Consider the following 113,771-nt stretch of genomic DNA (forward strand, 5'->3'; position numbering starts at 1 on the left):
TCGAGCAGCTGCCGCCGTGGCCGGCCGGCTGGGGTCCCGGTGGACCCGTGCCCGAAGCCGGGGGAGCGGCGGCCGCACCGGCCGATGCCCCGGCGGTACGGGCGTCCCGGCGGTGGCCGTGGCCGGCAGCGGTGCTCGCCGTCGCCGGCGTGGGGTTGCTGGTGGCGGCCGTCGTCACTGCGCTGACGTAGCGCGGTTCCGGCGCACCAGCCAGGCCGCCCCGGCCAGCGCCAGCACTCCGGCGACGGCCAGGCCGATCGACGTCCAGGGGAGGTCCGCTCCGCTGCCGCCGTCGCCGGTGAGCGCCTGCTCCTCGGTCGGCTCGTCGCCCGGCGCCGGGTCGGTACCGGGCGTGGCGCCGTCCTCCTCGTCGCCGCCGCCCGACCCGCCGACCAGGGCCGAGTCGGCCGCCGGGGGAGTGAGGCCGTCGACGTCCGCGTAGTCCGGCGCCGTCTCGCCGGCGGTGCCGTTGGTCTTCAGCGTCAGCGTGTACGGCATCGGGTCGCCCGACGTGTCGAAGGAGACCTGGACGTAGCGCAGGCCCGGGACGCTCGCGCCGCCGCCACCGTCGCGGTTGAGGTAGCCGACGGTCTGGGACTGGGCGCCGATGGCGTAGGACGTGGTGCCTTCGGGGAACGCGCCCCACACCCCGTCGGTCCAGTTCTCGGGCTCTCTGGCGAGGAAGTCCACCATGGCGAGGTCCCGGACCGGGCCGGAGATCTGAACGGTCGGACCGTGGGTGGCCAAGCCCTCGCCCGTCGGCAGCGCGCTGTCGAACTGCGCCTGCAGGTTCTGGCCCCAGTCGAGCGGAATCGCGACCACCTGCGTCTCGCCCAGGTTGATGTCGAAGGCGTAGGTGCCATCCGACACGACGGGGGCGTTGGACATCGACGTGCCGGGCACCACGTCGGTCACCGGACTGCCCGGTTCCAGGGTGGTCCACTCCGGTTCCGCCGGCGCGGGGAAGAGGTCACGGCCGGCCGGGTCGGCCAGCGGCGGCTCCTCGTACACCACGATCTCGACCGGCTCGCCGCTCAGGTCGCCCTTGTCCGCTGCGACCTCGACGTAGACGACGTCGGCGGTGTTGCACTCGTCGTCGGTGACGTCGCTCCAGGTGTTCGCCGACGTGTAGCCGAGGGTGCCCATCGGGAACGACGAGCTCTCGGAGCAGAGGTACGTCTCCTCGGCGTTCGCGTAGATCGTGACCCCCATCCAGTCACCCATCGCCCCGAAGGCGCTGCTGCGGTGGGTGACGCCGACGTGGATGGTGCTGTTCGGCGCCGTGCGTTCGCCGCGGTACCAGAGCCCGCCCTCCACCGGGACGGTGTCGAGGTATTGGCCGGTCTCGATGATCGGGGCGTCGACGGGGGCGGCGGTGCCTTGGATGGGGGTGCCGGTGAAGTCGAACGGGCGTGACGCGCGGGTGGTGGAGGTGTCGAGGGATCTGACGAGGTCGTCGGCGTCTTGCGCGTCGTAGTAGGTGCCGTGGCCGTTGTCGGCGATGCAGCGCAGTTTGTCGCGGGCTGCCTGGTCGACGTCGAGGCCGACGACGTCGATGCGCACGTCGACACCGTCGCCGGCGAGCTGGGTGGCGACCTCGCACGGGTCCGGCGCACACGTCGGTTCGCCGTCGGAGACCAGGACGATGGTGCGTGGCCCCTCGGTGCCGAGATCCTTCCCGGCCTCCTGCAACGCGTACCCGATGGGGGTTTCGCCGTAGGGCTCGTAGCCGTCCAGCGCTGCGGTGAGGGCGTCGCGGTTGCCGGTGTCGGGTTTCGCGATCAGTTGCGAGTCGGTGCACGCGCCGGGGTCGTTCTGGGAGAAGACCTCGGCGCCGTAGACACGCAGGCCGACCTCCTGGTCGTCCGGCAGCCCGCCGATGACCTGGCGCAACGCGTCCTTCGCGGCGTCGATGCGGGTGCCGCCGGACGGGGTGGCCTCGGCCATCGACCCGGACGAATCCAGCACCAGCATCATCCGGCTACCCGGATCGACCGGTTCCTCCGCCGCCGACGGCAGTGTGGTGGCGACGACGACGGTGGCGGCCACGAGGGCGGCGGCGAGACGGATCATCAGTTGCTCCCAGCCTGCTTCGCGGTCGCTCGGTTCCGGCGGACCAGCCAGCCCGCTCCGGCCAGCGCCAGTACCCCGGCGGCGCCGAGGCCGATCGACGTCCAGGGGAGGTCCGCCCCGCCGCCGCCGTCGCTGGTGAGCGCCTGCTCCTCGGTCGGGTCGCCACCGGGCGTGGCGTCGTCCGTCGCGCCGTCGTCTTCCGCATCGCCGTCGCCCGACCCGCCGACCAGGGCCGAGTCGGCCGCTGGGGGAGTGAGGCCGTCGACGTCCGCGTACTCGGGGGCGCCGTCGCCGGCCGTGCCGTTGGTCTTCAGCGTCAGCGTGTACCGCATCGGATCGCTGCCGTTGGGGTAGGACACCTGGACGTACCGCAAACCGGGGATGCTCGCGTCATTGCTGATCTCGGTCCGGTTCAGGTAGCCGATGGTGAGCGACTGGGCGCCGACGCGGAAGGGCGATCCGCCGGCGATCGTTCCCCACAACAGGTCGGTCCAGTCATCGGGTGCGCTGCCGTAGAAGTCCACCGAGCCCTGCTCCCGCACCGGCCCGGAGATCTGGACGGTAGGCCCGACACCCAGGGACGTCTCCTCGGGCACGATGCCGTCGAGCTGCGCCTGGACGTTCTGGCCCCAGTCGAGGGGGACGGCGACGACCTGTGTCTCACCGGCGTGGATGTCGAAGGCGTACGTGCCGTCGGACACGACCGGCGCATTGGAGATGGACGTGCCGGGCACGACGTCGGTCACCGGGTCGCTCACCTCCAGCGGCGTCCAGGCGGGCACCTCGGGTGCGGCCACCAGATCGCGGCCGGACGGGTCGGCCAGTGGCGGCTCCTCGTACACCGCGATCTCGACCGGCTCCCCGGTGAACGGCTGGGGGCCCGAATCGTCGACATGGACGTAGATGACGTCGGCGGTGTTGCACTCGCCCTCCGGGTCCGGACTCCAGGTGTTCGCCGCGGTGTAGCCGAGGTTGCCGAGCGGGAACGAGCTGGCGCTCGCGCACTCGAGTTCATCGGGATCGGCGTAGAGCCTGACCCAAGCCCAGGAGCCGGAGTTCCCGATGTCGTCGGAGTGGTGGGCGACGCCGACGTGGATGGTGCTGTTCGGCGCGGTGCGTTCGATGCGGTACCAGAGGCCGTCGTTGAGGGGGACGGTGTCGAGGTACTGCCCGGTCTCGATGATCGGGGCGTCGGCGGGGGTGGCGGTGCCTTGGATGGGGGTGCCGGTGAGGTCGAAGGGGCGGGAGGCGCGGGTGGTGGAGGTGTCGAGGGATCTGACGAGGTCGTCGGCGTCTTGCGCGTCGTAGTAGGTGCCGTGGCCGTTGTCGGCGATGCAGCGCAGCTTGTCCCGCGCCTCGGTGTCGACGTCGAGGCCGACGACGTCGATGCGCACGTCGACGCCGTCGCCGGCGAGTTGGGTGGCGACCTCGCACGGGTCCGGTGCACACGTCGGTTCGCCGTCGGAGACGAGCACGATGGTGCGTGGCCCTTCGGTGCCCAGGTCCTTCCCGGCCTCCTGCAGCGCGTAGCCGATCGGGGTTTCGCCGTAGGGTTCGTAGCCGTCCAGCGCGGCCGTCAACGCGTCGCGGTTGCCGGTGTCGGGTTTCGCGATCAGTTGCGAGTCGGTGCACGCGCCGGGGTCGTTCTGGGAGAAGACTTCGGCGCCGTAGACGCGCAGGCCGACCTCTTGGTCGTCCGGCAGCCCGCCGATGACCTGACGCAAGGCGTCCTTCGCGGCGTCGATGCGGGTGCCGCCGGACGGGGTGGCCTCGGCCATCGACCCGGACGAGTCCAGCACCAGCATCATCCGGCTACCCGGATCGACCGGCTCCTCCGCCGCGGCCACAGCCGACACCGACATCGTGGCGACGACCGCGGCCGCAGCCGTGAGAGCGGCGGCGAGACGGATCATGGCGACTCCCGGAAGCTGATTTGCACTTGCAAACGTTGTCCGAGTCTGGACCGTGAACGCTGCGCGTGTCAACATGGTTGCAGCTTTACGAGTGCAAATAGTGGGAGGGCACGTGGCCGACGTCGACGCCAGTCGCACGGCGCAGCGCGAGATTTACGGCGAGCCGCTGGGCACCATCGTGGACCGGTGCCGCGGCACGCTGGGGCTGACGCAGGGGAGGGTCGCGGCACTGCTCGGCATCTCGGCGCCGATGCTGTCGCAACTGGTCAGTGGGCAGCGGATCAAGATCGGCAACCCGTCGGCGGTCGAGCGGCTGCGGGCCATGGTCGAGGCCACCGACGCCGTCGCTGCCGGCCGGCTGCCGGTCGCCGACGCGATCACCCGCATCGAGGCGGCCGGCGGCCCGGGGGAGTTGCTCACCGGCGCCACCACCCGGCGCGCGTCGGCACGGGAGACCGCCGAGCAGATCCAGAGCCTGTTCCGCCGGGTCGCATCGGCGCCCGACTATCTCGCCGCCGCGGACCGCGTCGCGCCCGACCATCCGGAGATCGCCGAGTTGCTGCGCGTGTACGGCGCCGGCCGCACCGACGACGCCGTCGCGCACCTGCTCGGCTGAGTCACGGCGTCCCGAGCACCTCGGTCAGCGCGGCGATGCTGTCGTCGCCGTGACCGGCGGCCGCCGCCTTGCGCACCAGGTCGTGCAGCGGCCGCAGCCACGCGTCGTCGACCTTCCCGTCGCGCGCGAACTCGACGTCCCACTCCAGGCCGGCGAGGAACAGGTTCACCGACGACGCCCCGGCGCTGTAGTCGTGCGCGTCGATCTCGGCCGCGAACCCGGGCAGGATCGCGGCGATCATCTCCATCCAGCGGACGGCGTAGGGGACCAGGTCGGCGGCGGCGATGCCACGTGTGCGGCCGGCCGCCGCGCCGGCGAAGAAGCCGACCAGCGCTGGCAGCAGGGTGGCGCCGACGGCGGGCTCGTAGAACTTCGCGAGGTCGGGCTCGCCGCCCAGCCGGACGGTGTCGCCGCCGAGCGCCCGCAGCGTGGCCGCGTGCTGCGCGAAGACCTCCGCGTCGCCGTCACCGGCTCGAGGATGCACCGGGTGTCGTCGTAGCCGGTCAAGCACGCGACGACGAGCGGGCTCGCGGCCACCGCTTCGTCGACGGTGCCGGCGTGCCGGGCGCCGGCGGCCACGAGCGGGGCGGCTTTGGCGGGACTGCGGTTCCAGACCGTGACGTGATGCCCGGCGGCGAGGAACGCGCTGGCCAGAGCGCTGCCCATCGAGCCGAGGCCGAGGACGGTGACCGCGGAGAGTTCGTGCTGTGTCATGCCTCGATGCTGCGGGTTGCACCAACCGATACGCAAGTACCTACAATGTTGTTCGGTACCTACAGTTCTGTATGCGAGGAGGTCAGATGGGTGAGCGAACCTTCACCTGCGGTCTCGACGCCGCGATCGCCGTCATGGGTGGCAAGTGGAAGGGCCTCATCCTGTTCGCCCTCCAGGACGGCCCGCTGCGCTTCGGTGAGCTGCGCCGGGCGGTCGGCACCATCAGCGAACGCATGCTCATCCTGCAACTGCGCGAGATGCAGACCGCCGGGCTGCTGCATCGCGAGGTCTACCAGCAGGTCCCGCCGAAGGTCGAGTACTCGCTCACCGAGTTCGGCCGGTCACTCAACGACGCCATGGCGCCGCTGGGCGCATGGGGCGAAGACCACCTGGAGCGCATCGAGGCGATCCCGTTCGAGTAGGTCCGGCCGCCGGCCGAGGGGAGCGGTCCGCCGCGGCCCCTCTCGGGCGCTCCTCACTACTACTTGACATAATGTGCATTATCGGCGTTACGTCAGAACCCGCATACCAGCGACCTTCGCCGCCCGCCGAACGATGGCGGGATTCTCGACGACGAACTCGTCAGCGCTCACCACGTCGGACAAGACCTGCGTTGGCGTCGAGTCCGATCATCCGAGCGACTCGACGGCGCCTTGGGCGATTCCGGCGTCCATCTCGTCCAGAGTCTTGGGCGCGCCGCCGTAGCGCAGCCGCCCCTCGAGCTCCTGGACGCTCCGAGCGTTCCGGCTCAGCACGTAGTCACCATCCTTATGGTCGAAGACGTCATGCGCCAACACCTCCTTACTACAGGGCAAGGAGGTGTTGGCGCCTCGGCACGTGCACTCAGGAGTTCGTCGCGACCTTCCAGAGGAAGCCGTCCGGGTCGCTGAACGTGCCGGAGTAGCCGCCCCATTCGGCGGCCGTCGCCGGCTTGAGGATCGTCGCGCCGGCGGCCTCGGCGGCCTGCAGGACGGTGTCGACCTCGTCGCGAGTGTCGGCGGTGTAGTGCAGCGAGAAGCCGCGGAATCCGGAGCCGTCGGCGGATACGCCGACGTCCTTGGCGACGGCGGCCCATTGGTACAGCGCCAGGCCGGCGCCGTCGCCGAGGACCATCCGGACGAATCCGGGATGGTCCTGGTCGGTCTTCGCGCCCATGCCCTCGACGTAGAACCTCTTCGCGCGGTCGAGGTCCTGAACCCCGAGCATGACCACGCTCACCTGCAGCGACATGATGTTCTCCTTGCCTCTTGTGGGTACATCATCACGCTATGGCGGGCGCCGGCCGGCTGCTTCTCGATTCCTGACGTGATCAGCCGGCGACGTAGTCGGCGAGGTGCTGGCCGGTCAGCGTGGACCGGTCCGCGACGAGATCGGCGGGCGTTCCCTCGAAGACGACCTGCCCGCCGTCGTGGCCGGCGCCGGGCCCGAGGTCGATGATCCAGTCGCCGTGCGCCATGACCGCCTGGTGGTGCTCGATGACGATGACCGACTTGCCGGAGTCGACCAGCCGGTCCAGCAGCCCGAGCAGCTGCTCGACGTCGGCGAGGTGCAGGCCGCTGGTGGGCTCGTCGAGGACGTAGACGTCGCCCTTCTTCTCGGCCATCTGGGTGGCCAGCTTGAGCCGCTGCCGCTCCCCTCCGGACAACGTGGTCAGCGGCTGGCCCAGCTTGACATAACCAAGGCCGACGTCGTCGAGACGGCCCAGGATGGCGGCGGCCGCCGGCGTCTTGGCGGCGCCGTCGGAGAAGAACGCCCGCGCCTCGGCGACCGGGAGGTCCAGCACCTCGGCGATGTTCAGCTCGCCCAGCCGGTAGTCGAGCACCGCGGCCTGGAACCGCTTGCCGCCGCAGTCGTCGCACGGCGTGGCGACGGTCTCCATGAAGCCCAGCTCGGTGTAGATGACGCCGGCGCCGTTGCAGGCCGGGCAGGCGCCTTCGGAGTTGGCGCTGAACAGCGCCGGTTTCACGCCGTTGGCCTTGGCGAACGCCTTGCGGATGGGGTCGAGCAGCCCGGTGTACGTGGCCGGGTTGCTGCGCCGTGACCCCTTGATGGCGCCCTGGTCGACGGCTACGACGTCGTCGCGGGTGGACACCGAGCCGTGGATCAGCGAGCTCTTGCCCGATCCCGCGACGCCGGTGACGACGACCAGCACCCCGAGCGGGATGTCGACGTCGACGTCCTGCAGGTTGTGCGCCGACGCGCCACGGATCTCCAGCGTGCCGGACGGCGTGCGGACGGACGGCTTCAGCGTGGCGCGGTCGTCGAGGTGCCGGCCGGTGACGGTGTCGCTGCCGCGCAGCGCCTCGACCGTGCCCTCGAAGACCACGTGGCCGCCGCCGGAGCCGGCGCCCGGACCGAGGTCGACGACGTGGTCGGCGATGGCGATGGTCTCGGGCTTGTGCTCGACGACGAGCACCGTGTTGCCCTTGTCGCGCAGCCGCAGCAGGAGGTTGTTCATCCGCTGGATGTCGTGCGGGTGCAGGCCGACGGTGGGCTCGTCGAACACGTACGTGACGTCGGTCAGCGACGACCCGAGGTGCCGCAGCATCTTGATGCGCTGCGCCTCGCCGCCGGACAGCGTGCCGGACGGCCGTTCGAGGCTCAGGTAGCCGAGCCCCAGCTCGACGAACGAGTCGAGGTTCTGGCCCAGCGCCGTCAGCAGCGGCGCGACGGACGGCTCGTCGAGCCCGCGGATCCACTCGGCGAGGTCGGTGATCTGCATCGAGCAGGCCTCGGCGATGTTGATGCCCTTCACCCGCGACGACAGCGCCGGCTGGTTGAGGCGGGTGCCGCCGCAGTCGGGGCACGCGGTGAACGTGGCGACCCGCTCGACGAACGCGCGGATGTGCGGCTGCAGGCTGTCGACGTCCTTGGACAGGAACGACTTCTGGATGCGCGGGATCAGCCCTTCGTAGGTCAGGTTCATGTTCTCGAACTTGATCTTCGTGGGCTTGCGGTAGAGGAGGTCGTCGAGCTCCTCCGCGGTGTACTTCGCGATCGGCTTGTCCGGGTCGAAGAAGCCGGACGCGGCGAAGATGCGGACGTTCCAGCCGTCGGCGTTGTAGCCGGGGATGGTGAACGGGCCGTCGCTGAGCGACTTGCTGTCGTCGTAGAGCTGCGTGAGGTCGATGTCGGAGATGCTCCCCCGGCCCTCGCAGCGCGCGCACATGCCGCCGTGGTAGACGGCGTCGCGGACGATGGTCTTCTCCCCCGTGGCCTTCGTCATGACGCCGCTGGCCTTGCGGGCGGGCACGTTGAACGAGAACGCCGGCGGCGGCCCGATCTGCGGCTCGCCCAGCCGGCTGAACAGGATGCGCAGCATGGCGTTGGCGTCGGTGACCGTGCCGACGGTCGAGCGCGGGTTCGCGCCCAGCCGCTCCTGGTCGACGATGATCGCCGTCGTCAGGCCCTCCAGGAGGTCGACGTCGGGTCGCGACAGCGACGGCATGAAGCCCTGCAGGAACGCGCTGTACGTCTCGTTGATCATCCGCTGCGACTCGGCCGCGATGGTCTCGAACACCAGCGAGCTCTTGCCCGAGCCGGACACGCCGGTGAACACCGAGAGGCGGCGCTTCGGGATCTCGATGCTGACGTCGCGCAGGTTGTTCTCCCGCGCGCCCTGCACGCGGATGAGGTCGTGGCTGTCGGCCTGGTGCGGCGCGGAGGCCTCGGTCATCGTGTCTCCATCTGTCGATCCGTCCGTGGTGCGTGAGCTCAGCGCAGCTCGCTGATGCGGATGAGGTTTCCGGCAGGGTCCCGGACGGCGCAGTCGCGGACGCCGTACTGCTGCTGCATGGGCTCCTGGACGACCTCCGCGCCACTGGCCTGCAGGCGGTCGAAGACGCCGTCGAGGTCGTGGGTGGACATCAGGATGCCGGCATAGCTGCCCTTCGCCATCATCTCCGTGATGGTACGGCGCTCCTCAGACGTCACGCCCGGATCGGCGGCCGGCGGTTCGAGAACGATCGACGTGGCGGGCTGGCCGACCGGGCCGACGGTGATCCAGCGCATCCCCTCGTAGCCGACGTCGTTGCGAACCTCGAAGCCGAGGAGGTCGCGGTAGAACGCCAGCGCCGCCTCCGGGTCGTCGTGCGGCAGGAAGCTCGCCTGAATGGTCAGTTCCATCCGTTCACGCTAGGCCGGGCCTGGTCAGGGGTGCTTCTCGATTCCTGACCGGAACGCCCGGAAAGCCGGGCCACGGTGACCGGATGGCATCGATGACATCGGCCGTTTGTCATCGATGCCACGGGGTAGGCTCGTTCGGGTCTGAAAGCATATGTGGGGAGTTCTCCGGAAGCGTCGGGGAGCTCCCCACATCGACGAGACGGGTGCAGATGCGGGCGGACGGACGGCGCAACCGCGAGGCGCTGGTGACGGCGGCGGCGAAGGTGTTCGCCGAGGCCGGCGCCGACGCCCCGCTCGACGACGTCGCGCGGCGGGCCGGGGTCGGCAACGCGACGTTGTACCGCCACTTCCCCACCCGCGTGGCGCTGCTGGCCGCCGTCTTCGCCGACGAGCTGGCGGCGCTGCGCGACTACGCCGAACTGCTGCGCGAACAGGAGGCGCCGGCCGACGCGCTGCACGCCTGGCTGCGGGCGGTGGCGACGCAGCTGGCGCACACCCGCGACCTCGCGCTCGCCGCCGACGGCGACTGGTACGTGTCCGTGCGCGCGACGGTGTCCGGACTGCTCACAGCGGCGCAGCGGGCCCGCGCCGTCCGTCCGGACCTGACCGCCGACGACCTGCTGGCGCTGGTCCGCGGGGTCGCGCTCACGTCCGAGTCGCCGGACCAGCAGGGCCGGCTGCTCGACCTCGTCCGGCACGCGGCAGCCCGCTGACGCCCGGTGCCGGCGGCTGATGCCCGCTGACCTCCGCCCGGCCCGGCCGCGCCCGCCGATCCCGATCCGGCGGGTTGACACCAGCGCCAACTGTTGGCGTCCTGGTCACCACCCGCGCCGACAACTCCCCGCCCGCCGGCCCGGCCCTGCCTGCCGACCACCCGTCCAGGCGGGTTGACACCAGCGCCAACCGTTGGCGCCCTCGTCACCACCCGCACCGACAACCCCGCGCCCACCTGGCCGGAGGCGCGGCGCCGGGCCTAGGCTGGACCCGATGACCATCGAGGACCCCGACGAGGCCGCGCGGCGGCTGGCGGCGGTGTCGCTCGCGGCCGACGACCCGACCGGCTGGTTCGAGCGCCTCTACGCCGCCGCGGCCGACGGCGCCGCCGTCGTGCCGTGGGACCGTGGCGCGCCGCACCCGCTGCTGGTCGACTGGGCCGCCGGCCGCGACCTGGCCGGCAGCGCGCTCGTCGTCGGGTTCGGGCCGGGGTTCGATGCCGAGTTCCTGGCCGCCCGCGGCGCCGCGACCACCGCGTTCGACGTCTCCCCCAGCGCCCTGACGGCCGTACGTGGACGGTTCCCCGGTTCGCCGGTCGACTACCGGACGGCCGACCTGCTGGCGCCGCCGCCGGAGTTCCGGCGCGCGTTCGGCCTGGTCGTCGAGGTGATGACGGTGCAGTCGATGCCGCCGCCGTTCCATCCGCCGGCCACGGCGTCGGTGGCCGGATTCGTCGCGCCCGGCGGCACGCTGCTGGTGATCACGATGGTGGCCGACACCCCGCCCGAGGACGGCCCGCCGTGGCCACTCACCCGGGCCGAGATCGACGCGTTCGGGCAGGACGGACTCACGCCCGTCGCGGTCGAGCGGCTGGAGCACCGCTGGCGCGCGGAGTTCCGCCGTGACTGACGACCTCGGCCTGTTCGGGCCGGACAGCGTGAGCTGGCGGGTGCACCGCGAGCCGGTGCTGTGGCTGGCCGGAGTCCGCGCGCTGTACCTGCAAGCGTTGCATCCGCGCGCCGTCGCCGGGGTCGTGCAGAACTCCGACATCCGGCGCAACTGCTGGCCGCGGCTCATGCGCACCGCCGAGTACGTCGGCACCGTCGTGTACGGCAGCACCGAACAGGCCGAGCGGGCCGGGCACCGGGTGCGGCGCATCCACGATCGCCGGCGCGCACGCGACCCCCGCACCGGCGACGAGTTCCGGGTCGACGACCCGCAGCTGCTGCGCTGGGTGCACGTCACCGAGGTCGAGTCGTTCGTGTCGACGGCGCGGCGGGCCCGCATCGGCCTGTCCGACGCCGACGTCGACGGCTACTACGCCGAGCAGACCCGGGCCGCCGCGCTGGTCGGCCTCGACCCCGGCACCGTCCCGGCCAGTGCCGCCGAGGTCGACGAGTTCTACCGGTCGATCCGGCCGGAGCTGGCGCTGACCGCCGAGGCGCGCGACATCGCCCGGTTCCTGACGCTTCCGCCGATGCCCACCCGCTACGCCGTCGCGGGGCGGCCGGCCTGGCTCGGGCTGGCGGCCACGGCGGTCGCGCTGCTCCCCCGCTGGGCGCGGCGGCTGTACCGGCTGCCCGGCCTGCCGACGACGGACGTCGCGGCCTCGCTGACCGTGCTGGGACTGCGCGGGGTGATCAACGCGCTGCCCGTGCGGGAGGGCCCGATCTACCGCGACGCGATGCGGCGAGCCGAGCGAGTGGAACGCGCCCGAGCCGCTGCATGATCGTGCAGCGCAACGGCCGCACCGCGACGGCCGACGACCTCGCGCCGCTGGCCTTCGCCGGCTACGCGCACTTCACCGCCGCCCAGGTCCGTGATGGGCGCATCCGCGGCCTCGACCTGCACCTCGAGCGGCTCCGCGCGGCGTCCGCCGAGCTGTTCGGCGACGCGCTGCCGGACGACGTCGTCCGTGGGTTCGTCCGGACGGCGCTCGCGGCCGGCCCGGCGGACGTGTCACTGACGGCGACGGTGCACTCCTCGGCGGGCGGCCACCTGGACCTGCTGGTGCGCACCGGTCCGCCGTCGACCGGTCCGGACGGCCCGCTCGCCCTCGCCGTCGTCCCGCACGAGCGCTACCTGCCCGACGTCAAGCACGTCGGCGAGGTCGCCAAGACCCACCTCCTGCGGGTCGCCGCCCGCGACGGCTTCGACGACGCCGCCTTCGTCGACCGCGCCGGCCGGCTCAGCGAGGCGTCCATCTGGAACCTCGCCTTCTGGGACGGCTCAGCCGTGGTGTGGCCGGTGGCGGACGTGCTCGGCGGTTCCACGATGGGCATCCTGCGCCGCCGGCGTCGCGGTGTCCCGCCTCGGCGCGGCGTCCCTGCCCGACGCACCCGCCTTCGTCGCCCTCCTGCACGACGCCTACGCCGCCGAGCCGCTCACCGCACCCTGACGGGTCGACCCGCCGGCCGGGCCAGAGCCGCCCCGGGTCGCGACCGCCGCTGCCCGTACTAGAAGGACGGCATCTCGCCGGCCTCGGCGCGCCGCAGCCAGTCGCGGGCGCCGTCGGCCCAGGGCCGACGCAGCCCGGCGGCGGCCCCGGCGTCGACGGCGTCGCGCAGGGCCGCCAGCCCGGCCTCGCGGCGGCCGGCGATCAGCAGGGCCTGACCGAGCGCCAGCGACGCGCTGGCCAGCAGCCGCGGGTCGCCCAGTTCCTCGCGCAACTCCAGCGACCGGGCGAGGTGGTCGACAGCCTCGGACGGCCGGCCGGAGACGACCAGGTGGAAGAAGCCGACGTGACGGTACGCCTCGGACCGCGTGTAGAGGTCGCCGTGCGCGTCGGCCTCGATCAGCGCCTCGCGGAAGTACGGCATGGCGGTGTCCCAGTCGCCGCGTAGCACCTGGTGCACGAGCCCGACGCCGAACAGCGACTCGGCGATGCCGGCGCGGTCACCGATCGCCCGGCGCAGCTCCAGCGCCTGCGTGAACAGCGCTTCCTCGGCGTCGATCGCCGACGGCGGCAGTTCGGCCAGCGCCGCGGCGCCGCCGCTCATCGGCCCAGCACCGCCATCGCCGCGGCCCGGCCGGGGATGCCGCTCACTCCCCCGCCGCGCCGGGCACCGGCCCCGCACAGCAGCACCCGCGGATGCGCCGTCTCGACGCCCCACCGGCCGACGTCGGCCGGGGACTCGGCGAACGGCCAGGCGAGGTCCCGGTGGAAGATGTGCCCGCCGGGCAGGCCGACCGACGCCTCGAGGTCGAGCGGGGTGCGTGCGTCGAGGCAGGCCCGGCCGTCGGCGTCGACGGCGAGGCAGTCCTCGATCGGCTCGGCCAGGACGGAGTTCAGCGAGGCCAGCGTCGCCTTGACGGCCGCCTCGCGGGCACCGTCGGGGTCGGACCGGAACAGCCGCGCCGGCAGGTGCAGCCCGAACAGCGTGATCGTGTGCGCGCCCGCCTCGCGCAGCGACGGCCCGAGGATGGACGGGTCGGTCAGCGAGTGGCAGTAGATCTCGCACGGCGGCAGCTCCGGCACCGCTCCCCCGGCGGCCTGCGCGTACGCCGTCTCGAGCTGCGTCAGCGACTCGTTGACGTGGAACGTCCCGCTGAACGCGGCCGCCGGGTCGACGTCCGAGCGCAGCCGCGGCAGCCGGGTCAGCACCAGGTTGATCTTCAGCTGGGCCCCCTCGGGCGCCTCCCCCGGCGCCTCCTCCCCCAGCAGCCGAGCCAACGTCGACGGCGCGCAGCCGGCCAGCACGTGTCCTGCCCCGACCGAGCGGGCCACCCCGTCGCGGGAGGTGAACGACACCTCGCCCGCGCCGGGGTCGATCGCCGTCACCGTCGCCCCGGTCACGATGACGGCGCCCGCCGCCACCGCCGCGTCGCGCAGCGCCCCGCTGACCGCGCCCATGCCGCCGACCGGGACGTCCCAGTCGCCGGTCCCGTTGCCGATGACGTGGTACAGGAAGCACCGGTTCTGCCGCAGCGACGGCTCGTCGACGGCGGCGAAGGTGCCGATCAGCGCGTCGGTGGCGACGACGCCGCGCACCGTGTCGTCGGCGAACGTGTCGCGGACGACCGCGCCGACCGGCCGCTCGAACAGCGCCGTCCACGCCTCGTCCGACGCGACGACGTCGCGAAACTCCGCGGCCGGGAGCAGCGGCGACGTGAGCGTCGGGGCCACCCGCCGGGCCACCTCGCCGGTCATGGCGTAGAACCGCTCCCAGGCATCGTGATCGGCGGCCGACGGGAACGACGCCCGGGTCGCGTCGCGCGACCCGGTGTCGACCAGCAGCCCGCCGGCGCCGACCGGGGTGTAGGACGAGTACCGGCGCCGCCGCAGCGTGATCGGCAGCGCCAGCTCGTCGACGATCTGCCGCGGCAGCAGCGACACCAGGTACGAGTACCGCGACAGCCGGGCGTCGACGCCGGGGAACGGCCGCTCCGAGACGGCCGCTCCCCCGACGTGGTCGAGGCGCTCCAGCACCACCACGCTGCGGCCGGCGCGGGCGAGGTAGGCGGCGGCGGTGAGCCCGTTGTGCCCGCCGCCCACCACGACGGCGTCGTACCGGGCCCGCAGCGTCGAGAGATCGTCAGCCATGCCGGCCATCCTCACGCGAACCCCGCCGCCGCGGCTACCCGGGACCGCCGTCAGCCACAACATCAGCCGACGGGGGTGAGCTCGCGCTCGGCCTCGGCGCCGACGGCCGGACGGGACCGGCGCAGCCACCGCGGCGCCCACCAGTTGGCGTTCCCGAGCAGCGCCATCAGCGACGGCAGGACGACGGCGCGGATCACGACCGCGTCGATCAGCACCGCGACCGCCAGCCCGACGCCCATCTGCTTCATCTCCAGCACCCGCATCGCGGCGAACAGCCCGAACACGGCCACCATGACGAGCGCCGCACTGGTGACCGTGCCGGCCGAGGTGGTGATGCCGGAGCGGACGGCGTCGCGGATCGGCAGCCCGCGATCGGCCGCCTCACGGATGCGGCTGACGACGAACACGTGGTAGTCCATCGACAGCCCGAACAGGATCACGAACAGGAACAGCGGGATCCACACCACGACGGTGCCGGTCGAGCTGAAGTTCAGCAGCCCTTCGGCCCACGAGTACTGGAACACCAGCGCCAGCACGCCGAACGCGGCCACCGTCGACAGCAGGTTCACGAACACCGTGGTGAGGCCGACGACGACGGAGCGGAACGTCACCGTCATCATCACGAACGCCAGGACCAGCACGAACGCGATGATCCACGGCAGTTTCGCGGCCAGGTTGTCGTTGTAGTCGACACTGTCGGCGACCTCGCCCGTCACCGCCGCCTCGGCGCTCGGCAGCGCGCCCACCGTCGCCGGAATGAGCTCGTCGCGCAGCACGTCCAGCGAGTGCGCCGCCTCGTCCGAATCCGGCCCGAACGGCACACCCACCCGCAGCGAGCTGATCCGCCCGTCCTCCGACTGCGCGACCACCGGCTCCTGGTCGTGCGCGAAGTTCTCGTCGGCGCCGGTGCGGCCGGCCAGCTCCTCCAGCGCGGCGCGGACGTCGCCGGCCTCGCCGGCCGGGGCCTCGACCACGACGACGTGCGCGGCGCCGGTGCTCGGGAACGCCTCGACCAGCCGGTCGTAGCTCTGCATGACCGGCAGGCTGCGCGGGAACGCGGCCTCGTCCGGGTTGGCCAGCTTCAGGTTCAGGGCGGGCGCGGCCAGCGCGAGCAGCGCCAGTACCGAGACGACCAGCGTGACAACGGGACGGCGCAGCGCCGGGCGCAGCACGGCCGGCCAGAACCGCGGCGGCCGCTGCTGGTTCGTCAGCCGCCACAGCACCGGGACGCGCGGGCGGTCGATGCGGTGGCCGAGCTTGGTCAGCAGGGCCGGCAGGACCGTCAGCGACCCGATGACGGCGATCGCGACGACGAGGATGGCGCCGGTGGCCATCGAGGCGAAGTTGACGTCGGCGGCCAGGTAGAGCCCGGCCATCGAGACCGCGACGGCCAGCCCGGACACCACGACGGAGTGGCCGGACGTGGCGGCCGCGATCTCCACGGCCTCGAGCGTGCTCCGTCCCTTGGCCCGCTCCTCCCGCTCGCGGCGCAGGTAGAACAGCGAGTAGTCGACGCCGACGGCCATGCCGATGAGCAGCACCAGGTGCGTGACGGTGCCGCCGTCGGGCACGGCGTACGACGCCAGCGCGTACAACCCGATCGCCGACCCGACCGACGAGATCGCCAGCAGCACCGGCACCCCGGCGGCCAGGATCGCGCCGAACGCGACCAGCAGCACGAGCAGCGTGATCGGCAGGCTGAGCATGGCGATGGTGCCGAGGTCCTCCTCCAGCAGGCCGAAGAAGTCCTTCATCACCGACGCCTCGCCGGCCTGCTCGACCCGCAGGTCCGGGTACTGCTCCTGCACCTCGGCGGTGACGTCGCGCAGCGCCTGGACGTCGTCCTCGGCGTGCTCCTCGTCGGCGGTCATCGCGATGGGGACGGTGACGGCGTCGCCGTCCGGCGCGGTGACCGGGTCGCCGACGGACTCGACCTCGGGCAGCGCGGCCATCCGCTCCGCGACGTCTGCGGCGGCCGCCTCGGCGTCCGGGCCGGCCGGCGTGATCAGGACGTTCTCGGTGATCGGCGCCTCCAGCCCGCCCTCGTCGAGCATGCGCTCGGCCCGGCCGGACTCGCCGATGCCGAGGTCGAGCTGGCTGGCCTGCTGGATGCCGGCGACGCTCATCGCGGCGAGGCACAGCACGACGAACGCGAACCAGCCGCCGATGGCGCGGCCGGGGTGGGTCGCGCTCCAGCGCGCGATCCGGACGGTCACGGGTGGACGGGAGTAGCGGGAGCTGGTGGTGTGAGACACCGGGCGGCCCTCCGAGCAGGTGATCAACAGGTCGTTCACCATGCTGGCCGCGGCGGGCGGGCATCACACTGGTGCCAGGCACCGGCCCGGGGTGGGGCTAGCCCCCGGACATTTCTTCGGGGTCCGCGACAACCCGGTGTCCGTGCGCTCCGTCTAGTGGGTGAGACAGGATGAGCGCACGAGGAGTTGGTGGAGTGAGCAGACGGCACGCGCGAGCTGACGAGTTCGTGGCCTACGTCGATGCGCGGCGTGGGTATCTGCGCCGCGTCGCCTACCTCGTGTGCGGAGACTGGCACGCCGCCGAGGATCTGGTGCAGACCGCGTTGATCAAGCTGTACGCGGCCTGGCCCCGCATCCACACCGACGGCGCCGAGGACGCGTACGTCCGCCGCATCATCGTGCGGGCGCACCTGGACGAGAAGCGGCGGCCGTGGCGCCGCGAGCGCATCGGGCTCGACGGCATCGACGCCGCCGCGCCGGAGACGCTCTCGCTGGAGGACAGCGACGCGCTCATCGGTGCGCTCAAGGCCCTGCCGCAGCGGCAACGCGCCACCGTGGTGCTGCGCTACTGGTGCGGGCTGAGCGTGGAGGAGACCGCCGACGACCTCGGCTGCACCACGGGCACGGTGAAGAGCCAGACCGCACGGGCGATGGCCGGCCTGCGCGCCTCCCTGTCGACCGACGACGTGACGACGACCGAGAGGCGATCGAGATGAACGAGGACGACCAGCTGGGCGAGCGGTTCCGGCGCATGGGGTTCACCGGCGAGCCGCCGATGGCCTCCCTGGCGGCCGACGATCTCGCCCGGGGACGGCGGCACCTGCGCCGGCGCCGCGCGGTCACCCTGACCGGCGGGGTCGCGGGGGTGGTCGCGGTGGCGGCAGGGGTGGCGTTCGCGCTGCCCGGTGGCGGGCCGTCCGGCGCCGAGGAGGTTCCGGTGGCCGGCCGCGGCGCCGGCGACGCGCCGTCGCAGGCGCCCGCCGACCCGTCGAGCGACACCACCGCGATGCCGACGGAGGCGCCCACCAGCACGCCGACCTCCGCCGACGACGGTTACGGCGACGACCTCCCCGCGCCGGCGACCCGGCAGCTGCTGCTCGACACGGCCGTCGAGCACCTCGACCCGGCGCACGAGCACCTACCGGCCGCGTCGACCGGCATCACCGGGGGCGGGACGAACATCGGCACCAAGCTCGAGTGGCTCGTCGACGGCGACGACGGCATGGGGCTGGTGCAGGTGGCGGTCACCGGGCCGGGCTACGCCGACGAGTACGAGTTCGCGCGCCAGGACTTCGCCGTCAACATCGGCTGCGAGATCGACACCGGCCGTTGCACGGAGCAGCCGATCCCCGGCACCGACGAGACCGCGCTGGTCGGCGGCCCGAACCCGGAAATGCACCTGCTGTTCAGCATCGTCTACGAGCGGGCCGACGGCTCCCTCGTCGGCATCGCGGTGAGCGACCTCTTCGGCAACAACAGCGAGATTCCGCTGGCCGAGATGGACGTGACGGTGGACCAGGGCTTCGCGTTCGTCACCGACCCCGACCTCCAGGTTGCCGCCGACGAGCTGGACGACGACTCCGGCGTCGGCCAGGTCACGCCGCCGGAGGGCTCGGGCTCGACGGAGCTGTCGGACGGTCAGTAGCCAGTCCACCCGGGCCGCACATGACGCGGTGCCGGCTGCCCCACGCTCATGGCGGAGGGCAGCCGGCACCGCGTGCGTACTACCGGGGTCGTTGTTGGACGACGGAGTGCGCCGGACGACGGATGGCCGCGGGCGTCGCGGTACTAGTCGTCCCAGCCGGACATGGCCCAGGCGGGATCACCCATCTGGGTGCCGCCGCCGATCTGCATGATCTGGTTCCCGTCGCGTTCGATCGGCCGCACCAGCCAGCTGTGGTTCTGTGCGTTCCAGGTCAACACGTACTCCGTGTCCCGGCGCAACATCGTGATCCTCCTGCTCCTCGCCGCCCGTCCCTGACAGCGATCCGTCGGTCTCTGAGCTCGCCCAACACTCCCCGGCCGGTGCCGGCCGATGAGGAAAACCCTGCTTCGTCGATGATCTACCGACTATCCCGTGGCCGCAACGCGAACGAGCCGCGCCACGCCGCGTTTCCCCAGGTCGCACCCGTTGTGGCGGCGTTGGAACGCAAATTTCGTCCGTTGGTACGGCGTGGGTTGACCGAACGGACGATGCCGTGGCGGCTGCCTGAATATGCCCTTGCGGTTATATAGCTGGTTGGCTAACGTCGATGGCATGTCGACTGAACCGTTCGGCGTCCTCGCCGACCCCGCCCGGCGGCGCATCCTGGACCTGCTCCGGGAGCGTCCCCGGCTGGCCGGCGAGCTGACCGCCGCCGTCGGCCTGTCCCAGCCGGGCACGTCCAAGCACCTGCGGGTGCTGCGCGAGGCCGGACTGGTCACCGTCCGTCCCGAGGCGCAGCGGCGCTGGTACGAGTTGCGGCCCGAACCGCTCGCCGAGATCGACGCCTGGCTGACGCCGTACCGGTGGATGTGGGCCGGCCGCTTCGACGCCCTCGAACGGCACCTCGACGCCATGGAGGACGAGTGACCGCCCCGGGCACGGTGCGCCGCGTCGGCGGCGGGCGGGTGGAGGTCCGGTTCGAACGCCGGTTCGCCCATCCGCCGGCCAAGGTGTGGCGGGCGCTCACCGACCCCGCCGAACTGCGCGGCTGGCGCTTCCCCGCCGTCGTCGAGCTCGAGCTCACCCCCGGCGCGACCTTCTGGTTCCACCCGACCGACGAGCAGCGCACCCGCTTCGGCGTCCCCGCCGACCCCGTCGCCGGCCGCGTCCTCACCGTCGACCGGCGACGGTTCCGGCGCGGCCATCGCGACCTGCTGGCGGCCGCCCTCGACGTCCGCCCCATCGACTGGGACGTCTGGCAGCGCGCCGCCGGCCTCGCACATCTCTACGAGGAGTGATCATGACCGAGTCCCTGCACACCGACGGCGACCGCAGCGTGCTGCGCATGGAGCGCCGGTTCCGGCACCCGCGCGCCCAGGTCTGGCGGGCGCTGACCGAGCCCGACCGGCTCGTTCAGTGGTTCCCCGCCCGGGCCGAGTTCGGTCTCGTGGCCGGCGGTGACGTCCGCTTCGACTGGGGCGACGGCGGCGGCCCGGCGGTCGGCGGCCAGGTGGTCGAGGTGTCGCCGGGTCACGTGCTCGCCTTCACCTGGGGCGACGACCTGCTGCAGTTCTCCCTGCGCGACGACGGCGACGGCTGCCTGCTGGAGTTCACCCACGTCTTCGACGACCGCTACGGCGCCGCCAGCTTCGCGTCCGGATGGAGCCAGTGCTTCGTCGGCCTGGGCCAGCTGCTGTCCGGCGAGCCGGTCTCGGCCGCTTCCCCGTCCGCCGCCCAGCACGACGCATTCGTCGACCGGTTCCAGCTGGGCGCCGGCGTCGCCTCGACCGTCGACGGTGCGCCGCGGGTCCGGTTCGAGCGGCAGCTCACCGCCCCGGCCGACGTCGCCTGGCCGGTCATCGAGCGCCTCGCCGACGCCCCGTCCGACGGCGTCCTGGAGCGCGACGAGCCGAAGGTGCTCGCCTACACCACTCCCGGCGGCGCCCACGTGCGCTGGGAACTGGGCGAGGGCACCGGCCACGGCGCCCGCCTCGCCCTCACCGTCACCGGTGACCCGGCCGCCGACGACCTCGCCTGGTCCGGCCGGGTGGCCGAGCTGGCCCGCGAACTCCGCGGCTGACGGCACTCCCCCATGATCATCGGCGATCGACCACGTCCTGGCGTGGTCGATCGCCGATGATCATGGGGCCGGCGGAACCTCACGGCCGGGTGGTGACGTCCGTCATGGGTGCGCCACCGCCCCATCGGCCACCGAGCCGTCGGCCGAGCCGCCACGGTCCGCCGCCCCGCCGGCGCTCGGCTGGTCGAACTGGGTGTGGTGGAGCTGCGCGTACCGGCCGCCGGCCGAGAGCAGCTCCGAATGCGTCCCCCGTTCGACGACCTGGCCGGACTCGATGACGAGGATCTGGTCGGCCGACCGGACCGTCGACAGGCGGTGCGCGATGACGACTGCCGTCCGCCCTTCCAGCGCCTCGCCGAGTGCCTCCTGCACCGCCGCCTCGGAGGTGGAGTCGAGGTGCGCCGTCGCCTCGTCGAGGATCACCACCCGCGGCCGGGCCAGCAGCAGCCGCGCGATCGTCAGCCGCTGCCGCTCACCGCCGGACAGCCGATAGCCGCGCTCCCCCACGACCGTCTCGAGCCCGTCGGGCAGCGACGCCACCAGGGCGTCGAGCCTGGACCGCCGCAGCGCGTCCCAGAGGTCGTCGTCCGATGCGGAGGGCCGCGCGATGAGCAGGTTGTCGCGGATCGACTCGTGGAAGAGGTGACCGTCCTGCGTGACCATGCCCAGCGTCTCGCGGACGGATGCCGTGGTGAGGTCGCGGACGTCGACGCCGCTGAGCCGGATGGCGCCGGAGTCGACGTCGTAGAGCCGCGGCAGCAGTTGCGCGATGGTCGACTTGCCGGCGCCGGACGACCCGACCAGCGCGACCATCTGACCAGGCTCGGCGGTGAACGAGACGCCGTGCAGCACCTCGTCGCCGCCGCGGGTGTCGAGCATGGCGACCTCTTCGAGCGACGCCAGCGACACCTTGTCGGCGGCCGGGTAGCTGAAGTGGACGTCGTCGAACTCGACCGAGACCGGGCCGTCGGGCACCGCACGCGCGTCGGGCTTCTCGACGATGAGCGGCTTGAGGTCGAGCACCTCGAACACCCGGGCGAAGCTGACCAGCGCGCTCATGACCTCGACCCGCGCGCTGGCCAGCGCCGTGAGCGGCGCGTACAGGCGGGTCAGCAGCAGCGCCATGGACACGACCGCGCCGGCGTCGAGCTGGTCGCGCAGCGCGTAGAACCCGCCCAGCCCGTAGACCAGGGCCAGCGCCAGCGCACCCACCAGCGTGAGCGCCGTGACGAAGATCCACTGCACCATGGCGGTGCGCAGCCCGATGTCGCGCACCCGGCGGGCCCGGACGGAGAACTCGGCCGACTCGCGCTCGGGGCGGCTGAACAGCTTCACCAGCGTGGCGCCGGGTGCGGAGAACCGTTCCGTCATCTGGGTGCCCATGACGGCGTTGTGGTTGGCCGCCTCGCGTTCGAGCCGGGCAAGTTTGCCGCCCATGCGCCGCGCCGGCAGCACGAACACCGGCAGCAGCGCCAGTGAGAGCAGCGTGATCTGCCACGAGATGTCCAGCATGACGACGAGCGCCAGCACCAGCATGACGACGTTGCTGACGACGCCGGAGAGCAGGTCGCTGAACGCCCGCTGCGCACCGATGACGTCGTTGTTCAGCCGGCTGACGAGCGCGCCGGTGCGGGTGCGGGTGAAGAACGCGACCGGCATCTTCTGCACGTGGTCGAAGACGGCCTGGCGCAGGTCGAGGATGAGCCCCTCACCGATGCTGGCCGACAGCCAGCGCTGCACCAGGCCGACGCCCGCCTCGGCGACCGCGATGACCGCGATGACGACGGCCAGCCCGATGACGTAGCGCTGCGACGACCCGTCCATGATGGCGTTGACGACCCGGCCGGCGAGCACCGGCGTGGCCACCGCGAGGACCGCCGTCACGATGCTGAGCGCCGTGAACGCCACCAGGTAGCGCCGGTGCGGCTGGGCGAACGCGAAGATGCGGCGCAGCGTGGCGCGCGAGAACGGGCGGGTGTCCTGCTGCGCGTGCATCGCGTTGTAGAGCGCGTTCCACGCGGTGACCTCCATGCTCATGGGACCGGCGCCTCCTCGGTGTCGGCGGCGACGACGGAATCGACGGCGGATGGCGCGGCGTCCCCGCCGGAGTCGGCGTCGACGCCGACCCGGCGCAGCAGCACCGCCGCCAGCACCGAGCCGGCGAGGACGGCCAGCGCGCTGACCACCGCGGTCGTCTGCAACCCGTCGGTGAACGCGGCCTGCGCGGCTTCGAGCAGCGGGCCGCCGACGGCGTCGGGCAGGGTGGCGGCGACGGCGGTGGCGCCGGCCAGGGTGTCGCCCGCCGCCGCGGCGGCGTCGCCGGGCAGCTCGGAGGGCAGCGAATCGCTCATACCCGAACGGTAGACGGCGGTACCGACACTGCCGAGGATCGCGAGCCCGAGGGCGCCGCCGAGCTCGTTGCTCGTCTCCGACGCGGCCGACGCGGCGCCCGCCTTCTCCGGCGGCGCGGCCCGGATCACCAGGTCGGTGCCGAGCGCCGCCTGCGGCGTGAACCCGGCCGCCATCACGCACGTCCCCGCGATCAGCACGCCGAACCCGGACGAGCCGTCGATCTGCGTCATCAGCGCGATGCCGGCGGAACTGACCAGCAGGCCGCCACTGATCACGTACCCCGGCCGGACGTACCGCACGAGCAGCGGCGCGGCCATCATCCCGACCATCATCGCGCCGGTCATCGGCAGCACCCACAGCCCCGCACGCAGCGGCGACAGCCCGTGCACGAGCTGGAGGTACTGCATGACGAACAGGTTCAGCCCCATCATTGCGAACGTCGCGGTCGTCATGACGCCGAGGGTCACGCCGAACGACCGGTTCCGGAACAGCTCGATGTCGATCAGCGGGTCGTCCAGCGACCGCTGCCGCCGCACGAACAGGACGGCGAACAGCACCCCGGCGGCGATCGCGCCGACCAGCAGCCAGCCGAACCCGTCCGACGCGAGCTTCTTGATGCCGTAGATCACCGGCAGGACGGCGGCCAGCAGCAGCACGGCGCTGACCAGGTCGAGCCGCCCGGCGCGGGGGTCGCGGTACTCGGGCAGCAGGAACGGGCCGGCGATCAGCAGCAACGCCATCACCGGCACGCCGACGAGGAAGACCGAGCCCCACCAGAACGTCTCCAGCAGCGCCCCGCCGACCAGCGGGCCGATGGAGCCGCCGACCATGAAGCTCATCATCCAGAACGAGATCGCGGTGGTCCGTTGCCGGTCGTCGAGGAACATGTTGCGGATCAGCGACAGCGTCGACGGCATCAGCGTCGCGCCGGCGATGCCCATCAGCGCCCGGGCGCCGATCAGCATCTCCGGGCTGGTCGCGTAGGCGGACAGGATCGACGACAGGCCGAACGCGGCCGCGCCGATGAGCAGCAGCTTCCGCCGTCCGATCCGGTCGCCCAGCGATCCCATCGTGATGAGGAAGCCGGCGATCAGGAAGCCGTAGATGTCGGTGATCCAGAGGAGTTGCGACGCCGACGGCGCCAGGTCGGCGCTCAGGTGCGGCACGGCGAGGTGCAGCACTGTCAGGTCCATGATCACGAGCATCGCCGGTAGGCTCAGGACGGCCAGCGCGATCCATTCCTTCGCGCCGGCCAGCGGCGGGCCGTGATCGTTCTCGGTGCGGGGTTCGAGCGTCATGCGGACCAGTGAACTACCTCAACTATGGTTGAGGTCAACTCATTTGAGCACGCCCGCCGTCAGGCCGGCCTGCACCTGCTTCTGGAAGATGATGTAGACGATCAGCACCGGCAGCAGCGCGATCACCAGGCCGGCGAACAACGCCGACCAGTCGGCCCGGAAGCCGGTGCTCGCGGCCAGCGTGCCCAGCCCCTGCGCCAGCACCTTCTTGTCCGAGTCCTGCATGATGACCAGCGGCAACACGTACTGGTTCCAATGGCCGAGGAAGTTGAACAGCGCCAGGCTGATCAGGCCGGGCCGGGCCATCGGCAGCATGACCTTCCAGAACAGGCTGAAGTGCGAGCAGCCGTCCACGATCCCGGCCTCGGCGATCGAGTTCGGCAGCGTCCGGAAGAACGCCGTGAGGAAGAACACCGTGAACGGCATCGAGAACGCGACGTACACCAGCGCCAGGCTCAGGTAGCTGTTCAGGCCGAGGAACTGCCCGATGACCGGCAGCGAGCCGAGGTTGCGGACGACGAAGAACATGGGGACGAGGGCGAGGAACACCGGCAGGATGAGCCCGCCGAGGAACAGGTAGTAGATGAACCGGTTGCCGGGGAAGTCGTAGCGGGCCAGGACGTAGGCGCCCATCGCGCCGAACAGCATGGTCAGCGTCACCGAGATGGACACGACGATGACGCTGTTGAGGAAGTACTGGCCGATGTTGGCCGCTGACCAGGCGCGGGAGAAGTTGTCCCACTGGACGCCGGACGGCAGGCCGAGCGGGTCGACGCGGAACTCGCCGTTGGTCTTGAACGCGGACAGGATCGCCCACAGCAGCGGCAGCGCCGTGATGAGCCCCCACAACAGCAGGAAACCGCCGTTGAGCAGGCCGATCGCCTTCTCTCCCGCGCCGACGCCGGGCAGCCGGTCGCGCCGGCCGCGGGGCGAGCGCGGCTCGAGCCGTGGCGGGCTCTGGGTCGTCGTCATGCCAGCTCCACCCTCTCGCGCCGCAGGCCGCGCATGAACACGATCGCGACCAGCATGGTCAGCACCAGCATCAGGACGCCGATGGCGGCCGCATAGCCGAAGTCGGCCTCGGCGAACGCCTCGCGGTACATCGCCGTGCCGAGCACGTCGCCGGCGCCCTGCACGCCGCCGTTGATGCCGATCATGATGTGCACCGTCGCGAATGCGTCCATCGCCTGGATCGCCATGTACACCCAGCCCACCTGCACGGTGTCCCACACCAGCGGGACGGTGATCTTGCGGAACGTGGTGAGCCGGCTGGAGCCGTCGAGCAGCGCCGCCTCGTAGATGTCGCGCGGGATCGACTGCATCGCGGCCGAGAACAGCACCACGTAGAAGCCGACGAACGACCACGTCATGACGAGGACGACGATCCAGATCAGGTAGTTGGGCTCGGCCAGCCACAGTTGTTGCAGCCCGCCCAGCCCGACGGCGCCGAGCACCCGGTTGAGGATGCCACCGGCGTTCTCCGGCGCGAACACGTACTTGAAGACGATGCCGATGATCGCGACGGAGAGCACCTGCGGGAAGAAGTACACGATCTTGTAGACCGGCGCCCCGCGCACGCCCGTCACCGCTCCCCCGCGCTTGCGGCCGCCGACGTTGAGCATCGACGCGAAGAACAGGCCGAGCAGCAGGGTGAGGACGGGCACGACGAGCACCAGGATCACGTTGTTGCGCAACGCCGTCCGCAGCTGGTCGTCGTGCCACATCTCCACGTAGTTGTCGAACCCGATGAACGTCTGGCTGGACGTGAAGCCGCTCCAGTCGGTCATCGAGATGTAGATGGCCTGGACGTACGGCGACAGCATGTAGATCGCGTAGATCCCGACCGGGGGCAGCAGGAAGGCCAGGATGAAGGGATACTTGCCGTGCCGCATGCCGGTCCCCTACGACTCGCGCGTCTGCTTGACGATGGAGTCGTCGTCGCGGGTGGTCGCGGCGACCGTCTCGTTCTGCTCCGACCACTGGTCGACGGTGATCTCGGCGCGCAGCAGCGCGGCCGTGTTCTGGTCGATGCCGGGGTTCTCCATCGTCGGGTACCAGCTCGGGTAGAACCAGTTGACGACGTTGTCGCCGGCGGCCTGCAGGGCCGCCTGCGCCGACGCCAGGCCCGGCGCGTCGATCTGCACGCCGTCCGAGGCGCCCGCCACCGACGTAAGGCTGGTGACGCGCTCGCTGAAGCCGCGGGCGCCGTCCATCGACAGCATGACCCGCATGTACTCCATCGCGGCCAGCGGGTTCTTCGCGTCGGCCGGGATGACGTAGGGCTCGCCCGCGGTGGCCCGGACGGTCTCCAGCGGCATGACGGAGTCGGGCGAGAGCAGCGGGTCGGGCATCATCGCCAGCTCGAACGTCGGGTTCTCGGCGATCGCGTCGGCCTCCTCGTTCTCCAGCCAGGAGCCGGACGGGCAGAAGACCGCCTGGCCGCGCGCCCACAGGCCCTGCGCGTCGCGGAACTCCATGCCCTCGACGCCGGGGAGGAAGTAGCTGTTCTCGGCCAGCTGGCGGATCGCGGCGGCCGACTCCTTCACCGCCTCGTGGCTCCAGGCGCCCTCTTCGAGGTTGTCGATCGCGATGAGGACCTCCGGGCCGGCCAGCTTGGCGGCCATCGACAGGATCGGCCAGTTCATGTACCGCGGCGCCGTGAGGCCCTGGTACACCCACGGCGCGATGCCGGTGGCGGCGATGTCGGCGCAGACGTCCATCATCTCCTGCCACGTCGTCGGCACCGGCCAGCCGTTCTCGTCCATGAGCGTCTTGTTGTACCAAGTGCCGAACACCGTGAACGCGTAGTTGAACACGTACGGGGTGCCGTTGAACGTGCCGGACTCGATCGTGCCCGGGAGCAGGCTGTCGCGCACCGTCACGTCCGGGTCGTCCCAGCTCGGCGCGTCGAACAGCGGCGACAGGTCGTACAGCAGGCCGTCGGCCACGAGCGTCGCGGTGTCCATCTGGCCGTCGCCGGAGTTGTTGACGAAGTCCGGCGGGTCGCCGGCGACGAACCGCGGCTGCAGTTCGGCGCCGATGTCGACGGCGGCGCGGTGCTCGATCGTGATGTCGGGCCAGCGCTCGCTGAACATCGGTTCGTGCAGCTCGGTGGCGTACTCGTCGCCGAAGCCGCCGTCGAAGATGACGATCTCCAGCGGCTGGTCGGTGGGGATGCCGAGCGGGTTGTCGTCGGACACGTCGCCCGTCGGGGCCTGCGAGGCGTTGTCGTCACCGTCGTCGTCGCCGCCCGTCGCGCAGGAGGCGAGGAAGGCGACGCCGGGCCCGAGGGCCACGCCGGTGAGTGCGACGCGTTGCAGGAAGGTCCGGCGGTCGGTTCCGGCCGCCGCAGGGGTGCGTTCGATGCTGCTGGACATCGTGAAACCTCTCCTGGGACTTGATGGTGTGTGGGTCCGGCGAAATCGCTCAGCCACCACGACGAATCCGGCCCGCATAGCGCTGCAGCAGGCCGTCGTTGTGGACGTCTCCCCCTGGGACGTTGGCCGAGAGATAGACGGGCGGGGTGTCGCCGGCCTCGAGCAGCCGGCGGACGACCTCCGCAGTGAGCAATTGCGCGAGCAGAGCCGCGGTGATGGACGAGACGGCGCAGACGGCGCCGCCTCCGGGAAGCGGCAGAACTGCGTCGCCGAACGGCCCGCCGTTGTCGAGGACGACGTCGGCGAGGTCGGGGAGCTTCTGCCCCGATGGGTGCCGCGACTCCACGTGCGTGCCGTGTTCCAGGGATGCAATGGCGATGACGGGGTGCCCGTTTTCCCGGGCGACCTGCGCCATCCCGACGATGCTACCGTTGATGCCGGAGTTCGACGCAATGATGAAGACATCCTGCGCCTCGATCGGGGCGAGGTCGTAGAGCCGCTGGGCCAGCGACGGGTCGCGTTCGGTGCGCGGGTCGAGGATCTTCTCGGGTGCCTCGCCGCCGTACATGACCAGGTCGGACAGCGCGATCCGGTTGGTGGGGATGAGCCCGCCGGCGCGCCCGGCGATCTCCATCGCCGTCGCCTGCGAGTGCCCGGTGCCGAACGCCTGCACCACCCCGCCGGCGCGCACCGCCCCGGCGACGATGTCCGCCGCGCGGTGCACCCCGTCGAGCTGTGTCGTCGTGACGTTGTCGACGATCTCGTTGAGCCGGGCCAGGTAGGCGGGCGCGCTGACGTCGTTCACCGCTGCTCCTTCTTCAGTGCTCGGGCCGTCTCGGGGCTGACCGCGCGGTGCGCGCTGACCGCCTGTGCGGTCAGGTTCAACGCGACTCCGGTCGTCTCGTACCGCCGCTGCGCGACCGCCACGTAGATCAGGTCGAGCACGATCAGTTGCGGATGCCGGGCCGCCAGGGCGTCGGGCCGGAACGTCGTCTCGTGGATGGCCGTCGTCAGGACGATGTCGGCGACCTCGGCGAGCGCGGAGTTGCGGTAACTCGTCAGGGCGACGGTCGTGGCGCCACGGCTGCCCGCCGCCGACAGCATCTCGACCGTCTCGTAGGTGGCGCCCGAGTGCGACACCGCGATGGCGACGTCGCTCGGGCCCAGCAGTGCGGCACTGGTGAGGCCGCTGTGCACGTCGCTCCACGACCAGGTCGGGATGCCGATGCGGTGCAGGCACAGCTGCATCTCGCCCGCGACCAGCGCGCTGCCGCCGATGCCGTACACCTCGACCCGGCCCGCGTGCGCGATGGCGTCGGCGGACTTCTCGACCTCGGTGAGGTCCAGCTGGGCGGCGGTCTCCTGGATCGCCCGCAGGTCGGCCGTCGTGATGAGATCGAGCATCTCCTGCAGCGAGTCCGTCGGCAGGATCTCCCGCCCGATGTCGATCTCCCAGCCGGCGACCGCGGACGAGCGGCCGGTCTCCTCGGCCATCGCCAGCCGCAGGTCGGCGTAGCCGGGCAGGCCCAGCGCGCGGCAGAACCGCGTCACCGTCGCCGCCGACGTCCCGCTCCGCTCGGCCGTCTCCAGGATCGTCGCCCGTGCGACGACGGCCGGCGCGGACAGCACCTGCTCCCCCACCCGCTGCAACGCGGCGGGCAGGTCCGGCAGCGCGGCCCGGATCCGCATCAGCACGGAATCGGCGGGCGACCCGGCCTCGGGCACTTCCGCGGTGGGTAGTGTCCCTTCCGCCACACGACCTCCCGGCGTGGTAGTCAGTTTCGCCTGCGGCCCTCAGAGCCGTAGTGGTGAGAATTCTTTCTACCCATGGCCGGATGTCAAGAGTTTGACGAGAGTTTTCGGAAGCGTGACCCAGCCGCAGCCTGGGCGAGACCGGCGGAAATGGCCAAGAATGGAGACGGGTCGTGGCGAAGACGGAGGGGTGGCCGGGCGGTCGCGTGGGGTCGGGCGGTCCGGCCGGGCCGGATGGTCCGGTCGCGTCGAGTGGTCGCGCGGCGTCGAGCGGTCCGGCCGCGTCGAGCGGCCGCGCCGGGTCGGCTGGTCCGGCCGGGGCGTCGCTGGCGCTCGGCCTGGACATCGGCGGCACGTCGACCAGGGCGATCGTCATCGACGGGGCGGGGCGCCGGCTCGGGTCCGGCCGCGCCGACGGTGCCAACGTCACCTCCCACGCACTGGAGAAGGCCCTGGACGCGGTGTCGGCGGCGCTGACCGCGGCGTTGGCCTCCGTTGATCCGGCGCAGGTCGGTGCGGCCGTCATCGCCACCGCCGGCGACCACAACCTCACCCGTCCCGAGGTCGCCGAACGGTTCGCCGCGCTGTGGACGTCGGCCGGGCTGAACTGCGGTTACCGGGTCGTCCCCGACGCGGTCGGGGCGTTCGTCGCGGGCACGGCGGCGCCGGACGGGACCCTCGTGCTGTCCGGGACCGGCGCGATCACCGTCCGGTTCGCCGACCGCGCCCCTGCCCAGCTCGTCGACGGGCACGGGTGGCTGCTGGGCGACCTCGGGTCCGGGTTCTGGCTCGGGCGCGAGGCCGTCCGCCGCACTATCGACACCATCGACCGGTGCGAACGTCCGGGTCCGCTCGGCCGCGCCGTCGTCCAGACGCTGACCGGCGCCACGGACTTCACCTTGTCGCGTGCCACGACGAACGAGGTCGTGCTGGCGGTGCATCGCCGGCCGCCGGTCGCGCTGTCGTCACTCGCGCCGCTGGTGACCGCCAACGCCGGGGTCGATCCCGAGGCCGACCGGATTCTCGCCGCCGCCGCGGATCACCTGCTCACCGGTGCGGGTTCCGTCCGCTCCCCCGACGATGCGACGCCGATCGTGCTGGCCGGCTCGCTGCTGACCGGTGACACGCCGCTGGCGGCGCTGGTCCGCGGTGGGCTCACCGAACGCTGGCCGCACGCCGACGTCCGCGTGGCCCTCGACGGTGCCGCCGGCGCCGCCTGGCTGGCCGCGCGCTCGCTGGATCCCGACGGCGCCGACCGCTTGCACGCTGCCCTGTTCGGCTGAGCTCTGCTGCCGGCCGGTCCTCACGGGCCGACGATGGCGCGCAGGGCCGCCTGGTGCGCCCGAAAGGCCTCGCGTCCCTGCCGGGTCAGCGCCAGCCACACCCGCTGACGGGTGTCGCGGACCGCCTTGCGCTGCTCGACGTAGCCGGCCTCCATGAGCACCGTGACGTGCTTGCTGAGCACCGACGCCGACACGCCCAACTGCTCCTGCACCACGCCGAACTCGGCCTCGCCGGCGGTGTCCAGCAGGGCGCAGATGCGCAGCCGGTTGGGCGCGTGGATGGTGGTGTCGAACCCGCTCATCGGGTCGGCGGCGTTCGTGCTCACGACGCCTTCCCGTGCAGCCGCACGAACCAGAGATGGAAGCCGACGGACAGGGCGACCCCCACGGCGACGGCGCCGAACAACCAGAGTGGCTGCCTGGTGTCGCGGAATGCGTACGCGGCGCCGACGACGATCAGCGGCAGGACGACCGCCGCCGCGACGGTGGCCCACGTCGGCAGGACGTCCAGTCGCAGCGCCACCCCGGTCCTGGCACGCCAGTTCCTGGCCGCGACAGCGAAGAGCGCGAAGAACAGCACCTCGGTGGCGAGCATGGTGACCAGCCAGGCCCACCGCGGCATCAGCCAGTCGGGCTCGGCCAGCATGCCCCCGAGGGCGATCGGCAGCACCACGAACATCGCCGTGATCGCCACGACGAACCACACCGGCCACGGCGTGGCGGACAAGGCGGCGACCGACGCCCTGACCTCGTCGGCATCGGCCAGAGCGGCGCGGGCCTGCTCCGGCGTCGGCTGGGACGCGGCTTCGTTGGTTTCCATAGTGGAAACTCTAAGCCGTGAGTTTCCAGTTTGGCAACTGTAGAGTTTCTTGTCCGGAAAGAGTCGCGCCCACCCATGATCGTCAACCTTCCGGGTCGTCGGAGCATCCCGGAAGGTTGACGATCATGGGCCGGGTCGGCGGGCCTGACGGCCCGGCCCCTACGACCCGCAGGTGAGGCCGACGTCGAGCACCGCCGGTCCCGAAGCGGGCGGCCGGACCCGGCGGGTATCGGTCTCGTAGCCGTCGGCCGACGTGGTGAGGGTGAGGGGCATCTCCGCGCGGTCGATCCAGCGCAGGAACCGGCCGTCGCGGTCGGTGCGGACCGTGACGTCGGCAGTGCGCCCGTCCACGAGCACGGCGGCTCCCGGCACCGGGACCGGATCCGGCGCCTGGTCCCCGTCCGCCGCCGCACCGTCGGCACAGGCAGGGGCGGTGACGGTGCCGACAACGGCTCCCCAGCGGCGGGGCACGTCGACCGTCAACGAGACGTCGACCGGGGCGACGGCGTACGGCGTGTCCTCACGGATCCAGACCCCGCCCGAGTACGTCCCCGGCTGCGCGACCTCGGCGGCGACGCGGAGCGTGACCTGCACCGACTCGCCTGGCGCCAGCGTCGCCGCGCCGCCGTCGACGGTCAGCCAGGGCACGTCGGCCGGACGGCAGTCGCCGTACGTGGGGAGCTGGTCGACCGTCGTGACCGGGAAGAAGCCGGTGCGGTCGCTGCCGCCGACCCGGTTGAGGCCACACGTGCTGCCACTGCGGTACAGCACGTGCGCCGGCGCGGGCAGGTCCAGCCAGGCGTCGGTCTCGGGGTCGTACGCCCAGCTCTCGTTCGTGATGGCGCTGCCGTCGTAGCCGCCGGCGACGATCAGCTCGTCGGACGCGCCGGTGTAGGCCATCCCCCAGCGCGCCGCCGGCAGGTCGGCGACCCGGGTCCAGGTGTCGGTGGCGGGATCGTAGGCGTAGGTGTGGTCGCTGATGATCCGGTCGCGCTGGATGCCACCGGTGCAGTAGACCCGGCCGTCGATGCCGGCGCAGGCCTGCCGCGACGTCGTGATCGGGTACGGCGCCAGCGTCGCCCACGTGTTCGTCGACGGGTCGTAGCGGTAGACGGAGTCGCGGCCGCAGTTGTTGTCGCAGCCGCCGACGACGTACAGCTGGTCGTCGAGCACGGCCCGCCCGGCGCCGTAGACCGGGCTCGGCGCGCCGGCACGGGTGGTCCACTGGTCGGTGTGCGGGTCGTAGGCCCAGGTGTCGTTCTTGGGCCGCTGGTCGCTCCATCGTCCGCCGGTGACGTAGAACAGGTCGCCGATGACCGCGCCCATCGGCGCCTCGCGCGCCTGCGGCAGGTCGGCGATCGGTTCCCAGCGCAGCGCCACCGGGTTGTACGACCAGCCGGCGCTCACCCAGTCGAGGACGCCGCTGCCGCCGATGCCGCCGACCGAGAACAGCCGGCCGTTCAGCTCGCCGACCGCGTTGTCGAGGACGGGGATCGGGTACGCCGCGAGGTCGGTCCACGGCCCGTCGCCGGAGGTCGGGACAGCAGCCGCCGAGCCGTCCGGCCGGCCGGCGGTGGCCGGGTCGTAGCCGAGCGGTGACGCGTCGCCTTCTACCCGCAGGATCGGCGCGCCCGGCGCGGCGGCGATCTCGGCCCGGCCGGTGGTGCTGCCATCGGGCCGCAGGACGGTGGTGTCGCCCTGCCGTTCGGTGAGCTGGACGGCGACCGGCGCGGTGCCGGTGTTGGTCAGCGTGACGGCGTGGTCGTCCGCCTCGCCCAGCTCGAGCGAGGTCTCGACCCCACCGGACACCTCCAGCCGGCCGGCCGCCAGCGCGATGTCGTGCCGGGTCACTCCCCCGGCGGTGAGGTCGACGACCGCCTCACCCCGGGCGTACCGGCCCAGACCGGCCGTGAGGCGTGGCGACGTGCCGGTGGCGAACAGCGCGTAGAAGCCGTCGGGCAGGGCTGGGTCGGCGGTGGTCGCGACCGACCGCACCGGGTCGAGCGGCGCTGCGGCGTCGGCGACCTGGGCTCCGGTCAGCGGTGCGCCGGTGTTGGCGTCGGTGACCGAGCCGACGACCAGGCCGCCGTCGACCGGCGCGCACTCGCGGCTGCCCACGTACACGTCGTCGAGCTGCCAGGAGTACGAGCTGTAGCGGGCGTTGTGGTAGCGGAACCGCACCTGGACGGCGGACTGCCCGGCGGCCTGTGGGACCGGGACGGTCTTCTCGGCGCCGTCGCGCTCGTCGACGTCGGTCTGCCGTAGCACCGTCTGCCAGGTGGCGCCGCCGTCGATGCTGACGTCGACGTCGGCGATATCGCTGAGCTGGATCAGCGCCTGCCGGAACCCGACGACCGGCGCTGGGTCGTCGCTGAGGTCGTACACCGGCGTGGTCAGCGTGGTGTCGATGTAGACGCCCAGGCCAGGGCTCTGCACGCTGGCCGACGCCTCACTGCCGCCGGTGAGGTTGCCCTTGTCGTAGGGGTCGTCGAAGGCCCACACCTCGCCGCTGCCGTTGCCGTCGGTGACGGTCCAGCCGTCGGGCAGGCCGTGGTCGAAGTCGGCGCCGCCGCCGGTGTGGGCGTACGCGTAGCCGGGGGTCGTGCACCGGTCGGCCACCCGGGGCAGGGCGACGTCGGCGGTGACGTCGTCGGCGGCGGTGACGGTGCTGGTGGCCGGCTGATAGCCGGAGTACTCGGACGCGACGGACAGCGTGTACGACGCGCCCACCGGGACCTCGACGGCATACCGGCCGTCGTCGGGCGACGTGTAGACGGTGCCGCCGGGCATGCCGTCGACGGTGACCCGCGCGTACAGCGGCCAGCCCTGTCCGGAGCCGTCGGTGACACGGCCGCTGACGGTGACGGTGTCCTGCCGCTCCAGCGCGAGGTCGAGGGCGGTGGTCTCGTTCTCGGCGACCTGCACCGACGCCGTGCGGGGCACGTAGCCGAACGCCGTCGCCGTGACCTCGTAGTCGCCGACCCGCAGCGGGACCGTGTAGGTGCCGTCGTCGCCGGTGGTCCGTTCGCGCTCGACCGGCCCGGTGACGGTGATCAGCGCGCCCGGCAGGGCGTTGCCGGTGCCGGCGTCGGTGACCGTGGTGACCAGCGTTCCGGTCTCGCCGACGGGCGCGGAGTCGAGCAGCGCGAGTGCGTCGAGGCGGCCTTCACCGAACACGTTGTTGTCGGCGTCGGCGCCGCCGCACTCGTTGGCCGGGGTGTCGCGGGCGGTGCCGTCGAGGAGGTCGATGGTGGTCGCGACGTCACCGACGAGCGCGGGCGCCGCCGACCACGCCAGCGCGATGGCCCCGGCGACATGCGGCGCCGCCATGGACGTGCCGTCGGCGTCGACGTAGCCACCGCCCGGCCAGGCGGACCGGACGTCGACGCCCGGCGCGGACAGGTTCGGCTTGATCTCGCCGTCCTGACCGGTGCCGCGGCCGGAGAACCCGGCGATGGCGTCGGTCACGTCGTAGGCGCCGACCGAGTAGTTGACGGTGCGACTGCCCGGCGAGCTGGACGTCAGGCAGCGCGGGCCGAGGTTGCCGTTGGCCCACACGGCGAAGATGCCCGACGCCGCCCAGGCGCGGCTGATGTCTTCCATGAACGGGTCGGTGGACGGGAGCTGGCTGCCCCACGAGTTGTTGACGACGTGCGGCCGGCGGCCGGCGTCGGGGTGCTCGCCGTGCGGATCGGTCGGTTCCAGCAGCCACTGGCCGGACGCGATGAGCGCTTCGTCGGTGCAGCAGCCGTTGGTGGCGATCCAGCGTGCTCCCGGGGCCACCCCGATGGTGCTGCCGCCGGCGTCGTCGCCGGCCATGGTGCCCATGGTGTGGGTGCCGTGGCCGTGGTCGTCGCACGGCACGCCGTCGCACACCCCGCGGGCGTCGAACCAGTTGTAGGCGTGGTCGAAGCTGCCGTCGGGACGGGCGCCGCGGTACTGCCCGACGAGCGATGGGTGGTCGTACTGCACGCCGGAGTCGATGCTGGCGACGGTGATGCTCTGGCCGGTGGTGCCGTACTGGTCCCAGACGTCGTCGGCGTTGATGTTCGCGATGCCCCATTCGACGGCGGCCGCGGCGGCGCGTGCCTCGGCGGCCGGTGTGGTGGCGGGGTCGGGCAACTCATAGGCCCGGGCCGGGTGCAGGGAGTCGACCTCGGGCTGCGCGGCCAGCTCGGCGGCCAGGCTCGCGGTGCCGGCGGGGATGCGGATGGCGTTGGTGGCCCAGAACGCCTCGTACTCCACCCCCTCCGCATCGAGCTGGGCGCGGACGTCGGCCTGACTGCTCTCGGCCGTCTGCCGCAGCGCCTGTGCCACGATTGCGCCGCGCTCGGCCCAGCCGGTGACGGCAGCCGCCTCGGCGAGGTCGGCCTGGTCGTCGAAACGGACCCACAGCTCGGCGGTGTCGTCGGCGGCCAGCTGGCGGCGTAGCCGCGGCTCGATGGTCGCGGGCGCGTCGTCGCCTGGGTCGCCGTCGTTCGCCGCCGGCTCGGGCGCCGTCGCGAGCGCGTGTGGCGCCGAGCCGGCAGCTGCCGCCGTCGCCGCCTGGGCAGGGAGGAACGCGGCCGCGAGCGCCAGCGCACCCACGACGCCCACTCCGAGCCGCACCTGCTTGCTCATCGCTCTGACCTCCTACGACGCCCGATGTTGGAGTCGACTTTAGGAACGAAAGGAGGCGATTTCGGGGTCACGATCGGGGCAGTTCGCGGGCAATCGGAGAATGTCGTCCACAACTTGTACAACGTGTTTGACGCGATGGGTCACACGGGGTGACCATGGGCGCATTCCGGCACGCCCGACACCCCCGGAGGTGCGTGTGAACACCGAATCGCTCCTCGAGGAGCTGGGCCTCACCAAGACCGAGGCCCGCATCTACCTGTGCCTGCTCGAACAGTCACCGCTGGCCGCAGGCACCATCGCCGACCTCACCGGCACGTCGCGCAGCAGCGTGTACCTCATCCTGCGCTCGCTGGTCGACAAGGGGCTGGTCGACGCCGGCGCCGGGTACAGCAGCCGGTTCCAGCCGGCCGCGCCCGACGTCGCGTTCGGCGGCCTGATCGAACGCGGGCGCGAGGAACAACGCGAACGAGAACGGCACGTCGAGTCGGCGTTGCCCGACCTCATGCGCAGGTTCGAGACCAGCGCCGGCGGCGACGGCGAGCTGGTCGAGATCCTGCGCACGCCGAAGCTGGTCGGCGACCGGTTCGACCGGCTCCATGCGGCGTCGCAGCAGTCCATCGACATCGTGGTGCGCCGGCCGGTCCAGCTCGGCGGCAGCAACCAGCCCGAGCTCGACGCGCTCTCCCGCGGCGTCCGGGCGCGCGCCGTCTACGACCACGGGCTCATGCGACATCCGTCCGTCGCCGACCACATCGGTGCGTGGATCGACGCCGGCGAGGAGGCCCGCGTCTTCAACGGCGACCTGCCGATGAAGTTCGCCGTGTTCGACGGCCACACGGTACTGATGCCGCTGTTCGCTCCCGGGGTCGGCGGGGTCGTCGCGCTGATCGTGCGCAGCCCGGAACTGTGCGGCGCGCTCAGCCTGCTGTTCGACACACTGTGGACGGCGTCGATGCCCATCGATCCGGACATGTTCCGGCACGACCATGACCACGAGCCCGTGACAGTGGACGGCAGCCATGCGCGCTGAACCAGCACCGGTCGTCGTGTGCATCACCAACTCCCCCGACGAGCGGGCCCGCATCGCCGGCCAGTTCGAGGGCACCGGCATCCTCGTGCTCGCGCCCGACGCCGGCGCGGCGGGCACCTTCCTGCGCCGTCTCGCCGGGGCCGGACCCGGGGTCGCCGTGCCGGCTCACCTCGCGGCGTCACCTCCGACCGTCGACGACGTGGTCCGGGTCGGCGCGCTGACCCTCGACGTCCCCCGGCACGAGGCGACCTGGCGCGGAGCCGGGCTGCCGCTGACGCCGTACGAGTTCAAGGTGCTCAGTTGCCTCGCCGGGCGGCCCGGGCAGGTGTGGACGTACGAGCAGCTGCACGAGCGCGCCTGGGGCGGCACCTACTTCGCGGGACCGGCGGCGGTGCAGTCGGTGATCAAGCGATTACGGGGCAAGCTCCGGGCGGCGGGTGCGTCGGTGACGATCCGGGCGACGCGCGGGATCGGGTTCCGGCTGGACGGTGGTCCGGAGTTGGCGTTGGTGCGGTCGGCGGCTCAGCGCTGAGTCGGCGGGCGGAGGCCGGCGCGACCGGGTGACGGTGCCATGGCTGGCCGACGAGCCCCGCGGCCGTGTGCGGGCGGGTGTCCCGGCGACCGGACGGGACGGGGAACGGACGGGTGCCCGGCGACCGGGCGACTATGTGCGGGCGGGTGTCCCAGCGACCGGACGGGACGGGAACGGACGGCCCGTCCCGCCAGGGAACGGCAGCGGGCGGAACGGGCGGCCACCCCACCAGGGAGCGACCGCCCGTGCGTCCAAAGACCCAGCTCAGAACCCAGCTCAGGGGTGTCAGCCGTCCAGGCCGGGGGTCGGGAACCGGCCGGTCAGCTCGGTGACCTCGCCGCGGACCCGCGCCACCACGCCGTCCAGGGCGTCGGCGTCGGAGCCGGCCGCCGCAGTGACGACCTCGTCGAGCCAGCGGCCGACCTCGCGCATCTCGGCGTCCCCCATGCCGCGGCTGGTCAGGGCGGGGGTGCCGATGCGCAGGCCGGACGGGTCGAACGGCTTGCGGGGGTCGTACGGGACGGTGTTGTAGTTGGTCTCCAGGCCGGCGAGGTCGAGCGCCTTGGCGGCGGGCTTGCCGGCGACGCCCTTGGAGGTGAGGTCGATGAGGATCAGGTGGTTGTCCGTGCCGCCGGAGACGAGGTCGAAGCCGCGGGCCAGCAGCTCGTCGGCCAGCGTCACCGCGTTGGCGACGATCTGGTGGGCGTAGTCCTTGAACTCCGGCTGCGCCGCCTCGCCGAGCGCCACCGCGATGCCGGCCGTCGTGTGGTTGTGCGGGCCGCCCTGCAGCCCCGGGAAGACCGCCTTGTCGATCGGCTTGGCGTACTCCTCGGTGGTGAGGATCATCGCGCCGCGCGGGCCGCGCAGCGTCTTGTGCGTGGTCGTGGTGACGATGTCGGCGTGCCCGACGGGGGTCGGGTGGGCGCCGCCGACGACGAGGCCGGCGATGTGCGCGATGTCGGCGGCCAGGACGGCGCCGACCTCCTGCGCGATGGCCGCGAACCCGGCGAAGTCGATGGTGCGCGGGATGGCGGTGCCGCCGCAGAAGATCAGCTTCGGCCGCTCGGCCAGCGCCAGTTCGCGGACCTGGTCGAGGTCGATGCGGCCGGTGTCGCGGCGCACGTCGTACTGGACCGGGCGGAACCAGGTGCCCGTGGCGGAGACCTTCCAGCCGTGCGTCAGGTGCCCGCCCATCGGCAGCGACATGCCCATGATGGTGTCGCCGGCCTGCGCCGTCGCGAGGTAGACGGCCAGGTTGGCGGGCGAGCCGGAGTACGGCTGGACGTTGGCGTGGTCGGCCCCGAAGAGGGCCTTCGCGCGGTCGACGGCGAGGGTCTCGAGCTGGTCGATGACCTGCTGGCCCTCGTAGTAGCGGCGGCCGGCGTACCCCTCGGAGTACTTGTTGGTGAGCACCGTGCCGGTGGCCTCGAGGACCGCGGTGGACACGTAGTTCTCGGACGGGATCAGCTTCAGCGTCTGCCGCTGCCGCTCCTCCTCGGCCGTGATCAGCGCGGCCACCTCGGGGTCGGCGGACTGCAGCGCGGGGCGGGCGTTCGTGGTCATGGCGAGGGCCACATCCTCTCGATGGGTCGGTGTCTCCCGAGGCACCCAGGCGCGCGGTGCCACGGCCGTCCGCTCCCCGGTGGTCGGTTCCACCAATGCCCGGTCACCCGGGCCGCTGCGCCAGTCGCGACGGCATCACTCTAGCCCCTCCGCCATGCGGGGCTTGCTGCCCCTGGGGACCTCGGGGTCAGCCTTCGCTCACCACGTCACCGGGCGGCGCGGGCGAGGCGTGGCCGGACCAGTGCGCGACCGCCATCTCCGCCTCGACCGTCCAGCCGAGCCGCTCGTAGAGCTTGCGTCCTTCGGCCGACGCCACCAGCAGGCCGGTCCGCGCGCCGCTCTCGCGCGCCGCCGCCGTCAGCGCCCCCATGACGACGGCGCCGAGCCCGCGCCGCCGGTAGGCGGGGACGGTGAAGATGCGGTCGGCGACGGCGTCGGCGTTGCCCTCGCCGCTCAGGGCGAGGTGGCCCTTCGCCGCCAGCGCGCGGGGATCGCCGCTGGCCGTCACGACCTCGGCGACCAGGACCGGACGGCGCCCGCTGAGCCACAGCTCGTACCCGTCCGGGGCGTCGTCGGCGGGGTGGTCGTCGAGCGGGCGCGACATCAGCCACTCGGGCGCGTGGACGGTGAAGCCGGCGGCGGCAGCGGCCGACTCCGTCCGGGTGCGGTCGGTGGTCGGGGCGACGAGCCAGCGGCTCGGCCCGCCGATCCCCGCGGCCGCCTCGGCGTACCGTCCGGGGTCGGCCGTCAGCAGGATCGTGTCGGTGATGCGCTCGGGCAGACCGATGCGGACGGTGACGACGTCGCCGTCGACGCCGCTGCGGTAGTCGCGCGCCGTCACCCAGCCCGCCTGCCAGCGCAGCACCACGTCGCGCAGGTCGCTGTCGTCGCTCACGTCGTCTCCCCCGGCGGCTAGCCTGGCCTCGTGGCCGGCATGCATCCGTATCTCGACCGTCCCGGCCCGCTGGCGCTGGCCCATCGTGGATTCTCGCGCACCGGTCTCGAGAACAGCATGGCGGCCTTCGCGGCGGCGGTGGAATTGGCCTACGACTATGTGGAGACCGACGTCCACGCGACGGCCGACGGGGTGGTCGTCGCGCTGCACGACGCGACGCTGGACCGGGTCACCGACCGCACCGGCGCCGTCGCCGAGCTGCCGTGGTCGGAGGTGCGCCGCGCGTTGATCGGCGGCGTCGAACCGGTGCCCGCACTGGAGGACGTGCTGGGCAGCTGGCCGTCGCTGCGGGTCAACATCGACGTGAAGTCGCCCGGTGCGGTGGCGCCGCTGGCCCGGGTGCTCGACCGCACGCGCGCCCACGACCGCGTCTGCGTCGCCTCCTTCTCCGACGCGCGCCGCCGGGCCGTGCTGCGCCGCGTCGCCGCGCCGGTCGCGTCGTCGGCCGGGCAGACGCTGATCGCGGCGTTCGTCGCCGCCGCGTCGACGCCCGGCCTGCGGCGCTTCGCCGGTTCCGTCCTCCGCGGCGTCGACTGCCTGCAGGTCCCGGCGACGTTCCGCGGGATCGACGTGGTCACGCCGGCGACGGTGGCGGCCGCGCACGCGGCGGGGCGGCCCGTGCACGTGTGGACGGTGAACGAGCCGGCCGAGATGCGGCGGCTGCTCGACCTCGGCGTCGACGGGCTGATCACGGACCGCGCGGACCTGCTCCGGGACGTGCTGGAGTCGCGCGGCCAGTGGCGCCCTACGCGCTGAACCAGGCGCTGCGGCGGATCTCGCGCATCGCGCCGCGCCGGGTGGACGGCTCGAGGCGGTGGATGTAGACGATCCCGTCGAGGTGGTCGGTCTCGTGCTGCAGGCAGCGGGCCAGCTCGCCCTCGCCCTCGACCCGTACCGGCTCGCCGTCGGCGTCGACGCCCTCGACGGCGGCCCAGGCGGCCCGCGTCGTCGGGAACCAGAGGCCGGGGACGGACAGGCAGCCCTCCTCGCCGGTCTGCTCCCCCTCCGTCCCGACGAGCACGGGGTTGAACACGACGCCGCGCTGACCCTCGAGGTCGTACGAGAACGCCCGCAGCGGCACCCCGATCTGCGGCGCCGCCACGCCCGCCCGTCCGGGCAGGTCGAGGGTGTCCAGCAGGTCCTGGGCCAGCGCGTGGCTCGCCTCGCCGAAGTCCTTCACCGGGTCGGTCACCGTCCGCAACACCGGGTCGCCGTAGAGGCGGATCTCCCGCACCGTCACCGTGTCGTCTCCTCATCACTCGTTCACTGCCGGGACATCGTGTCGTCTGGCCACGACTGCCCCGCACCCGATACCGTCCGCGCGTGACCCGTGTCCTCGCCCCGTCCGGCCCGCTGGCCGACCCCGTCGAGCGGGCCAGGGAGCACCGAGCATGGTACTTCTACGACTGGGCGAACTCGGCCTTCGTCACCACGACGGCGACCGTCCTGTTCGGCCCGTACCTGACGGCGGTGGCCGAGACGGCCGCGTGCGGCGAGGCCGGCAGCACCGACGACCCCTGCCACGGCGACCTCTCCGTGCTCGGTGTGCCGATCGCCGCCGGGTCGGTGGCCGCGTACACCGTCACGTTCGCGACGATCCTGTCCGCGCTGCTGCTGCCGGTCGTCGGCGCGATCGCCGACCGGACCGCGAAGAAGCGGCACCTGATGGCCGGGTTCGCGTGGACGGGGTCCGCGGCGGCCGGCGCGATGGTCTTCGTCGCCGGGGCGAACTGGCAGCTGGGCGCGTTTCTGCTGGTCATCGCGTCGATCTGCCTGGGCTCGTCGATGGTGGTGTACGACGCGATCCTGGTCCAGATCGCGGACGAGGACGACCGCGACCGCGTCTCGTCGCGCGGCTGGGCGTTCGGGTACCTCGGCGGCGGCCTGCTGCTGGCGCTGAACCTCGCGCTGGTGACGTTGGAGCCGTTCGGCCTGAGCCGGTCCGACACCGTCCGGATCAGCCTGCTGTCGGCGGGCCTGTGGTGGGCGTTGTGGACGATCGTCCCGTACCGCGGCATCCGCGACCGGCCGCCCACCGGCGTCGTCCGGGTCGGCGGCAGCGCGACGCGGCAGGCGTTCGGCCAGCTGCGCGAGACGCTGCGGCACGCCCGCGGGTACCCGCAGACGCTGCTGTTCCTCGTGGCGTACATGCTCTACAACGACGGCGTCCAGACCGTCATCTCCGCGTCGTCGATCTACGGGAACCGGGAACTGGGGCTCGGCGAGGACGTCCTGATCGTCGCGATCCTCATCGTCCAGTTCGTCGCGTTCGGCGGCGCCCTCGCGCTGGGCCGGCTGGCCGGCCGGTACGGCGCGAAGAACGTCGTCATGTCCAGCCTGGTGCTGTGGACCGCCGTCGTCGGGGGCGCGTTCTTCCTGCCGGTCGAGCAGGTCGTGCCGTTCCTGATCCTGGCCGTGGCCATCGGTTTCGTGCTCGGCGGCAGCCAGGCGCTGTCGCGGTCGCTGTTCAGCCTGCTCGTCCCGAAGGGCAAGGAGGCGGAGTACTTCAGCCTCTACCAGGCCGCCGAACGCGGGACGAGCTGGTTCGGGACGCTGGCGTTCGGGCTGGCGTTCCAGCTGACCGACTCGTACCGGTGGTCGGTGCTGGTGCTGGTCACGTTCTTCATCGCCGGCCTGGCGGTGCTGTCGCGGGTGGACCTGCGGGCCGGCATCGTCGCGGCGGGCAACCGGGTACCCCGTTCGGTCGAAGGTTACCGGTGAGGAACATCACGTTGCTCAGATTGCATTATCACAGGGAACGCGGAACATTACTCTCCGGCCGTCCGTTGTCATCATGTCGTTGTGATCGTTCCGACGTGGTCACGACGGCGAGGTAGAAGGACCGACGTCTCGTCCCAGGGGCCACCGCCCCGGAAGGGTTTCACACATGTCCGAGCGTTCCACCCTGCGCGGCTCCCGCCTCGGCGCGACGAGCTACGAGGACGAGCGCGGCGTCGAGTTCGCCGAGCGTCAGACGGTCGCCTACAGCTGCACCGCCGGCCACCGCTTCGAGATGACGTTCTCGACCGAGGCCGAAGTGCCAGCCCTGTGGGACTGCCCGCGCTGCGGTGCCGAGTCGCTGCGGGTAGCCGCCGATCGTCCCGAGGAGGCGCCGGGCAAGCCGGCCCGCACCCACTGGGACATGCTCCTGGAGCGCAGGTCCATCGAGGACCTCGAGGCGCTGCTCGACGAGCGGCTCGAACTGCTGCGCTCCGGCCTCATCCCCGGTGCGGCGCACCTCGCCGACCGCGGTTCGCGCCGCAAGAAGACCGCCTGAGGTCTCCCGCCCCGTCACACTGAGCCCGCACCCGTCCCCCGTTGGTTCCGGGGGCCGGGTGCGGTTCTGTGTGCGAAGGTCAGCGCTGGTCGTTCGGCAGGTCGGAGTCGACGACCTCGCCCTCGATGACGACGCCGTGCTGGACGCCCGAACCGCCCGGCCCGCCCGGTCCCCCGGGCCGGCCCAACCCGCCCATCCCCGGTCCGCGTCGGCCGGGGAACGTCCGGAACGCCGATGCCGCCAGCCGCCGCCCGACGCTGCGCCGGATCGGCGGTATCAGCAGCACGAGGCCGATGATGTCGGTGACGAAGCCCGGGAAGGTCAGCAGGACGCCGGAGAGGATGCGGGCGCCGGTGTCGGCCATGCGCGCCGACGTCGCCTCGACGGATTCGGGCTCGTCCTGCGGGAAGCGGCCGTCGGCGGCGGCAGCGCGCAGTTCCTGCCAGGCCCGCAGGCCCTCGACGCGCAGCAACGCGACGCCGAGGATGCTGGTGCCGAGCAGCAGGAGCAGCGCCCAGCCGAATCCGACCCAGTTGGCCACCAGGACCAGCGCGACCAGTTCGATCACGCCGAGGGCGAACGGGCCGAATCGTCTCACCGCCGGCTCCCTCCGACCAGGTCACGCAGCTGCCGGGCGCGGTGTGCCGCGCCCCACTGGGTGACCCGTAACAGGGCCTCGCGCACGATCTTGCCGTCCATTTTCGACTCTCCCTGCTCCCGCTCGACGAACGTGATCGGGACCTCGATGACCCGGAACCCGGCCCGGACGGCCCGCCACGCCATGTCGACCTGGAAGCAATAACCTTGCGACGCCACGCTGTCAATGTCCAGTTCGCGCAGGGCGGACGCCCGGTACGCGCGGTAGCCGCCGGTCGCGTCGCGTAGCCCCGTCCCGAGCGCCAGGCGGGTGTAGGTGTTCCCGATGCGCGAGATCGCCTGCCGTTTGTACGGCCAGTTAACGGTGCGCCCGCCGGGCACGTAGCGCGACCCGAGCACGAGGTCGGCGGTCTCGGCGGCGTGCAGCAGCAGCGGCAGTTCCTCGGGCTGGTGCGAGCCGTCGGCGTCCATCTCGACGAGGATGTCGTAGCCGCGCCCCAGCCCCCACCCGAAGCCGGCGACGTACGCGGCGCCGAGGCCCTGCTTGCCGGCGCGGTGCAGGACGTGGACGTGGTCGTCGAGCTCGGCCAGTTCGTCGGCGAGGGCGCCGGTGCCGTCGGGTGAGGCGTCGTCGACGACGAGCACGTGCGCGGCCGGGACGGCGGCGCGGGTGCGCTCGACGGTCTTGCCGATGGTCAGGGCCTCGTTGTAGGTCGGGATGACCACCAGGACGGTCGTCACGGCACTCCTGCCTCGACGGACGGCCGCGGCTCGTCGGCGACGGAGGCGCCGGCGCGCCGCGCGCGGCGGGCGTTGACGATGACGAACCCGGCGGCGCCCACGCCGAGCGCGGTGATGATCCACTCCGGCCAGGCGCCGATGCGCGTGGCCAGTGTGAGGCCGTCGGCCAGCGGGACGTCGGTGACGATGACGTCCTGGGTGAACAGCTCCGCGCGGTCCTGGACCGACCCGTCCGGCGCGACGACGGCGCTGACGCCGGCCAGCGCCGACACCAGCACCATGCGGCCGTGCTCGAACGCGCGCACCCGCGACTGCGCCAGCTGCTGCTCCGTCATCTCGGTGCGCCCGAACGTCGCGTTGTTGGTCTGCACGGAGAGGAACTGGCCGCCGTCGATGACGGCGTCGCGGACGATGCCGTCGAAGGCGACCTCGAAGCAGATGACGTTGCCGATGGTGGTGCCGCCGACGTCGAAGATGCCGACGGTGTCGCCGGGCAGGTGGTCGCGCGGCTGCTGGTTGACGGCGTCGGTGATGCGCTCGGCGATGGAGCGCATGGGGATGTACTCGCCGAACGGCATCGGGTGCCGTTTGACGTAGGTGTCGCCGGGCCCGGTCTCGGGGTCCCACAGGATCGACGTGTTGCGGACGTTGCGGCCGTCGTCGGTCGGGACGATCGCGCTGATCAGCGTCGGGACGCCGATGGCCCGCACCGCGCCGTCGATGGCCCGGTACGTGTCGGCGTCGTGGAACGGGCTGATGTCGGAGGAGTTCTCCGGCCACAGCACGACGTCGGGGCGCTCGACCCGGCCGGCGTCGATGTCGGCGGCCAGCTGCTCGGTCGCCTCGACGTGGTTGCGGGTGATGGCGCGCTTCTCGTCGTTGTAGGCCAGCCCCTCGGCCGGCACGTTGCCCTGCACGATCGCGACGGTGACGGTGTCGCCGTCGGGCGTCAACGGCTGGATGAGCAGCGGCGCGACGACGATCGCGGCGGCGCCCGCGGCGGCCGTGGCGCGCAGCCAGAGCCGTCGCTCGACGACCACCCAGGCGAGCAGGCCGCCGGCCAGCGCGACCGCGAACGACAGCCCGGGCGTGCCGCCCCACGAGGCCAGCCCCAGCATCGGGCCGTCGGCCTGCGAGAACGCCAGCTTGCCCCAGGTGAAGCCGCCGTACGGGAAGCGCCCGCGGATCGCCTCGTCGGCGATCCAGACCGCCGCGGTCCACAGCGGCCAGGCGGGCAGCCGCTGCACCAGCGTCAGGCCGAGCGCCAGCGGGATGAAGAACGCCGCCTCGAACAGGGCCAGGATCAGCCACGGGATCGGCCCGACCTCCATGCCGGTCCAGTCGAGCAGCGGCAGGAAGAACCCGGCGCCGAACAGGTAGCCCATCCCCGCGACGCGCTTCAGCGGCTGGTCGCGGACGAGCAGCGCGAACGCACCCGCGACGAGGATCGCGACGAACCAGAGGTCGTATGGCGGGAACGCGGCGATCAGGGACACGCCGAGGAGCGCGGCTCCTGCGTGTCGCCACAGGTGAGTCACGTTGTCCTGCTCCGTCCGACGTCCAGCGGCTGGCATGCGGCCGCGCCCGGCGCGGACCGACCCCGTCAAGTGTGCTGCCGATCGCGCGACGGTACAACGTGCACCCCGGGCCCGAAGTGCCCGGGGTGTGCCGGCCCAGCGTCCCAAGACAAGGACGCAGCCCGGCTCCGCCCTTCGGACCGGGCCGCGGACGCCGCTGGATGCGGCTCGCGGACCGTTGTCTACTGGGCGGGCCGGGCCCGACCTCGTCTCACCCCGTGCCGTTGCGGGCGACGTACAGACGGGTCGTGCGAGCAAGGGCCTGGCTCACGAAGGATGCCCGGCCCCTGCGTGGCAGGAACCGCCCCTCGACCCTTCTCGCGACGCCCGCCCGGACCGCCGGCCCGAACGGTTTCGTCCGCTGGTGGACTCTCGTGACTTTGCTGGATGGGTCGCCCGGGTGTCAAGCTACCGGTCGACCTGCGGAAACGCCCCTGCGCCGCTGGTCACGAACGACTGGATACACGGAAGTCGATCGAGAAACCTTGCGTTCTCACGGCGTGTCGTCAAGATCGAGACGGACATACCACACTGCGGACGATCAACCGGCCGGTGGAGCGCCACGAACGATAGCCTGGAACGGTGACGCCGACGCAGCTGCGGGCCTATCTCGCGGTCGTCCGGCTGGGCTCGGTCAAGCAGGCAGCGAGCGAGCTGTCCATCAGCGAGGCGGCCGTGTCGCTGCACGTCGGAAAGCTCCGCCGCGAGCTGGGCGACCAGCTGTTCCACCGCACGGCGGCCGGCCTCGCGTTCTCCCCCGGCGGGCTGCGGCTGGCCAGCCGGGCGGCCGAGCTGGTCGGCCTCCAGAACCGCACGATCCTCGAGGTCAGCCAGGCCGGCAACGGCCGGCGCCTGCTGCGTATCGCCGCGTCGAGCCTGTTCGCCGAGTACGCCGCACCCGGCCTGATCGACTTGTTCGCCGGCCGGGCCGACGACCTCAACGTCGAGCTCAGCGTGCACAACCCGCGGACGTTCGGCTCGCTGCTGCACACCCGCTCCGTCGACGTCGCCATCGGACCCCGGCCCAGCACCCTCGACGACTCGCTGCGCTGCACCCGCTTCCTGCAGTACCAGCTGGTCGCGGTGGTCGGGCCGAAGCATCCCCTGGCGTCGGTGGCGTCGCCGGGTGCGACTCAGCTGCGCGACCAGGTCTGGCTGCTCGGCCCGTCGGCGACGGCCGACACCGGCACCGTCCCGGCGCTGCTGCGGCGCCTGGGCGTGGCCGAGGAGCGGCAGCAGATCTTCCAGAGCCACGCCGCGGCCCTGGAGGAGGCCCAGCGCGGCCACGGCGTGGCGCTGGCGGTCTCGTACGCGGTGGCGCGCGACGTCGGCAGCGGGCGGCTGGTCCGCCTCGCCGGGCCGGCGGTGAGCGGCGACGGTGTGTGGGCCATTCTCACGCTTGCCGACAGCGGACGGGCGACCCCTGCGGCCGAGCTGGTCCGGTTCGTGACGACGCCGCGGGCCACACAGGCGATGCTCAAGGGCTCCGGCGTCCACGTCGGCCGGTTCCGCCCGTCCATCCACGTGACGCTCTGGAGCTGACTGCTCTGCCCGCCAGTGCGGCGGTGGGTCATGCTCGCCGCCAGAACCCCTCGTCGCCCGTGCCGACAGACGCGTCGCATCACCGATGCCGTCCGATGACGGCGATCGCGTCGGCCAGCGACCGGAACGTCCCGGCCGGCAGGAAGTCGTCGCAGTACGGGAGGGCGGCGGCCATGCTCGCGGCCGACGGGACGTAGCCGGAGGCGCCGGCCCTCGGGTTCAGCCACACCAGGCGGTGCGCCCGCCGGCGCAGCCGGGCCAGCACGGCCACCAGCTCGGCGGGCGGGGCGCTGTCCCAGCCGTCCGACGCGATGACGACGACGGCGCCGCGGGTGCTGTCCGCGTGGTGCGACGCCAGCAGCGCCCGCAGGCTGGCGGCGATGCGGGTGCCGCCGAACCGGTCGGCGACCTGGTCCGTGGCCCGGGCCACCGCCTCCTCCGGCGACCGCTGCGCCAGCACCGGCGTCAGCCGCGTGACCGTCGTCGCGAACGCGAACGCCTCCGCGCCGGCTCCGGGCGCGCCGGTCGCCAGGACCCGCATGAGGTGCAGGTACGCCGTCGCCTGCGCCCGCATCGACCCGCTGACGTCGCAGAGCAGCACGATCCGCCGCGGCCGCCGGGCCGGGCGCACCCGAACCAGCGTGACGGCCTCCCACCCGGTCCGCCGGGCCCGCGCGATCGTCGGCCGGACGGCGACCCGGTGCCCCGTGTGGTCGGCGACCAGCCGCCGCCCGCGCCGGGTCGGCCAGTCCGCCAGGGCGGTGCGCAGCCACTGACCCAGCAGCGCCAGTTCGCGGGCGTCCAGGTCCTCGAACGGGGCCTCCGGCAGCCCGGCCAGACCGCTGGGCAGCCGCTGCGGAACGGTGACCGGGCCGGGCTCGTCCGCAGGCGCCGACACCCGCGGCGGCGTCGCCCAGGGCAGGCCGCCGCCGTCGGCCCGTCCGGATACGCCGACGTCCGCCCCGAAGCCCTGGGCCGGCGGGAGTCGCGGGCCGTCCTGGCCGCGCTCCCCCATGTCCAGCTCGGTGTCCTCGAACACCGCCCGGAACACCGCGTCGAAGGCCGCCAGCTCGCCCTGGCGGCGCACCAGAGTGGTGCGGGCCGTCCAGTAGAGCCGTGACCGCGTGCGGGGCGGGCAGGCGGCCAGCGCCCGGACGAAGTCCTCGACGGCGGTCTGCCCGGCGGCGACGCCGTGCTCGCGCAGCCTGACGCCGAACGCCGTCGCGAACGCCGCCCGGTCCGTGCCGCGCAGCAACGTCATGACGGGGTCAGCGGCTGGCCAGGTACAGCACCAGGCCGACCAGCGCGATGAGGACGAGCACCAGCGGCACCGCCCGGCGGGCGATCGAGCCGCCGGCGACGCCCATGATGTCCAGCGGCTCGGGCTCCGCCGCCTCCGGTCGGGACGAGGCCGGCGTCGGCTCGGGCTGCGCGACCGGCTTCGGCTCCTGCGGCGTCGGCGGCGCGACCGGCCCGGCGACCGGCTCAGCAGCGGCCGCCGGAGCCGCCGGCGCGGCGCCCAGCTTCCCCTCCAGGCACTCGACGAACTGGCCGAGCAGCTTCGTCGACACCTCCTTGATCATGCCGCGGCCCAGCTGGGCGATCTTTCCGCTGATCCGCAGGTCGGTGTCGACCGTGACGACCGTCGAGTCGCCGTCGGGCCGGAGCTGGGCGACGATCTGGGCGGAGGCGTTGCCGGCGCCGCGGGAGTCGCGGCCGGACGCGCTGATGACGGCGCGGTGGACGGCGTCGTCCTTCTCGACGAACGTCGCGGTGCCGGCGTACTCGGACACGACGGGCCCGACCTTGACCCGCACCTTGCCCTGGTAGACGTCGCCGTCACGGCCGGTGAGCTGGGCGCCCGGCATGCATGGCGCGATGCCCTCGAGGTCGGTGAGCACCTCCCAGGCCCGCTCGACCGGCACGCCGACGGTGAACTCGTTGTCGATCTGCATGGATCCCTCCTGTCACCGGTTCACGCCAGCTCCTCGAACGCCGCCGCGATGGTCTGGCGGTCGTCCGGGGTCTTCGCGATGGCCGACAGCGTACGCACGGCGTCGGCCCGGACGAGGTCGGTCGCGCCGATCGACGACAACGCGGCCACCCAGTCGATGGTCTCGGCCATTCCGGGCGCCTTGTCCAGGTCGAGTGTGCGGACGCGGCCGATGAACTGGCTGGTGGACCCGATCAGCGGCTCGTTGGCCGACGGCACCGTCCGGCGCAGGATCTCGGCGGCCCGTTCCGGCGCCGGGAAGTCGATCCAGTGGTAGAGGCAGCGCCGGCGCAGGGCGTCGTGCAACTCGCGGCTGCGGTTCGACGTCAGGACCACGACGGGCGGGTGCACCGCGGTGTAGGTACCCAGCTCCGGGACGGTCACCGAGGCCTCGCCGAGGAACTCCAGCAGCAGCGCCTCGAACTCGTCGTCGGCGCGGTCGATCTCGTCGATGAGCAGTACCGGCGGGTCCGGCCCGGTGGCGCGGACGGCGGCCAGGATCGGCCGCTCGAGCAGGAACTCCTCGGTGAACAGGTCGGCGTCGGTGAGACGCTCGTGCCGCGACTCGGACAGCCTGATGGCCAGCAGTTGCCGCTGGTAGTTCCACTCGTAGAGCGCCTCGCCGGCGGTCAGGCCCTCGTAGCACTGCAGCCGCAGCAGCGGCGCGTCCAGCACCCGTGCGAGCGCCTTCGCGGCGGTGGTCTTGCCGACCCCCGGCTCGCCCTCCAGCAGTAGCGGCTGCCCGAGTTCGACGGCGAAGTAGATCGCGGTGGCCGTGCCGTCATCCACCAGGTAGTCGACGCGGTCGAGCCGGCGCCGCACCTCGTCGGGGTCGGCGAACAAGCGCTACCTCCCCGCCGTCCGGGCGTACCGGTCGCGACAGCCCGGCCCGCAGAACCAGACGTCCTCGCCGTCGACGACCAGGTGCGGGGTGTCCGGCCCGACGACGACGGTCATGCCGCAGACCGGGTCGACGGCTTCCCGCGGCGCTGTGGCCGCCGTCTCCTCCCGCGCCGGCACGGCCAGCCGCCCGGCCCGCACCTCCTGCACGATCTCGGCGAGGATCGACAGCGCGATCTCCGCCGCCGTCCGTGCGCCGATGTCCAGCCCGGCCGGCGTGCTGATACGGGCCCGTTCCTCGTCGGTGAGGGTGAGCTCGGCGAGCACGCCGGAGCCCCGCCGCGGGCTCGCGACCAGCCCGATCCACCCGACGCCGGCGTCCAGCGCGGCCCGGATGGCGGCCGGCTCGTCGCCGCCGTGGCCGGCGAGCACCAGCGCCGTCGGCGGCACCGGAGACTCGGCCCGCACCATCTCGAACCCGAGCGCCGCGCCCAGCTCGACCAGCGCGGCGGCGATCGGCGAGCCGCCGACGACCCGCACCAGCGGTCGCGGCAGCCGTGGCTGCAGGAAGATCTCCATCGCGCCTCCGGACAGGCACGGGTTGACGACAACGCGTGCACCGGGTGTCTCCGGAAACGCCCCCGCGTTCTCCGGCAGCACCCGCAGCAGCACGCTCTCGCCGTCGCGGATGGCGCCGAGCGCGGCGGCCCGCACCGAGTTCTCGGTGCACTGCCCGCCGACGAACCCCTCGATCGTGCCGTCGGCCAGGATGATGGCGTCGTCGCCGGCCCGCGCCGAGGCCGGGACCTGGGCGCGGACCACGGTCGCGTGGACGAACGGGATCCGGCCGGCGAGCAGCTCGACGGCCCGGTCCTCGATCGCGGTGGTCACGGCCGGCTCCGTCAGATCGGCGGGCGGGCCTGGCCGCGCATGGCGTCCCAGACCCGCGACGGGGTCAGCGGCATGTCGGCGTGCCGGACGCCGAACGGCGCGAGCGCGTCGACGACGGCGTTGACGATGGCCGGTGGCGAACCCACCGTCGCCGACTCCCCCACGCCCTTGGCGCCGATCGGATGGTGCGGCGACGGCGTCACGGTGAAGCCGGTCTCCCAGTCGGGCACCTCCATCGCGGTGGGCAGCAGGTAGTCCATCAGGGACCCGCCGAGGCAGTTGCCGTCCTCGTCGAACGCGATGATCTCCATCAGCGCCATGCCGACACCGTCGGTGAGGCCGCCGTGGACCTGGCCCTCGATGATCATCGGGTTGATCCGGGTGCCGCAGTCGTCGACGGCGACGAACCGGCGCACCTTCACCTGCGCGGTCCCCGGATCGACGTCCACGACGCAGATGTAGGCGCCGTGCGGGTAGGTGAGGTTCGGTGGGTTGTAGGTGATCTGCGCCTCCAACGCGCCTTCGTACCCCTCGGGCAGGTCGCCGGCGCCGTGCGCCCGCATGGCGATGTCCTGGATGGTCACCGCGGCACTCGGGTCGCCGGCGACGTGGAAGGACCCCTTGTCCCAGATGAGGTCGTCGGCGGACACCTCGAGCATGCCGGACGCGACGATGCGGGCCTTGTCCCGCACCTTCCGGGCCACCAGCGCCGCCGCGGCGCCCGACACGGGCGTGGAGCGGCTGCCGTAGGTGCCCAGGCCGAACGGCGTGTTGTCGGTGTCGCCATGGACGACGTCGACGTCGGCGGGCGGGATACCCAGCTCCTCGCCGACGATCTGCGCGAACGTCGTCTCGTGCCCCTGACCCTGGCTCTGCACCGACAGCCGGACCACGGCCTTCCCGGTCGGGTGCACCCGCAGCTCGCAGCTGTCGGCCATGCCGAGGCCGAGGATGTCCATGTGCTTGCGCGGCCCGGCGCCGACGGCCTCGGTGAAGAACGAGACGCCGATGCCCATCAGCTCGCCGCGGGCCCGCTTCTCCGCCTGCTCGCGGCGCAGCTGCTCGTAGCCGGCCAGCCGCATCGCCTCGCGCATGGTCGGCTCGTAGTTGCCGGAGTCGTACACCCAGCCGGTCTTCGTCGTGTAAGGGAACTGCTCGGGCTTGATGAAGTTCTTCAGCCGCAGCTCCACCGGGTCCATCGCCAGCTCGGCGGCGAGGCAGTCGACGATCCGCTCGACGAGGTAGACGGCCTCGGTGATGCGGAACGAGCACGCGTACGCGACGCCGCCGGGCGCCTTGTTCGTGTAGACGGCTGTCATGTGGCAGTAGGCGGCCTCGAGGTCGTAGCTGCCGGTGAAGACGCCGAAGAAGCCGGCCGGGTACTTCACCGGCGCCGCCGTGCCGTTGAACGCGCCGTGGTCGGCCAGGACGTGGGTGCGGATGCCGAGGATGCGGCCGTCGCGGGTGGCGGCGATCTCACCACGCATGACGTAGTCGCGGGCGAACCCGGTGCTCACCAGGTTCTCCGACCGGTCCTCCATCCACTTCACCGGCTTGCCCGTGACGATCGAGCCGACGACCGCGCACACGTACCCCGGGTAGATGGGCACCTTGTTGCCGAATCCGCCGCCGAGGTCCGGCGAGATGACCCGGATCTTGTGCTCCGGCAGCCCGGCGACGATCGCGTACAGCGTCCGGTGCGCGTGCGGCGCCTGGGTGGTCGACCACAGCGTCAACCGGCCCTCGACCGGGTCGAAGTCGGCCACCGCGCCGCAGGTCTCCATCGGCGCCGGGTGCACGCGCGGGTACACGAGGTCCTGCTCGACGACGACGTCCGCCGTCGCGAACACCGCCTCGGTGGCGGCGGCGTCGCCGGTCTCCCAGTCGAAGCAGTGGTTGTCGGTCTTGCCCTCGATGTCGTCGCGGATGACCGGCGCGCCTTCTTCCAGCGCGCGGCGGACGTCGACGACGGGGTCGAGGATGTCGTACTCGACCTCGATCAGCTCCAGCGCGTCGCGGGCGGAGTAGCGGTCCTCGGCCACGACGAACGCGACCTCCTGGCCCTGGAACCGCACCTTGTCCGTCACCAGGACGGCCTGGACGTCGTTGGACAGCGTGGGCATCCAGGCCAGCTTCAGGCCCTCCAGCGTGGCGCCGGTGACGACGGCCTTCACCTTCGGGTGCGCCTCGGCGGCGGTGGTGTCGATGCTGACCAGCCGCGCGTGCGCGACCGGCGCCCGCAGGATGGCCAGGTGCAGCATGCCCGGCAGCTGGACGTCGTCGACGTAGTTGCCGCGGCCGCGGACGAACCGCGGGTCCTCCTTGCGCAGCATGCGGCCGTGCCCGACCGGGTGCTGGTCGTTGTCCTCGAAGCCGGCCGGCTTGTGATCGTCGACGGTGGTCACGGCGCACCTCCGGTGGTGGTGGCCGCGGGCGCCTCGGCGCGGTCCGCCTCGTACGCCGCCGCCCAGCGGACCGATCGGACGATGGTGGCGTAGCCGGTGCACCGGCAGATCTGGCCGCTGATCGCCTCGCGGATCTCGTCCGGCGACGGGTCCGGGTTCTCGTTCAGCAGGGCGCGCGCCGTCATCATCATGCCGGGGGTGCAGAAGCCGCACTGCAGGCCGTGGCACTCCATGAAGCCGCGCTGGACGGGGTCCAGCTCGCCGTTCTGCGCGAGCCCCTCGACGGTGCGGACCTCGTGGCCGCCGGCCATCGCTGCGAGCATGGTGCACGACTTCACCGGCTTCTCGTCGACCCAGACGACGCAGGTGCCGCAGTTGCTGGTGTCGCAGCCCCAGTGCGTGCCCGTCAGGCCGAGCACGTCGCGCAGGAAGTGCACCAGCAGCAGCCGGCCCTCGATCTCGCGCGTGACCTCCTCGCCGTTCACCGTCATCGAGACCTGCATGTCAGCCCCTTTCCCGCGCGCGCTCGACCGACCGGCGCAGCGCCCGTTTCGTCAGCTCACCGGCGAGGTGCCGCTTGTACTCCTCGCTGCCGCGCATGTCGGTGTCCGGGCGGCAGCCCTGGGCGGCGAGCCGGCCGGCCTCGTCGTACAGCTCCTCCGAAGGGTCGCGGCCGGTGAGGGCCGCGGAGATCTCCGGCAGGCCCGTCGTGTTCGGGCCGACGGCGGCCAGCCCGACCCGGGCGTCGGCGATGCGCCCGTCCGCGTCGAGCCAGACCGCGGCGCCGGCGGAGACGACCGCCCAGTCGCCGGCCCGCCGCTCGACCTTCTCGAACGCGCTGCCGCCGCCCCCGCGCACCGGGAACCTGATCTCGGTGAGGATCTCGTCGTCGCCGACGGCGGTCTCGTACGGGCCGCGGTGGAACTCCGTCATCGAGACGACCCGCTCACCGTCGCGGCCGCGGATGACGCAGCGTGCGCCGACCGTCGTGCACACCGCGGACAGGTCCTCGGACGGGTCCGCCTGGCACAGCGACCCGCCGAGCGTCCCCCAGTTCCGCACCACCGGGTCGGCGATCACCTTCTCGGCGTCGCGGAAGATCGGGAAGGCCTCCGCGAGCTCGTCGGACTCGAGCAGTTCACGGTGCCGGGTCAGCGCCCCGATGCGGATCTCGTCGTGCCTCACCTCGACGTAGCCGAGCTCATCGTGCAGGTCGTTGATGTCGATGAGGTACTCGAAGTTCGCCAGGCGCAGCTTCATCATCGGCAGCAGGCTGTGGCCGCCGGCCACCAGGCGGGCGCTGCTGCCCAGTCGTTCCAGCAGGCCGATGGCGTGATCGACGCTGGTGGCTCGCTCGTACTCGAACGGCGCGGGTACCTGCATGCCGGACCCCCTCGTCCCGTGCTGATGGAATCAGCACACGCCCGGATCGCGGGGATGTCAACGGCGACCTAATCGATCGCTTAAGTCCCCGGGTCCGCGTACGCGGTGCGGCCGCGGACGACCGTGCGCAGGCAGCGCGGCAGCGGCACGTCCGGCGAGAGGTCCGGCAGCCCCGGCACGCCGGCCCGCGGATCCGTCGACCAGGCCGCGACCCGCTCGTCCGGCGCCTGGACGACCAGCTCGTACGGGACCTCCCAGACGGCGAAGGACGCCCGCATACCGGGCGCCAGCACGCCCGCGTCCTCGACCCGCGCGGCCCGCCAGCCGCCCCTCGTCGCGGCCGAGAACGCCGCGCGGGCGCTGATGCGCTGCGACGGTGTCCGGTGCTGCGACGCCGCGCGCACCGTCTCCCAGCCGGCCAGCGGCGTCACCGGCGAGTCGGAGCCGAACGCGAGCAGGACCCCGGCCCGCGCCATCGCGGCGAACGGGTTCAGCGCCACGCCGCGCGCCGGGCCGAGCCGCTCGACGTACATGCCGTCCGGGCCGCCCCACAGTGCGTCGAACGCCGGCTGCACGCTGGCGGCGACGCCGAGGCGGGCCAGCTCGGCGATCAGCAGGTCGTCGATCATCTCGACGTGCTCCAGCCGATGCCGCGACCCCACGACCGCGGCCAGCCCGCACACCTCGGCGGCGGCCGCGATGGCCTGGACGGCCGTCCGGACCGCTTCGTCGCCGATGCAGTGGAAGCCGGCCTGGATGCCGGCCCGGGTGGACGCGACGACGTGCTCCGTGGCGGTCTCCAGATCGAGGTAGGCCCGGCCACGTTCTCCCGGTGCGTCCGCGTAGGGGGCGGAGAGCCGGGCGCTGCGCGAGCCGATCGAGCCGTCCAGGTTGAGGTCGCCGGCCGCGCCCGCCGCGCCGAGCGCCTGCGCCTCGCCGACCGCCGTCGCGCCCCAGTAGCCGATGACGTCCGGCAGACCGGGCGTGGCGCCGAGTGCGAGGACGGCGGTGAAGTCGGCGGGGTCGCTGATGAGCGGCGAACCGATCTCGTGCACGGCGCCGATGCCCAGCGACGCGGCGTGCCGCAGCGCCTGCTCGCGCAGCTCGGCCATCCGCCCCGCGGGGACGGCGGAGCGGGCCGCCTGGCGGGCCCGGTGGTGGGCGTCGCGGCGGACCAGGCCCGCGTCGTAGCCGTCGGCGCGGGCGATGGAGCGGTCGGCGGCGAGCAGCGTGCCGGAGACGGCGGCCGTGTGGACGTCGCGGCGGGCGAGGTAGACGGGCGTGCCGTTGCTCGCCTGGTCGAGCTCGCCGGGGGTGGGCGCGCCGCCGTCCGGCCAGCCGTCCTCCTCCCAGCCGAAGCCGAGGACGACCTCGCCCGGTCGTTCCTTCGACCGTCGCGCGACCAGGTCGAGCAGCGCCGTCCGTCCGGTCGCTGCGGTGAGGTCGAGCCCGTCGCGGGCCAGGCCGGTCTCCGTCAGGTGCACGTGCGCGTCGACGAACGCGGGCGCGACCAGCGCGTCCCCCAGATCGACGACCTCGTCGGCCGCGTCCAGGTGGGTCCGCGCGGCGCCGTCCGCGCCCACCCAGGCGACAGTCTCGTCCACCACCAGCATCGCGGTGGCGAACGGGTCGGCGGGGCTGTGGATGCGGCCGTTGCGGTAGAGCGTCGTCGTCACCCCGCCGATTCTCCCTGCCTCGCGGGGCGACCTTGTCGGTGGGTCGCGAGAGGGTAGGTCCATGTCCGACGTCCTGACCCGCCGCCAGCTGGGCCGCGCCACCCTGGCCCGGCAGCTGCTGCTCGCGCGCGCCGATCGTTCCGTGCTCTCGGTCGTCGAGCATCTCGGCGGCCTGCAGGCGCAGCAGCCGTTCTCGCCGTACTACCAGCTGTGGTCCCGGCTGCGCGGGTTCGAGCCGTCCGCGCTCGCCGGCCCGCTGCTCGACCGGTCGGTGGTGCGCATCGCGGCGCAGCGCGGCACCATTCATCTGCTGTCCGTGCCCGACGCGCTGTCGCTGCGGCCGTGGGTGCAGCCGCTCTACGTCGCCGACCTTCGCACCAACGCCGAGCACGCCAAGTCACTCGCCGGCGTCGACGTCGAGGCGGTCGCCGCCGCCGCGCGCGAGCTGGTCGACGCCGAGCCGCGCACCATGGCCGAGCTGGGCGCGCTGCTGACGCCGTCGTGGCCGTCCGCGGGCGCCGCCCACCTGGCGCACGCGGCGCGGGCCCTGCTGGTGCTGGTCCAGGTGCCGCCGCGGGCCGTGTGGGGGCAGAGCGGGCAGACCCGGCTGACCACGGTCGAGCGCTGGCTCGGCCGGCCGCTTGATGGGTCGGTGCCGCCGTCCGAGTGGGTGCGGCGCTATCTGGGCGCCTTCGGGCCGGCGTCGGTGGCCGACCTGCAGACGTGGTGCGGCCTGACCCGGTTGCGCGCCGTCGTCGACGAGCTGCGCCCGTCGCTGCGGGCGTTCCGCGACGAGTCCGGCCGCGAGCTCTTCGACCTCCCCGACGCGCCCCGCCCCGGCGCCGACGTTCCGGCGCCGGTCCGCTTCCTGCCCGACTTCGACAACGTGTTGCGCTCCCACGCCGACCGCACCCGCGTCATCGACGACGTCACCCGCAAGCGCATGAACCGCCGCAACGGCGTCGTGCCGCACGCGTTGCTGGTCGACGGCGAGGTGGCCGGCTGGTGGCGGCTCGAGGACGGCGTGCTGACGGTCACGCCGTACCGCCCGCTGTCCGCGTCCGAGGTCGCCGACGTCGAGGCCGAGGGGCGCGAGTTGCTGGCGTTCGCCCTGCCGCCCGAGGCCGTCGAGGGGGCCGACGTGCGGGTGCTGCCGCCGGAGTGAGCAGGCCGGTCGGCGGCGTGGGGCGGGAATCAACCCCTCACCTCCGGACGAACCGGGACGGGATGTCTTCTTGCTCTAACGAACAATCAACGCAAGAATTACGTCAAGGCGAGCCTCACGAGGGACGTCTTCTGTCACCGTACCCGGGTTCGAGGAGGTTCACCGATCGTGGCCGAACAGCTCACCATCGCCGCCGGCGAGGTCCACGCGGTTCTGGGCAGGCACCTGCTCACGGACGGCTTCAAGCTCGTCCTCGACACCGATGCCAGTCAGGGCAGTTGGCTGGTCGACGCGCGGGACGGGAGGCGGTACCTCGACCTGTACACGTTCTTCGCGTCCGCGCCGCTGGGGTGCAATCCGCCCGGGCTGGTCGACGATCCGGCGTTCATGGAGCTGCTGGCGCGGGTGGCGGCGAACAAGCCGGCCAACTCCGACGTCTACTCGGTGCACCTCGCCGAGTTCACCGAGACGTTCGCGCGCGTGCTCGGCGACCCGCGGCTGCCGCACCTGTTCTTCGTCGAGGGCGGCGCGCTCGCCGTCGAGAACGCGCTCAAGGTCGCGTTCGACTGGAAGAGCCGGCACAACGAGGCCAACGGCCGCGACGCCGCGCTGGGCACGAAGATCATGCACCTGACGAAGGCGTTCCACGGCCGCAGCGGCTACACCATGTCGCTGACGAACACCGAGCCGAACAAGACCGCCCGGTTCCCGCAGTTCGACTGGCCGCGCATCGACGTCCCGGCCATCACGTTCCCGCTCGAGGACCACCTCGACGAGGTCCAGCGCGCCGAGGACCACGCCCTGGCCCAGGCCCGGCGGGCCTTCGCGGACCACCCGCACGACATCGCCGCGTTCATCTGCGAGCCGATCCAGGGCGAGGGCGGCGACAACCACATGCGCCCCGAGTTCCTGCAGGCCATGCAGGCGCTGGTGCACGAGCACGACGCGCTGTTCATCGTCGACGAGGTGCAGACGGGCACCGGCACGACGGGCACGGCGTGGGCGTACCAGCAGCTCGGCCTGCAGCCCGACATCGTCGCGTTCTCGAAGAAGGTCCAGGTCGGCGGCATCATGGCCGGCGGTCGCGTGGACGACGTCGCCGACAACGTGTTCGTGGTGTCCGGCCGCATCAACTCGACGTGGGGCGGCGGGCTGGTCGACATGGTCCGGTCGCGCCGGCTGCTGGAGCTGATCGAGCAGGACGGGTTGATCGAGGCCGCCGGTCCGAAGGGCGAACGGTTCCTCGCCGGCCTCCGCACGGTCGCCGCCGAGACGGACGGCGCCGTCAGCAATGTCCGCGGCCGCGGCCTCATGGTCGCCGCCGACCTGCCCGACGCGGCCACCCGGAACGCGGTCGTCGCGGACCTGCGCGAGAACGAGCAGGTCCTGGCGCTGCCGTGCGGCGAGCGGGCGATCCGCTTCCGTCCGGCCCTGTCGGTGACCGATGATGAGATCGACCTCGCTGTCGCGGCGTTCGGCCGCGTCGTCGCCCGTCAGTCCGCCCGCTGAGCACCCGAGGAGCAGAACCACTGTGACCCGTACCGTCACCTCGGTCGTCGACGGCCAGGCCGTTCCCGGCGACCGCACCGTCTCCAGCCTCAACCCGGCGGACCTCGACGACGTCGTCGGTGAGGTGAGCCTCGCACCGGGGCGCATCTTCACCGCCGCCGCCGTCGTCGCCCGCAACGCCCAGCGGGCCTGGGCCGACGTCCCGGCTCCGGTCCGCGGCCGGGCCATCGCGCACATCGGCCGCGTCGTCGAGGAGAACGCCGAGAGCCTGGCCCGGCTGGTCACCCGCGAGATCGGCAAGCCGTACGCCGAGGCGCTCGGCGAGGTCCGCGAGATCGTCGACACCTGCGACTTCTTCCTGGGCGAGGGCCGCCGGCTGTACGGCCAGACGGTCCCCAGCGAGATGCCCGACAAGCAGCTGTTCACGTTCCGCAACCCGGTCGGCACGGTCGCCGTCATCACCGCCGGCAACTTCCCGGTCGCGGTGCCGTCCTGGTACATCGTCCCGGCGCTGCTCACCGGCAACACCATCGTGTGGAAGCCGGCCGAGTACTCCGCCGTCGTCTCCAACGCCTTCTACGACCTGTTCGTGAAGGGCGGCGGGCTGCCCGACGGCGTGTTCAACCTGGTGCACGCCGACGGCGCCGAGACCTACGCGGGCCTGCAGGAGTCGCTGGAGCTGGGCTACATCGACAAGGTCGGCTTCACCGGCTCGTCCGAGGTGGGCCGCGAGATCGGCGCGCTCACCGGCCGGCACCTGCAGACGGCCTGCCTCGAGCTGGGCGGCAAGAACCCGCTGGTCGTCACGCCGAGCGCCGACCTCGACCTCGCCGTCGAGGGCGCGCTGTTCAGCGGCTTCGGCACGGCCGGCCAGCGCTGCACGTCGCTGGGGACGGTCATCGTGCACGAGTCGCTGCACGACGAGTTCCTGCGCCGGTTCACCGCGGCGGTCGACGCGGCCGCCGTCGGCGACCCGAGCCAGGACGTCCTGATGGGCCCGCTGCTCGACGCGAAGTTCGCCGAGCGGTACGAGAAGTTCCTCGGCTGGGTCCAGCCGCAGCACACCGTGCACGGGCCGACCGGCCGCATCACCAGCGGCAACCCGCGCCCCGGCTTCGTCGGCGACCCGGCGAAGGGCATCTTCTACCACCCGGTGGTGGTCGACGGCGTGCGGCCCGGCGACGAGCTGTTCGACCAGGAGACGTTCGGCCCGATCGTCGGCGTCACGTCCTACCGGACGCTGGACGAGGCCATCGACCTCGCCAACGCGCCCGGCTTCGGCCTGTCCAGCTCCATCTACACGACGAACCCGGCCGACGCGTTCGCGTTCCGGCGCGGCATCTCGGCCGGCATGGTGAGCATCAACAACTCGACGTCCGGCGCCGAGGCGCACCTGCCGTTCGGCGGCAACGGCAAGTCCGGCAACGGGTCGCGGCAGTCCGGCATCTGGGTGCTCGACCAGTTCACCCGCTGGCAGTCCGTCAACTGGGACTACTCCGGCCGGCTGCAGAAGGCGCAGATGGACGTCGCCGACCTCGACGCCGACCTCGGCTTCCGGCTCGACGAGTCGTGAGCACCCCGGCCGCGCTCGAGCAGGCGCTGTTCACGGCGATCGAGACGCTGCCCGCGGCGGCACCGGCGAGCGACGACAGCGACGGCGTCCTGCGCGGCATCTTCGACGCCCAGGTGACCAGCCGGCACCTGGACGTCGTCGCGCGGGAGCTGCGGGCGGCGGGGCGCGGCTTCTACACCATCGGGTCGGCCGGGCACGAGTCGAACGCCGTGGTCGCGACGGCGCTGCGGCCGAGCGACCCGGCGCTGCTGCACTACCGCTCGGGCGGCTTCTACGCCGCCCGGGCGGCCCAGGTGCCCGGCTCGACGCCGGTGCGCGACGTGCTGCAGAGCCTCATGGGCGCCGCCGACGAGCCGATCGCCGGCGGCCGGCACAAGGTGTTCGGCCACGCCGCGCTGTCGATCGTCCCGCAGACCTCGACCATCGCCTCGCACCTGCCGCGCGCCGTCGGGCTGGCGGTCGCGCTGCACCGGGCGCACCGGCTCGGCGTGCCCACGTCCTGGGCGGACGACGCGGTCGTGGTCTGCTCGTTCGGCGACGCGTCGGCGAACCACTCGACCGCCGTCGGCGCCATCAACACCGCGCTGAACACGGCGTTCAGCGGGCTGCCGGTGCCAGTGCTGTTCGTCTGCGAGGACAACGGCATCGGCATCTCCGTCCCGACCCCGCCCGGCTGGATCGAGACGTCCTACGGGTCGCGGCCCGGCCTCACCTACGTCCAGGCCGACGGCGCGGATACCCGGACGGCGCTCACCGCCGCGCGGCGGGCGGCCGGCTACGTCCGCGAGCAGCGCCAGCCCGCCTTCCTGCACCTGCGCACCGTCCGCTACCTCGGGCACGCCGGCAGCGACGCCGAGATCGGCTACCGCACGCCGGCCGAGATCGCCGCCGACCACGCCCGCGACCCGATCCTCGGCACCGCCCGCGCGCTGGTCGGGTCGGGAGCGGCGACGCCGGCGGAGCTGATCGCCCGCTACCGCGAGCTGCGTGCCGAGGTCGACGCCGTCGCGAACGACCTGGAGGGCGCCCGCACGCTCGGCTCGGCGACGGAGATCGTCGCACCGCTCGCCCCCCGCACCCCCGACGCCGTCGCCCGGGCCGCCGCCGGCCTGTACGACGAGGCCCGCGCGGAGCAGCCGGCGACGCTGGCGGAGTCGATCAACGCGACGCTGTCGGCCGCCCTCGAGCGCGACCGCCGGGTGGTCGTGTTCGGCGAGGACGTCGGGCGCAAGGGCGGCGTGTACGGCGTCACCCGTGGCCTGGCCCGCAAGCACGGTCGCGCCCGGGTGTTCGACACCCTGCTGGACGAGCAGTCGATCCTCGGCCTCGGGCTGGGCGCCGGGCTCGCCGGGCTGGTCCCCGTCCCGGAGATCCAGTACCTCGCCTACCTGCACAACGCCGAGGACCAGCTGCGCGGCGAGGCGGCGTCGCTGGCGTTCTTCTCCACCGGGCAGTACCGCAACCCGCTGGTCGTCCGCATCGCCGGGCTCGCCTACCAGCGCGGCTTCGGCGGGCACTTCCACAACGACAACGGCGTCGCGGTGCTGCGCGACATCCCCGGCCTGGTGGTCGCCTGCCCGTCCCGCGGCGACGACGCGGCGGCCATGCTGCGCAGTTGCCTGGCCGCGGCCGCCGTCGACGGGACGGTGTCGGCGTTCCTCGAACCGATCGCGCTCTACCACACCCGTGACCTGCATCAGGACGGCGACGGCGGCTGGCTCGCGGCCGACACCGGCGAGCATGCGCCGATCGGCCGGGCTCGTCTGCACGGCGCGGGCTCTGATCTCACCATCGTCACGTTCGGCAACGGCGTGCCGATGAGCCTGCGGGTCGCGCAGCGGCTGGCCGAGCGGCGCATCAGCGCCCAGGTGCTGGACCTGCGCTGGCTGGCGCCACTGCCGGTCGAGGACATCGTCCGCGAAGCGAACCTCACTGGGAAGGTGCTGGTGGCCGACGAGACCCGGCACTCCGGCGGGGTCGGCGAAGGGGTCGTCACGGCGCTGGTGGAGTCTGGGTACGACGGCCGCATCGCCCGCGTCGCCAGCCACGACAGCTTCGTGCCACTAGGTGACGCCGCGACCCACGTGCTGCTCGGCGAGCACCACATCGAGACGGCCGCCGTCGAGCTGGCCGAGAAGGAGTGACATGACCTCGCCCCTGGAGCTGCTGAGCGTCGATCACCTGCTCAGCGAGGAGGAGCGCGACCTGCGCGACGCCGTCGCCCACTTCGTCGACGACCGGGTGCGCCCGTCGATCGCGGACTGGTACGAGGACGGGCTGTCCGAGAGCGCGGTGCGTGAGCTCGCCCTCGAGGCCGGGAAGCTCGGGCTGCTCGGCATGCACCTCACCGGGTACGGCTGCGCCGGCACGAACGCCGTCTCGTATGGCCTCGCCTGCATGGAGCTGGAGGCCGGCGACTCCGGCGTCCGGTCGCTGGTGTCGGTGCAGGGGTCGCTGGCGATGTTCGCGATCTGGAAGTTCGGGTCCGAGGAGCAGAAGCAGCACTGGCTGCCGGGGATGGCGGCCGGCGAGCTGATCGGCTGCTTCGGGCTGACCGAGCCCGACTTCGGCTCGAACCCGGCCGGCATGCGCACCCGCGCCCGCCGCGACGGCGACGACTGGGTGCTCGACGGCACCAAGATGTGGATCACCAACGGCTCCGTCGCCGACGTCGCCGTCGTCTGGGCCCGCTGCGACGACGACAAGGTGCGCGGCTTCCTCGTCCCGGCGGGGACGCCCGGGTTCACCGCACCGAAGATCGGCAAGAAGCTGTCGCTGCGCGCCTCGGTGACCAGCGAGCTGGTGCTGGAGGGCGTCCGGCTGCCGGCGTCGGCCGTCCTGCCTGAGGTGTCCAGCCTGCGCGGCCCGCTGTCGTGCCTGAACGAGGCCCGGTTCGGCATCGTGTTCGGCGCGCTCGGCGCGGCCCGCGACTGCCTGGCCGCGGCGATCTCCTACGCGCAGACGCGCGAGGTGTTCGACCGGCCGCTGGCGTCGTTCCAGCTCACCCAGGCCAAACTGGCCGACATGGCGCTGGAGCTGCAGAAGGGCTACCTGCTCGCGCTGCACCTCGGCCGGCTCAAGGACGCGGGGACGCTGCGGCCCGAGCAGGTGAGTCTCGGCAAGCTGAACAACGTCCGGGAGGCGCTGGCCATCGCCCGCGAGTGCCGCACCATCCTCGGCGCCAACGGCATCACGCTGGAGTACCCGGTGCTGCGCCACGCCAACAACCTCGAGTCGGTGCTGACGTACGAGGGCACCAGCGAGGTGCACCAGTTGGTCATCGGCCAGGCCCTGACCGGCCAGAGCGCCTTCAGTTGAGGCCGTCGTCGCGGCTCGGGGATTGGTGGCCGGCGGCCGCCGTCAGAGCGGTCAGGATGGCGTCGTAGAGTGCGCGGCTCAGTCGCTCATGGGAGGTTCGTGCCACCTGGTCCTCGAGCCACACGTCGTTCCACGACCCCATGCCTCCGAACACCCACGCCTGAACGGCCGCGGCGGCCAGCTGCCGGAGCTGGAGTGGGCTCTGCTCCGGAAGGATGTCACCGTGGTATGGGGCCACGGGTTCCTCGTCGTCGAGCAGCGCCTGTGCTCGGGTGAACCACTCTGACCATTCGCCCAGGCCGGCGTCCTCGGCGAATCGTCCGATCTCGTCGAGAGCGGCCAGCAGCGTCGACCGGGCGGCGTCGGCGGCCGGAACAGCCGGCTGCCACCCGTGCGCGGGCCCGCTCGTCGCGGCGAGGTCCCAGACCCGTGAGTCCGGTGCGTTGCGATCGCCGACGGTCCACGCGATGGTCCAGAGTGCCGCCGCGTCGCCGGTGGCGAGCAGACCCCAACTCCCGCCGTTGGCGAAGGCCGACGTGACCTGGAGCGGAGGGGCGCCGGGCATCGGTGGCCGGCTGACCAGGACGAGCCTGTCGGCACCGCCTCGGCGCAGTGCCACCAGCCAGTCCGCGGTGCCGTGCGCCGTCCTGCCAGGACCCAGGATCCCTGGCCGCCCGACATCGACGTTCAGAAGGCGGACGTACCGGAAGCACGAGTTGGCTTCGAGCAGCTCGGGCGGCGGCTGTGTGCCGGGCGTAGCCAGCCACCGTGAGCCGTGCGCGGCCATGGCCGTGATCGCCGCGAGCTCCCCGTTCACGTCAGGCCGTCATCGGGCGGTTCTCGTACGGCGTCGACAGCACGATGGTGGTGCGGGTGGTCACGTTCGCCGACGAGCGGATGCGGGCCAGCAGGTCCTCGAGGTCGGCGGGGCGGCCGACCCGCACCTTGAGGATGTAGCTCTCGTCGCCGGCGACGGAGTAGCAGGCCTCGATCTCCGGCACGCCGGCCAGCCGGTCCGGCGAGTCGTCGGCCTGGCTGGGGTCGATCGGCTTGATGGAGATGAACGCCGTCAGCGGCAGCCCGACCGCCTCGTGGTCGACGACGACGGAATAGCCGCGGATGACACCGCGCTCCTCGAGCCGGCGGACCCGCTGGTGCACGGCCGACGTGGACAGGCCGGTGGACTTGCCGAGATCGGTGTAGCTCATCCGGCCGTCCCGCATCAGCAACGCCACGATCTTCCTGTCGATGTCCTCCACGTGTGCACTCTAGCGGCGACCTCGTTCGTACCGCGTCCGCGCCACGCTGGCACGATGTCGGTATGGACCTGGCCGCAGCACGCTCCCTCTTCTCCCCCGAACCGGGCTGGCTGAACACCGCGAGCTACGGACTGCCCCCGTCGACGGCGTGGACGGCGCTGCAGAAGGCGCTGGACGAGTGGCGGCACGGGCGGGTGTCGTGGGAGGGGTGGGGCGAGTCGACGGCGCGGGCGCGGGCGGCGTTCGCGCGGCTGGTGCGGGCCGACGAGCACGACGTCACGACGGGCGCGCAGGTGTCGCAGCTGGTCGGCCTGCTGGCGGCGTCGGTGCCCGACGGGACGGTCGTGCTGGCGCCCGAGGAGGACTTCACGTCCCTGCTGTTCCCGTGGCTGGCGCAGGCGCATCGCGGCGTCGAGGTGCGGACGATGCCGGCGGCGGGCCTGGCCGCGGCGGTGACGCCCGACGTCGACGTGGTCGCGTTCAGCGTCGTGCAGTCCGCCAGCGGGATCGTCGCGGATGTCGACGGCGTGCTGGCCGCGGCGCGGGCGGCCGGCGCCGTCACCGTCGCCGACGCGACCCAGGCGGTGGGGTGGCTGCCGATCGACGCACGTCGATTCGACGCCCTCGTGGCCGGGGGCTACAAGTGGCAGCTGTCGCCGCGGGGTACGGCGTTCCTGGTGACGACGGCGGAGCTGCGGTCCCGGGTGGTGCCGTCGCAGGCGGGATGGTGGGCGGGCGACGATCCGCACGGGTCGTACTACGGGCCGCCGCTGCGGCTGGCGTCCGACGCCCGGCGGCTGGACCTGTCGCCGGCGTGGTTCTCGTGGGTCGGCGCGGCGCCGGCGCTGGAACTGCTGGACGCGGTGACCGTCGAGGCCGTCCACGACTGGAACGTCGGGCTGGCGAACCGGTTCCGGACCGGTCTGGGGCTGCCGCCGGGCGACTCCGCGATCGTGTCGGTGGACGTCCCCGGAGCCGAGCGGCGGCTGGAAGCGGCCGGGGTGCGGGCGGCGGTGCGCGGCGGCCGGCTGCGGGTGTCGTTCCACCTGTACTCGTCCGAGGCCGATGCCGACCTCGCCGTCACGGCGCTGACCAGCTAACTGTCACATCGTCGCGGCTGCATCCGTCCCGTTGTCGGACCCGGCGGGCAGACTGTAACCCCGGGCACCGATATCACTGCTTCGGATGGAGAGTCCCATGATCGACCTCGACGGTTTCCGCTCGACCCTCGGTGGCCGCGCCTACGCGCCCGGCGACGACGGCTTCGACGACGTGCGGCAGCCGTGGAACCTGTCCATCGACCAGCGTCCCGCGGTCGTCGTGGTGGCCGAGACCGCCGCCGACGTGCAGGCCGCGGTCCGGCTGGCGCGTGAGAACGGCGTGCCGTTCTCGGTCCAGTCCTCCGGCCACGGCGCGGTGCGACCCAACGACGACGGCGTGCTGCTCAACGTCACGCGGCTCACCGGGGTCGACGTCGATCCCGGGCGCAAGGTGGCCCGCATCGACGCCGGCGCCCGCTGGCGTGGCGTCCTCGAGGTGGCCGCGCCGCATCAGCTGGCCGGGCTGTCCGGCACCGCGCCCACCGTCGGCGCCGTCGGCTACACCTTGGGCGGCGGCATCGGCCTGCTGATGCGCCGCTTCGGCTTCGCCGCCGACAGCGTGGTCGCCGCCGACGTCGTCACGGCCGACGGCTCGCTGGTGCGGGCCAGCCACGACGAGAACCCCGACCTGCTGTGGGCGCTCAAGGGCGGCGGCGGCAACTTCGGCGTCGTCACGTCGCTGGAGGTACGGCTCTACGACGTCCCGGCGGTGCACAACGGCTCGCTGATGTACCCGGGCGCGCGGGCCGCCGAGGTGCTGCGCGCGTGGGCCGACTGGACCGGCCAGGTCTCCGACGACGTCACGTCCGCCGTCATGGTCATGACGTTCCCGCCCATCCCGGCGGTGCCCGAGCCGCTGCGTGGCCAGCAGGTCGCCGCTCTCCGGGCCACCATCGCCGGCGACGACGGGTCGGTGCTCGAGCCGCTGCTGGCGGCGCTCGGCGAGCCTCTCATGGGCGGTTTCCGCCCGCAGACGTACCTCGAGGCGGCGCTGTCCGGCAGCGAGCCCACCGACCCCATGCCGACGTCCGGGCGCAGCACCGGCGTGGCCGGGCTGACCGACGCCGCCATCGACGGGCTGCTCGAGCTGGTGGCGCCGGGTTCACCGGTCCCGGGCGTCGACATCCGGCACCTCGGCGGCGCGGCGGCGAAGGAGCAGGACAGCCCGCTCTCCCACCGCGACACCCCGTACATCGCGGCGGCCAACGCGCTGGCCGCGACGCCCGAGCAGCGCGCCACCGTCCAGCAACGCCTCGACGACGGGTTCGCCGGGCTGGCGGCACACACGCGTCCGTTCGGCGCGCTGAACTTCGTCGGCGCCGGCTCCACCCCTGAGGTGGTGCGGTCCGCCTTCTCCGACGGCGCCTGGCAGCGGCTGCGCGAGGTCAAGCGCACCTGGGACCCGGACAACGTGTTCCGGTTCACCCACAACATCCCGCCAGCCGACTGAGCGGGCCGCCCCACCGGCCACCCGAGCAGGCCGCCTGCCGACGCCGGCCGGGTGCGGCATTGCCGTTGCGGCGGGTGACACCAACGCCAACAGTTGGCGCTGGTGTCACCCGAGCTGAACGGAAGCCAGCCAGCCAAGCGCCGCGGCGCGCCCGGCGGCGGTTCCTCATTGCGACTGCTCGGCCGCCTCGACCCGGACAACGTGTTCCGGTTCACCCACAACATCCCGCCAGCCGACTGAGCGGGCCGCCCCACCGGCCACCCGAGCAGGCCGCCTGCCGACGCCGCCCGGGTGCGGCATTGCCGTTGCGGCGGGTGACACCAACGCCAACAGTTGGCGCTGGTGTCACCTGCGCTGAACGGAAGCCAGCCAGCCAAGCGCCGCGGCGCGCCCGGCAGCGGTTCCTCACTGCGACTGCTCGGCCGCCTCGGCAGCGGTCAGCCGCGGACGGGCGGCAGCCGCCGGGCCGCGGGCGGCGGCCGCGCCCACCGGGTCGGCCGGGCGCCGCCAGTGCCAGTCCGTCAGCGCCTGGTACGCCGCCGCCACGGCGAGCAGGCGGTCCTCGGCGTACGGGCGGCCGCCCAGGATGGTCCCGATCGGCAGGCCGGCGGAGAAGCCGATCGGCAGCGCCAGCTCCGGCAGCCCGATGATGTCGAACGGCACCGGCGACGTCTGCACCACGACGTCGCATTGGGCGAACAGCGTATCGAGCACCCGCGTGAGCAGCACCAGCTTGGCCCGCTGGCCGGTCACATACTCGTCCGCACCCACCAGCGCGCCCTGCAGCCAGCTGGTCAGCGACACCCCGAACAGCCGCAGGTCCTGACGCAGGTACGGCGCGAACGGCTCGGCCCGCTCCGGCAGCCTGACGTCGTTGAAGCGGCCGGTCAGCAGGCCCCACTCGTCCGGCAGCGTCACGTCCACCACGGAGACGCCCGAGACGCCGGCCAGGGTGTCCAGGAACGCCCGCCGCGCCGCCGCCGTCGCGTTCGAACCGGACGTGTACCCGGGGATGACGCCGATCCGGGTCGGCCAGCGCACCGTCAGCCGCTTCCCGCGGTACACCGGCGTGGCGGCCGCGACGAGGTCGGGCACCGGCGGCAGCCCCTGCGTGCGCGGGTCGGCGGGGTCGGGGCCGGCCATCGCGGCCAGCATGATCGCCGCGTCCTTCGCGTCGCGGGCCAGCGGGCCGGGATGGTCGCGCGAGTAGGTCAGCGGCACGATCCCGTACAGCGACGCCCGGCCCATCGTCGGCTTGAGGCCGGTGAGGTTCTGGGCATTCGACGGCGCCGTGATCGAGCCGCCGGTCTGCGTCCCGATCCCCGACGTCGCCAGCCGTGCCGCCACGGCGGTCGCCGTCCCGGTCGACGAGCCGCCCGGGTTGGTCGACGGGTCGTCCGGCGTCCAGGCGTTCACCGTCGTCACGACGCCGGACGGCGTGGTCGCACGGGTGGTCGCCAGCGGGCCCATCTGGGTCTTGCCGAGCACGATCCCGCCGGCCGACCGCAGCCGGGCCACCGCGGTCGCGTCGAACGGCGGCACGAAGCCGGCGAAGACGAACGAGTTCGCCGTCGTCGCCACGCCCTCGGTGTAGTAGTTGTCCTTGATCGCCAGCGGGATCCCGTGCAGCGGCCCGTGGTAGTGCCCGCGCCGCAGCGCCCGCACCGCGGCCGCCGCCTGCTCCCCCAGCACCAGGTTGAACGCCTGGTAGGTGCCGTCGAACGCGCCGATGCGGTCCAGGTACGCCTCCAGCAGCGTCTCCGCCCGCAGCGTCCCGGCCCGCAGCAGGTAGGCCGCCTCCGCGACGGTCAGCTCGGCCGGGTCCGTGAGGGCCTCGGGGCGCGGCGGCGTGTACGCGTCCGGGTGCGGCCCGGTGCGGCTCCGGACCGCGGCGGGCCCGCCGTACGCCACCCGCGGCAGCCCGACGGTGCCGGCGACGGCCGCGCCCGCGGACAGCACGGCCATCCGGGCGACGAACGAGCGGCGATCGACCTGGACGTCCTGCGGACCGGCGCTCATGCGTCCCGCCAGGCGGTGCTGATGGACGGGTACAGCATCGGCGCCGCCTGCTGCGACAGCTCGACGGCCTGGTCGGCGGGGGTTCCGGACGGGGCCGGCGGCACCCAGGCGCTGAGCTCGGCCAGCGACGACCGCGCGAACGCGCGCAGCGACGCCAGGACGGCGGCCTGGCCGGGCGCGCCGGTCTCCGGGTCGGGCGCGGTGCCGGGCGGCAGCTGGTCCAGGTCGATGCCGACGGCGGCGAGCCGGGCCCGGATCATGACATCGAGCTCGGCGTCGGTCGGTGGGGTGGGCGCCATGTCGCTCCTCGAGGTGGTCGGGACGGGGGTCCGCGGACCACGCTCGCGCGCAGCGATGTCGGCGTTATGTCCGCAAGGTCACGTATCCATGATCATGAGGTCTCGCGGCCGCCGGTTCAATGCCTCGACGCCGTCCTCGGTCGTGACGACGATGTCCTCGATCCGCGCGCCGTACCGTCCGGCCAGGTAGAACCCGGGCTCGACGGAGAACGCCATGCCCGGCTCCAGCGGCGTGGTGTTGCCGGCGATGATGTACGGGTCCTCGTGCGTCTCCAGCCCGATGCCGTGTCCGGTGCGGTGGATGAAGTACTCCCCCAGCCCGGCCGCCACCAGCACGTCCCGCGCCGCCGCGTCGACCGACTCGGCCGTGACGCCGGGCCGGACCTGCGCCACGGCGGCCTCCTGGGCCGCCCGCAGCGCCTCGTACGCCGTGCGGAACTCAGCCGAGGGCGAGCCGACGGCGTACGTCCGGGTGGAGTCGGAGCAGTAGCCGGCCGCCGTCGTGCCGCCGATGTCGACGACGACGGGGTCGCCGGCGGCGATGACGCGGTCGCTGGTCTCATGGTGCGGGCTGGCGCCGTTGGGCCCGGCGGCGACGATGACGAAGTCGACGGACTCGTGCCCCTCGGCGATGATCGCCGCGGCGATGTCGCGGCCGACCTCGGCCTCGGTGCGCCCGGCCCGCAGCCACTCGCCCATCCGGGCGTGGACGCGGTCGATGGCGGCGGCGGCCTCGCGCAGCAGGCCGACCTCGTCCGCTGACTTGCGGGCCCGCAGCGACGACATGACGGCGCGGGCGGCGACCTGCTCGGCCGCGGGCATGGCGGCGCGGAACCGCAGCGCCTTCTCCGCCCACATCTGGTCGTCCAGCCCGACCCGGCGCGCGTCCGGCAGCAGCCCGGCGGCCAGTGCGACGGCGTCGTCGGTCTCCTGCCAGGGCAGGATGTCCAGCCGCAGCGAGCCGGCGCCGGACGCCAGCGCGGCCGGCCGCTCCAGGGCGGGCACCAGCAGCGTCGCCGTCCCCTCGACCGGCAGCACCAGGCAGGTGAGCCGTTCGAGCGGTTTGGCGTCGTAGCCGGTGAGGTACCGGAGCCCGGCGCCGGGCGTGATCAGCAGGGCGTCGAGCCCGGCGGCGGCAGCGGCGGCCCGGGCGCGGACGAGGCGGTCGTCGAGGTCGGCGGTCACCCGACGCACTCTAGCCAGCCGGTGTCAGCTGCTGCCGGCCGCACCGGCGGAGCTCGCGGCCAGGATGGCGCCGGTGACCGCGGCCTGCACCTCCTGGACCGCCTTCTTGACGGCGTCGGCGGCCCAGTCGCCCTCGGCGATCTCCTGCGCCCGCCGCTTCACCGCGCGACGGTCCTCCGACGGCACCACCTTGCGCAGGCCGTCGACGGCGAGCAGCAGCGACACCAGCGCGGCCGTACGAGGGTCGGGCGCCAGGCCGGTGATCAGCACGTCGTGCAGCCGCTGCCGGACGGCGGCCTCATGCGACGCGTCGGCGGCCGGCCAGCGCGTCGTCGGGAAGATGCCCAGCACCGTGCCGGACTCCTGGCGCAGCAGCCCGCGCCCGGCGAGCCGGTTCAGCAGGCGGTCGCGCAGGCCCTTGCGCAGCGAGCCGAGCACGTTCTTCGGTTTCTTGCCCTCATCGTCGGCCAGTTCGGCCAGCGCGTGGTCGAGGACGTCGTCGCCGGCCGGAGTGGTGTCGCGGACGACCAGCCGGTCGCGCTTCACCGCCTCGCCCGGCCCGGCGACGGACACCTTGCCCAGGACGGACAGCTCCAGCAGCAGCGCACCGGCCAGCCCGTACGCCAGCCGGGTGCCGTCGATGACCGGCTTGCCGGTTTCGTCGTCGTAGGCCAGCAGCAGGAGGTCTTCGGCGATCAACACACCTTCGACTCTAGCCGTCGCGCTATTAGGGTCGTGGGTATGCCACGACACGCGCAGCAGCGCGTCAGCACCCGCCCGCGCCGCAGCGCCTGGGCCGTCGTCGTCGGGGGCATCGGCGAGCTCCTGCTCACCGCGGGTGTGCTGGTCCTACTCTTCGTCGTCTACGTCATCTGGGGCACCGGCATCCAGACCGCGCAGGCGCAGGACAAGCTCGAGGACGAGCTGAGCGTGCAGTGGGGCGAGCCCGACCAGGGCACCCCGGCGCCCGACCCGGACGAGCTCGCCGACGGCGACGCCTACGGCATCCTGCGCATCCCCCGCTTCGGCGACGACTGGATGTTCACCGTCGTGCAGGGCGTGCAGCCCGACGACCTCGCCCGCGGCCCCGGCCACTACCCCGACACCGCCAACCCCGGCGAGGTGGGCAACGTCGGCATCGCCGCGCACCGCTCCGGCCACCTCTCGCCGTTCGCCGGCTTCCCCGACCTGCGGGTCGGCGACACCATCGAGATCGAGATGGCCGACGGCACGTACGTCTACCAGCTCGACGACGCGCCCGACGGCGACAGCAACGGCAACAAGATCAACATCAGCGACGTGTGGGTGGTCGACCCCGTGCCGGGCGAGCCGCGCGACACCGAGCCGACGGAGCGGCGCATCACCCTCACCACCTGCTGGCCGCGGTTCGGCTCGTCGCACCGCATGTACGCCACCGGCACGCTGGTCAGCGGCCCGAGCGGCTGAGGTCCGGCTCCGGTTCCGGCTCCAGGTGCGGCAGGGCACGGTCCAGCCAGCGCGGCAGCCACCAGCACCGGTCTCCCAGCAGGAACATCGCGGCCGGGACGACCAGCAGCCGGATCACCGTCGCGTCGATCAGCACGCTGAACCCCAGCCCGACCGCCAGCATCTTGATGACGACGTCGTCGGAGACCACGAACGCGAAGAACACGCACATCATGATCAGCGCCGCCGACGAGATGACCCGCGCCGTCACCGCGAGGCCGGTCGCGACGCTGCCGTGGTTCTCCCCCGTCGCCAGCCAGGCCTCGCGGACCCGCGACAGCAGGAACACCTCGTAGTCCATCGACAGCCCGAACACGATCGCGAACATGATCATCGGGACGTACGACTCGATCGGCACCGGCTGGTCGACGCCCAGCAGCGAGGAACCCCAGCCCCACTGGAAGACCGCGACGACGACGCCGTAGGCGGCGGCGATCGACAGCAGGTTGAGCAACGCCGCCTTGACCGCGAGCACCGGGCTGCGGAACGACAGCAGCAGCACGATGAACGCGGCGCCGACGACGATCGCGATGATCTCCGGCAACCGTTCGGCCACCAGGTCGCGGAAGTCCAGCTGCGCCGCCGTCATCCCCGTCACGTACGCCGTCGTGTTGGACCCCGCCAGCAGCGGCTCGATGGTGTCGACGCGCAGCGAGTGCAGCAGGTCGTCGGTCGCGGCGTCCTGCGGCCGGGTCGACGGCGTCACCGTCGCCACCTGCAGGGCGCCGTCCTGGCTGGGCGTGAAGTCGGTGACGGCGGCCACGCCGTCGGCGCCGGCGACCGCGTTCTGCACGTCCGCGCCGATGGTCGCGCCGTCGTCGCCGTCACCGACCTCGAGGACGACGGTGAACTGGCCGTTCACGCCCTGGCCGAAGCCGGTGGTGATCGCGTCGTACGCCTCCCGGGTCGTGCTGCCGGACGCGGATGCGCCGTCGTCGACGTGCCCGAGCCGCAGCGACAGCGTCGGCACGGCCAGGATCCCGGCCACCGCCACGCCGGCGAGCAGGTACCGCCACGGGTGCCGGTCCAGCGCCAGCGCGTAGCGCCGCCAGCCCGAGGCGGACCCGTCGCCGGACTCCTCCGCGACCGGCGTCCGGACCCGGAACCGGTCGATCCGCCGCCCGGCCGCGCCGAGCAGGGCCGGCACCAGCGTCACCGCGGCGATCCCGGCGACGACGACGCCGACCGCGGCGGCCAGCCCGAGCTTGCCGATGAACCCGATGCGCGTCGCCCACAGCCCGGACAGCGCGATGACCACCGTCGACGCGGCGATCAGTACCGACCGGCCGCTGGTGGCCACCGTCCGGCCGGCCGCGTCGACCGGATCGGCGCCGTTCAGCAGCTGCTGCCGGTGCCGGGTCGTCAGGAACAGCGCGTAGTCGATGCCGACGCCCAGGCCCAGCATGGCGGTGAGCGTCGGCGACGCCGTGGCGAAGTCGACGCCCGCGGCCAGCAGCCCGAGCAGGCTCAGCGCCACCAGCACCCCGATGACCGACGACACGATCGGCAGGAACGCCGCCAGCACGCTGCCGAACGCCGCCAGCAGCACGACGATCGCCACCGCGATCCCGATGCTCTCCGAGCGCCGGTCGTCCGGGGCCGGCTCGGCGGCCTGGCCCAGCGCGCCGGTGTAGTCGACGTCGACGCCGGCCGCTCGCGCCGGGTCGGTGGCCGCGTCGACGTCATCGATGAACGTCGATCCGAACGCGCCCGGGTTGCCGTCGAACTGGACGGTGACGTAGCCGACGGTGCCGTCCGGCGCCGGCACCAGGTCGGACACGGTGAGCACGTGGTCGACCGACGCGACGTCGGTGATCACCTCGTCGACGGCGCCGGACTGCGCCGACAGGCCGTCGTCGTCCTGGAAGACCAGCCGGGCCGAGTACGAGCTGGCCGTGACCTCGTGATCGACCAGGAGGTCGCTGCCCTGGCCGGACTCGGTGCCCGGCAGGGTGAAGTCGTCGCTGTAGGTCCCGCCCCACACCCGGTCGGCCAGCACCGTGCCGACCAGGATGACCAGCCAGACCGCGATGACCGGCCACGAATGCCGCGCGCAGGCGCGCCCGAGCCGTTCCAACCCCGCTGCTTGCGCCATCGTGCCCCCCGGCGTCTTCCTGCAACGTAGGACCGCCGTCCGGGCCTGTCAACGATGGTGCGGGGCGCCCGCCTCAGTAGGCTGACCGCCATGTCCGAGAACCGCCTGATGCTCCTCGACACCGCCTCGCTGTACTTCCGCGCCTTCTTCGGCGTGCCCGAGTCGATCAAGGCGCCCGACGGCACGCCGGTCAACGCCGTGCGCGGGCTGCTCGACTTCATCGCTCGGCTCACCACCGACCGCCGCCCGGCGCGGCTGGTGGCCTGCCTCGACGCCGACTGGCGCCCGCCGTTCCGGGTGGCGCTGCTGCCGTCGTACAAGGCGCACCGGCTGGCCAACGCCGCCCGCAACATCGAGGAGGTCCCGGCGGCGCTGCAGGCGCAGCTGCCCATCATCGGCGAGGTGCTGACGGCGCTGGGCATCGCGCACTTCGGGGTGCCGGGCTTCGAGGCCGACGACGTCATCGGCACGCTCGCGTCCGCCGACAAGGGCCCGGTCGACGTCGTCACCGGCGACCGCGACCTGTTCCAGCTGGTCGACGACGAGCGGGGCGTGCGCATCCTGTACACCGCCCGCGGCGTCGGCCGGCACGAGGTGGTCGACGAGTCGGTGGTGGCGGCCAAGTACGGCATCCCGGGCCGCTCGTACGCCGACTTCGCGACGCTGCGCGGCGACCCCAGCGACGGCCTGCCGGGCGTGGCCGGCGTCGGCGACAAGACCGCCGGCACGCTGATCACCCGGTTCGGCAGCATCGACGGGCTGCTCGCGGCGGTCGACGACCCGGAGGCGGAGCTGTCGCCCACGATCCGCCGCAAGATCACCGACGCGCACGACTACCTGGCCGTCGCGCCCGACGTCGTCAAGGTCCGCCAGGACGTCCCGCTGCCCGCGTACGACGACACCTTGCCCTCGGCTCCGGCCGACCCGGAGGGGCTGGTCGAACTGGCGAACCGGTGGGGCCTGGACTCCTCGCTGAACCGGGTGCTGAACGCGTTCGGCCCGCCCGCCGCCTGACGCCCGGACCTCGACCGGACCTCGACCGGCGCTCGCCCGGCGCCCGCCCGGCCACGGTAGCCTCCCGAGATGCGCACGACGCTCCTGGCGGCCGCCGCCCTGGTCGCGCTCGCGGCCGGCTGCTCCGGCGCCGACGACGAGGCGGCGAGCTGCGACTTCGACCCCGCCGAGTGGTCCGGCCTCGACCCCGCCGACGACGACCAGGGCGCCCGCAGGGGTGAGCTGGCCGATCGCGTCGTCGACTGCGGCCTGCTCGAGGACGCGACGCGGGCGGAGACCGCGGACCTGCTCGGCGCGGGCGGTGCGGCCGACGCCACCAGTTGGGAGTACTCGACCCAGCCGACCATGATCGACTTCGAGCTGCTGGTCGTCGACTTCGGCCCGGACGACACCGTCGCCCGGATCTACTTCAGCCAGAGCTGACCAGTAGGGTCGAGACGACCCCCTGGAGGCTCTGATCACCGATGTCAACCAGCAGGTCGTCGACGAGTTCCGCGCGAATCGCGGGCGGGTCGGCGGACCGTTCGAGGGAGCCCGGCTGCTCCTGCTCACCACCACCGGCGCCCGCTCTGGCGCCCCGCACACCGTCCCCGTCGGGTACCTGCCCGACGACGGCGGACGGGTGATCGTCATCGGCTCGGCGGGTGGCTCGCCCCGTCACCCCGCCTGGTTCCACAACCTCGTCGCCCACCCGCGGGTGCACGTCGAGGACGGCCTGTTCGCCTTCGACGCCGACGCGGCGGTGCTCGACGGCGCCGACCGTGACGCGGTGTTCGCCCGGGCGGTCGAGACCGATTCCGGCTGGGCCGACTACGAGCGGCGGGCCGGCCGCACGCTGCCGGTCGTCGCGCTGACGCCGGTGCCCGGCCCGCCCGGCGGCCCCGGCGTCGACTCCCCCGGCGCGTTCCTGACCACGGTCCACGAGACGTTCCGGCGCGAGCTGGCGCTCGTTCGGGCCGAGGTCGCGGCGGCCGGGCCGCGACTGAGCGCGCAACTGCGGATCAACTGCCTGAGCGCCTGCCACGGCCTGCACTTCCACCACACCGCCGAGGACACCCACCTGTTCCCCGGCCTCGCCGCCACGCACCCGGATCTGGCTCCCGTACTGGAGCGGCTGCGCGCGGAGCACGTCGTGGTCGCCGACCTGATCGCCCGCATCGAGCAGGCGGTCCGGGCCGACGGCAGCGGCGACGGCGCCGCGGTGCTCGCCGACGTCGACGCGCTGATCGAGCAACTCGAGGCGCACCTGGACTGGGAGGAGCAGCAGCTCGTCCCGGTGCTGGACGCGGCCTCCTGACCGGCCGGCCCAGTCCCGGACCCGCAGGGCGCGGCGCCAAACGATCAGGTGACGAATCGGCCGCCGTCGCGCCGTCCACGTCACCTGATCGTTTCCGAGAAGATGATCAGGTGACCAACGGGAGCGGGGCCGGTCGAGACGGCGCGGGCGGGTCGAGATCTGCGACGCACTAGGCGATCTGATGACGGCGGGCGCCGGTCGCGCATCGGCCGCCTCGGTGCGGTTCAGCGTCGAGACGACGAATCGGCCGTCGCCGCCTAGCGGAGGTTCGAGCGGGCACCGGCTAACCTGCCGCGGCGAGGATCGCGGCCTCGACGTCCGGGTCGAGGCCGACCGGCGGCCGGTCGGCCCGTTGCGGCGCCGTGCCGCCGATGGAGCGCAGCCACGCCCAGGTGTCCGCGACGGTCTCGTCGACCGGCCGCGGCGCCAGCCCCGCCGCCAGCGCTCGGGAGACGTCGGCGGAGTGCAGGCCGAGCGTCTCGTACTCGTGCCCCGGCGGGATCCACACCGGCAGGTCGTTCCACGGCACCACGCCGGCCGCGAGGATCGGCGCCGGGTCGACCCAGCGCAGCGTCGCCGCCCCGCCCGTCACGGCCACGGCGGCGTCCAGCAGCGACCCCATCGTCGCGTGGCCGGGCCGGCTGACGACGTTGAACACGCCGCCCGTCCCGGCGGCGGCCGACGACAGCAGCCAGGCGGCGAGGTCGCGGCCGTCGATGTACTGGATCGGCAGGTCCCGCGGCCCGGGCGCCAGCATGGGTCCGCCGCGCGCGGCCCGGGCCAGCCACCACGGCAGCCGGCCGACGTCCTCGTACGGGCCGAGGATCAGCCCGGCGCGGGCGATCAGGGCGCGCTCGCCGAAGGCGGCCTGCGCGGCCAGCTCGCCGCCGGCCTTCTGCTCGCCGTAGTCGCCGTCCTCGGCGGACGGGGATGACGCGAGCACCGGCGCGGACTCGTCGGCGCCCGGCGGCACCGGCGGCGCGTACACCGACCGGCTGGACACGTACGCATACGTCCCGGCCTGCGCGGCCAGCAGCGCGGCGCTGTCCCGCACGGCCCGCGGCGCCCCCGACCAGGTGTCGATCACCGCGTCGAACGACCGCCCACGCAGCACGTCCAGGGAGGACGGCGTCAGGCGGTCGCCGCGCAGCGCCTCGGCCCCCTCGACGGACGAGCCGCGCAGGCCGCGGTTGAACGTCGTCACGTCCCAGCCGCGCTCCACCGCGTCGACGACGACGGCCCGCCCGACGAACCCGGACCCGCCCAGCACCAGCAGCCGCATGCGGCACGCCCTCCAGAGAGACGATCAGGCCGACAGCGTCGCATACGCCACGACGCCGCGCCGCAGCGCTCCCGCCGCCAGCCGCGCGGTCTCACGCAGCGGCGTGCCGGACGCGGCGTCGGCGACCTGGTCGAGCAGGTCCAGCAGCTGCCGGACGGCCCGGACGAAGTCGCCGGCGGCGAGTTCGGCGTCGCGCAGGACGGAGTCGAGCTGGTGGCCGGTGGCCCAGCGCCAAGCGGCGTGGGTGAAGCCGAGGTCGGGCTCGCGCAGGAAGTCCAGCCGGTGGGTGGACTCGACGTGGTCGAGGTCGCCCCACAGCCGCACCATCTCGGCCAGCACGTCGCGGACCCGGCCCGGCGGCAGCCGCGGCGGGACGGCGTCGTCGGGCTGGCGCGACTCGTAGGTCAGTGCGGCGACGGCGGCGGCCAGCTCGGCCGGGTCCAGGCCGGCCCACACGTCGCGCCTGATGCACTCGGCGGCCAGCAGGTCCAGCTCGCCGTAGAGCCGGGCCAGCCGCCGCCCCGACGGCGTCACCTCGTCGCCGGACAGGTAGTCGAGGTCCTCCAGGACCCGGCAGACGCGGTCGAACTGGCGGGCGACGGTGTTGGTGCGCGACTCGACCCGGCGCTGCAGCTGATCGGCCTCGCGGCGCAGGCGCAACCAGCGCTCGGCCCAGCGGGCGTGCTCCTCGCGGTCCGGGCAGCGGTGGCACGGGTGGTCGCGCAGCTGCCGACGCAGCCGGGCCAGTTCCTCGTCGTCGGCCGCGGCGGACCGGCCGCGCCGCTTTCCGGTGTACTGCCGGCCGACGTCGTCGGGCGCCTTGGCCCGCAGCGACGCGGCGAGGTCACGCCGCGACGCCGGCACCCGCGGGTTGAACGAGCGCGGGATGCGCAGCCTGGTCATCGGCTCGACCGCGCTCGGGAAGTCGATCAGCGACAGCCGGCGCACCTGCCGGCCCTCGGTCAGGACGGTCGGGCGCGGGCCCTCGCCGCCGTGCGGGCCGCTCGCCGGCATGCCGGGGTCGAGGACGACGGCGAGGCCGGCGAACTTGCCGGTCGGGACCCGGATGACGTCGCCCGGGCGCAGCTTCTCCAGCGCCGCAGCGGACGCCGCCCGGCGCTGCGCGGTGCCCTCGCGGGCCAACTGGGTCTCCCGGTCCTTGATCGCCTGCCGCAGCTGGGCGTACTCCTGGAAGTCGCCCTTGTCGCAGGTCATCGCCTCGTGGTAGCCCTCGAGCGCCTCCTCGGCGCGGTGCAGCTGGCGGGCCAGCCCGACGACGGCGCGGTCGGCCTGGAACTGCGCGAACGACGACTCCAGGATCTCCCGCGCGGGCGTGCGCCCGACCGATCCGACCAGGTTGACGGCCATGTTGTACGACGGCCGGAAGGACGAGCGCAGCGGGAAGGTCCGCGTCGAGGCCAGCCCGGCGACCGCCGTCGGGTCGAAACCGGGCTGCCACAGCACGACGGCGTGCCCTTCGATGTCGATGCCACGCCGCCCGGCCCGGCCGGTGAGCTGGGTGAACTCCCCCGGCGTGACGTCGGCGTGGGTCTCGCCGTTCCACTTGACCAGCCGCTCCAGCACGACGGTGCGGGCCGGCATGTTGATGCCCAGCGCCAGCGTCTCGGTGGCGAAGACGGCCCGGATCAGCCCGCGGACGAACAGTTCCTCGACGACCTCCTTGAACGTCGGCAGCATGCCCGCGTGGTGCGCCGCGATGCCGCGTTCCAGGCCCTCGGCCCACTCGTGGTAGCCGAGCACGTGGAGGTCGCCCTCGGGGATGCCGGAGGTGCGCTCCTCGATCAGCTCCCTGATCTCGACCCGTTCGTCCGGTGAGGTCAGCCGCACGCCGGCGGTCAGGCACTGCTGCACGGCCGCCTCGCAGCCGGCCCGGCTGAACACGAACACGATGGCCGGCAGCAACCCGGCGGCGTCGAGCTTCTCCAGCACCTCGACCCGGCCCGGCGTGTACGTGCCGCGCGGACGGCGTGGCGGTCGCCCGCCGCGGCCCGAACGCCCGCCGGGCCGGGAGCTGCGGAGGTCGTCGCGGCCGGCCCGCACCAGCTCCGGGCTGACCACCCGGCGGCCCTCGCCGTCGGCCTCACCCTGCCCGAACAGGTCGTACAGCCGGGACCCGACCATGACGTGCTGCCACAGCGGCACCGGCCGCTTCTCCTCGACGACGACGTCGGTGTCGCCGCGGACGGTGGTCAGCCAGTCGCCGAACTCCTCGGCGTTGGAGACGGTCGCCGACAGCGAGATGACGCTCACCGACTCGGGCAGGTTGATGATCACCTCTTCCCAGACGGCGCCGCGGAAGCGGTCGGCGAGGTAGTGCACCTCGTCCATGACGACGTAGCTCAGGCCGTGCAGCGTCGCCGAGCCGGCGTAGAGCATGTTGCGTAGCACCTCGGTGGTCATGACGACCACGGGCGCCTCGCCGTTGACGGTGTTGTCGCCGGTCAGCAGGCCGACCTTGTCGTCGCCGTAGCGCTCGACGAGGTCGTGGTACTTCTGGTTCGACAGCGCCTTGATCGGCGTCGTGTAGAAGCACTTGCGGCCCTCCTCGAGGGCCAGGTGCACGGCGAACTCGCCGACCAGCGTCTTGCCGGCCCCGGTGGGCGCCGCCACCAGCACCCCGCGGCCGGCCTCGACGCTGCGGCAGGCCCGCAGCTGGAAGTCGTCGAGCTGGAACCCGTACCCGGCCTGGAAGGCGCGTAGCTGCGGGGACGGATCGCGTTGCCGCTCATATGCTGCCGCGTAGCGTTCCGCCGGCGAACTCATGGGGCTACGGTAACCCGGCGGCCGGTGCGTACACCTGCTGGGCGCGCGGTACGACGTCGAACGTGCGGGGCAGCGGGCCGAGCCGTTCGCCATCGACGTAGGCGGTGATGCCGGGCGCGTCGAGCTTGACCCGCCGGGCCCGGTGCACGCTGACGAACGGATACACCGTGTGGGTGCCGTGCTTGACCCGGCGGAACGCCCTGATCAGCGTCGCCCGGCCCACCGGCGCCACCACGACGATGTCGAACAGGCCGTCGTCCAGCTCCGCGCCGGGGGTGATGCGCAGCCCGCCGCCGTAGGACGCGATGTTGCCGACGGCGATCAGCATGGCGTCGAGGTCGAGCACCTCGCCGTCCAGCTCCAGGTGGTACGGGATGGGCTGGAAGACGCCCAGCTCGGCGAAGGTGGCGAGGTCGTAGCGGCGCGGCCCCTTCGGCCAGCGCATGCGGTTGACGCGGTCGTTCACCTTGGCGTCGAAACCGGCCGCGACGACACCGGCGAACCACTGGCCGTCGGTGCGGCCGAGGTCAACCTCGCGCAGCGCGCCGGCGACGACGATGTCCGCGGCGGCGTCGGGGTCGCGCAGCGGCAGCCCGAGCGCCCGGGCGAAGTCGTTGCCGGTGCCGGCCGGGATGACGCCGAACGGGGTGCCGGAGCCGGCGACGGCCTGCAGGCCCAGGTGCACCATGCCGTCGCCGCCGACCACGACCAGCGCGCGGACGCCGTCCTCGACGCTCTCGCGGGCGAGGTCGGCCGCCTCCCGGACGTCGCGCCCGGCCAGCGTGCGCACCGTCAGCCCGGCCGCGGCGAGCCGGTGCGCGGCACGCCGGCCGGCCCGGGCGCCACGCCCACGGCCGGCCGACGGGTTGATCAGGAGCGCGAGCTCATCGCCGGCGGCGGTCGTCATCGTCGTCGACGCGGCCCAGGTCGTCCAGCATGTCGTCCGGGGTGGCCTCGTCGTCGGCCAGCCCGCTCCCGGCGGTGCGGTCGCGGCGCTTGTCCATGACCCGGCAGACCACCACGGCCAGCTCGAACAGCAGCCACATCGGGACGGCCAGCACCATCAGCGACAGCGGGTCGCCGGTGGGGGTGGCGACGGCGCCGAAGGCGAAGATGCCGACGATGACCCAGCGCCGGGCCGTGCCGAGCGTCTCGTGCCGTAGCACGCCGACGGCGTTCAGCAGCACCACGAAGATGGGCAGCAGGAACCCGATGCCGAAGACCAGCACCAGCCGGATGGCGAAGCTCAGATAGCTGTTGAAGTCGACCAGCATCGAGGTGTCGCCCGGCGCGAAGTTCTGCATGAAGATCATCGCGCGCGGCATCAGCCACATCGCCAGCACGACGCCGAGGCCGAACATCGGCACCGCCGCGCCCACCACGGCCAGCGCCCACTTCTTCTCGTTGCGGTACAGCGCCGGGGTGACGAACGCCCACAGCTGGTAGATCCAGACCGGCGCGCCGAACACGATGCCGGTGAGCATGGCGATGCGCAGCGGCACCGTCAGCGGGTCGAGCATCTCGCGGAAGTTGAGGTCGGCCTTCCGGCCGGTCTCGCGCGCCGCGTCGATGAACGGGTCGACCAGGAAGTCGAAGATGCGCTCGCGGAAGATGAACCCGAGAATGCCGAACGCCACCACCGCGAGCGCAGACCACATCAGGCGGTTGCGCAGCTCGCGCAGGTGTTCGGTGAGGGTCATGCGGCCCTCGGGGTCGCGCTCCGGCTTGGAGCCCTTACCCCGACGGCCGATCACTGTCGCCACGTCGGATCAGCGACGCGGATCAGGAGGCGTCGCGGCGCGGCTCGTCGGCCTGCTGCTGGGCCGGCTGCTGCTGCGGGGCGGCCTGCTGCTCGACGGCGCGCGGCGCCGGCTGCTGCGCCTGCGGGGCGTCCTCGCCGGTGACGTCCTTGTCGTCCTTGTTGATCAGGCCCTCGGTCTCGGACTTGAAGATCTTCAGGGATCGACCCAGCCCGCGCGCGGCCTCCGGCAGCCGCTTGGCCCCGAACAGCAGGAACACGATGGCCAAGACGATGACCAGTTGCCAGGTGCCGATGCTACCCATGGTCGACCTCTTCCTGAACGGGACGTCCCGTTGATGGTACCCGCAATACCGGGCGGGCCTGGCATGCCGGACGCGTGCCGGGGACTACTTCAACCTCGATCCTACGGTTTCGTCAAGGTCGTCTCGCAGAGCGTTCATCTCCCGGCTCAGCCCGCCGAGCTTGCGCAACAGCACCCACGCGGCCCGCACGACGAGCACCACGGCCAGCACCAGCGCGACGGCCAGCGCGACGAACAGCCAAGCGGCGAGTGCGGACATGCGCCGACCCTACTCGTACGCGGCGAGCGCGCCCCGGGCGGCCCCGGTGACCTCGGCGGACAGGTCGGCCGGGGCGACGACCCGGCCGGTGCTGCCCAGCCGCAGCGCCAGCCGTCGCACCCAGGCGCGGTCGCGGGAGCGCAGCCGCAGCCGCAGCGCGTCGCCGGGCAGTTCCTCGGCGGACTCGTACGGGTAGTAGTCGGCCACCCACCGGCCGGCCGGCGTCAGCTCGAACGTCACCAACTCGTCATCGGGCGACGGCTGGAACAGGCCGCCGTCGAGGTCGCGGGGACGCGCCTCGCTGGGCACCTCGGCGGGGACGTCGAGCTCCTTGACGTCGAGGACGCGATCGAGCCGGAACAGTCGCACCGACTCGGCCCGGTGGCACCAGCCCTCCAGGTAGAGCCGGCCGTCGACCACGACCAGCCGCATGGGGTCGACGTCGCGCTCGGTGGCCTCGTCGCGGGCGGGCACCCAGTAGGACAGGTGCAGGCGGTTCTTGGCGTCGAGCGCGCCGCGCACGGTGGCGGCGACGTCGGCGACGGCGTCGCCGTCGACCTGCACCTGCACGGCCGCGGCCTGCTGGGCGGCCTCGCCGGCGGCGTTCTCGAGCTTGGTGATGGCCCGCTCGACGGCGCCGCGCTCGAACGAGCCGGGCACGGACGCCAGCGTGCGCAGCGCGACGATCAGCGCGACCGCCTCGTCGGTGCGCAGCCGCAGCGGCCGGGCGAGGTAGTCGGCGTTCGAGACGCTGATGATGCCCTCGCCCTCGACCGCCTCCATGTCGACCTCGATGTAGTCGCCCATCTGCAGGCCGGGCAGGCCGGAGAACCAGAGCACCTGGAGGTCGCGGATGACCTGCCGCTCGCTCACCCCGAACAGCGCGGCCACCTCGGAGACCTTCGCGCTGGGGTGCGAGCGCAGGTACGGCAGCATCGACAGCAGCCGGGTGACCTGCGCCTGCGCGCTGTCGGCGCGGCGCGACGGCGCGGCGGTCTTCGTGGCCGTCCGCTTCCGGGTGGTCCGCTTCGCCGGGCCCTTCGCCGGTGTCACGCCGGCACCGCCAGGATGGCGCGCAGCCGCTCGACGACGGCGTCGCGCAGCTCCACCGGCGTCAGCGCGACGACGTCGGCGCCGTGGCTGACCAGCTCTTCGGCCAGCGCCTGGTTGCTCGTGTAGGGCACCGTCACCTCGTCCCATCCGGTGGTCGCGTCGGTCGCTACGAACGTAGCGCGCCGGCGCAGGCCGTGCCCGCTGCCGTGCCGGACGCGGACCGTGGCGTGCAGGACGGGCGCGCGTTCGGGCGGGGCGAGGCTGGCGGCCGCCTCGCGGACGGTCTCGGGGGCCGGGACCTCGTAGCCGCCGGCCGGGCCGTCGGTGCGGACGTCGCCGACGATGCGCGACATGCGGAACATCCGGGCCGCCTCGCGGCCGGTGTCGAAGCCGACGACGTACCAGCGGCCGTGCCAGGACAGCACGCTCCACGGCTGCAGGTGCCGCAGCAGCGGCTCGGACGTCGAGCTCTTGCGGTGGTGGAAGGCGACCGGACGGCGGTCGCGCACGGCCTCCCAGAGCGGCCAGAAGGCCGGCTCCTCTCCCCCGACCCGCGGCTCGACGGCGCCCAGCGACCCGGTGTCGGCCTCGACGCCGACCGCCTGCAGCTTCAGCACGGCCGTGCTGGACGCCTCGGAGAGGTACGTGTGCTGCCAGACGCGGGCGGCCAGGCCGACCACCGCGGCTTCGTCGGGCTCCAACCGGATCTCCGGCAGTTCGAACTCGTGCCGCAGGATGCGGTAGCCGGGCTCTTCGTCGCCCATGGGGTCGAACGAGCCGGTCTCGATCGGGATGCCGACCTCGCGCAACTCCTCCTTGTCGCGCTCGAACATCCGCTCGAAGGCATCGTCGTTCTGGTCGCCGTACCCCCCGACGACCTCGCGGATCCGGCTCTTCGGCACGTACCCGCGCGCGACGAGCAAACAGATGACGAGGTTCATCAACCGCTCGCTCTTGGCCGCCTGCGACACGCCTACCCCCAATCCCTTGCCAGCGCGAGACTAGCCAATAGCTAGTCTCAACGCGTGATTCGCTGGCGAAACGGTGTTGTCAAAACAGTAGACGCCTCCTGGCCCGGTGCGACGCAACTGCGTGTCGAGGTCGACGGTGAGCAGGTGCGGGCCCTGGCCTACGACGATCTGGTCGGCCGGCCACGGCCGGGCGAGATCGTCGTGCTCAACACCACGGCGCTGGCCATGGGCCTGGGCACCGGCGGGTACGCGATGGTCGTCGCCGTGCCGAACCAGCTGCCTCCCGACCCCGAGCCGGGGCCCGGGCACCTGGTCAAGGCCCGGTACACACCACTGCAGACCACCGTGCTGGGCGTCGACGAGCAGGACTCCGAGTGGCACGAGGTGCTGCGCGAGGCCGACGACCTGGAGGGGCTGCCGGTCGTGACGGCGGACCTGCACTCGGCGCTGCCGGCGATCCTGGCCGGGCTGACGACGTCCGCGGAGTTCCCCGCCGACGTGAAGGTGGCCTACGTGATGACCGACGGCGGCGCGCTGCCGCTGTGGTTCAGCAAGACCGCCGCCGCGCTGCGCGAGGCCGGCTGGCTGGCCGGCACGGTCACGGCCGGGCAGGCCTTCGGCGGCGACCTGGAGGCCGTGACGCTGCACACCGCGCTGCTGGCCGCCAAGCACGTCCTGGAGGCCGACGTCGCCGTCGTGACGCAGGGACCGGGCAACCTCGGCACCGGCACCCGCTGGGGGTTCTCCGGCGTCGCCTGCGGCGAGGCGGTCAACGCGGCGGTGGTGCTGGGCGGGCGGCCGGTGGGGTCGCTGCGGGTCAGCTCGGCCGACCCGCGGGCCCGGCACCACGGCGTGTCGCACCACAGCCTGACGGCGTACGGCAAGGTCGCGCTGGCGCCCGCCGACATCGTCGTCCCGGAGCTGCCCGGCGAGTTCGGTGAGAAGGTGCGCACCCAGGCGGCGCGGCTGGCGCACCGGCACACCGTCGTCTCCGTGCCCGTCGACGGGCTGGAGGAGGCGCTCGCGGCCGTGCCCGTCGGGCTGTCGACCATGGGCCGCGGCCTCGACGAGGACACCGCCTACTTCGTCGCGGCGGCCGCCGCCGGGCGGCACGCCGGAGCGCTGCTGAAGCACGACGGCTGAATGGAGCGGTGCGGGTTCCGGGCTGTCCCGGAACCCGCACTCCTCCAGATCAGCCTGCCGGGGTGGGCGTGCTGGTCGCGTCGGTCGTCGGCGCCGACGGGGTCTCCCCCGGCTCCGGGGGGCCGGCGTCGGCCAGCCGCGCGTCGTCGGCCGGCACCGGGCCGACGGTGGCCGCGACCTCGAGCGGATCCAGCCCTTCGGCGACGGTCAGCGAGGCGATCACTCCGGGCTCCGGCGACCACACCAGGTGGTCCGGGCCGCGCAGCACGGCGGGCCGTCCGCCGAGGTCGACGATCCGGTCGCCGACCAGTCCCGAGCCGTAGATGTCGCCCGACATCGTCTGGACGCTCAGCGACCCCTGCGGGCCCGAGACGTCCCAGCCGTACTGCGTCGACCGCGCGGGCTCGGACTCGCCGCCGTACTCCAGCGCCATCGCGGCCGGCCAGCCGCCGAGGTCGACGACGCCGTCCTTCAGGGTGGCCGCGGCCGCCAGGTCCTCCAGCTCCGCGAGGTCGAAGCCGTCCGCGTCGACCCGCAGTTGCTGCCCGTCCGGCAGCAGCCACGCGAAGTCACGCCGGCCCGCCTCCAGGTCCCCCGGCGCCGGCACCAGAGTGCCGGGCGCGGTCCCCGCCGGCACCACGTCGGCCGGCTCCGGGCCGAACACGACGGCCAGCCGCTCGATGACGCCGTCGGCGTCCACGCCGGCCAGCCCCAGTTCGCCGCCGCCGCTGCACGGTCCGGTCTCCATCCGCGGCCAGACGTCCTCGACCTCCAGCCGGCCGTCCTCCGGCCACAGCAGCCGGACCTCGTCCGGCAGCTCCGCCGGGGTGATGTTCGAGCCGTAGGCGGGCAGATCCTCGCAGTCCTCGCCGGCCCCGGCCGACAGCGCCGGCCCGGCGGGCTGGGGGTTGATCGTCTCCGGGCCCGAGCCGCCGCCGAGCAGCGGCACCACGCCGGAGACCGCGGCCGCCGCCGTCAGCACCGAGGCCGCGCCCACCTGGACACGGTGTCTGCGCAGCCGCCGGCGGCCGCCGTCGCGGGCGCGCCTGAGGACGTCGCCGTCCGGGTCCAGGCCGGTGGTCGCGGCCGCCAGGGCGGCCCGCAGGGTGTTCTCGTCGCTGGTCATGACCGTGCCTCCGGAGTGAGGTGAGTGTCGTCGATGGCCGGGAGGATCGTCCGCAGCCGGGCCAGTGCGCGCGAGGTCTGGCTCTTCACGGTGCCGACGGAGCAGCCCATCGCCGCCGCGGTGTCGGCCTCCGAGAGATCGGCGAAGAACCGCAGCACCACCACCGCCCGCTGCCGCGCCGTCAGCGTCCGCAGCGCGCTCACGACGACGGCGCGCTCGTGGTAGACGTCGACGGCGTCGGGCCGCTGGTCCGGCCGGTCGTGGTCGAAGTCGTACGCCGCCTCCACCGGCCGCCGGGACCGTGACCGCCATCTGTTGATCGCGTGCCGGGTCAGCGCCCGGTGCGCGTAGGCCGCCGGGTCGGTGACCCGCGGCCAGGCGACGTACAGCCGCTCGTAGACGTCCTGGACCAGGTCCTCGGCGAGGCCCCGGTCGCCGGTCAGCAGGTAGGCGGAGCGGAGCAGCCGGGCCGACCACCCGGCCACGAACTCGTCGAATCCTTCGTTGCGCACACCCCTCCAGACACCGCCGCAGCGGGAAAGGTTGCCGGGAACGCGGAAACTCCCGCCACCCCTGGCCGGGGTGACGGGAGTCCGTGACGAGCGAGCGCTACTTCACGTCCAGCAGGTCGATGACGAAGACCAGCGTCTTGCCGGACAGCCGGTGACCGCCGCCGGCCGGGCCGTAGGCCTGGTCGGGCGGGACAACCAGCTGCCGCCGGCCGCCGACGCGCATGCCCGGGATGCCGTCCTGCCAGCCCTTGATCAGGCCACGCAGCGGGAACTCGATCGGCGCGCCGCGGTTCCACGACGCGTCGAACTCCTCGCCGGACTCGAACTCCACGCCCAGGTAGTGGACGAGGACGGTCGCGCCCGGCGCGGCCTCGACGCCGTCGCCGACGGTGAGGTCGCTGATCTGGAGGTCCGCCGGGGCGTCGCCGCCGACGAAGTCGATCTCGGGTCGTTCCAGGCCCATCAGTAGCTCCCGATGACGTCGATGACCAGGACCAGCGGCGCACCCTCGGCGCCGTCGGGGCTGGCGTTGTCGGCCGCGGAGATGCGGCTGACCACCCGGCTGCCGATGTTCGCGCCGGTCAGCGCCTCCGCGAGGCCGGGGATGCCGGCCAGCTGCTCGGCCGCCAGCGTCAGCGGCGCCTGGCCCTCGTCCCACGTCGTGATGACGTCGGCGCCGTCGGGGTAGGACGCCTGCACCATGTTGACCACCAGGTTCGCGCCCACCGGCTCACCGTCGCCGGTGACGACCAGGGTGGAGTCGGACGCCTCCGGCGGCGTGGCGGCCGCGAAGTCGACGGTCGGAGCCGCGCCCTCGGCGCCGTCGGTGACGACGGGCAGGCCCGCGGGCAGTTCGGCGACCGGCTCACCGGACGCCTGTCCCGCCGGGTCGATGGAGTCGACGATGTCGACCACGAACACCAGCGTGTCGTTCTGCAGGTCGTGGCCCTCCTGGGTGCCGTAGCCCTGGTCGGGCGGGATCGACAGCAGGACGCGGGAGCCGACGGCCTGGCCGGCCAGCCCTTCCTTCCAGCCCGGGATGACCTGGTCCAGCGAGAAGCTGGCGGCGCTGCCGCGGTCGTAGGAGTTGTCGAAGACGTACGGCTCGGCGTCGCCGGAGGCCGCGTCCTCGGAGGGGTCGGCGCTGGCGCCGTCCTCGGGCGTGGCGGCGCCGCCGACGTCGCCCTCGGCGGGCGGCTCGGTGGCCGCCGGGTCCTCGGCCGGAGGCTCCTCCGCGGGCGGCTGCTCGACGGGCGGCTGCTCGGCGGCCGGCGGGCGCGGCGCCCACGTCTGGCCGAGGTAGTTGGCCACGACGACGTCGTTCTCACCGACCTCGTCGCCGTCGCCCTCGTCGAGGACCTCGATCTTCAGGTCCTCCGGCGGGTCCTCGTCGGGGATGGTGAGCGTCGGCTTCTCGCCCTGCGCGCCGGAGACCTCGACGCCCAGGTCAGTCGTGGCGGTGGAGTCGCCGTCTCCGTCGTCGCCTCCGCAGGCGGAGAGCGCGAGAGCGGATGACACGATCAGAGCGGCCAGAGCCTGTCGTCTGCGCACGGTGAACTAGTCCTTCATCTCTATCGCGGGCTGTGTTGTGTTCCGACGAAACGGCAACCCTAAGCGCTGCACCTGAGAACTACCTGAACGGGCTGCGGCAGGCAGCTTACGCTCACATTCCCTCGATGAGGCGAGCGACCCTCTCGTCGACGGACCGGAACGGGTCCTTGCACAACACCGTACGTTGTGCCTGGTCGTTGAGCTTCAGATGCACCCAGTCGACGGTGAAGTCGCGGCGGCGCTCCTGCGCCCGCTTGATGAACTCGCCGCGCAGCTTCGCCCGGGTGGTCTGCGGCGGCACCGACTTGGCCTCGAAGATCTCGACGTCGCGGGCCACCCGCTGCACCTGGCCGCGCTTCTCCAGCAGGTAGTACAGGCCGCGGCCGCGGTGGATGTCGTGGTAGGCGAGGTCGAGCTGGGCCACCCGCGGGTGCGTCAGCGTCATGTTGTGCTTGGCCCGGTAGCGCTCGATCAGCCGGTACTTCGTCACCCAGTCGATCTCGCCCTCGACCAGCGAGAGATCGGCGGAGTCGATGGCCTTGATGGTGCGCTCCCACAGCTCCAGCACGCGTTGGATGGCCGGGGTGGCCAGCTCGCGGCGCTCGACGAAGTCGCGGGCCTTGGTGAAATATTCTTCCTGGATCTCCAGCGCGGACGCCTCGCGGCCACCGGCCAGCCGGACCTTGCGGCGGCCGGTGAGGTCGTGGCTGATCTCGCGGATGGCCCGGATGGGGTTCTCCAGCGTCATGTCGCGCAGACCGACGCCGGCCTCGATCATCCGCAGCACGAGGTCGGTGGCGCCGACCTTCAGCAGCGTGGTGCACTCGTTCATGTTGGAGTCGCCGACGATGACGTGCAGGCGGCGGTACCGCTCGGCGTCGGCGTGCGGCTCGTCGCGGGTGTTGATGATCGGCCGGCTGCGGGTGGTGGCGCTGGAGACGCCCTCCCAGATGTGCTCGGCCCGCTGGCTGACGGCGAACACCGCGCCCCGCGGCGTCTGCAGCACCTTGCCGGCGCCGCAGATCATCTGCCGGGTGACCAGGAACGGGATGAGGATGTCGGCCAGCCGGGAGAACTCGCCGTGCCGTCCGACCAGGTAGTTCTCGTGGCAGCCGTAGGAGTTGCCGGCGGAGTCGGTGTTGTTCTTGAACAGGTAGACGTCGCCGGCGATGCCCTCTTCGGCCAGCCGCTTCTCCGCGTCGACCAGTAGCCCTTCGAGAACCCGCTCGCCGGCCTTGTCGTGCGTGACGAGGTCGGTGATGCTGTCGCACTCGGGCGTGGCGTACTCGGGATGGCTGCCGACGTCGAGGTACAGGCGGGCCCCGTTGGACAGGAACACGTTGCTGCTGCGACCCCACGTGACGACCCGGCGGAACAGGTAGCGGGCGACCTCGTCGGGTGACAGTCGCCGCTGCCCGCGGAACGTGCACGTGACGCCGTACTCGTTCTCGAGACCGAAGATGCGGCGATCCATGGTCCGAGCCTAGTCGCCCGAGGTGTCGGAATCGGCCTGCGGAGAGGTCTCGGAACCGCCACGGTCGAGCAAGGCGTCCAGAACCGGCCCGGTGAGCCGCCGGAACGTGCGCCGCGGCCGCTCGCGGTCGAGCACCGCGACCTCCAGCGACGACGGCGCCAGCTGCCGCGGCTCGTCGGTGTCGCGGCCCAGCGCGTCGACCGCCAGCCGCAGCGAGCCCTCCAGCGACGCGCCCTCGGTGAAGTGCTCGCTCACGTACCGGCCGACCTGCTCGGCCGCCCCGCCCATGACGGAGTAGCCGCTGTCGGCGGCCACCGAGCCGTCGTAGGTGATGCGGTAGATCTGGTCGGTCTCGATGGTCAGGCCCACCTCGGCCACCACCAGCTCGACCTCGTACGGCTTCGGGTCCTGGGTGAAGATGGTCCCCAGCGTTTGCGCGTACACGTTCGCCAGCGCCCGCCCCGACACGTCCACGCGGTCGTAGGAGAAGCCGCGGAGGTCGGCCATGCGCACCCCGGCCTGGCGCAGGTTCTCGAACTCGTTGTATTTGCCGACCGCGGCGAACGCGATGCGGTCGTAGATCTCACTGATCTTGTGCAGCGACGGCGACGGGCTCTCGGCGGCGAACAGGATGCCGCCCGCGTACTGGACGACGATGACCGACCGGCCCCGGGCGATGCCCTTGCGGGCGTAGTCGGCCCGGTCCTTCATGATCTGCTCGGGCGAGACGTATCCGAACTGCATCGACACCGACGGTTCCTCTCCTGCGGGCTGTTGTGCTGGTGAGCTGGGGTGTGGTCAGCGCAGCGGCGCGACCGGGCCGTCGGGGCGGAGGTCGCGGCCGGCCACGACCTCCTCGACGATCTGCGCGACGGCCTGCTCGTCGCGCTGCCGGTAGCCGGTCTCGTCGACCACCGCCACGATCGGGTAGATCTTCCGCTGGAGGTCGGGCCCGCCGGTGGCGGAGTCGTCGTCGGCGGCGTCGTACAGCGCCTGGACGGTGACCGCGATGGCGTCATCGGCCGTGAGATCGTTGCGGTATAGCTTCTTCAGCGAGCCGCGGGCGAACACCGAGCCCGAGCCGACCGAGAAGAACTGGTGCTCCTCGTACCGGCCGCCGGTGACGTCGTAGGAGAAGATGCGGCCGCCGCCGATGGCGGTGTCGTACCCCGCGAACAGCGGCACCACCGCGAGGCCCTGCATGGCCATGCCGAGGTTGCCGCGGATCATGTGCGACAGCCGGTTGGCCTTACCCTCGAGGGACAGCACGGTGCCCTCGATCTTCTCGTAATGTTCCAACTCGAGCTGGAACAGTCGGATGAGTTCCAGGCCCAGCCCGGCCGAGCCGGCCATGCCGACCGCCGAGTACTCGTCGGCCTGGAAGACCTTCTGGATGTCGCGCTGGGCGATCATGTTGCCCATGGTGGCCCGCCGGTCGCCGGCCATGACCACCCCGCCCACGAACGTGGTGGCCACCAGCGTGGTGGCGTGCGGAACCAGCCCACTGAGGTCGCCCACCGGCACCCGGTTCCCCGGCAGCAACTCGGGCGAGTACTGCCGCAGGAACTCGGTGAACGACGACGTCCCCGGCGTCAGGAACTCCGCAGGCAGGCTGCCGAGACGCGAGACATCAACCACTTACTCTCCACCCTTCTGCACGAACGACCGGACGAAGTCCTCGGCGTTCTCCTCCAGCACCTCGTCGATCTCGTCGAGGATGGAGTCGACATCGTCGTCGATCTTGTCCTGCCGCTCCTTGAGCTCCTCGCTCGTCTCGGTCGCCTCGGTGTTCTCGACGTCCTCGTTCTTCCGGGTCTGCTTGTGACCGCCGGTCGTCTCACGCGCCATCGCCAACCTCCACCTGGTCGCCTTGAGAACGACCCTATCCAGGAGTGGTGACATCATGCCGCCCCGGGACACCGGATCGGGCCAGAGATTTCTGCTTACGCCGACAGCGCAACCGCCTCCGGGCGGCCCGGCTTCGATAACGTGAGCCGCGCTCAGCGCCCGAAACGGCGCCCAGAACGCCACGTGCTGGCTGCTCGTGCGCCGGTCCGTACCGTTGGCCGGGGCGCACGTTGGTCGTCCCCCTGGCGCCCATTCTCTTAACCGCGAAACCGCGCCTCAAGCGGACCCAACGGCGCTTCGCGCGACGGGTGACCGCTTGACCCGCGGCTCCGCGGCCAAGAACTGGCAGCTATCAGGGGGACGGGGGCAGTATGGGCACGCCTCGGGGTTCGCTGCCGTGGTCCGGGCCCGCCGTGGCCCCCTCCACCGAGTTGATCAGCCACCAAGGGGCCACTTCACGCGGGGCGGGTGCACCTCACCCGCGCCAGGACCACATGGCCGCCGCCGACGACCGTCATCCGGTGCTACGGCGGGTGAGGTGCCCACCACGCGAGTGACGTCGACGACGACCAAACGGCGCACCGACAGGAACGACGATAGGTCCGAGTACTGGCCGCTCGTGGTTGGCAGTTTGGTGGGCCCAGGGCGCCAGTAATCCGCCAACCATCGGTGGCCGCGCACGGCCAGGGGGCGGTGGGGACGGCAGCCAGGCAAACGGCGCACGGCGCACCGGGCGGTCTCTGCCCGCACTTCCCCCGTCCCCCTGATAGCTGCCCGTTCTTGGCCGCGGTGCCGCGGGTCAAGCGGTGCTTCGCCGCGCGAAGCGCCAATGGGTCCGCTTGAGGCGCGGTGCCGCGGCTGAGAAAATGGGCAAGGGGGACGGCCCACTGCCGCAAGGCGGCGAACTAGCGCCCAGCGGCCAACGGACTCAGCGCTGGGTCAGTGCGCTGACCAGGTCACCCGCCGTGTCGCACTGGTCCAGGAGGTCGCCGACGTGGGCCTTGGTGCCGCGGCTGGGGTCGAGCGTGGGCACGCGCTGCAGCGCTTCGCGACCGGGGAGGTCGAAGATCACCGAGTCCCAGGAGGCCGCCGCGATGGAGTCGGCGTACTTGTCGAGGCAGCGGCCGCGGAAGTAGGCGCGGGTGTCCTCGGGCGGCAGGTGGACGGCGTCGTCGATCTCCTGGTCGGTGACGATGCGCTGCATGCGGCCCTTCGCGACCAGCCGCCGGTAGAGCCCTCGCTCGGGCCGGATGTCGGCGTACTGGAGGTCGATGAGGTGCAGCTTCGGGTGCTTCCAGTCCATGCCGTCGCGGTCGCGGTAGGACCGCAGCAGCGCCAGCTTGGCCACCCAGTCGAGCTGGTCGGACAGCGACATCGGGTCGGTGGCCAGCGCCTGCAGGGTGGTCTCCCAGCGGTTCAGCACGTCGGCGGTGACGGGGTCGACGTCGGCGCCGTAGCGGTCCTCGACGAATTTGCGGGCCTGCTCGGCGTACTCGGTCTGGAGCTGGACGGCGGTCAGCTTGCGGCCGTCGGCCAGCTCGATCAGGTGCTTGAGGGTGGGGTCGTGCGAGACCTCGTGCAGGGCGCCGACCGGCCGCGACACCGCGAGGTCGCCGCCGAGGAAGCCGTCCTCGATCATGGCGAGGACGATCGCGGTAGTGCCGAGCTTGAGGTAGGTCGAGATCTCGGAGAGGTTCGCGTCGCCGAGGATGACGTGCAGGCGGCGGTAGCGCTCGGGGTCGGCGTGTGGCTCGTCGCGGGTGTTGATGATCGGCCGCTTGAGGGTGGTCTCGAGCCCGACCTCGACCTCGAAGTAGTCGGCGCGCTGGGAGATCTGGAAGCCGTGCCCGCTGCCGTCCTGGCCGATGCCGACCCGCCCGGCGCCGCACACGACCTGGCGCGACACGAAGAACGGGATGAGGTGGCGGACGATGTCGGCGAACGGCGTCGACCGGTTCATCAGGTAGTTCTCGTGGCAGCCGTACGAGGCGCCCTTGTTGTCGACGTTGTTCTTGTACAGCTGGATGGGCTGCGCGCCGGGCAGCCGGCCGGCCCACTGGGCCGCGACACCCATGATGGTCTCACCGGCCTTGTCCCAGACGACGGCGTCGCGCGGGGACGTGACCTCGGGCGACGAGTACTCGGGGTGGGCGTGGTCGACGTAGAGGCGGGCGCCGTTGGTGAGGATGAGGTTGGCCAGCCCGATCTCCTCGTCGGTGAGCTGGCTGGGGTCGGCGCCGCCGCGGGACAGCTCGAACCCGCGGGCGTCGCGCAGCGGGTTCTCCTCCTCGAAGTCCCACCTCGCCCGCCGCGCGTGCGCGCGCTGCGCCGCGTAGCCGTTGACCACCTGCGACGAGGCCAGCATGGAGTTGGCCGCAGGGTTGCTGGGCACCGAGATGCCGTACTCGGTCTCGATTCCCATGATGCGACGGGCACTCATGTCACGAGCCTACGGCAGCAGCCGCAGGATCGGCCGCTCCGGTGATCGCCGGGCCACCTCGGTGAACCCCGCCCGGAGGAAGGTGGACACATACCCCGTGCTGGTGGAGCTAGGGGGTGTCTGACGGAGCTTCGGCGGCGCGGATCGACGCCCAGACGCCGACCAGCTGCGTTGTCGTCGTCGCCCGATGGCACCGCATCGACCTCCTCCTCCGCCTTGCTGGACCGGCCCCTGGACGCCGCCCGCATCCACCAATATCCGTCAGACACCCCCTAGGCGAGACCGCGCCGTCCAGCGGATACGCCTCGACGGCGGGCGCGCCGGCCGCCCGGGCCAGGGCCACCGCGGCCGACACGAGTGCCGACGTGATGCCCTGCCGGCGCTGCCCCTTGCGGACGTAGAAGCAGGTGATGGCCCACACGGGGACGTCGTCGACGGCGCGCAGCCGCCAGGGCCGATCCAGCGCCGGGATGGCGGAGCGCGGCGTCACCTGGCACCAGCCGACCGCGCGGCCGTCGTCGTCGAGTGCCAGCAGCCCGGGCGGCGGGCCGGCCGCGACGACGGCGCGGAAGTCGTCGCGGTTCGCCGCCGGTGCCCGTTTCCGGTACTCGGGGCCGAGTCGCCACGCCATGCACCAGCAGCGGGCCGCCGCTCCCCCGCTGTCGGCCAGGAGGTCCTCGAACGCCGGCCACAGCGCCTCGGTCAGCGGCTCGACCCGCACGGCTCAGCGCAGCGACTCGACCGGCGCCGGCTCCGGATAGCGGACGCCCAGCCCATCCAGGGCCCGCTCCAGGATGCCGGCGATCTCGACGGTGTGCGCCAGCGGCATCTCCGGGCACTCGGTGCGGCCCTCGCGGACCGCCTGGGCGACGGCGCGCAGCATGGGCAGGTAGCCGCGGCCCTCCTTCTCCCACTCGAACGTCTGGGTCTCCTCGACGCCGCGGGCGGGCGCGTGCACCAGCCGCATGACGGTGGCCGCGTGGAACCGCGGCGGCACCTCGATGCGGCCCGTCGTGCCCATGACCAGCGCGGATCCGGGGATCGGCGAGATCAGCGACACGTCCAGGTGGGCCCGGACGCCGGCGGGCCAGGTGAGCAGCAGCCCGGCCTCGTTGTCGACGCCCTGCTCGTTCAGCGTGCCGGTGACGGTGAGCGCGGACGGCGCGCCGAGCAGCATCTGCGCGAACGCGACCGGGTAGATGCCGACGTCGAGCAGCACCCCGCCGCCGAGCGTGGGGTCCCACAGCCGGTCGGTGCGGTCGGCCGGCGCGACGAACCCGAGGTCGGCCGACACCGCGCGGACATCGCCGATGGCGCCGTCGGCGACCAGCTGCCGCAGCCGGGTGATCAGCGGGTTGAACCGCGTCCACATGGCCTCCATGCAGAACACGCCGCGCTTGCGGGCCAGCTCGGCCAGCCGGGTGGTGTCGGCCAGCGACGTCGTGAACGCCTTCTCGCACAGCACCGCTTTGCCGGCCTCGAGCGCCAGCTCGACGACCGGCGCGTGCTGGGCGTGCGGGGTGGCGACGTAGACGACGTCGACGGCGGGGTCGTCGACCAGTGCGCGGACGTCGTCGTAGGCGCGGTCGACGCCGAGGTCGCGGGCGAACGCCTCGGCGCGGTCGAGACGGCGGGAGCTGACCGCCGCCAACCGGCTGTCCTCGAGCAGCCGCAGGTCGCCGGCGACGTTGTGGGCGATGGCGCCGGTGGCGACGACGCCCCAGCCGATCGAGCGCTGCGAGGAGGTCATGCCCCGAACCCTACGCGGCGCTCATCTCGTATGATCCCCGCGATGTCCCTGTCCGCCCGCGCCATCGCGGCGGCCCTCGCCGGCACCTGGCCGCGTCGCGCCGCCTGGCTGGCCCTGGTGGCCGCCGTGCTGGTCACGGCGCTCACCGGTGGGCTGCGGGCGGCGCCCACGCCCGAGCCCGAGCGGGTCGAGGCGGGCGCCGACGTCGACCTCGGGCCGGTGCGGCTGGCGGCGCGGTCGTGGACGATCCGCGACGACATCGCGACCAACGGGCTCGAGTACGCCGAAGCGGCCGCCTGGCTGGTCGTCGAGGCCGACGTCACCGCCCTCACCGACGCCACCATCACCTTCCCGCAGCGCTCGCTGGGGCTGCCGCCGGAACTGCGGGTGGACGGCGAGCCGGACCGCGTCCTGCTGCTCGCCGACGCGACCCTGTCGCCGGGGCTGCAGCCCGGCCTGCCGGCCCGGGTCGCGCTGCTCTGGCCGGTCGGCGACGTGCCCGACCTCGGTGACGACCTGGCGGTGTCGTACCTGCGGTCGCGGCTGTCCGACAGCACCATCGACGCCGGGCGGGTGTGGCGGGCCGACGGGGTGGCGGCGCACACCACGCTCCCCCGCGACGACGCCACGGGCGACGCGCTCGTCGAGGAGGAGTCGTGATGGCGCGGCACCGGCGGGTCCGGCGGCCGTCGCCGGCCGGGCTGGTCGCGATGATCGCGGTCGTGATCGCGGCCGGCGCCGTCGGCGCCCGGGCGGACACCTGGTGGCCGCGGACCGGGCCGTTCGTCGACGAAGCGACGGCCGGCGACCGGGCCGTCGTCGAACCGGTCGAGGTGACGGTGCACGGCGCCCGTGCCGCGACGGTGCTGACCGACGGGCTGGACGACCAGGCCAGCGACGGCGTGTGGATCGCCGTCGACGTCACCGCGGCGGCGCTGGACGAGCCGGCCGCCATCTCCGGCATGGCCCTGCGCGACCGGCGCGGCCGCGAGTACGCGTCGTCCAACCGGGCCGCCAACCCGATGATCGGCAACCCGTTCGACCCGCGGGTCCCCGAGCGGGGCGAGGTCGTCTTCGAGCTGCCGTCCGACGCGCTGGGCCGGCTCACGCTGGTGATCAGCCCGGACGCGCCCGGCCGGGCGGTGCCGCGGGCCGAGGCCGAGGTGGCGTTGCGGGTGGACGAGGCGGACGACGAGCCGCTGGAGCCGCGTTCGCGCGACCTCGCGGAGGCCGGCGGATGAGTCGGGAGTGGTGGCGGCGGAACCGGGTCGCGCTGCCGGTCATGGTGGTGGCGCTGGCCGGGCTGGCGTGGCCCGTTTCGGAGCAGGCCCGCGACGTGTGGTGGCCGCGCGGCGAGCGCATCGCCGTCTCCCCCGGCGGCGACGGCCGCGCGGTCGTGGGCGACGTGTCGCTGCAACTGGCCGAGTTCGGCCGGGCCGGCGACGTGCCGGACGAGCCGCCGCCCGACGGCTACACCGTCTGGCGCGCGGAACTGGCCTCCGGCGGCGGCGACGACGAGTCGCTGAACTGCACGGCCCAGCTGCAGGACGGCGACGGGAACCGGTACACGGCCGGGTCGCGCTACCTCCCGTCGTACGACGACGAGTCGATCGGCGTGTACTGCGGCGGGCCCGACGCCGGTGGCGTCGTGTACTTCCTGCTGCCGGACGACGCCGAGCCGGACCTCCTGCGGGTCAGCGCGCTGGAACTGCTACCGGAGTACTGGACGCTTCCGGTGCCGTGACGGCGGTGGCCGGCAGCCGGCCGACCAGCGCGTCGGCGGCGGCCGCCAGCAGCGCCGCCGACAGCACCTGCACGAGGATCATCGACACCGCCTCGAGCGGCCCGGCCAGTGCCGTCCAGTCGGCCACCGGCGCCGGACCCACGACCAGCCGGGCGACACCCCAGACGAGGTGGCCGGTCAGGCCGACCGCGACGTAGGCCACGCAGAACAGCAGCGCCGACGCCCACCCGGACCGCCAGATCATCGTCAGCCCGGCCGCCAGCGGCCCGAACCGGCGCTCGCCGTCCAGGCCCAGACGCCACGCCCGGGCGACGTTCTGCTCGCCGACGTGGGCGCTCAGCCGGGTGGCCATCCGCCCGGCCGCCGGCGCCACGGCATCGGCCGGCTGCGTGCCGTACACGATGGTCCCGAACGCCAGCCACGAGATGGGCACCACCAGGCCGGTGAACACGCCCGCCACCAGCAGGTCCGTCGTCGGGACCAGGCCGGCCGCCAGCCGGTCGAGCAGCTCGAACCGGTCGGTCAGCTCCGCCCACCACGTCTCGACGCGGTCCGTCGCGACCCGGCCGGACCACCAGTCGCGCACCCGCCGGTTCGCCAGCGCGACGACGAAGACGCCGAGCACGATCCACACGACGTCGCAGTAGCCGGCCAGCACCTGCAGCGCCGTCCGCCGGCCCGACGTCTGCGGCCGTCCCCGCGAGAGCCGCCCGGCCAGCGACCGCAGCGCCAGCGCGCCGAGCGCCGTCCCCAGCACCGCCGCCGACGCACCGGCCGGGATGCGGTCGCTGACCTCGCCGGTGGTGGCGGCCAGCTCCGCGGCGTCGTGGGCGGCCTGGTTGTAGTACTCCCGCTGGTCCTCGGCGAACGTGCCGTAGTGCTCGTAGACGACGAGGAACGGGACGATGAGGCTGCCCAGCACCGCGAACACCGTACGCACGCGGCGTCCCGGCGGCACCGTCGACGGGCGCATGACCAGCAGCATCGCGACGGTGACCAGCATCGAACCGAGCGGCACCAGCGCCAGCACGAGCAGCCCGAGCACCGCCGAGTGCCGGCCCGCCCACACCGCCGCGTCGAGCGAGTACTCGCGCGCTACCAGGCCGGCCGCCGCCAGCGCGACCAGCGCCGGCCACGAACGGCGAAGGCGCCGCCCCGCATCGAGCAGGACGGCGCCTCCGCCGGGCACGCTGTTCAATGTCGCAGTGTCAGAGGTACTGGCCGGTGTTGGCCACGGTGTCGATGGACCGGCCGGCCTCGGTGCCCTGCTTGCCCGAGATGAGCGTGCGGATGTAGACGATGCGCTCGCCCTTCTTGCCGGAGATGCGGGCCCAGTCGTCGGGGTTGGTGGTGTTCGGGAGGTCCTCGTTCTCCTTGAACTCGTCGAAGCAGGCGGTCAGCAGGTGCTGCACTCGCAGGCCCCGCGCGCCGGTGTCGAGGAGGTCCTTGATCGCCATCTTCTTCGCGCGGTCGACGATGTTCTGGATCATCGCGCCGGAGTTGAAGTCGCGGAAGTACAGGACCTCTTTGTCGCCGTTGGCGTAGGTGACCTCGAGGAAGCGGTTGTCGTCGGTCTCGGAGTACATCTTCTCGACCGACCGCTGGATCATGGCCGCCGTCGTGGCCACCCGGTCGCCGCCGTGCTCGCCGAGGTCGTCGGGGTGCAGCGGCAGGGTGGTCGTGAGGTACTTGCTGAAGATGTCGCGGGCCGCCTCGGCGTCGGGCCGCTCGATCTTGATCTTCACGTCCAGCCGGCCCGGCCGCAGGATGGCGGGGTCGATCATGTCCTCGCGGTTCGAGGCGCCGATGACGATGACGTTCTCGAGCCCCTCGACACCGTCGATCTCACTGAGCAGCTGCGGGACGATGGTGTTCTCGACGTCGGAGGAGACGCCCGAGCCGCGGGTGCGGAACAGGGAGTCCATCTCGTCGAAGAACACGATGACCGGGGTGCCCTCGCTGGCCTTCTCGCGGGCCCGCTGGAAGACCAGGCGGATGTGCCGCTCGGTCTCGCCGACGTACTTGTTCAGCAGCTCCGGGCCCTTGATGTTGAGGAAGTACGACTTGTGCTCGGACATCCCCTTCAGCTTCGCGATCTGCTTGGACAGCGAGTTGGCGACGGCCTTGGCGATGAGGGTCTTGCCGCACCCGGGCGGGCCGTACAGCAGCACGCCCTTGGGCGGGCGCAGCTCGTGCTCGCGGAACAGCTCGGCGTGCAGGAACGGCAGCTCGACGGCGTCGCGGATCTGGTCGATCTGCCGCGCCAGACCACCGATGTCGGAGTAGTCGATGTCCGGGACCTCTTCGAGGATGAGCTCCTCGACCTCGGACTTCGGGATGCGTTCGTAGACGAACCCGGCACGCGGCTCGAGCAGCAGGGAGTCGCCGACCCGGAGGCCGGAGTCCTGCAGCGGCGAGGCGATGCGGACCACCTTCTCCTCGTCGGTGTGCCCGATGACCAGCGCGCGCTCGCCGTCGGCGAGCAGCTCCTTGAGCATGACGACCTCGCCGACCCGCTCGTACTCGAGCGCCCGGACGACGTTGAGCGCCTCGTTGAGCATGACCTCCTGGCCGGGCCGGAGCTCGCCCAGTTCGACGTCGGGGCTGACGGCGACCCGGAGCTTGCGGCCACCGGTGAAGACGTCGACCGTGCCGTCGTCGTACGTGGACAGGAACGTGCCGAACCCGGACGGAGGCTGGGCCAGCCGGTCGATCTCCTCCTTGAGCGCCACGATCTGGTCGCGGGCCTCGCGCAGTGTGGCCGCGAGCCGCTCGTTCTGGGCGTTCACGGACGCCAGTCGTGCTTCGAGGAAAGCCACCTCGCCGGCCATGTCGGACGGCTCGCGCCCGGACCCGCGACGGCCTTGATCGAAGCCATCGTCGTACGACGCCATCTCGCACCTCCTCGGAAGGGGGTCGTCTATAGCCAGACCTTACAGTCGCCCGGCCCGAACGCCATGCAGGAGATCAGCTAGTGACCAGATGTTGACTTTCGGTCCGATGGGCGTGGTAATTCTCTCTACCCCAACTCGCTCGCCGGCGTGGCGGTTCCGCCGTCATTGCCGGCGTCCTTGCCGGCGGTGTTGCCGGGCGCGGGCCGTCTGCGACGCGGTGGCGGGGTGACCCCGGGGGCCATGCGGCGGGCCGTGACCAGGAAGCCGGTGTGGCCGATCATCCGGTGGTCGGGGCGTACCGCCAGGCCCTCGACGTGCCACGTGCGCACCATGGACTCCCAGGACACCGGCTCGGTGAACCGCTGGCTCTCGCGGATGGTCTCGACCGTGCGCGACAGCTGGGTGGTGGTGGCGACGTAGCAGCACAGCACGCCGCCCGGCACCAGCACGCCCGCCGCGGCGTCGACGCACTCCCAGGGCGCCAGCATGTCGAGCACCACGCGGTCGGCCTCGGCGTCGTCGAGGGACTCGACGAGGTCGCCGACGGTCAGCTGCCAGGCCGGATGCTCGGCGCCGAAGAACCGCTCGACGTTCTCGGCGGCGATCTTCGCGAAGTCGGCCCGCCGCTCGTACGAGTGCACCGTGCCGTGCTCGCCGACCGCCCGCAGCAGCGACATCGTCAGCGCGCCGGAGCCCACCCCGGCCTCGACCACGCGTGCGCCCGGGAAGACGTCGGCCATGGCCACGATCTGGCCCGCGTCCTTCGGGTACACGACCGCCGCGCCGCGCGGCATGGACAGCACGTAGTCGGACAGCAGCGGCCGCAGGGCGAGATAGGCCGTCCCGCCGGTCGAGATGACGACGAAGCCCTCGGGCTGGCCGATCAGCTGGTCGTGCTGGAACGATCCCTTGTGGGTGTGGAACTCCTTGCCGTCCTGGAGGGTGATGGTGTGGTGCCGGCCCTTGGGATCGGTGAGCTGCACGTGGTCGCCGACCCGGAAGGGCCCGGTGCGGCGAGACGATTCGGTCGCGGACATGCGGTCGAGGCTAGCGGCCGGGTCCGACAGGCCGGCGCGTGGATCAGCGTGCCGCGAGCGCGTGGTCGACGTCGGACGTCACCAGCACGCCGTACACCCGGCCCTCGCCGTCGACCACCAGGTACTCCGTGGCCGGCAGCTCGCGCATGGCCTTCAACAGGTCGTCGCCGCGGACGTCGAGCGGCAGGATCAGGCCCTGCTGCAGCGAGCGCGACTGCTGCCCGATGGTCACCCACGGGCGGCGCTGCTCCGGGATGGCCGCCACCGAGCTCTCGCTGACGATGCCCGTCGGCCGCCCGGCGCTGTCGACGATGACCAGCGACGTCACGTTCGCCTCGCGGGCCTGCCGCATGGCCTCGGACACCGGCAGGTCGGGCGCGACGGGCGCCGCGCGGCGGGCCAGCGTCCGGGTGTCGAGACGCGGCAGCCGGGCCCGCATGCGGCCGACCGTCAGCGCCTGCGTCGCGCCGCTCCACAGCAGCGCCGCGACCAGCCCCGCCCAGATGATGACGGAGATCTGCGGCCGGCCGCCGTTCAGCGCGAACGGGAGGACCAGCACGAGACCGGCCAGCACCTGACCGCAGCGCGCCGCCACGACCGTGCCGCGGTGCTCGTCGCCGGTGACCCGCCAGACGGCCGCCCGCAGCATGTGCCCGCCGTCGAGCGGCAGGCCGGGCAGCACGTTGAACACGCCGACCAGCAGGTTGGCGACCGCCAGCTCCCACACCAGGAACGACAGCACGCGATCGTCGATGGCCTGGACGGCGAGCAGGCCGAGCCCGCCGAGCGCCAGCGACAGCAGCGGCCCGGCCGCCGACACCACGAGGTCGCGTCCCGGCGTCGGCGCGTCGCGCTCGATCTCGGTGTAGCCGCCGAGGAAGTGCAGCGTGATGCCGCGCACCGGCAGCCCCAGCCGGCGCGCCGTCAGCGCGTGCCCCAGCTCGTGCACGAACACCGACAGGTACAGCAGCACGGCGAACAGGAACGCGACCAGGTAGGCACTGCCGTCGGACAGCTCGGGCAGGTAGTGCTGGGCGACGCCGCGGCCCCAGTAGGTGATGATGGCGGCCACCAGGAACCACGTCGGGCTGACGAAGACGGGGATGCCCGCGATGCGTCCGATGCTCAGCTGCCGACCACGACCGGTTGCCATCTTCCAAGGCTACGTGGCGGACGCGGCGGCGTGTGCGGCCCGGCTCTGTCGGAGGGGTGATCTACAGTCACGAACATGGCGATCCGCACGCACACCGCTCCCGGGGACGACCCCGGGGCCGAGCGCGTGCCCAGCCTGTCGCCGTCGCGCGCCGCCGATTTCATGACCTGCCCGCTGCTCTACCGGTTCCGCACCATCGACCGGCTGCCCGAGCCGCCCAGCTCCGATGCCACCCGCGGCACCGTCGTGCACAGCGTGCTGGAGCGGCTGTACGAGCTCCCGTCCGGCGAGCGGACGCCCGGGCGCGCCACCGAACTGGTCCGGCCGGCGTGGGACGCGCTGCTCGAGGCCGAGCCCGCGGTGGCCGACCTGTTCGCCGACGACGAGGACGGGTCGGCCCTGGTGGCGTGGCTGGCCAGCGCCGAGGCCCTGGTCGAGCGGTACTTCACCTTGGAGGACCCCACCCGCCTCGAGCCCGTGGAGCGGGAGCTGTACGTCGAGACGACGCTCGACTCCGGCCTGCGGCTGCGCGGCTACGTCGACCGTCTCGACCGCGCCGAGTCCACCGGCGACCTCCGCGTCGTCGACTACAAGACCGGCAAGGCGCCGCGGGCCGGGTTCGAGCAGCGGGCCATGTTCCAGATGCGGTTCTACGCGCTGGTGCTGTGGCGGCTGCACGGCCGGGTCCCGCGGCTACTCCAGCTCATCTACCTCGGCAGCGGCGAGCTGCTGCGGTACGAGCCCGACGAAGCCGACCTGCGGGCCACCGAGCGCAAGCTGGCGGCGCTGTGGGCGGCCATCGAACGGGCCACCGAGGCCGGCGACTGGCGGGCCAGCCCCAGCCGGCTGTGCGACTGGTGCTCCTATCAGGCGCTGTGCCCGGCGTACGGCGGCACGCCGCCGCCGCTCCCCGACCGCGTCGCCGCCTCCCCCGACGACGACGAGGCCCCCTCGCCCCGCACCTCCCCGGTCGACGCCTGACGGTCCTCTCCGCCTGGCCTCAGCCGGCCGGGGTGGCCTGCGTCGTCAGCCGGTCGACTCGATATCCGGAGGCTCGCGAAACCGCCCGATCCGACGCCGAACCGGAACTGGCGCTGTCGATGGTGCCGGCCGGACGCTCCCCGCGTGGCGTCGACCATGATCGTCCACCTTTTTGGCTGTCGTGGCAGCCCAAAAGGTTGATGATCTCTCTGTCAAGCTCGTGTGTGCCGGTGCTGCTCGGCGGGGCTCTCGTGGTTCGCCCATCACACGCTTGCGAGTAGGACGGACGCTTCTCATGGTGACCGTGGGCGGACGGTCGTGGCCTGGCCCGGCGCCTGGCGAACGTGTTGGTGGCTGCCGGGGCCTCGGTGGTGTGGGTGCCGGTCCGGTTGATGGTGGCCGAACGCCACCACAGCGGCCCGCGCGGAAAGGCCGACCCGCTCGACGCGCTGGCCGTGGCGAAGGCTGCCGAGCAGGAACCGTGAATCGGGGCAGCAGGCGGGCCGTGCGCCGCGGACCGGGTCAGCTGGCCGGGGTGGCCCAGGGATCCACCGGCACGTGGCCGACGGCCCGCCCGGACGCGTCGAGCAGGTGGCCCATCCGCTTGGCCGTCCGCAGCGCGATCGACCGGTCCAGCACCCGCAGCTCCGGCACCCGCTCCGCCAGCGCCGCCTCCAGCCGCTGCAGGTCGGCGAGGGAGCGCAGCCACACGCCGAGCAGCAGGTTGGCCGCGCCGCCGGTCACCGATTCCGCGGCCCGCGCCTCCGGCAGGCCGGCCAGCCGCCGGGCGACGTCGTCGACGTGGCCGGGCGGGACCTGCGCCCAGAGCATGGCGGTGACCGGCCAGCCGGTCAGCGGCTGGGCCACGTCGCAGCGGACGACGAGGTCGCCGGAGAAGGCGGCGGCCAGGCGGCGCCGGGCGGTCACCCGGCTCACGCCCAGCCGCGAGGCCACCTCGGTCGCGCCCAGCCGGGCGTCCGCCGACAGCAGCCGGAGCAGCGCGCGGTACTCCGCGCTCCCCCGCGCCGGCCCGCCGCCCCCGCCGCCCGCACCGTCGCCCACGGCCCCGGAGCCGCCGAGCGCCGCCAGCCGCACCTGCTGCGACGGCGACAGCGCCCGCAGCCGCCACCGGCTGCCGGAGAGGAACGACCGGATCCCGACCGTCGTCCGCACCGCCCGCACGCCGGGCACCGCGGGCAGCCCGGTCAGCAGGAACTCGGCGAGGTCGGGCAGCTCCGGCACCAGCACGGTCAGCAGCAGGTCGCGGTCACCCGTGACGTGCTCCAGCGTCACCACCCGCGGGTCGCGCACCAGCGCCGCGACGACGTCCGCCTGACTCCCGCCGCAGGAGACCTCGACGAACGCGAAGGTGAGGCCGTCCAGCGCAGGGTGCAGGGCGAACCACGCGGCGCCGGATCCGGACAGCCGCGCCCACCGCCGCGCCACCGTCACCGGGTCGGCGCCCAGGACAGGGCCGAGCCGCTGCCACGGCGCCCGCGGAGCCAGCTGGACGGCGTGCAGCAGGGCGAGATCGTCGTCGTCGAGAGTGTCCATTTCCGTCCCTCAGCAGAACATCAGCATCCATATCCTGCACGATCGGCGCCACAAGCGGTCGAGCGCCGAGGATCACGCGCATGACGACCACGACCGCGGACCCGTACCGCTGGCTGGAGGCCGACGACGCCGACGTCCTCGCCTGGCAGCGCGCCCAGGCGGCCGCCGCCGGCGAGACCGTCGGCGCCTGGCCGCACCTCGACGCGCTGGCCGGGCTGCTCGGCCGGCTGAACGGCGGCCCGCCGCCGGCGCTGCCGGTCCCCGCCGCCGGCCGCTGGTTCCGGGCCGACGGCGCCGCCCTGATCGCGAGCGCCGAACCGCTCGGCCCGGGCGAGACAGTGGCCCGGCTGCCGGCCGGCGAGCGGGCCGCGTGGCTGGCGCCGTCGCCGGACGGGACGGTGCTGGCGGTCGGCATCGGGCAGGGCGGCGGCGAGGAGAACGCGATCCGGCTGCTCGACACCGGGTCCGGCGAGCCGCTCGGCCACGGCCCGGACCGGCTGCTGTTCGACGGGCTGCTGGGCGGCGTGAGCTGGCTGCCGGACTCGTCCGGGTTCCACTACCTCGGCATGACCGCGCCGGTGGACCGGTTCGAGCAGGCCATCTTCCGCTACGACCTGCGGTCGCGGACCGAGCACGCGGAGCCGATCCCGCTGCCGGCCCCGTCGCCGGACTACACGCTGATCCAGGCCGGCGACGGCCGCTGGACGGTGGCGGCGCACGGGCTGCTGACGCCGCTGCCGGTCGCCGTCCAGGACCGCACCGACCCGGACGGCGGCTGGCGGCCGTTCCTGACCGCCGTGCCCGGGGTCGACGGGCCACTGGTCGCGGGCTACCCGATCGGCGACGAGTACGTGGCGTGGACCGACGTCGGCGCGCCGCGCGGGGGGGTGGTCGCGATCCGGTTCGACGCGGACGATCCCGGCGACCCGGCCGGCTGGCGCGAGCTGCTGCCCGAGGGCGACGGCGTCATCGTGGCGCTGCTCCGCACGCGGGCGGCGCTGTACACCGTCGAGCTGGTCGACGGGCGCTGGTCGCGGGTGCGCGAGCTGGACGCCGCGGGCGGCCGGGTGCTGCCGCTGCCGCCGCGGGTGTCGGTGCGTACGGGCGTGGCGGCGCTGCACGCGCTGGCCCGGCCGGCCGGCGCGCCGGAGCTGCTGCTGCCCGCGTCGTCGCCGAGCCGGTCGTGGACGGTGTCCGGCTGGCGGCCGGGCGACGAGGTCCCGCGGCTGCTGGCGGACGCGGCCACCGGGCTGCCCGGCGCGGTCGTCGAGGAGCGGCAGGCGGTCGGCGCCGACGGCACGCTGATCCCGTACACCTGCCTGTACCGGCCGGACGAGTGCGGGCAGCGGCCGCGGCCGACGCTGATCACGGCGTACGGCGGGTTCTACCGCGCGCTGACGCCGGAGTGGTCGGACGACGCGGCGGCGGTCGCGGCGTCCGGCGGGCTGCACGTCTGGGCGCACACGCGCGGCGGCGGCGAACTGGGGCGGGAGTGGTGGGAGGGCGGCCGGCGGGGGCACAAGCAGACGGTGCTCGACGACCTGCACGCGGTCGCGGCGGACCTCGTCGCGACCGGCCGCGCCGACCCGGAACGCCTCGCCGTCGTCGGACGCTCGCACGGCGGCTGGCTGGCCGGCGCCGCCGTGGTGACCCGTCCGGACGTCTGGCGCGCGGCGGTGCCGCTGGTGCCGGCGCTGGACCTGATCACCGACCTGGAGACGCCGTACGGGAAGTACGTCACCGAGCTGGACTGGCCGGGCGGCGACGCCGCGGAGCACGTCGCCGCGCTGTCGCCGTACCACCTGATCCGTCCCGGCACGTATCCCGCCGTCTACCTCGCCGCCGGCGACCGCGACCCGCGCTGCCCCGCCTGGCACGCGCGCAAGTTCGCGGCCCGGCTGCAGGAGGCACAGCAGGGGCCGGGCGCCGTCCTGCTGCGGGTGCGCGAGAACGCCGGCCACGGCCTCACCTCCAGCGCCGCCGAGCGGCAGCGCGACGCGGCGGAATGGCTGGGGTTCGTCTTCGCCGAGCTCGGACTGGTCCCGCCGGTGTCGCCCTGACGGCGGCGGCGGTGGGTCATCCTGCCGGTGGAGGCCAGAGCTCGCCGTCGAGGACGAGCCGGAGACGGGGGCGGGCGGCCTACCGTTGATCGTGTGACGACGGCGCGCGCCAAGTTCTTCCCACGTATCGAGCCGTGGCTGCTCGACGCGTCGATCACGTTCGTCCTGGCCGTCACCGGCGTCGTCGCGCTGTTCGTGTACACCGATCCCAACGGCATCGAGTACGCCGACGCCGACGCGCTGGGGGTCGCGCTGGTGCTGGTCATCACGCTGCCGCTGATCGTCCGGCGACAGCACCCGGTGATCGTCGGGCTCTGGACGGCCGTCGCGACGCTGCCGTTCCTCGCGGTCGACTACGCCATGCCGACGGCGGCGGTCGTGCTGCTGATCGCCGTCTACAGCGCCGCCAGCTACGCCGGGCTGGGCGCGTCGGTGCTGGTCCTCGTCGTGCAGAGCGCGGTCTCCGTCGGCTACACGCTGGTCAACGTCGACCGTCACGCCGATCAGCAGGCGATGGGCGCCGGAGCAGGCCTGACCATCAGCGCGCTGGTGATCCTCGGCGTGTGGGGCATCGGCCGGGCCATGCGCAGCCGCCGCCTCTACACCGCCGAACTGGAGGACCGCGCCCGCCGCCTGGAACGGGCCAACGACGTCGAGGTGCGGGCCGCCATCACCGAGGAGCGTTCGCGCATCGCCCGCGAGCTGCACGACGTCGTCGCGCACCATGTGTCGGTCATGACGGTGCAGGCGGCCGGCGCCCGCCGCGCGCTGCACCGCGACGTCGAGCGCACGGCGGTCGCGCTGGAGGCGATCGAGGAGATCGGCCGGTCCGCGCTGGCCGAGATGCGCCGCGTCGTCGGCGTCCTGCGCACCCCCGACGGCGACGATCGCGGCGCCCATCCGGCCACGCTGGCGCCGCAGCCGGGCCTCGGCGACCTCGACTTCCTGGTCGAGCAGGTGCGCGACGCCGGACTGCCGGTCGACGTGACGGTCGACGGCGAGCCGCGCGCCGTGCCGGTGGGCGTCGACCTCGCCGCGTTCCGCGTCATCCAGGAGGCGCTGACGAACACCATCAAGCACGCCGGCCCGTCGGCCGCCACCGTCCACGTGCGCTACCTGCCGTCGGAGGTGCACGTCGAGGTCAGCGACGACGGCCACGGGGTGGCGACCGCGCTGGAGGGCCGGCGTCCAGGGCACGGCCTGCTGGGCATGCGCGAACGCGTGGCCCTCTATGGTGGAACCCTCGCGGCCGGACCCCGCCGCGGCGGCGGCTACGAAGTGCGGGCGAAGATCCCGTACGACAGTAACGGAGCGATGTCACGATGACGGCCCAGCCCATCCGCGTGCTGCTGGTGGACGACCAGCCGCTGCTGCGCACCGGTTTCCGCATGATCCTCGAGGCCGAGTCCGACATCGCCGTGGTCGGCGAGTCTGGCGACGGCGAGCAGGCGGTGGCCGACGCGCGGGCGCTGCAGCCCGACGTCGTCCTGATGGACATCCGCATGCCACGCGTCGACGGCGTGCAGGCGACCCGGCAGATCACCGGCGCCGCCCGCGAGACCACGCCGCGCGTCCTGGTGCTCACCACCTTCGACCTCGACGAGTACGTCGTCGAGGCGCTGCGGGCCGGCGCCAGCGGCTTCCTGCTCAAGGACGTCCCGGCCGAGGACCTGGTGACGGCCATCCGGACGGTGTCGCGCGGCGACGCCGTCGTGGCGCCGAGCATCACGCGCCGGCTGCTCGACATGTTCGCCAGCCGCTTCCCGGCCACCGACTCCCCCACCCCGGCGAACCTGGCGCACCTCACCGACCGCGAGCGCGAGGTGCTGACGCTGGTGGCGCGCGGCTACTCCAACGCCGAGATCGCGGCCGAGCTGGTCGTCAGCGAGACGACGGTGAAGACGCACGTCGGCAACGTCCTGACGAAGCTGAGCCTGCGCGACCGCGTCCAGGCCGCCGTCTACGCCTACGAGAGCGGCCTGGTCCAGCCCGGCGCGCTCTGACGCCGGGGTCGGTCGTACGCCCGCAGGACGGTTCCGGCCGGTGCCCTACTCCTCACGGTGGACCCCGCAGACAGTGCGGTTCGCCGATCATCCCGCCCCTTCCGGCCAATAGCGTGGAACCCGATCCACGAACCAGCTGACGAGGAGCGCACCGGTGACGACGGAACCCAGCTCGCCGCGCACGGCGGCCCACGCCGTTGACCTGACGAAGATCTATGGCAAGGACGACACCCGGGTGGTGGCGCTGGGCGGCGTGACGGTGGAGTTCGCCGCCGGCCGGTTCACCGCCATCATGGGCCCGTCCGGCTCCGGCAAGTCCACGCTCATGCACTGCATGGCCGCGCTGGACTCGTCGACGTCGGGTGAGGTGTACATCGGCGACACCGAACTGAGCGGGCTGAACGACAAGGCGCTGACCAAGCTCCGCCGCGACAAGATCGGCTTCGTGTTCCAGGCGTTCAACCTGATCCCCACGCTGACGGCGAAGGAGAACATCACGCTGCCGCTCGACATCGCCGGCCAGTCCATCGACAAGGAGTGGTTCGACAACGTCATCGCGACCGTCGGCCTGGCCGACCGGCTCGGGCACAAGCCGAACCAGCTCTCCGGCGGCCAGCAGCAGCGCGTGGCCTGCGCGCGGGCGCTGGTCAGCAAGCCCGAGATCATCTTCGCCGACGAGCCCACCGGCAACCTCGACTCCCGGTCGGGCACCGAGGTGCTGTCGTTCCTGCGCCGTTCGGTCCGCGAGTTCGGCCAGACCATCGTCATGGTCACCCACGACCCCAACGCCGCCGCCTACTCCGACCGGGTGCTGTTCCTCGCCGACGGCCAGATCGTCGACGAGCTGGCCGACCCGACGGCCGAGAAGGTGCTGGAGCGGATGAAGGGCTTCGACGCCGTGGGACAGCAGGCATGATCCGCGCGACTCTCAAGAGCCTGGCCGCGCGCAAGCTGCGGCTGGCGATGAGCGCGTTCGCCATCGTGCTGGGCGTGGCGTTCGTCGCCGGGTCGTACGTGTTCACCGACACCATCGACCGCACCTTCGACGACATCTTCGGCGGCCTGTCCTCCGACGTCGTCGTGCGGCCCGACCTCCCCGGCGAGGCCGACCTGTTCGCCGGCTTCGCCACCGGCACCACCACGACCATCCCGTCGGGCCTGGTCGACGAGGTCGCCGATCTCCCCGGCGTCGAGCGGGCCGACGGCGACGTCGAGAACCAGAGCTTCTTCGTCCTCGACTCCGACGGCGACGTCATGACCACGCAGGGCGCCCCCGGCATCGCCGTCAACTACCACGACGGCCCCGTGGCCGACGGCGCGCCGGTGCTCGAGCTGGTCGACGGCGAGCTGCCGTCCGGCCCCGGCGAGGTCGCGCTCGACGACCGCACGTTCGAGGACTCCGGCTACCAGCTCGGCGACGACGTCCAGTTCGTCGGCACCGGCGACGACCCGCGCGTGACGGCCGAACTGGTCGGCGTGGTCCGCTTCGGCGAGTCCGGCAGCCTGGCCGGCGCCAGCCTGTCGGTGTTCGAGACCGGCTATGCCCAGCAGCTGTTCCTCGACGGCGACGACGCGTTCAACCGCATCTCCGTCACGGCCGCCGAGGGCACCAGCGCCGAGCAGGTCCGCGACGAGATCAGCGCCATCCTGCCGGGCGACTTCGAGGCGCTGACCGGCGCCGACGTCGACGAGGAGACCGCGTCGGCGATCGAGGAAGGGCTCGGCTTCTTCAACACGTTCCTGCTGGTGTTCGCCGCCATCGCGCTGTTCGTCGGCGTGTTCCTGATCCTGAACACGTTCTCGATCCTGGTGGCGCAGCGCTCGCAGGAGATGGCGCTGTACCGCGCGCTCGGCGCCGGCCGGCACCAGGTCACGCGGTCGGTGCTGCTCGAGGCGTTCGTCGTCGGCGTCGTCGGCTCGACCCTCGGCCTGCTGCTCGGCCTCGGTGTCGCGCAGCTGCTCAAGACGGTGTTCGGGGCGTTCGGGCTGGAGCTGGCCGGCGGGCTGGTGCTGCAGCCGCGCACCGTCGTCATCTCCTACGTCGTCGGCATCGTGGTCACCATGGTGGCCGCGTACGTCCCGGCCCGGCGGGCGTCGAAGGTCCCGCCCATCGCGGCCATGCGCGACGACGTCGTCTCC

Annotated in this window: 104 protein-coding genes, 3 pseudogenes and 1 riboswitch (1 of these 108 cut by a window edge); of the genes and pseudogenes, 41 read left to right on the forward strand and 66 right to left on the reverse strand. The window is 72.9% G+C overall.

The annotated features are described in order from the left end of the window. Positions 1–191, forward strand: a pseudogene (locus ACW62_RS34965) (hypothetical protein); the annotation flags it as partial. On the opposite strand, the gene ACW62_RS36080 reads toward ACW62_RS34965, so the two are convergent. After that, the gene (locus ACW62_RS36080; protein WP_053202121.1) at positions 175–2,073 is read right to left on the reverse strand and encodes a vWA domain-containing protein; all 1,899 of its coding nucleotides are present in this window, start codon (positions 2,071–2,073) and stop codon (positions 175–177) included. The pseudogene ACW62_RS34965 and the gene ACW62_RS36080 sit on opposite strands and share 17 nt — an antisense overlap. Continuing rightward, positions 2,073–3,986, reverse strand: a complete 1,914-nt coding sequence (locus ACW62_RS00445) for a vWA domain-containing protein (protein ID WP_053202122.1) — start codon at positions 3,984–3,986, stop codon at positions 2,073–2,075. The genes ACW62_RS36080 and ACW62_RS00445 overlap by 1 nt, the downstream gene beginning before the upstream one ends. Before the next feature lie 112 nt (positions 3,987–4,098). On the opposite strand from ACW62_RS00445, the gene ACW62_RS00450 reads away from it, so the two are divergent. Then, a complete protein-coding gene (locus ACW62_RS00450) occupies positions 4,099–4,602 on the forward strand; it encodes a hypothetical protein (RefSeq protein ID WP_240477186.1) in 504 nt (167 codons plus the stop codon). Position 4,603: 1 nt separating this feature from the next. On the opposite strand, the pseudogene ACW62_RS35580 reads toward ACW62_RS00450, so the two are convergent. Beyond that, positions 4,604–5,316 (reverse strand): annotated as a pseudogene (locus ACW62_RS35580) (imine reductase family protein). Positions 5,317–5,402: 86 nt separating this feature from the next. On the opposite strand from ACW62_RS35580, the gene ACW62_RS00460 reads away from it, so the two are divergent. Further along, a complete protein-coding gene (locus ACW62_RS00460) occupies positions 5,403–5,738 on the forward strand; it encodes a winged helix-turn-helix transcriptional regulator (protein ID WP_053202124.1) in 336 nt (111 codons plus the stop codon). A 207-nt stretch (positions 5,739–5,945) separates the two neighbouring features. Here the strand turns inward: ACW62_RS00460 and ACW62_RS36085 are convergent, their stop codons facing one another. The 4 genes from ACW62_RS36085 to ACW62_RS00475 all read right to left on the reverse strand — a co-directional run bounded on the left by ACW62_RS36085 (position 5,946) and on the right by ACW62_RS00475 (position 9,441). Then, complete coding sequence (locus ACW62_RS36085) at positions 5,946–6,071, reverse strand: hypothetical protein (RefSeq protein WP_276202920.1); 126 nt, start codon at positions 6,069–6,071, stop codon at positions 5,946–5,948. Between the two features lie 88 nt (positions 6,072–6,159). Then, positions 6,160–6,546, reverse strand: coding sequence for a VOC family protein (locus ACW62_RS00465; protein WP_053202125.1), 387 nt, complete (start codon positions 6,544–6,546; stop codon positions 6,160–6,162). A 79-nt stretch (positions 6,547–6,625) separates the two neighbouring features. Beyond that, positions 6,626–8,992, reverse strand: coding sequence for an ATP-binding cassette domain-containing protein (locus ACW62_RS00470; RefSeq protein WP_053202126.1), 2,367 nt, complete (start codon positions 8,990–8,992; stop codon positions 6,626–6,628). A 38-nt stretch (positions 8,993–9,030) separates the two neighbouring features. Beyond that, entirely contained in the window at positions 9,031–9,441 is a 411-nt protein-coding gene (locus ACW62_RS00475) for a VOC family protein (protein ID WP_053202127.1), read from the reverse strand. A 209-nt stretch (positions 9,442–9,650) separates the two neighbouring features. On the opposite strand from ACW62_RS00475, the gene ACW62_RS00480 reads away from it, so the two are divergent. The 4 genes and pseudogenes from ACW62_RS00480 to ACW62_RS00495 all read left to right on the forward strand — a co-directional run bounded on the left by ACW62_RS00480 (position 9,651) and on the right by ACW62_RS00495 (position 12,553). Further along, positions 9,651–10,154 (forward strand): TetR/AcrR family transcriptional regulator, encoded by a 504-nt coding sequence (locus ACW62_RS00480; RefSeq protein ID WP_083459091.1) that lies wholly within the window; start codon positions 9,651–9,653, stop codon positions 10,152–10,154. 274 nt (positions 10,155–10,428) lie between these two features. Next, complete coding sequence (locus tag ACW62_RS00485) at positions 10,429–11,064, forward strand: class I SAM-dependent methyltransferase (protein ID WP_157574249.1); 636 nt, start codon at positions 10,429–10,431, stop codon at positions 11,062–11,064. Continuing rightward, positions 11,057–11,884 (forward strand): oxygenase MpaB family protein, encoded by an 828-nt coding sequence (locus ACW62_RS00490; protein WP_053202129.1) that lies wholly within the window; start codon positions 11,057–11,059, stop codon positions 11,882–11,884. Before ACW62_RS00485 ends, ACW62_RS00490 begins: the two co-directional genes overlap by 8 nt. Further along, positions 11,881–12,553, forward strand: a pseudogene (locus tag ACW62_RS00495) (aminotransferase class IV). Before ACW62_RS00490 ends, ACW62_RS00495 begins: the two are co-directional and overlap by 4 nt. Before the next feature lie 58 nt (positions 12,554–12,611). On the opposite strand, the gene ACW62_RS00500 reads toward ACW62_RS00495, so the two are convergent. The 3 genes from ACW62_RS00500 to ACW62_RS00510 all read right to left on the reverse strand — a co-directional run bounded on the left by ACW62_RS00500 (position 12,612) and on the right by ACW62_RS00510 (position 16,914). Further along, the gene (locus ACW62_RS00500) at positions 12,612–13,154 is read right to left on the reverse strand and encodes a hypothetical protein (protein WP_053202130.1); all 543 of its coding nucleotides are present in this window, start codon (positions 13,152–13,154) and stop codon (positions 12,612–12,614) included. Next, positions 13,151–14,698, reverse strand: coding sequence for a phytoene desaturase family protein (locus ACW62_RS00505; protein WP_053202131.1), 1,548 nt, complete (start codon positions 14,696–14,698; stop codon positions 13,151–13,153). Before ACW62_RS00505 ends, ACW62_RS00500 begins: the two co-directional genes overlap by 4 nt. A 62-nt stretch (positions 14,699–14,760) precedes the next feature. After that, a complete protein-coding gene (locus ACW62_RS00510; RefSeq protein ID WP_205629051.1) occupies positions 14,761–16,914 on the reverse strand; it encodes an MMPL family transporter in 2,154 nt (717 codons plus the stop codon). A 233-nt stretch (positions 16,915–17,147) separates the two neighbouring features. On the opposite strand from ACW62_RS00510, the gene ACW62_RS00515 reads away from it, so the two are divergent. After that, positions 17,148–17,669 (forward strand): SigE family RNA polymerase sigma factor, encoded by a 522-nt coding sequence (locus tag ACW62_RS00515; RefSeq protein ID WP_240477188.1) that lies wholly within the window; start codon positions 17,148–17,150, stop codon positions 17,667–17,669. After that, entirely contained in the window at positions 17,666–18,598 is a 933-nt protein-coding gene (locus tag ACW62_RS00520) for a hypothetical protein (protein ID WP_053202133.1), read from the forward strand. The genes ACW62_RS00515 and ACW62_RS00520 overlap by 4 nt, the downstream gene beginning before the upstream one ends. 143 nt (positions 18,599–18,741) lie before the next feature. On the opposite strand, the gene ACW62_RS33665 is transcribed toward ACW62_RS00520, so the two are convergent. Further along, the gene (locus ACW62_RS33665; RefSeq protein ID WP_157574251.1) at positions 18,742–18,900 is read right to left on the reverse strand and encodes a hypothetical protein; all 159 of its coding nucleotides are present in this window, start codon (positions 18,898–18,900) and stop codon (positions 18,742–18,744) included. A 310-nt stretch (positions 18,901–19,210) separates the two neighbouring features. On the opposite strand from ACW62_RS33665, the gene ACW62_RS00525 reads away from it, so the two are divergent. The 3 genes from ACW62_RS00525 to ACW62_RS00535 are packed head-to-tail and all read left to right on the forward strand — an operon-like array spanning position 19,211 to position 20,678. After that, positions 19,211–19,525, forward strand: coding sequence for an ArsR/SmtB family transcription factor (locus ACW62_RS00525; RefSeq protein WP_053202134.1), 315 nt, complete (start codon positions 19,211–19,213; stop codon positions 19,523–19,525). Then, complete coding sequence (locus ACW62_RS00530; RefSeq protein ID WP_053202135.1) at positions 19,522–19,896, forward strand: SRPBCC domain-containing protein; 375 nt, start codon at positions 19,522–19,524, stop codon at positions 19,894–19,896. The genes ACW62_RS00525 and ACW62_RS00530 overlap by 4 nt, the downstream gene beginning before the upstream one ends. Positions 19,897–19,898: 2 nt before the next feature. Beyond that, positions 19,899–20,678, forward strand: a complete 780-nt coding sequence (locus ACW62_RS00535) for an SRPBCC domain-containing protein (RefSeq protein ID WP_053202136.1) — start codon at positions 19,899–19,901, stop codon at positions 20,676–20,678. Between the two features lie 102 nt (positions 20,679–20,780). On the opposite strand, the gene ACW62_RS00540 is transcribed toward ACW62_RS00535, so the two are convergent. From ACW62_RS00540 to ACW62_RS00570, 7 genes are read right to left on the reverse strand one after another with little or no spacing between them, the layout of a single operon-like run. Next, positions 20,781–22,715 carry an ABC transporter ATP-binding protein gene (locus ACW62_RS00540; RefSeq protein ID WP_053202137.1) on the reverse strand — a complete coding sequence of 645 codons (1,935 nt, stop codon included), beginning with the start codon at positions 22,713–22,715 and terminating at the stop codon, positions 20,781–20,783. Then, positions 22,712–24,328: an MFS transporter gene (locus ACW62_RS00545; RefSeq protein ID WP_053202138.1), complete on the reverse strand. Its 1,617-nt coding sequence runs from the start codon at positions 24,326–24,328 to the stop codon at positions 22,712–22,714. The genes ACW62_RS00540 and ACW62_RS00545 overlap by 4 nt, the downstream gene beginning before the upstream one ends. 39 nt (positions 24,329–24,367) lie before the next feature. Further along, on the reverse strand, positions 24,368–25,300 hold the full coding sequence (locus ACW62_RS00550) for a carbohydrate ABC transporter permease (protein WP_053202139.1): 933 nt from the start codon (positions 25,298–25,300) through the stop codon (positions 24,368–24,370). Beyond that, complete coding sequence (locus tag ACW62_RS00555) at positions 25,297–26,220, reverse strand: carbohydrate ABC transporter permease (RefSeq protein ID WP_053202140.1); 924 nt, start codon at positions 26,218–26,220, stop codon at positions 25,297–25,299. Before ACW62_RS00555 ends, ACW62_RS00550 begins: the two co-directional genes overlap by 4 nt. A 9-nt stretch (positions 26,221–26,229) precedes the next feature. Next, a complete protein-coding gene (gene ngcE / locus ACW62_RS00560) occupies positions 26,230–27,705 on the reverse strand; it encodes an N-acetylglucosamine/diacetylchitobiose ABC transporter substrate-binding protein (RefSeq protein WP_053202141.1) in 1,476 nt (491 codons plus the stop codon). 49 nt (positions 27,706–27,754) lie between these two features. Further along, positions 27,755–28,510: a sugar isomerase domain-containing protein gene (locus ACW62_RS00565; protein WP_053202142.1), complete on the reverse strand. Its 756-nt coding sequence runs from the start codon at positions 28,508–28,510 to the stop codon at positions 27,755–27,757. Next, a complete protein-coding gene (locus ACW62_RS00570) occupies positions 28,507–29,394 on the reverse strand; it encodes a MurR/RpiR family transcriptional regulator (protein WP_083459094.1) in 888 nt (295 codons plus the stop codon). The genes ACW62_RS00565 and ACW62_RS00570 overlap by 4 nt, the downstream gene beginning before the upstream one ends. A gap of 236 nt (positions 29,395–29,630) precedes the next feature. On the opposite strand from ACW62_RS00570, the gene ACW62_RS00575 reads away from it, so the two are divergent. Beyond that, a complete protein-coding gene (locus tag ACW62_RS00575) occupies positions 29,631–30,740 on the forward strand; it encodes an N-acetylglucosamine kinase (RefSeq protein WP_205629052.1) in 1,110 nt (369 codons plus the stop codon). Between the two features lie 20 nt (positions 30,741–30,760). On the opposite strand, the gene ACW62_RS00580 is transcribed toward ACW62_RS00575, so the two are convergent. The 3 genes from ACW62_RS00580 to ACW62_RS36090 all read right to left on the reverse strand — a co-directional run bounded on the left by ACW62_RS00580 (position 30,761) and on the right by ACW62_RS36090 (position 36,180). Then, positions 30,761–31,042, reverse strand: coding sequence for a transcriptional regulator (locus ACW62_RS00580; RefSeq protein ID WP_053202553.1), 282 nt, complete (start codon positions 31,040–31,042; stop codon positions 30,761–30,763). 20 nt (positions 31,043–31,062) lie between these two features. Further along, positions 31,063–31,560 carry a hypothetical protein gene (locus tag ACW62_RS00585; RefSeq protein WP_053202144.1) on the reverse strand — a complete coding sequence of 166 codons (498 nt, stop codon included), beginning with the start codon at positions 31,558–31,560 and terminating at the stop codon, positions 31,063–31,065. 159 nt (positions 31,561–31,719) lie between these two features. Continuing rightward, entirely contained in the window at positions 31,720–36,180 is a 4,461-nt protein-coding gene (locus ACW62_RS36090) for a S8 family serine peptidase (RefSeq protein ID WP_083458972.1), read from the reverse strand. 196 nt (positions 36,181–36,376) lie between these two features. On the opposite strand from ACW62_RS36090, the gene ACW62_RS00595 reads away from it, so the two are divergent. Further along, a complete protein-coding gene (locus tag ACW62_RS00595) occupies positions 36,377–37,210 on the forward strand; it encodes a TrmB family transcriptional regulator (protein WP_053202145.1) in 834 nt (277 codons plus the stop codon). After that, positions 37,200–37,742 (forward strand): winged helix-turn-helix domain-containing protein, encoded by a 543-nt coding sequence (locus ACW62_RS00600; RefSeq protein WP_083458976.1) that lies wholly within the window; start codon positions 37,200–37,202, stop codon positions 37,740–37,742. Before ACW62_RS00595 ends, ACW62_RS00600 begins: the two co-directional genes overlap by 11 nt. Positions 37,743–38,027: 285 nt before the next feature. On the opposite strand, the gene ACW62_RS00605 is transcribed toward ACW62_RS00600, so the two are convergent. Both ACW62_RS00605 and ACW62_RS34975 read right to left on the reverse strand, forming a co-directional pair. Beyond that, complete coding sequence (locus ACW62_RS00605; protein ID WP_053202147.1) at positions 38,028–39,305, reverse strand: serine hydroxymethyltransferase; 1,278 nt, start codon at positions 39,303–39,305, stop codon at positions 38,028–38,030. Positions 39,306–39,341: 36 nt separating this feature from the next. Then, positions 39,342–39,443, reverse strand: a riboswitch (ZMP/ZTP riboswitch). A gap of 49 nt (positions 39,444–39,492) precedes the next feature. Then, positions 39,493–40,200, reverse strand: coding sequence for a GNAT family N-acetyltransferase (locus ACW62_RS34975; RefSeq protein WP_053202148.1), 708 nt, complete (start codon positions 40,198–40,200; stop codon positions 39,493–39,495). A gap of 39 nt (positions 40,201–40,239) precedes the next feature. On the opposite strand from ACW62_RS34975, the gene ACW62_RS00615 reads away from it, so the two are divergent. Next, positions 40,240–41,016: a glycerophosphodiester phosphodiesterase family protein gene (locus tag ACW62_RS00615; RefSeq protein ID WP_053202554.1), complete on the forward strand. Its 777-nt coding sequence runs from the start codon at positions 40,240–40,242 to the stop codon at positions 41,014–41,016. Here the strand turns inward: ACW62_RS00615 and ACW62_RS00620 are convergent. Then, positions 41,006–41,500 (reverse strand): peptide deformylase, encoded by a 495-nt coding sequence (locus ACW62_RS00620; protein WP_053202149.1) that lies wholly within the window; start codon positions 41,498–41,500, stop codon positions 41,006–41,008. The two genes, ACW62_RS00615 and ACW62_RS00620, sit on opposite strands and share 11 nt — an antisense overlap. Before the next feature lie 83 nt (positions 41,501–41,583). Here ACW62_RS00620 and ACW62_RS00625 point away from each other — a divergent pair, with 83 nt between their 5' ends. Further along, a complete protein-coding gene (locus ACW62_RS00625; protein WP_205629055.1) occupies positions 41,584–42,981 on the forward strand; it encodes an MFS transporter in 1,398 nt (465 codons plus the stop codon). A 166-nt stretch (positions 42,982–43,147) separates the two neighbouring features. Continuing rightward, positions 43,148–43,537 carry an RNA polymerase-binding protein RbpA gene (locus tag ACW62_RS00630; protein WP_053202150.1) on the forward strand — a complete coding sequence of 130 codons (390 nt, stop codon included), beginning with the start codon at positions 43,148–43,150 and terminating at the stop codon, positions 43,535–43,537. A gap of 79 nt (positions 43,538–43,616) precedes the next feature. On the opposite strand, the gene ACW62_RS00635 is transcribed toward ACW62_RS00630, so the two are convergent. From ACW62_RS00635 to lnt, 3 genes are read right to left on the reverse strand one after another with little or no spacing between them, the layout of a single operon-like run. Then, positions 43,617–44,135 carry an FxsA family protein gene (locus tag ACW62_RS00635; protein WP_083458978.1) on the reverse strand — a complete coding sequence of 173 codons (519 nt, stop codon included), beginning with the start codon at positions 44,133–44,135 and terminating at the stop codon, positions 43,617–43,619. Then, positions 44,132–44,875: a polyprenol monophosphomannose synthase gene (locus ACW62_RS00640; RefSeq protein WP_053202152.1), complete on the reverse strand. Its 744-nt coding sequence runs from the start codon at positions 44,873–44,875 to the stop codon at positions 44,132–44,134. Before ACW62_RS00640 ends, ACW62_RS00635 begins: the two co-directional genes overlap by 4 nt. Further along, entirely contained in the window at positions 44,872–46,371 is a 1,500-nt protein-coding gene (gene lnt, locus ACW62_RS00645; protein WP_053202153.1) for an apolipoprotein N-acyltransferase, read from the reverse strand. Before lnt ends, ACW62_RS00640 begins: the two co-directional genes overlap by 4 nt. Positions 46,372–47,034: 663 nt before the next feature. On the opposite strand from lnt, the gene ACW62_RS00650 reads away from it, so the two are divergent. Then, on the forward strand, positions 47,035–47,994 hold the full coding sequence (locus ACW62_RS00650) for a LysR family transcriptional regulator (RefSeq protein ID WP_053202154.1): 960 nt from the start codon (positions 47,035–47,037) through the stop codon (positions 47,992–47,994). 79 nt (positions 47,995–48,073) lie between these two features. Here ACW62_RS00650 and ACW62_RS00655 read toward each other — a convergent pair whose 3' ends face one another. The 8 genes from ACW62_RS00655 to ACW62_RS00690 all read right to left on the reverse strand — a co-directional run bounded on the left by ACW62_RS00655 (position 48,074) and on the right by ACW62_RS00690 (position 57,182). Next, positions 48,074–49,255 carry a vWA domain-containing protein gene (locus ACW62_RS00655; RefSeq protein ID WP_053202155.1) on the reverse strand — a complete coding sequence of 394 codons (1,182 nt, stop codon included), beginning with the start codon at positions 49,253–49,255 and terminating at the stop codon, positions 48,074–48,076. A gap of 7 nt (positions 49,256–49,262) precedes the next feature. Then, complete coding sequence (locus ACW62_RS00660; RefSeq protein ID WP_053202156.1) at positions 49,263–49,949, reverse strand: SRPBCC family protein; 687 nt, start codon at positions 49,947–49,949, stop codon at positions 49,263–49,265. A 20-nt stretch (positions 49,950–49,969) separates the two neighbouring features. Then, positions 49,970–50,830 (reverse strand): AAA family ATPase, encoded by an 861-nt coding sequence (locus ACW62_RS00665; RefSeq protein ID WP_053202157.1) that lies wholly within the window; start codon positions 50,828–50,830, stop codon positions 49,970–49,972. A 3-nt stretch (positions 50,831–50,833) separates the two neighbouring features. Continuing rightward, positions 50,834–51,718, reverse strand: a complete 885-nt coding sequence (locus ACW62_RS00670) for an XdhC family protein (RefSeq protein ID WP_083458982.1) — start codon at positions 51,716–51,718, stop codon at positions 50,834–50,836. Positions 51,719–51,729: 11 nt separating this feature from the next. Next, positions 51,730–54,123 (reverse strand): aerobic carbon-monoxide dehydrogenase large subunit, encoded by a 2,394-nt coding sequence (locus tag ACW62_RS00675; RefSeq protein WP_053202158.1) that lies wholly within the window; start codon positions 54,121–54,123, stop codon positions 51,730–51,732. Then, a complete protein-coding gene (locus ACW62_RS00680) occupies positions 54,120–54,626 on the reverse strand; it encodes a (2Fe-2S)-binding protein (protein WP_053202159.1) in 507 nt (168 codons plus the stop codon). Before ACW62_RS00680 ends, ACW62_RS00675 begins: the two co-directional genes overlap by 4 nt. Before the next feature lies 1 nt (position 54,627). Then, positions 54,628–55,506: an FAD binding domain-containing protein gene (locus ACW62_RS00685; protein WP_053202160.1), complete on the reverse strand. Its 879-nt coding sequence runs from the start codon at positions 55,504–55,506 to the stop codon at positions 54,628–54,630. An 80-nt stretch (positions 55,507–55,586) separates the two neighbouring features. Beyond that, positions 55,587–57,182, reverse strand: coding sequence for an amidohydrolase (locus ACW62_RS00690; protein ID WP_240477189.1), 1,596 nt, complete (start codon positions 57,180–57,182; stop codon positions 55,587–55,589). Positions 57,183–57,243: 61 nt separating this feature from the next. Here ACW62_RS00690 and ACW62_RS00695 point away from each other — a divergent pair, with 61 nt between their 5' ends. From ACW62_RS00695 to ACW62_RS00715, 5 genes are all read left to right on the forward strand, one after another. Next, positions 57,244–58,347, forward strand: a complete 1,104-nt coding sequence (locus ACW62_RS00695; RefSeq protein WP_053202161.1) for a winged helix DNA-binding domain-containing protein — start codon at positions 57,244–57,246, stop codon at positions 58,345–58,347. 168 nt (positions 58,348–58,515) lie between these two features. After that, on the forward strand, positions 58,516–59,856 hold the full coding sequence (lat, locus tag ACW62_RS00700; RefSeq protein ID WP_053202162.1) for an L-lysine 6-transaminase: 1,341 nt from the start codon (positions 58,516–58,518) through the stop codon (positions 59,854–59,856). Between the two features lie 22 nt (positions 59,857–59,878). Beyond that, positions 59,879–61,429, forward strand: a complete 1,551-nt coding sequence (locus ACW62_RS00705; RefSeq protein ID WP_053202163.1) for an aldehyde dehydrogenase family protein — start codon at positions 59,879–59,881, stop codon at positions 61,427–61,429. After that, positions 61,426–63,573, forward strand: a complete 2,148-nt coding sequence (locus tag ACW62_RS00710) for a thiamine pyrophosphate-dependent enzyme (protein WP_053202164.1) — start codon at positions 61,426–61,428, stop codon at positions 63,571–63,573. Before ACW62_RS00705 ends, ACW62_RS00710 begins: the two co-directional genes overlap by 4 nt. Before the next feature lies 1 nt (position 63,574). After that, the gene (locus tag ACW62_RS00715; protein WP_053202165.1) at positions 63,575–64,747 is read left to right on the forward strand and encodes an acyl-CoA dehydrogenase family protein; all 1,173 of its coding nucleotides are present in this window, start codon (positions 63,575–63,577) and stop codon (positions 64,745–64,747) included. Here ACW62_RS00715 and ACW62_RS00720 read toward each other — a convergent pair. Continuing rightward, the gene (locus ACW62_RS00720) at positions 64,740–65,564 is read right to left on the reverse strand and encodes a hypothetical protein (protein WP_053202166.1); all 825 of its coding nucleotides are present in this window, start codon (positions 65,562–65,564) and stop codon (positions 64,740–64,742) included. The genes ACW62_RS00715 and ACW62_RS00720 overlap by 8 nt on opposite strands. A 1-nt stretch (position 65,565) precedes the next feature. Beyond that, positions 65,566–66,006, reverse strand: a complete 441-nt coding sequence (locus ACW62_RS00725) for an Lrp/AsnC family transcriptional regulator (protein ID WP_053202167.1) — start codon at positions 66,004–66,006, stop codon at positions 65,566–65,568. Positions 66,007–66,068: 62 nt separating this feature from the next. On the opposite strand from ACW62_RS00725, the gene ACW62_RS00730 reads away from it, so the two are divergent. Next, complete coding sequence (locus tag ACW62_RS00730) at positions 66,069–67,106, forward strand: aminotransferase class V-fold PLP-dependent enzyme (protein WP_053202168.1); 1,038 nt, start codon at positions 66,069–66,071, stop codon at positions 67,104–67,106. A gap of 97 nt (positions 67,107–67,203) precedes the next feature. Continuing rightward, positions 67,204–68,556 (forward strand): FAD-binding oxidoreductase, encoded by a 1,353-nt coding sequence (locus tag ACW62_RS00735; RefSeq protein ID WP_053202169.1) that lies wholly within the window; start codon positions 67,204–67,206, stop codon positions 68,554–68,556. 405 nt (positions 68,557–68,961) lie between these two features. On the opposite strand, the gene ACW62_RS00740 is transcribed toward ACW62_RS00735, so the two are convergent. The 4 genes from ACW62_RS00740 to ACW62_RS34605 all read right to left on the reverse strand — a co-directional run bounded on the left by ACW62_RS00740 (position 68,962) and on the right by ACW62_RS34605 (position 72,761). Further along, positions 68,962–70,575: an amidase gene (locus tag ACW62_RS00740; RefSeq protein WP_053202170.1), complete on the reverse strand. Its 1,614-nt coding sequence runs from the start codon at positions 70,573–70,575 to the stop codon at positions 68,962–68,964. After that, positions 70,572–70,874 carry a hypothetical protein gene (locus ACW62_RS00745; RefSeq protein ID WP_053202171.1) on the reverse strand — a complete coding sequence of 101 codons (303 nt, stop codon included), beginning with the start codon at positions 70,872–70,874 and terminating at the stop codon, positions 70,572–70,574. The genes ACW62_RS00740 and ACW62_RS00745 overlap by 4 nt, the downstream gene beginning before the upstream one ends. A 78-nt stretch (positions 70,875–70,952) precedes the next feature. Then, positions 70,953–72,059: a M24 family metallopeptidase gene (locus ACW62_RS00750; protein WP_083458988.1), complete on the reverse strand. Its 1,107-nt coding sequence runs from the start codon at positions 72,057–72,059 to the stop codon at positions 70,953–70,955. 24 nt (positions 72,060–72,083) lie between these two features. Further along, positions 72,084–72,761, reverse strand: a complete 678-nt coding sequence (locus ACW62_RS34605; RefSeq protein ID WP_053202173.1) for a GOLPH3/VPS74 family protein — start codon at positions 72,759–72,761, stop codon at positions 72,084–72,086. 39 nt (positions 72,762–72,800) lie between these two features. On the opposite strand from ACW62_RS34605, the gene ACW62_RS34610 reads away from it, so the two are divergent. Next, positions 72,801–73,505, forward strand: coding sequence for a class E sortase (locus ACW62_RS34610; protein WP_053202174.1), 705 nt, complete (start codon positions 72,801–72,803; stop codon positions 73,503–73,505). On the opposite strand, the gene ACW62_RS00765 is transcribed toward ACW62_RS34610, so the two are convergent. Continuing rightward, the gene (locus ACW62_RS00765; RefSeq protein ID WP_205629056.1) at positions 73,486–75,621 is read right to left on the reverse strand and encodes an MMPL family transporter; all 2,136 of its coding nucleotides are present in this window, start codon (positions 75,619–75,621) and stop codon (positions 73,486–73,488) included. The genes ACW62_RS34610 and ACW62_RS00765 overlap by 20 nt on opposite strands. 108 nt (positions 75,622–75,729) lie before the next feature. Between ACW62_RS00765 and ACW62_RS00770 the strand changes: the two genes are divergently transcribed. The 3 genes from ACW62_RS00770 to ACW62_RS00780 all read left to right on the forward strand — a co-directional run bounded on the left by ACW62_RS00770 (position 75,730) and on the right by ACW62_RS00780 (position 77,950). Further along, on the forward strand, positions 75,730–76,653 hold the full coding sequence (locus ACW62_RS00770) for a 5'-3' exonuclease (RefSeq protein ID WP_053202176.1): 924 nt from the start codon (positions 75,730–75,732) through the stop codon (positions 76,651–76,653). A 69-nt stretch (positions 76,654–76,722) separates the two neighbouring features. Further along, a complete protein-coding gene (locus ACW62_RS00775) occupies positions 76,723–77,076 on the forward strand; it encodes a hypothetical protein (RefSeq protein ID WP_053202177.1) in 354 nt (117 codons plus the stop codon). A 34-nt stretch (positions 77,077–77,110) separates the two neighbouring features. Next, positions 77,111–77,950 carry a nitroreductase/quinone reductase family protein gene (locus tag ACW62_RS00780; RefSeq protein WP_276202924.1) on the forward strand — a complete coding sequence of 280 codons (840 nt, stop codon included), beginning with the start codon at positions 77,111–77,113 and terminating at the stop codon, positions 77,948–77,950. A 283-nt stretch (positions 77,951–78,233) separates the two neighbouring features. Here ACW62_RS00780 and ACW62_RS00785 read toward each other — a convergent pair whose 3' ends face one another. The 8 genes from ACW62_RS00785 to ACW62_RS00815 form a co-directional block, all read right to left on the reverse strand. Further along, positions 78,234–79,232, reverse strand: a complete 999-nt coding sequence (locus ACW62_RS00785; protein ID WP_053202179.1) for an NAD-dependent epimerase/dehydratase family protein — start codon at positions 79,230–79,232, stop codon at positions 78,234–78,236. Between the two features lie 24 nt (positions 79,233–79,256). Continuing rightward, complete coding sequence (locus tag ACW62_RS00790) at positions 79,257–82,016, reverse strand: DEAD/DEAH box helicase (protein ID WP_053202180.1); 2,760 nt, start codon at positions 82,014–82,016, stop codon at positions 79,257–79,259. A gap of 4 nt (positions 82,017–82,020) precedes the next feature. Then, positions 82,021–82,923, reverse strand: a complete 903-nt coding sequence (locus tag ACW62_RS00795) for a diacylglycerol kinase (protein ID WP_053202181.1) — start codon at positions 82,921–82,923, stop codon at positions 82,021–82,023. Further along, positions 82,901–83,770 carry a twin-arginine translocase subunit TatC gene (tatC, locus tag ACW62_RS00800; protein WP_053202182.1) on the reverse strand — a complete coding sequence of 290 codons (870 nt, stop codon included), beginning with the start codon at positions 83,768–83,770 and terminating at the stop codon, positions 82,901–82,903. Before tatC ends, ACW62_RS00795 begins: the two co-directional genes overlap by 23 nt. Positions 83,771–83,798: 28 nt before the next feature. Then, entirely contained in the window at positions 83,799–84,080 is a 282-nt protein-coding gene (gene tatA, locus ACW62_RS00805; protein ID WP_053202183.1) for a Sec-independent protein translocase subunit TatA, read from the reverse strand. Positions 84,081–84,164: 84 nt separating this feature from the next. Then, positions 84,165–84,338, reverse strand: coding sequence for a hypothetical protein (locus ACW62_RS33685; protein WP_157574257.1), 174 nt, complete (start codon positions 84,336–84,338; stop codon positions 84,165–84,167). Between the two features lie 9 nt (positions 84,339–84,347). Next, positions 84,348–85,391 (reverse strand): helix-turn-helix transcriptional regulator, encoded by a 1,044-nt coding sequence (locus tag ACW62_RS00810; protein WP_205629058.1) that lies wholly within the window; start codon positions 85,389–85,391, stop codon positions 84,348–84,350. Next, entirely contained in the window at positions 85,388–86,362 is a 975-nt protein-coding gene (locus ACW62_RS00815) for a helix-turn-helix transcriptional regulator (protein ID WP_205629059.1), read from the reverse strand. The genes ACW62_RS00810 and ACW62_RS00815 overlap by 4 nt, the downstream gene beginning before the upstream one ends. A gap of 54 nt (positions 86,363–86,416) precedes the next feature. On the opposite strand from ACW62_RS00815, the gene ACW62_RS00820 reads away from it, so the two are divergent. Continuing rightward, complete coding sequence (locus ACW62_RS00820; protein ID WP_083458990.1) at positions 86,417–87,505, forward strand: DUF3866 family protein; 1,089 nt, start codon at positions 86,417–86,419, stop codon at positions 87,503–87,505. 49 nt (positions 87,506–87,554) lie between these two features. Here ACW62_RS00820 and ACW62_RS00825 read toward each other — a convergent pair whose 3' ends face one another. The 11 genes from ACW62_RS00825 to ACW62_RS00875 all read right to left on the reverse strand — a co-directional run bounded on the left by ACW62_RS00825 (position 87,555) and on the right by ACW62_RS00875 (position 98,206). After that, positions 87,555–88,631 (reverse strand): hypothetical protein, encoded by a 1,077-nt coding sequence (locus ACW62_RS00825; RefSeq protein WP_053202184.1) that lies wholly within the window; start codon positions 88,629–88,631, stop codon positions 87,555–87,557. Then, on the reverse strand, positions 88,628–89,143 hold the full coding sequence (locus tag ACW62_RS00830) for a SigE family RNA polymerase sigma factor (RefSeq protein ID WP_053202185.1): 516 nt from the start codon (positions 89,141–89,143) through the stop codon (positions 88,628–88,630). Before ACW62_RS00830 ends, ACW62_RS00825 begins: the two co-directional genes overlap by 4 nt. Positions 89,144–89,240: 97 nt before the next feature. Then, on the reverse strand, positions 89,241–89,606 hold the full coding sequence (locus tag ACW62_RS00835; protein WP_053202186.1) for an FKBP-type peptidyl-prolyl cis-trans isomerase: 366 nt from the start codon (positions 89,604–89,606) through the stop codon (positions 89,241–89,243). Beyond that, positions 89,606–90,694: an FKBP-type peptidyl-prolyl cis-trans isomerase gene (locus ACW62_RS34615; protein WP_157574259.1), complete on the reverse strand. Its 1,089-nt coding sequence runs from the start codon at positions 90,692–90,694 to the stop codon at positions 89,606–89,608. The genes ACW62_RS00835 and ACW62_RS34615 overlap by 1 nt, the downstream gene beginning before the upstream one ends. A 112-nt stretch (positions 90,695–90,806) precedes the next feature. Beyond that, complete coding sequence (pafA, locus tag ACW62_RS00845; RefSeq protein ID WP_046768442.1) at positions 90,807–92,168, reverse strand: Pup--protein ligase; 1,362 nt, start codon at positions 92,166–92,168, stop codon at positions 90,807–90,809. Positions 92,169–92,177: 9 nt separating this feature from the next. Continuing rightward, entirely contained in the window at positions 92,178–92,918 is a 741-nt protein-coding gene (gene prcA / locus ACW62_RS00850) for a proteasome subunit alpha (RefSeq protein WP_053202188.1), read from the reverse strand. Positions 92,919–92,966: 48 nt separating this feature from the next. After that, positions 92,967–93,806 carry a proteasome subunit beta gene (gene prcB, locus ACW62_RS00855; RefSeq protein ID WP_053202189.1) on the reverse strand — a complete coding sequence of 280 codons (840 nt, stop codon included), beginning with the start codon at positions 93,804–93,806 and terminating at the stop codon, positions 92,967–92,969. Further along, positions 93,807–94,016 (reverse strand): ubiquitin-like protein Pup, encoded by a 210-nt coding sequence (locus tag ACW62_RS00860; RefSeq protein ID WP_053202190.1) that lies wholly within the window; start codon positions 94,014–94,016, stop codon positions 93,807–93,809. Between the two features lie 928 nt (positions 94,017–94,944). Next, the gene (gene dop / locus ACW62_RS00865) at positions 94,945–96,456 is read right to left on the reverse strand and encodes a depupylase/deamidase Dop (protein ID WP_205629061.1); all 1,512 of its coding nucleotides are present in this window, start codon (positions 96,454–96,456) and stop codon (positions 94,945–94,947) included. Between the two features lie 109 nt (positions 96,457–96,565). Further along, on the reverse strand, positions 96,566–97,177 hold the full coding sequence (locus tag ACW62_RS00870) for a GNAT family N-acetyltransferase (protein ID WP_053202192.1): 612 nt from the start codon (positions 97,175–97,177) through the stop codon (positions 96,566–96,568). Between the two features lie 3 nt (positions 97,178–97,180). Next, positions 97,181–98,206 (reverse strand): Gfo/Idh/MocA family protein, encoded by a 1,026-nt coding sequence (locus ACW62_RS00875; RefSeq protein WP_053202193.1) that lies wholly within the window; start codon positions 98,204–98,206, stop codon positions 97,181–97,183. Between the two features lie 42 nt (positions 98,207–98,248). Here ACW62_RS00875 and ACW62_RS00880 point away from each other — a divergent pair, with 42 nt between their 5' ends. The 3 genes from ACW62_RS00880 to ACW62_RS00890 are packed head-to-tail and all read left to right on the forward strand — an operon-like array spanning position 98,249 to position 99,950. After that, positions 98,249–98,866, forward strand: a complete 618-nt coding sequence (locus tag ACW62_RS00880; protein WP_157574261.1) for a hypothetical protein — start codon at positions 98,249–98,251, stop codon at positions 98,864–98,866. Next, complete coding sequence (locus tag ACW62_RS00885) at positions 98,866–99,447, forward strand: DUF4352 domain-containing protein (RefSeq protein WP_053202195.1); 582 nt, start codon at positions 98,866–98,868, stop codon at positions 99,445–99,447. Before ACW62_RS00880 ends, ACW62_RS00885 begins: the two co-directional genes overlap by 1 nt. After that, positions 99,444–99,950, forward strand: coding sequence for a hypothetical protein (locus ACW62_RS00890; RefSeq protein WP_053202196.1), 507 nt, complete (start codon positions 99,444–99,446; stop codon positions 99,948–99,950). Before ACW62_RS00885 ends, ACW62_RS00890 begins: the two co-directional genes overlap by 4 nt. Here the strand turns inward: ACW62_RS00890 and ACW62_RS00895 are convergent. From ACW62_RS00895 to ACW62_RS00910, 4 genes are all read right to left on the reverse strand, one after another. Beyond that, a complete protein-coding gene (locus ACW62_RS00895; RefSeq protein ID WP_053202197.1) occupies positions 99,901–101,139 on the reverse strand; it encodes a hypothetical protein in 1,239 nt (412 codons plus the stop codon). The two genes, ACW62_RS00890 and ACW62_RS00895, sit on opposite strands and share 50 nt — an antisense overlap. Before the next feature lie 19 nt (positions 101,140–101,158). Further along, the gene (arc, locus tag ACW62_RS00900; RefSeq protein WP_053202198.1) at positions 101,159–102,844 is read right to left on the reverse strand and encodes a proteasome ATPase; all 1,686 of its coding nucleotides are present in this window, start codon (positions 102,842–102,844) and stop codon (positions 101,159–101,161) included. Between the two features lie 125 nt (positions 102,845–102,969). Then, entirely contained in the window at positions 102,970–103,881 is a 912-nt protein-coding gene (locus ACW62_RS00905; RefSeq protein WP_053202199.1) for a tRNA (adenine-N1)-methyltransferase, read from the reverse strand. A gap of 43 nt (positions 103,882–103,924) precedes the next feature. Then, positions 103,925–105,034, reverse strand: coding sequence for a site-2 protease family protein (locus tag ACW62_RS00910; protein WP_053202200.1), 1,110 nt, complete (start codon positions 105,032–105,034; stop codon positions 103,925–103,927). Between the two features lie 75 nt (positions 105,035–105,109). On the opposite strand from ACW62_RS00910, the gene ACW62_RS00915 reads away from it, so the two are divergent. Next, the gene (locus ACW62_RS00915; RefSeq protein WP_053202201.1) at positions 105,110–106,015 is read left to right on the forward strand and encodes a RecB family exonuclease; all 906 of its coding nucleotides are present in this window, start codon (positions 105,110–105,112) and stop codon (positions 106,013–106,015) included. 344 nt (positions 106,016–106,359) lie between these two features. Beyond that, positions 106,360–106,500 (forward strand): hypothetical protein, encoded by a 141-nt coding sequence (locus ACW62_RS33690; protein ID WP_157574263.1) that lies wholly within the window; start codon positions 106,360–106,362, stop codon positions 106,498–106,500. Positions 106,501–106,537: 37 nt separating this feature from the next. On the opposite strand, the gene ACW62_RS00920 is transcribed toward ACW62_RS33690, so the two are convergent. Next, positions 106,538–107,569, reverse strand: coding sequence for an Lrp/AsnC family transcriptional regulator (locus ACW62_RS00920; RefSeq protein WP_053202202.1), 1,032 nt, complete (start codon positions 107,567–107,569; stop codon positions 106,538–106,540). 80 nt (positions 107,570–107,649) lie between these two features. Between ACW62_RS00920 and ACW62_RS00925 the strand changes: the two genes are divergently transcribed. From ACW62_RS00925 to ACW62_RS00945, 5 genes are all read left to right on the forward strand, one after another. Continuing rightward, on the forward strand, positions 107,650–109,629 hold the full coding sequence (locus tag ACW62_RS00925) for a prolyl oligopeptidase family serine peptidase (protein ID WP_053202203.1): 1,980 nt from the start codon (positions 107,650–107,652) through the stop codon (positions 109,627–109,629). Between the two features lie 93 nt (positions 109,630–109,722). Next, complete coding sequence (locus tag ACW62_RS00930) at positions 109,723–110,955, forward strand: sensor histidine kinase (protein ID WP_053202204.1); 1,233 nt, start codon at positions 109,723–109,725, stop codon at positions 110,953–110,955. After that, on the forward strand, positions 110,952–111,632 hold the full coding sequence (locus ACW62_RS00935) for a response regulator (RefSeq protein WP_053202205.1): 681 nt from the start codon (positions 110,952–110,954) through the stop codon (positions 111,630–111,632). Before ACW62_RS00930 ends, ACW62_RS00935 begins: the two co-directional genes overlap by 4 nt. 154 nt (positions 111,633–111,786) lie before the next feature. Beyond that, positions 111,787–112,548: an ABC transporter ATP-binding protein gene (locus tag ACW62_RS00940; protein ID WP_240477190.1), complete on the forward strand. Its 762-nt coding sequence runs from the start codon at positions 111,787–111,789 to the stop codon at positions 112,546–112,548. Continuing rightward, positions 112,545–113,771: the start of an ABC transporter permease gene (locus ACW62_RS00945; RefSeq protein ID WP_053202207.1), read on the forward strand. The gene runs 1,329 nt beyond the window's last position; only the first 1,227 of its 2,556 coding nucleotides appear in the window; it begins with the start codon at positions 112,545–112,547; the stop codon falls past the right edge of the window. The genes ACW62_RS00940 and ACW62_RS00945 overlap by 4 nt, the downstream gene beginning before the upstream one ends.

The sequence above is a fragment of the Jiangella muralis genome (genome assembly GCF_001270745.1).
In the GTDB taxonomy this organism is placed as follows: domain Bacteria; phylum Actinomycetota; class Actinomycetes; order Jiangellales; family Jiangellaceae; genus Jiangella; species Jiangella muralis.

What these genes read in the sequence shown, in the direction of transcription:
- ACW62_RS36080 (WP_053202121.1), bottom strand. Translation starts at nt 2,073, where the DNA reads ATGATCCGTCTCGCCGCCGCCCTCGTGGCCGCCACCGTCGTCGTCGCC.
- ACW62_RS33685 (WP_157574257.1), bottom strand. Translation starts at nt 84,338, where the DNA reads ATGTCCGCACTCGCCGCTTGGCTGTTCGTCGCGCTGGCCGTCGCGCTG.
- ACW62_RS00615 (WP_053202554.1), top strand. Translation starts at nt 40,240, where the DNA reads ATGCATCCGTATCTCGACCGTCCCGGCCCGCTGGCGCTGGCCCATCGT.
- ACW62_RS00695 (WP_053202161.1), top strand. Translation starts at nt 57,244, where the DNA reads ATGTCCGACGTCCTGACCCGCCGCCAGCTGGGCCGCGCCACCCTGGCC.
- ACW62_RS00630 (WP_053202150.1), top strand. Translation starts at nt 43,148, where the DNA reads ATGTCCGAGCGTTCCACCCTGCGCGGCTCCCGCCTCGGCGCGACGAGC.
- ACW62_RS00795 (WP_053202181.1), bottom strand. Translation starts at nt 82,923, where the DNA reads ATGACGACCGCCGCCGGCGATGAGCTCGCGCTCCTGATCAACCCGTCG.
- ACW62_RS00660 (WP_053202156.1), bottom strand. Translation starts at nt 49,949, where the DNA reads ATGCAGATCGACAACGAGTTCACCGTCGGCGTGCCGGTCGAGCGGGCC.
- ACW62_RS00570 (WP_083459094.1), bottom strand. Translation starts at nt 29,394, where the DNA reads ATGCGGATCCGGGCCGCGCTGCCGGACCTGCCCGCCGCGTTGCAGCGG.
- ACW62_RS00460 (WP_053202124.1), top strand. Translation starts at nt 5,403, where the DNA reads ATGGGTGAGCGAACCTTCACCTGCGGTCTCGACGCCGCGATCGCCGTC.
- ACW62_RS00875 (WP_053202193.1), bottom strand. Translation starts at nt 98,206, where the DNA reads ATGACCTCCTCGCAGCGCTCGATCGGCTGGGGCGTCGTCGCCACCGGC.
- ACW62_RS00790 (WP_053202180.1), bottom strand. Translation starts at nt 82,016, where the DNA reads ATGAGTTCGCCGGCGGAACGCTACGCGGCAGCATATGAGCGGCAACGC.
- ACW62_RS00605 (WP_053202147.1), bottom strand. Translation starts at nt 39,305, where the DNA reads ATGACCACGAACGCCCGCCCCGCGCTGCAGTCCGCCGACCCCGAGGTG.
- ACW62_RS00525 (WP_053202134.1), top strand. Translation starts at nt 19,211, where the DNA reads ATGTCGACTGAACCGTTCGGCGTCCTCGCCGACCCCGCCCGGCGGCGC.
- ACW62_RS00600 (WP_083458976.1), top strand. Translation starts at nt 37,200, where the DNA reads ATGCGCGCTGAACCAGCACCGGTCGTCGTGTGCATCACCAACTCCCCC.
- ACW62_RS00655 (WP_053202155.1), bottom strand. Translation starts at nt 49,255, where the DNA reads ATGACGTTGCTGCGCGGCACGGACCGGGCGGCGTTCGCGACGGCGTTC.
- ACW62_RS00465 (WP_053202125.1), bottom strand. Translation starts at nt 6,546, where the DNA reads ATGTCGCTGCAGGTGAGCGTGGTCATGCTCGGGGTTCAGGACCTCGAC.
- ACW62_RS33665 (WP_157574251.1), bottom strand. Translation starts at nt 18,900, where the DNA reads ATGTTGCGCCGGGACACGGAGTACGTGTTGACCTGGAACGCACAGAAC.
- ACW62_RS00480 (WP_083459091.1), top strand. Translation starts at nt 9,651, where the DNA reads ATGCGGGCGGACGGACGGCGCAACCGCGAGGCGCTGGTGACGGCGGCG.
- ACW62_RS00505 (WP_053202131.1), bottom strand. Translation starts at nt 14,698, where the DNA reads ATGGCTGACGATCTCTCGACGCTGCGGGCCCGGTACGACGCCGTCGTG.
- arc (WP_053202198.1), bottom strand. Translation starts at nt 102,844, where the DNA reads ATGGCGTCGTACGACGATGGCTTCGATCAAGGCCGTCGCGGGTCCGGG.
- ngcE (WP_053202141.1), bottom strand. Translation starts at nt 27,705, where the DNA reads ATGTCCAGCAGCATCGAACGCACCCCTGCGGCGGCCGGAACCGACCGC.
- ACW62_RS00550 (WP_053202139.1), bottom strand. Translation starts at nt 25,300, where the DNA reads ATGACGACGACCCAGAGCCCGCCACGGCTCGAGCCGCGCTCGCCCCGC.
- ACW62_RS00685 (WP_053202160.1), bottom strand. Translation starts at nt 55,506, where the DNA reads ATGCAGGTACCCGCGCCGTTCGAGTACGAGCGAGCCACCAGCGTCGAT.
- ACW62_RS00445 (WP_053202122.1), bottom strand. Translation starts at nt 3,986, where the DNA reads ATGATCCGTCTCGCCGCCGCTCTCACGGCTGCGGCCGCGGTCGTCGCC.
- ACW62_RS00905 (WP_053202199.1), bottom strand. Translation starts at nt 103,881, where the DNA reads ATGTCCGCGACCGAATCGTCTCGCCGCACCGGGCCCTTCCGGGTCGGC.
- tatA (WP_053202183.1), bottom strand. Translation starts at nt 84,080, where the DNA reads ATGGGTAGCATCGGCACCTGGCAACTGGTCATCGTCTTGGCCATCGTG.
- ACW62_RS00920 (WP_053202202.1), bottom strand. Translation starts at nt 107,569, where the DNA reads ATGGACACTCTCGACGACGACGATCTCGCCCTGCTGCACGCCGTCCAG.
- ACW62_RS00915 (WP_053202201.1), top strand. Translation starts at nt 105,110, where the DNA reads ATGGCGATCCGCACGCACACCGCTCCCGGGGACGACCCCGGGGCCGAG.
- ACW62_RS00545 (WP_053202138.1), bottom strand. Translation starts at nt 24,328, where the DNA reads ATGACGCTCGAACCCCGCACCGAGAACGATCACGGCCCGCCGCTGGCC.
- ACW62_RS00740 (WP_053202170.1), bottom strand. Translation starts at nt 70,575, where the DNA reads ATGAGCGCCGGTCCGCAGGACGTCCAGGTCGATCGCCGCTCGTTCGTC.
- ACW62_RS00785 (WP_053202179.1), bottom strand. Translation starts at nt 79,232, where the DNA reads ATGCGGCTGCTGGTGCTGGGCGGGTCCGGGTTCGTCGGGCGGGCCGTC.
- ACW62_RS00520 (WP_053202133.1), top strand. Translation starts at nt 17,666, where the DNA reads ATGAACGAGGACGACCAGCTGGGCGAGCGGTTCCGGCGCATGGGGTTC.
- ACW62_RS36090 (WP_083458972.1), bottom strand. Translation starts at nt 36,180, where the DNA reads ATGAGCAAGCAGGTGCGGCTCGGAGTGGGCGTCGTGGGTGCGCTGGCG.
- dop (WP_205629061.1), bottom strand. Translation starts at nt 96,456, where the DNA reads ATGAGTGCCCGTCGCATCATGGGAATCGAGACCGAGTACGGCATCTCG.
- pafA (WP_046768442.1), bottom strand. Translation starts at nt 92,168, where the DNA reads ATGGATCGCCGCATCTTCGGTCTCGAGAACGAGTACGGCGTCACGTGC.
- ACW62_RS00825 (WP_053202184.1), bottom strand. Translation starts at nt 88,631, where the DNA reads ATGACCAGCGACGAGAACACCCTGCGGGCCGCCCTGGCGGCCGCGACC.
- ACW62_RS00880 (WP_157574261.1), top strand. Translation starts at nt 98,249, where the DNA reads ATGTCCCTGTCCGCCCGCGCCATCGCGGCGGCCCTCGCCGGCACCTGG.
- ACW62_RS00935 (WP_053202205.1), top strand. Translation starts at nt 110,952, where the DNA reads ATGACGGCCCAGCCCATCCGCGTGCTGCTGGTGGACGACCAGCCGCTG.
- ACW62_RS00535 (WP_053202136.1), top strand. Translation starts at nt 19,899, where the DNA reads ATGACCGAGTCCCTGCACACCGACGGCGACCGCAGCGTGCTGCGCATG.
- ACW62_RS00925 (WP_053202203.1), top strand. Translation starts at nt 107,650, where the DNA reads ATGACGACCACGACCGCGGACCCGTACCGCTGGCTGGAGGCCGACGAC.
- ACW62_RS00500 (WP_053202130.1), bottom strand. Translation starts at nt 13,154, where the DNA reads ATGAGCGGCGGCGCCGCGGCGCTGGCCGAACTGCCGCCGTCGGCGATC.
- ACW62_RS00485 (WP_157574249.1), top strand. Translation starts at nt 10,429, where the DNA reads ATGACCATCGAGGACCCCGACGAGGCCGCGCGGCGGCTGGCGGCGGTG.
- ACW62_RS00860 (WP_053202190.1), bottom strand. Translation starts at nt 94,016, where the DNA reads ATGGCGCGTGAGACGACCGGCGGTCACAAGCAGACCCGGAAGAACGAG.
- ACW62_RS00715 (WP_053202165.1), top strand. Translation starts at nt 63,575, where the DNA reads ATGACCTCGCCCCTGGAGCTGCTGAGCGTCGATCACCTGCTCAGCGAG.
- ACW62_RS00580 (WP_053202553.1), bottom strand. Translation starts at nt 31,042, where the DNA reads ATGAGCGGGTTCGACACCACCATCCACGCGCCCAACCGGCTGCGCATC.
- ACW62_RS00475 (WP_053202127.1), bottom strand. Translation starts at nt 9,441, where the DNA reads ATGGAACTGACCATTCAGGCGAGCTTCCTGCCGCACGACGACCCGGAG.
- ACW62_RS00470 (WP_053202126.1), bottom strand. Translation starts at nt 8,992, where the DNA reads ATGACCGAGGCCTCCGCGCCGCACCAGGCCGACAGCCACGACCTCATC.
- ACW62_RS00910 (WP_053202200.1), bottom strand. Translation starts at nt 105,034, where the DNA reads ATGGCAACCGGTCGTGGTCGGCAGCTGAGCATCGGACGCATCGCGGGC.
- ACW62_RS00835 (WP_053202186.1), bottom strand. Translation starts at nt 89,606, where the DNA reads ATGGGCCTGGAACGACCCGAGATCGACTTCGTCGGCGGCGACGCCCCG.
- ACW62_RS00770 (WP_053202176.1), top strand. Translation starts at nt 75,730, where the DNA reads ATGTCCGAGAACCGCCTGATGCTCCTCGACACCGCCTCGCTGTACTTC.
- ACW62_RS00775 (WP_053202177.1), top strand. Translation starts at nt 76,723, where the DNA reads ATGCGCACGACGCTCCTGGCGGCCGCCGCCCTGGTCGCGCTCGCGGCC.
- ACW62_RS00745 (WP_053202171.1), bottom strand. Translation starts at nt 70,874, where the DNA reads ATGGCGCCCACCCCACCGACCGACGCCGAGCTCGATGTCATGATCCGG.
- ACW62_RS00730 (WP_053202168.1), top strand. Translation starts at nt 66,069, where the DNA reads ATGGACCTGGCCGCAGCACGCTCCCTCTTCTCCCCCGAACCGGGCTGG.
- ACW62_RS00890 (WP_053202196.1), top strand. Translation starts at nt 99,444, where the DNA reads ATGAGTCGGGAGTGGTGGCGGCGGAACCGGGTCGCGCTGCCGGTCATG.
- ACW62_RS00885 (WP_053202195.1), top strand. Translation starts at nt 98,866, where the DNA reads ATGGCGCGGCACCGGCGGGTCCGGCGGCCGTCGCCGGCCGGGCTGGTC.
- ACW62_RS00680 (WP_053202159.1), bottom strand. Translation starts at nt 54,626, where the DNA reads ATGCAGGTCTCGATGACGGTGAACGGCGAGGAGGTCACGCGCGAGATC.
- ACW62_RS00555 (WP_053202140.1), bottom strand. Translation starts at nt 26,220, where the DNA reads ATGCGGCACGGCAAGTATCCCTTCATCCTGGCCTTCCTGCTGCCCCCG.
- ACW62_RS34610 (WP_053202174.1), top strand. Translation starts at nt 72,801, where the DNA reads ATGCCACGACACGCGCAGCAGCGCGTCAGCACCCGCCCGCGCCGCAGC.
- ACW62_RS00735 (WP_053202169.1), top strand. Translation starts at nt 67,204, where the DNA reads ATGATCGACCTCGACGGTTTCCGCTCGACCCTCGGTGGCCGCGCCTAC.
- ACW62_RS00540 (WP_053202137.1), bottom strand. Translation starts at nt 22,715, where the DNA reads ATGAGCATGGAGGTCACCGCGTGGAACGCGCTCTACAACGCGATGCAC.
- ACW62_RS00585 (WP_053202144.1), bottom strand. Translation starts at nt 31,560, where the DNA reads ATGGAAACCAACGAAGCCGCGTCCCAGCCGACGCCGGAGCAGGCCCGC.